Source organism: Pseudomonas sp. LAMO17WK12:I1 (assembly GCF_900177315.1).
GTDB lineage: Bacteria > Pseudomonadota > Gammaproteobacteria > Pseudomonadales > Pseudomonadaceae > Aquipseudomonas > Aquipseudomonas marginalis.
In genome coordinates this window covers 111,040-226,382 of the sequence record NZ_FWZV01000001.1, presented here as the reverse complement: position 1 = coordinate 226,382, position 115,343 = coordinate 111,040, and the positions used below count along the sequence as shown (strand labels likewise).

Genomic DNA, 115,343 nt, shown 5'->3' with positions numbered 1-115,343 from the left:
GGCTGGCGAACGCATGGATGGCGTGGCGCTTGCGCGCGACGGCTTCACAGGTCAGGGGGATTTTGCGGGCACGGTGCCAGGGCACCAGGCTGTTCTCGGGAGACGCCCAGTGCCAGGTCCACACCGGCAACTCATAGAGGGCCGCACCCACCGCGTGCGCTGCCTTGGCGCTCGCGCGGCCAACGGCCTCGTGGTCGCAATGGCCGTCTTCGCGCCAGGTGGTAAACACCACATCCGTGGGTTTGAGGTGGCGCTGGATAAAGGCGCTGAGCTGCTCTTCCCGCGCCGCGACCTGGCTGTCGCTGAAGCCGGCCCGCAACCATTTCAGGCTGTGCAACGGCACACCCAGGCGATGCAGGGCCTGGGCCGACTCCTGGGGGCGCACCACGCTCAAGCGCTCCACCGACCAGTGGGTGGAGCCGGGGTGACTGGCGCTGCCATCGGTGACCGAAATCAATTGAATGGGCCGGCCCAGTTCGGCCAAGCCTTGCAACAGGCCGCCACAGCCCAGCACTTCGTCATCCGGGTGCGGGGCGATGATCACCGCGCGGTGGCCCTCGGGCACCAATTGTTCGACGCTGATCTGCGGCAGTTCGGCCATCAGCGGCGAGTCCTGCCAGCGCTGCAGGGGCGTGCCCTGGCCGACGATCGGGTTGGGTTTCATAACTGCCACCTCCCTGTGGGTTCCCCGGCGACCAGTTCGCCGAGGCCGGCCAGGTCGCGTTCGGCATGGCTCTGGCGGACATACACCGGCAGGTCCGCCATCAACTGGGCGAAGTGCGGATCCTTGCAGTACGGACCCGCGCCCACGGCTCTGCCCACATGCCGCATGACCTGCTCGACGGTGTCCTCGATGCACGCGCGCACCTGCTGGGCCTGGTGCCGGGCATTGGCCCTGGGGTAGCGATCGATCTGTTCAGCGCTGGCCCGCAGCACACAGGCCGCGCTGTTCAAGGCGCTGTCGACCGCGCCCAGGTGGGCGAGGGCGTGGGGCTCCGAGCGCTTGCTGCAGTGATCGCGCAACACTTCGGCCAGGCGTTGTGCGGCACCGTACCAGCAGGCGGCGATACCGATGCCGCCTTGCCAGAACCCGGGGCGCGCGAGGTAGTCGCCGGGGCCGCCCACGGCAAGGCCATGGGCGCCGTCAAAGACGACCTCGACGCTGCCGGTGGCGGCCATGCCCACGGCATTCCAACCGTCGTGGGTCACCGTGATGCCCGGTTGGTCCATCTGCACCGCCACCAATTGCTGGCCGCCTTGTTCATCCCACGCCGTCAACAAACCATGGCTGAGCACCGCCGCCCCGGAACACCAGGCTTTACGCCCGTCCAGACGCAGGCGATGACCCTCGCAGCGCACCTGCACCTTGGCATTCGGCGGTTCTGCGGCCCACATGCCCCACAGACTGCCCAAAGGCGGCGCCGGGCTGCGCAGCTCGGCAATGATCGCCAACGCATCGGTGTGGCCTTCGAACAGCTTGCACAAGCGCAGGTCATGGCCAGCCACCTGCGCCAGGCGGCTGAACCGCCCGAGGGTGTCGCCGCTGCCAGGCAGCGGCAACTGATCGAGGCCTTCCTCCTGAAGTGCCCTCAAGGCCTTGGCCAGGGCCTGCGTGTCCGCATAGCCCTGGAAGCCTTGAAGGAATCCATGCAGTGCCATGTCACACCTCGTCGTCACGCTGCAGTTCGAACAGCAGCAGCGAGCGGCCGGTCACACCGTACTCGTGGTCGAACTCGAAGCGTTCCTGGCCACGTACCGCCGGCTCGTTGGTGTCGAGCATGCAGGTCCAGAACTCACCCTCCGGCACCGGCGGCAGGCGGAAATTGACCACGTCGTGGTGGGCGTTCACCACCAGCAACAAGGTGGCGTCGGCACCGGCGCGGCGAATCCCGGTTTCCTGGGCGCGGCCATCCATCAGCATGCCCAGGCAACGGCCGTGGCTGTCTTCCCATTGCTCGGTGGTCATCTCGGTGCCAGCCGGCGACAGCCAGGTGACATCCTTGACGCCGATGTCCTCGTTGTAGTCGCCCACCAGGAAGCGCCCACGACGCAGGATCGGGTAGGCCAGGCGCAGCTTGATCAGGCGCTTGACGAACTTGAGCAACGCCTTGCCGTCCTCGTCCAGGTCCCAGTTGACCCAGCCGATCTCGCTGTCCTGGCAGTAGGCATTGTTGTTGCCGTGCTGGGTGCGCGCGAACTCGTCACCGGCGACCAGCATCGGCGTGCCCTGGGCCAGCAGCAGCGTGGCGAAGAAGTTGCGCATCTGGCGCAGGCGCAGTGCGTTGATTTCCGGGTCGTCGGTGGGGCCCTCGACGCCGTGGTTCCAGGACAGGTTGTTATTGCTGCCGTCCTGGTTGTTTTCGTCGTTGGCTTCGTTGTGCTTGTCGTTGTACGACACCAGGTCATGCAGGGTGAAACCGTCATGGGCGGTGATGAAGTTCACCGAACTGTACGGGCGGCGGCCACGGTGGTTGAACATCTCGCCCGAGGCGGTCATGCGCCCGGCGAAGTCCGCCAGTTGGCCGTCATCGCCTTTCCAGAACGCGCGTACGGTGTCGCGGAAACGGTCGTTCCATTCAACCCACCCGGGCGGGAAGTTGCCCACCTGGTAGCCACCGGGGCCGCAGTCCCAGGGCTCGGCAATCAGTTTGAGCTGGCGCAGCACCGGGTCCTGGCGGCAGGCCACGAGGAAGCTGTGGCGTTCATCGAAGCCATCGCGGTAGCGGCCGAGGATGGTCGCCAGGTCGAAGCGGAAGCCGTCGACGTGCATCTCGTTGGCCCAGTAACGCAGGGAGTCGGTGACCATCTGCAGTACGCACGGGTGGCTCAGGTCCAGGGTGTTGCCGGTGCCGGAGTCGTTGATGTAGAAGCGCTTGTCATCGGGCATCAGCCGGTAGTACGAGGCGTTGTCGATGCCGCGCATGGACAGGGTCGGGCCGCGTTCGTTGCCTTCGGCGGTGTGGTTGTAGACCACGTCGAGGATCACTTCCAGCTTCTGCTCGTGCAGGTGCGCGACCATCTCCTTGAACTCGGCGATCTTGCCGCTGGCCAGGTAGCGCGGGTCGGGGGCGAAGAAGGCAATGCTGTTGTAGCCCCAGTAGTTGGTCATGCCTTTTTCCAGCAGGTGCTGGTCGTTGACGAAGGCGTGCACCGGCAGCAATTCCACCGACGAGATACCCAACTGGCGGATGTGCTTGAGCACATCATCTTCCATCAACCCGGCACAGGTGCCGCGCACGTCTTCGCCCACCGAAGGGTGGCGCATGCTGATGCCGCGCAGGTGGGTTTCGTAGATGATCGTACGGTCCCACGGCACCCGCACCGGCTGGTCGTTGCCCCAGGTGTGCGCCGGGTCGATGACCTTGCACTTGGGCACGAAGGGCGCACTGTCACGCTCGTCGAAACTGAGGTCGTCGTCCGGGTGGCCGATGGTGTAGCCGAACAGCGCTTCGGACCATTTGAGTTCGCCCACCAGTTGCTTGGCGTAGGGGTCGATCAGCAATTTGTGGTGGTTGAAGCGATGACCATTGGCCGGATCATACGGCCCGTACACGCGGTAGCCGTAGATCAGCCCAGGGTGGGCGTCGGGCAAGTAACCGTGGAAAATTTCGTCGGTGTATTCGGGCAATTCGATGCGCTCGAGTTCCACTTCGCCGGTGTCGTCGAACAGGCATAGTTCGACTTTCTCGGCGTTGGCCGAGAACAGCGCAAAGTTGACACCCAGGCCATCCCAGGTCGCGCCGAGGGGGAAGGGCAAACCTTCACGAATCCGCGACGGCTCGCTGCCCGGCGTCGAAGGGGTCTTATGGGGTTTGCTCATTGAGTTGCTCCTGCAAGGCTGTTTTTTCGGGCCGAACGCGGCCGTGCTGACGAGTTTTCAGCGGATGATAAGAAGAGTGAAATCACCTTTTGCCGACCGCGCCGGCAAAAGGTCGATGGCGCCGTGCGCGTTAAGCCTTGGGCTTTTTCGGCGCGGGGGGCTTCTTGGCCGCCGGCGGCGCCGGCTTGCTCGCGGCTGGCTTGGCTTTCGCCGCAGGCTTGGGGGCGGTCTTGGGCTTGGCGGCGGGCTTGGGTTTGCTCGGCGTCAGCGCTTCGGCTTCGGCCAGCTTGCGCGCCATCTCCCAGTGGCGCGCGTCTTCCCCGTGGGGTTTGCCTTCAGACTCCCAGATCTGATGCGCCAGTTCGCGTATGCGTTTGTCTTCAGTACTCATCACAATGCTCCTCACAGAAAATTTTCAGCTTTCTTGATCATCAGGATTGATAAAGACATTGACCGGGAAATCCCCCAGGGCAGTGCTGATCAACAGCTCCTTGTCTGGTGTGACTGCGCCTGTATGAAAAAGTCCCTTCCAGTTTTGCGTTGGTGCGGCGAACGGTAATTTCACCCGTGTATCGCCCCAAACCTGCGCATTGATCTGGGGATGCACACCGTTTTCAAGCAGTTCATGGGACCAGCGTGGCACCACTACCAGCACGCGTTTGCCCTGGTGTTCGCGGCAGAATGCGACCACCCGCCCGGCGTGTTGGCCGACCACTTCCAGCGCTGTATAGCGGCCGCTGCGGAACACCTGCGGATGGGCCTTGCGCAAGGCCAGTACCTGGGCAATCAAGGTTTGCTTGATACGCCCGTCACGCCAGTTGAACAACAGTTCGCCGATATCCGGCGGGGTATTGAGTGCCCGTTGCCGCGCGGTGAAATCCACCGGGCGACGGTTGTCCGGGTCCACCAGGCTGAAGTCCCAGAACTCATCGCCCTGGTACAGGTCCGGCACACCCGGCACGGTAAGGCGAAGCAAGGTTTGCGCCAGCCCATTCAGTGCGCCGGCAGGCGCGATGGCCTGAGCGGCGCTGCCGATCGCGCTACGCAGCGGCCGACCTTCCTCTGTGAGCAGCAGGCGGGTGAGAAAAGCCTCGACACCCTGTTCATAGGCCTCATTGGGCGCACTCCAGCTGCTCTGCAGCTTGGCTTCACGCAGGGCTTTTTGTTGCCACTGCCACAGGCGCTGGTGATAGCCTTCGAAGTCCTCGGCCTGGTCCAGCGGCCAACTGCCCAGCAACACCTGGTACAGGATCAGTTCATCGCCGGCCGACGGTGTGGCCGCGTCGTCGCGCAACGGCGCCGCCAGGGTACGCCAATGCTCCACGTGCTCGACATACCACGGCGCGCACTCGCTGAGCACGGCCAGGCGCGCGCGGGTATCTTCGCCGCGCTTATGGTCATGGGTAGCGGTGGCCAGCAGGTTGTCGGGGAAGGCCTGCAAGCGCTGTTGGTTGATGGCATGAAACTCGGCCAACGGCGCGCTGAACTGCTCGGTACTGAAGCCCACATCGTTGCGCGACAGCAGCACGGCCGAGCGGTAGAACGCGGTGTCTTCCACGGCCTTGGCCGCTGCCGGCGAGGTCAGTTGCTGGAAGCGCACACAGGCATGCTTGAGCATCTTGCGCTCGCGGCCCACCGGGCGATTGCGCCAGGGTTGGCCGCCGAGCCAATTTTCCAGATGCTCGAGCACCGGCCAGTCGCCCTCGCCAAGGGTCGTGCGGGCGCCGTCCATGGCCTGCTGGAACACCTTGTCGTCATCTGCGCTGCGACCGCGAGCACTGATATAGGTGCGGTACACCGGGAAGTGCACGATCAGTTCCTGCAGCGCGCGGCGGATTGCGCCGAGGGTCAGGTCGCGGGTCATCACGTCGTCGCGGGCCACTTGCAACAGGGCCTGGGCCACGCTTTCAAAGTCGCCGCCCAGGGAGCCGTTGAGGATTTGCTGGCGGGCCAGCCGCGCCTCTTCGATAAACGCCGAGGGCCGTTCGCTGTGACGCGTCCATAAGTCCGCCAGCGGCGCAAAGCCCTCGGGATGGTGTTGCAGCAGCGACAGTTGGTTCATGAATTCGTAGCCGGTGGTGCCGTCCACTTGCCAGTCTTCGCGAAGGGTTTCCCCCTCGCCGAGGATTTTTTCGACGAAGATCGGCAAGTGCCGTTCGGGCGACAGCGTATCCACCCGACGGCGCAGCTTGCGGCAGTAACCGCGCGGGTCGGCCAGGCCGTCGATGTGGTCGATGCGCAGACCATCCACCAGGCCTTCGCTGATCAATTCGAAGATCTTGCCGTGGGTGGCTTCGAACACTGCGGTGCGCTCCACGCGCAGCCCGCCCAGTTCGTTGACGTCGAAGAAGCGCCGCCAGTTGATATCGTCCGCCGCCGTGCGCCAGCTGGCCAGGCGGTAGGCCTGTTGCTCGAGCAACTGGTGCAGGCGCTTGAAGCCCTCGGGCGTGCGTCCGTCGAACTCGGTCAGCCGGCGTTCGATAAGCTCGAGGACTTCGGTGGCACGCTCGGCCAATGCCTGCTTGAGCCAGGCGGCTTCGGCGTAGGCGTCATCCTGATAGGCCAGGGCGCTGAAGCGGTCGGCCAGGGGTTTGAGCAGCTCGTCGGTGCCGAGGATCGCCGCGTAATCCCGTGGGCAGATCGGGAAGCGATGTTCGTAATGCTCAACATGAAACGCGCCGTGGGCGGCATCGAAATGCAGCGTCAGCGTGCCGCTCTGCAAGGCTTCGCCGTAGTCGCTGCCGAGAAAGGGCATGAGCAATTGGCCCTTGAGCAGCGGGTCGGGGGAGTGCCACTGGATATCGAAGAATTCGCTGTAGGGACTCAGCCGGCCCCATTCCAAAAGGTCCAGCCACCAAGGGTTGTCAGCGCCGCCCACGGCCATATGATTGGAGACGATATCGAGGATCAGCCCCATATCGTGCTCGCGCAGGGCCGCGACCAGGCGACGCAGGGCCGGATCGCCGCCCAGCTCGGGGTTAACGCTGGTGGGGTCGACCACATCGTAGCCGTGCATCGAGCCGGCGCGGGCACTCAGCAGTGGCGAGGCATATAGATGGCTGATGCCGAGCCGGGCGAAGTACGGCACCAGTGGCACAGCATCGTCCAGGGTAAAACCTTTGTGGAATTGCAGGCGCTGGGTAGCGCGCAGGGGCAGGGCTTTCATCGGTCACGCTCGTAGGCTTGGTTGCGCGCGACGGCCAGCAGTTCAAGGCGGCGCGCGGCACCGGCGTTGTCGAGCAGGCTGGAGGCCTCGCCCGGCAGACGGCGGCGCCAATTGGGGTGGGTGTCGGTGGTGCCGGGCAGGTTGGCCTGTTCTTCCAGGCCCAGGGCATCTTCCAGCGGCAACAGCACCAGCGGCGCACGGGTGTGGCCGAGGTAGCGCACGCTGGCGTCGATCATATGGTCGGTTTCATTGCGGATCTCATCGACGAAGTTCTGCGGGTCCTGGCTCAAGGCCTGGCGCAGCGCCTGGCGTTCACGCAGGCGGTGCTCGCTCCATTGCTCCACGGTGGGCGCATCGATCAGGCCCAACTGGACGTTCCAGTCGATATCGCGGCTGTGCCACCAACCGTTGAGGGTCGGCAAGTCGTGGGTGCTGGTGGTGGCCAGGGCGTTGTCCGGCCAGTCGAGGATCGGCTTGAACTGGCCATCGTGGCCCTGTTCGAACAACAGCACGCGCATGCCGAGGATCGAGCGGGCGACGAGTTTTTCGCGCAGCCCATCGGGCACTGTGCCGAGGTCTTCACCGAGCACGATCGCCTGGTGGCGGTGGGATTCCAGCGCCAGCAGGCGCAACAGGTCGTCCACCGGGTAATACAGGTAAGCGCCGTCACGCGGCGAGGCGTCCATGGGGATCACCCACAGGCGTTGCAGGCCCATTACATGGTCGATGCGCAAGCCGCCGGCATGGGCGAAGTTGGCCCGCAGCATCTCGATAAACGCGCGGAAACCGTTGCGCTTGAGACCTTCGGGCGAGAACGCGGAAATGCCCCAGCCCTGGCCGGCACGGTTCAGGATGTCGGGTGGCGCGCCCACGGTCAGGTCGGCCAGCAACTCATCCTGGCGGCTCCAGGCCTGGCTGCCACCGCCGTCGGCACCGACGGCCAGGTCCGCGATCAAGCCGACGCCCATGCCGCTGCCTTTGGCGGCTTGTTGGGCGCGCTCCAGGCAACGGGCGATCAGCCATTGGCCAAAGGCGTAGAAGCCGATCTCGGCGTGGTGCTCTTCGGCGAACGCAACCAGCGCAGGGCTTTGCGGCGAGCGCCACTCTTCAGGCCAGTGGCGCCAGTCAAGGTCCTCGCCTGCAGCGGCGCGCACTGCCTGCACGGCTTCGAAGCGACAATGGTTTTCCAGCGCCTCGCCACCGGCCTGGCGAAAGCTCAGGAAGTCGGCATGCTGCGGGTGATGGCCGTGACGGAAGTCTTCATACAGAACGCGCAACAGCCGCTGTTTGGCTCGCGCAGCGGCCGGCCAGTCGATCAGGCTGTGCTGTTCCAGCGCGCGCAGCTCTTCTTCCAGGCCAAGGGCTTCAATCGCATTGCGCACCTCACGTTCGCCGAGAATGCAGGCGGGCGAGGCATACAGGCTGTTGAGGAACAGGCGGCTGGACGGCGAGTACGGGCTGTAGCGCTCGGTATCGGCGCTGAACATCGCGTGCATCGGGCTGATCGCCAGGGCATCGGCGCCGCGTTCGGCGGCGGAACGGACCAGGTGTTCCAGGGCCAGGGTGTCGCCGAAACCGCCATCGCCCAGGCGGCGCAGTGAATACAGCTGGGCGCTCAGGCCCCAGGCGCGGGCGGGGCGGTTGTCCACCGCTTCGGCCACGCTGTAGCAATGGGTGGGCGCGACCGCCAGGGTAAAGCTCTGGTTGTCGATCTGCACCTGGTGGTAGCCCAGGGCGATAACCCCGGGAAGCACGGCATCGCCGTCGAGGCGCAGTTCCAGGCTTTCGCCGTCTTCGAGGTTGACCCGGCACAGGGTGTCGGGTTCGAAGTAGCGCGCCAGGTCGAGGCCTTCGCCGCTGTCGACGGTCATCAGGGGCGGCAGGTGCTTGTCTTGTTGCACCCGCTCCAATTCAAGCAGGCTGGCGTTGATGTCGGCATCGTTGTCGGCCGGGTGGCCCAGGCCTTTGAGAACCGCGCGCAGGGCGTCGGGGGTCACTCGTTGCGGGCGGCCGTTTGCGTCGATCCAATCGACGGCCAGGCCCGCGCGGCTGGCGAGGATTTCCAGGTTCGCTTCGCTCAAGGGTGCTCTCCAACAGGGGATAAGGTGACGCGGGCGCTGAAGGGCGGCAGTTGCGCACCTTGCAGGGCCGGCGTTTCGAACAGGACCGGCGCGGTGGCCGGGTGATCCAGCGGCGTGGCGCTCAGGTTCAGGTCGATCTGCAACAGGCTGCCGTTGCCCAGGCGCCAGCGCGCACTGACGGCGGCGTAGGCCAGCACCTGCGCGCCCAATGCCACGGCGCCAGGCAGGTGCGGCACGATATGGCGATGGCGCAGGCCCAGCAGTTGGCGGTAGAGCTCGGCGTGTGGGGTGTCGGCGATCACCGGGGCCGATTGCGCGAATGTCGACAGTGCGTTGGGATCCGGGATGCGTTCACGGCGCTCGGGGTCATGGAACGCGGCGAAGTCGGCAAATTCATTGCGTCGGCCTTCGCGTACCGCTTCAGCCAGTTCACCGTGGTGGTCGGTAAAAAACAGGAACGGCTCGCTGGCGTTCGCCTCATCCCCCATGAACATCAGCGGAATCATCGGCGACAACAGCAGCAGGGCGGTTGCAGCCTTGAGCGCCTGGGGCGAGCAGAGCTGGTGCAGGCGCTCGCCCAGGGCGCGATTGCCGATCTGGTCGTGGTTCTGCAGGAACGCGACGAAGGCCGTGGGCGGCAAGTCAGCGCTCGGTTCGCCGCGCTCGTGGCCATGGCGGGTGGTGTGGCCCTGGTAGATAAACCCTTCGCCCAGGCAACGGGCGAGTTTGGTGGTGGGATCCTGGGCAAAGTCGCTGTAATAGGCATCGGTCTCGCCGGTCAGCAACACGTGCAGCACGTTATGGAAGTCATCATTCCATTGCGCGTCGAAATCCTCCTTGAGCAGGCTGGCCTGGTTCAGCTCGTTTTCCAGCACCAGCCACACCTGCCGACCGGTATCCACCTGCTGGCGTACCCGATGCGCGAGTTCCTGGAGGAAACCGGGGTTGTCGATGGCGTGCACCGCGTCCAGGCGCAGGCCGTCGAAGCGGTACTCAAGCAGCCACATCAGCGCGTTATCGAGGAAAAAATTCCGCACCTCACGGCGCTCGAAGTCGATCCCGGCGCCCCATGGGGTGTGCACGTCTTCCTGGAAGAAGCCCTTGGCATACTGGCCCAGGTAATTGCCGTCAGGGCCGAAGTGGTTGTAGACCACGTCGAGAATCACGGCGAGGCCGTGTTCGTGGGCGCTGTCGACCAGGTGCTTGAGTTGCTCGGGCGAGCCGTAGGAAGACTGCGGTGCGTAGGGCAGTACACCGTCGTAACCCCAATTGCGCTCACCGGGAAATTGCGCCAGTGGCATCAATTCAATCGCGGTGACGCCCAGCTCGGCCAGGCGTGGCAGGTGCTTTTCGACTTCGGCGTAGCCCCCCATCGCGCCGACGTGCACTTCGTAGATCACGGCTTCGTGCCAGGGGCGGCCTTGCCAGTTGGCGTGACGCCAGGTGTAGGCGAGCGGGTCGACCACCAGGCTCCAGCCATGCACGTCCGAGGCCTGGGCCCGGGACGCGGGGTCGGGAACGTCCATTTCCCCATCGATGTTGTAGCGATAGCGCGTGCCCGCCGGGCATTTCACTTCAGTCTCGAACCAGCCATCTGCCTGGGGCAGCATGGCGATGGATTTACCGTTTTCCAATTCAACGCTGACATAAAACGCGTCTGGCGCCCACAAGGCAAAACGCGTGTGTTGCGCGTCCAGCATGATTGCGCCGTGGGGCCAGGTTTCCAAAGTCCGTAACGGCATCTATGAAGACCTCCCTTGATTATTTAGTCGATTTCCCCAAGGCCTTGGCCACCAGTTGTTCATACAGCTCGGCGTAGGGTTCCACCGCCTGGCACCAGTTGAAGGGTTGGGTCATGGCGCGGCTGCGCATGGCGTTGAGCAGGCCTTTATTGGCGAAGACCCGGAACGCGCGGCTCAGGGCTTCTTCGTAGCTTTCTACGGTGGATTCATTGAACAGGAAGCCGGTGACGCCATTCTCGATGGTGTCCGCCAGCCCGCCGGTGTTGCGAGCCACGGGCAGTGAGCCGAAGCGCTGGGCATACATCTGGCTCAGGCCGCAGGGTTCGTAGCGCGATGGCATCAGCAGGAAGTCGCTGCCGGCGAACATGCGCCGCGCGTCGGTCTCGTTGAAGCCGATGCGCACACCGACCTGGCCCGGGAAGCGCAGCGCCAGTTCACGCATGGCCTGTTCTTCTTCCGGCTCGCCGCGCCCGATAATGGCGATCTGCCCGCCGTTCTCGACGATAAAGCTCGCCACCGCTTCGGTGAGGTCGAGGCCTTTCTGGTAGACCAGGCGCGAGACCACCGCGAACAGTGGGCCGGTGGAGTCATGCAGGCCGAACAGCTCGCGCACGTGGTCGGCGTTGATGGCCTTGCCTTCCCAGTCACCGATATTGAAGTTGTGGGTCAGGTGCGTGTCGGTGGAGGTTTCCCAACTTTCATCGATACCGTTGGGGATGCCACTGAGCAGGCCCTGCTGGGTCTTGGCGGCGAGGAAACCGTCGAGGCCGCAGCCGAATTCCGGGGTGGTGATTTCCTGGGCGTAGGTCGCACTCACGGTGGTGATGTGGCTGGAATACGCCATGCCCGCCTTGAGGAACGACATCTTGCCGTAGAACTCCATGCCTTCCTGCTGCAAGGCGTGAGGCGGGATACCCAGCTCCGGCGTCGAGGCCAGGCTGACCACGCCTTGATAGGCGAGGTTATGGATGGTGAACAGTGTGGGTGTGCGTGACCCACGCCAGTGCATATAGGCGGGGGCCAGGCCGGCGGGCCAGTCATGGGCGTGCACCAGGTCCGGGCACCAGTGGATCTGGGCCAGGTTGGCGGCCATGTCGGCGGCGGCCAGGCCCAGGCGGGCGAAGCGAATATGGTTGTCCGGCCAGTCGCGGCCGTTGTTGGCGCCGTAGGGCGTGCCTTCGCGCTCGTAGAGCTCGGGGCAGATCAGCACATAGATGACCAGGCCGTCCTTGAGGTCCATGCGCCCGATCTTGCACGGCGGCAGCGCGGCGTGGCCACCCAGCTCACCGATGATATGGATCGGGTTGTCGCTTTCCATCACCTGCGGGTAACCGGGGATCAGGACGCGCACATCATGCAAGTGGGCCATGGCGCGGGGCAGGGCCGCGGACACGTCGCCCAGACCACCGGTTTTCACCAGGTCGGCGAACTCGGAGGTGACGAACAATACCTTCTTGCGATTGGGATTATTACTCACGATCGGCCGCACAGTGTTGGGCAGGTCGGCCAGTGACGTTGGCCCCTCTGCCGCCTTACTAAAACGCTCTCCCTGAGTATCTACAGCGGCACTGATCATAGTTCTCTCCCAATGTTGGTTGGCTAATGGCCCGCTGCCACTAGCTCCGAAGACCGCATCCTGCGGCCAGGCGCACAAGCGCTATACAAGCTGGCAAGGCTTATGCCAGTTGCACGGTCGGCTTAAATAGATTGGATGGACGGGCATCGGGTGTGAACCGCGTGCACTCGCCCTACCTTAAAACTGGACCTACGGCAGAGTTCGAAAGTTTAGATTTTTTGCGGGGTTTTTGTTTTGGAAGGGACCCATCGGTCATCAGTCTAGGACAGATTCCAGAGCCTGTAGGGTTTGTGCGGGAATTTTGTAGGACAAAAAACTTGTAACCATATGCAATTGAGGAAGGCGAGAGGTTGTAGTGAGCAGGCTTGCCCTGCGCTGGAGTGCGAAGCGCTCCCAAACAATTTGGCGGCCTGCCACCCCGTTGCCGGTTTTCAGGGCCGCTTCGCGCCCCAGCGCAGGGCAAGCCTGCTCACCACGAAGATTAAGCTCACACCCTTAGTGCGGGTCGCACCTGATTGGTGCGTCAGCCAAGCACCCGAATGGGCGCGCCCTTGGCCCAGGCCTGGATATCTTCAATCATCTGCTCGTAGAACTGCCGGTAGTTCTGCTCACTCACGTAGCCCACATGGGGCGTGGCGAGTACGTTGGGCAAGTGGCGAAACGGGTGATCCACCGGCAGCGGCTCTTCGGCGTACACATCCAGCGCCGCGCCCGCCAGGCGACCAGTGGTCAATGCCTGCACCAGCGCCTGCTCATCCACAATCGGCCCGCGCGCGGTGTTCACCAACCGGGCCGTCGGCTTCATCCAACTCAATGCCTCGGCGTCGACCAGGCCACGGCTGCGGTCGCTGAGTACCAAATGAATCGTGAGAATGTCGGCCTGCTCAAACAGCTCGCGCTTGCTGACCCAGGTCGCCCCGGCCTGCGCGGCGTGCTCCGGCGTGAGGTTTTCACTCCAGGCCAGCACCCGCATACCGAATACCTGGGCGAACTGCGCAACCTTCTGGCCAATGCTGCCCAGGCCGAGCACTCCCAGGGTCTTACCGTGCAGGTCGCCACCCAGGCCCACCTGCCAGCCACCCGCGCGCAATGAGTTGGCTTCGGCCAGCAGATTGCGCGTAGACGCCATGATCAGCGCCCAGGTCAGCTCCGGCGCCGCCTGCTTGTAGCTGTCGGTGCCGCACACCTGGATGCCCAGGGCCTTGGCGGCGGCAATATCGATGGCGGCATTGCGCATGCCGCCGGTCACCAACAACTTGAGGTTGGGCAAACCCTGCAACAGCGCTTGGTCGAAGGTCGAGCGTTCACGCATGACGCAAATGACCGTGAACGCCTTTAAACGCTCAATCATCGTGGCGGTATCGGCCGGATAGTCGTGCAGGAAGTGCACCCGCCCCACGGCCTCCAGCGGCGACCAATCCACCACGCCACGGGCGACATTCTGCCAATCATCAATGACTGCGATCTGTACCGACATGCACGCGTGCCTCGAAAAAAGTTGGATTAAAGGGCGTTCAAGCCCTGCAACAGCGCCTGGTGAAACTTCGCCGGCTCTTCCATCTGCGGCGCATGGCCCAGGCCTGGAAACTCCACCAGTGTGGCGTGGGGAATCAGCTTGGCCACTTGCTTGCCCAATACCGCGTAGTTGCCGATCCTGGCCTTGACCGCCGGCGGCGCAATGTCTTTGCCAATGGCGGTGGTGTCGGCGGTCCCGATCAGCAACAGGGTAGGCATCTGCAGATGCTTGAACTCGTAGTACACCGGTTGGGTGAAGATCATGTCGTAAATCAATGCCGAGTTCCATGCGACCAGCGTATGCCCTGGGCCATTGCTCAGGCCGGCGTACATGTCGACCCAGCGCTCGTACTCCGGCTTCCAGCGTCCGACGTAATAGGTATTGAGTTGGTACTTGCGAATCCCCTCGGCACTGACTTTCTGCTCCCGCGCATACCATTGGTCGACGCTGAGCGTGGGCACGCCCAGGGCTTTCCAGTCTTCCAGGCCGATGGGATTGACCAGCCCGAGCTGCTCGGTCTGCTCGGGGTACATCAGCGCATAACGGGTGGCGAGCATGCCGCCGGTGGAATGGCCGAGCAGCGTGGCCTTCTGAATGCCGAGTTTTTCCAGCAGTTGGTGGGTGTTGAGGGCCAATTGCTGGAAGCTGTACTGGTAGTGGTCGGGCTTGCTGGAACTGCAGAAGCCGATCTGGTCCGGTGCAATCACCCGGTAACCGGCGTCGCTCAAGGCCTTGATCGTGCTTTCCCAGGTGGCGCCGCAAAAGTTCTTGCCATGCATCAGCACTACGCTGCGACCGTTGGGTTGCCCCTTGGCCGGCACGTCCATGTAGCCCATTTGCAGGGATTTACCTTGGGATTGGAATTGGAAATGTTCGAGGGGATAGGGGTATTGGAAGCCTTGCAGCTCAGGGCCATAGCTGGCGGCGAACGCCGGGGCGATGCTGGCCGTCAGCAGGCCGGCGATGCAAAAGGCACGGGATAGAGGCATGGGCGGGGCTCCGAACAGGGTGCTCGGATGCTGTTTGCGGGGGATTAACGGGGGATTAACACCCACTGCAAGGTCACGGCGGCGAGCACCGCGTATCGCAGGCCCTTGGCCAGGGTCACCAGCAGCAGGAACCGCCACAACGGTTCACGCATCACCCCGGCCACCAACGTCAGCGGGTCGCCAATGACCGGCAGCCAACTGAGCAGCAGCGTCCAATGCCCCCAGCGCTGGTAATGATGGCGGGCCTTTTCCAGCTGCTTGTCGCTGACCGGAAACCAGCGACGCTGCTTGAAGTGCTCCACCCAGCGCCCCAGCCACCAATTGACCAGCGAGCCGAGGACATTGCCCAGGGTGGCGATACCCAGCAGCAGCCACAGGCTGTAATGCCCGCTGATCAACAGGCCAACCAGCACCGCTTCCGATTGCAGGGGCAGTAACGTCGCCGCGCCAAATGCGGCGAGAAACAGCCCCAGGTAACCCATCGGCACCGATCAGTGCGCCGGGTAGTCCGCCACCACCACATCCTGGCCGTCGCGGGTCAGGCCGATGACTTGATAGGCCTCGGCATGGCCGTCCATTTCCATGCCGGGCGAACCCATGGGCATGCCCGGTGCGGCGATACCCTGCAGGTCGTCGCGCTTGCGCAAGGCCAGTACCTGCTCGGCGGGCACATGGCCTTCGACGAACTTGCCGTCGATCACGGCGGTATGGCACGAGCCCAGGCGCGGGGCCACGCCCAGCCGCTGCTTGACCGCGCTCATGTCGGCTTCGACATGGTCATTGACCTTGAAGCCGTTGCTTTCCAGGTGGCTGATCCACTTTTTGCAGCAGCCACAATGGGCGTCGCGGTGCACATCGATGGGGATCAGGTCGGCGGCCTGGGCCAGGGTGGTGGTGAACAGCGCTGAAAGCAGGGCCAATCGCAATGGGGTTTTCATTGGGGTCTCGTCCAATACGGGCAGTAAGCCGGGCATTCTCCCTGCTTTTATCCGTGGGACGTCGGGTTAATGTTTCAAAATTATACGGAGAGCGAGTTTTCCATCCGTTGCTTGAGCCGGTCCAGTGCAATCGCCGACAGCTCGATCATGCGTTCATGGAGGCTGGCCAACTGCAATTCGGTTTCATAGGTCAGCACGCGCTTGAACAGGGTGCCGTCGCGAAAGGGCTGCAAAAAGTAATGGATCGAACCGTCGACGGCCAGTGAGGTGAACACTGTCTTGAACTCGTCGGGACGCCGGGCGATCTGTACGCGGTAGCTCATGGGCACGCGTACTCCGAGCAGGTCGATCATTTCGGTAAAACGTGCGCCGGCGGGGAGGGGGCCGCTGGTGCCGGTGTCGGCACCGAGGGAGGTGGGGTGCCATTCGTGCCAGCGATCCGGTTGGGTCACATAGTCGTAGACGGCATCGATAGGGGCCTGGATAAAACGTTCCTGACTGATCCGTTCCAAGCGGACCGACTGCTCGACAGCGCGCATGGCACACCTCCTGTGTGGCTGTGAACTGTCAGAATAGTCCCACTCCCGCACATTGCACGGGAGTGTTTCAGCCATTTATCAGCGCACCTTGAACCGGCCCATCAACGCAATCACCCGGCCATTGGCGTCCAGCAGGCTTTGTGTATTGGTTTGCGTGGCATGGCCGCTTTGCACCAGCTCTTCGACCATATGTCGGATATGCACCATGCTGCGGTTGATCTCCTCGGTCACCGCGCTTTGCTGCTCGGCAGCGGTGGCGATCTGGGTGCTGAGGTCATTGATATGGCTGACCGAACCGGCCATCTCGTCGAGCCCGGTGTTCACCCGTGCCGTGGCATCCGCCGCCGACTGGCAGCTGGCCTGGGTGTTTTCCATGGCCGCCACCGACGAACTGACACCGGTGGTCAGGCGTGCGAGCATTTCATTGATCTGCGAAGTGCTGGCCTGGGTACGCGCCGCCAGGGCGCGGACTTCGTCGGCCACCACCGCAAAACCACGACCCTGCTCGCCGGCCCGCGCGGCTTCAATCGCGGCGTTGAGGGCCAGCAGGTTGGTCTGGCCGGCAATCGCGCCGATCACGCCGAGGGTTTCGGTGATGCGCGCGGCGTCCTGGCGCATGTTCTCGACGGTGTGAGTGGCACTGGCGACTTCGCCGATCAGCGCACTGACGCTGGTGGACGCTTCACCCACCACCACGCGGGAGCGGTCGGCGTGTTCGTTGGCGCGCTGGGTGAACGAAGCGGTTTGCGCCGCGTTCTGCGCCACCGTATCGGCGGTGGAACTCATCTCGGTGATGGCGGTAACGGTCTGGTCGGTCTCCGAGGCGTGGCGCACCAGGATGCTGTTGGTGTGCGCCGAGGTTTGCTGCAATTGCTCAAGGCCCGATGACATGGCGCCAGTGGCCTGGGTCACTTCGCCGATCATGTCTTGCAGGTAGACGATAAAGCGGTTCACCGAATGGCCGATGGCGCCCAGTTCGTCTTCGGCGCGGATGGTGATGCGCCGCGTCAGGTCGGCATCGCCGGTGGACAGTGCGTCGATGTTGGTCTTCAGGATTTTCATGCGCTGCACCAATTGGCGGATCGCATACACCGCCAGCAGCACCAGCAGCAACACCATGGGGATCTGCAACAGGGCCAGGCTGCCGAGTACGTCATCGCGCTGGGCGGTGATCAGCGAGGTGGGCAGGGCGGTGGCGAGGAACCACGGCGTGCCTTCGATGGGGCGCATGTAGAAGGTACTGGCCACGCCCTGGTTGTCGAACTCGTTGCGCTGTAAGGCCTGGTCGCGATGGGCCAGGGCCTTGCTGACCTGGGCGGCAAAGGCCGAGGTCCCGGTCAGTTCACTGATGTTCTTCAACACCACCGGGCTGCTCAGGCGCGTGCTGTTGCTGATGATCTTGCCATCGCCTTCGACGATCAGCATTTGCCCGCCGATGTCCTTTTCCTTGCTGGCTACCAGTTCGTTGAAGAAACCCAGGGTCACGTCGATGGTGGCCACGCCGTACGCCGCGCCGTCACGCTGGATCGCCATGGCGCAGTTGGTGCGCGGCTCCTGGCTGGCGTCGTCCTTGTAGGCCGCGGCCCAGGCACATTGGCCACGTGGCGACGCGAGGCCGCCCTTGTACCAGCTCTGGTCGTAATAGTTGGGGGCAGGATCGCTGTTCCAGAAGGTGTTCACTGCCAGCTTGCCCGAGGCATCGCGGTGCCAGAAGGTGCTGTGCTTATTGCGCCCCGGCGTGCGCTGGTTGGGCAGCGGCCAGATACCGCCGCCGAAGACCTTCAGCTCACCATATTGGTCGACCAGGCCGGGCAGGACCTTGTCGATGGCATCGCTGTCGAGCAGGGGAATGGTCTGGGTGATGGTGCGTTGCTGGGACTGAACCTTGTTGAGTTCGCCCTGGATCTGCTCGGCCACCTCACTGATGCGGTTGAGCACCACCTGTTCCTCGGTATGGCGCAGCGTGGGCGCGACCAGTTGGCCGATGCCGACGACCGTCAACACGAACAACACCAGGACGAACAGCACCAGGAACAGGGTATAGCGAGCTTGGATGGAGCGCAGTGGGGGCATGGGGGTCGTCCTTACGAAGCGTTTATTATCGACGCGGCTGTTTTGGAGCTTCGTAGGGCTATCGGCTTGGCGAGGAAGAGCTTTAGGTACGGGGGTGCCAAATCAGGTTTTTAACATGGCGAGGCCAGCAGCTGCCTCGCCATGGGGATTACCGCTTATCGAATCAATGCCTGGCCTGCCGGCGCTGCATTAGTTCCCGCGACCTTGAGGGCTGGGTGTCCATAAGTAGGACTCCCTCAAGGGTTTGCCCATTTCTGCATTCAGGGCGTTCTCAGTGAAGTGTTTCGGATTGGTTACACGCGCTGATGTCGAAGGAGGGGTGCCGTCCTCGGAAGGTTCTTCAACGTAGGGTAAACCGACGGCTTGACGTTCACCATTCTCGACAAGGCCGTCGTCCCCCGGCGCTTCGCGGGTGTACCCCGGCTCAGTTGTACCGGTTGCGTAGGTGTAGGCGTGGTTTATCTCATGGGCGAGACCGGTTACGGGCACCATTGTGTTGGTACGCTCGGCGTTTTCGATAATAGATGGCGGGTCATAGCGAATGATGCCGCGAGTGACGCGGAAACCGGGAACGCCATCCGTGATATGCCCGTAGGTTCCGGCTTCTGCGCTTTCGCGCTCCTCGGGCGTCAATTCATCCAGTTCACTACCGCCAGGAATGTAGTCGGTACCGCCGTTCCCGATTGGCTCAATGGTGACCTTGCCGCCATTTGTTACCGCGAGCTCATCCATTTGTTTGAGTGCTTGTTGCCCTATGGGTGAACTGCGCAGAAATTCAAAATCGTCGGCGACGCGCTGCTTGAAAGCCTGTGCGTCCTCCTCCGGGGTCTGAGGGGGAGTTTCTACACTGAATCCCAGGTTGCCGGCATTGCTTGGCTTCACTTCGGTGAAAGTCGAACCCCTGGTGCGGTCGAAACCATCCGTGGCCTTGGCGTAGATAAGGTCCTTGCGCTGGTTGTTCCAGATAGTGTCGTTTCCTTTGCCGGTGTAGAAGGTCGTGCGCTCGTACCCTGCAAGGACGTCGTCGCCATTGCCCCCATGTGCAACGGTATGTCCGCTGCCTGAGAGAAGTACATCGTTGTCGTCGCCACCGTCCAGATAGGTCTGCCTGGTGGAGGGGCCAAAGCCTGCAATGAGCAGGTCCTTGCCTTTATTGCCGTACATTACGCCATTGCCGGGACCTCCCATGATTGTGTCATCGCCGTCGTTGCCCTCGGCATAACCCAGTCCGCTGCCCAACTGCAGGATATCGTTGCCAGCCCCTCCGAAAAGCCTGCTGCGACCTCCGCCCGCCTGGAGATAATCGTTGCCGTCGCCGCCTTGCACGCTCACGCGAAGCTTGACGTCATCGTCGATGATGACCGTGTCGTCACCGCCGTGGCTTTCGATGAATAGCTCGTGCTCGCTTCTTTCGTTTGTATTGATATCGACTAAATGCGGTTTATCGTTGATGAAGATCTGCAGCTTGTCCACCGACCAACTGCGCACGTGGATACGGTCGGCGGCATTACCGGTTTGCAGGTGCAGATAACTGGTCAGGATCTCCGGTTTTTCGGGGTCAGATGGGTCCCAGTCAACGACCCTGCTGATTTTGGTGTCACCGTCTACAAGCAGCGTGTGGGTGCGGCGGTTCACGATGCCTGGCGTCAGGTCGGTGGGAGGGGTGAAGTGCGAAACGTTTGTTTCAGCGAAAGGCCGGGGGAGTTGGGCGTAGAGTCCGGATGTCAAGGAGTGGGCAAGTGCAGATAACATCGGTATGTCCTCTGGGGTGGCGTGTAAGGGCACCCTGATTACGTATCAGGGTTGCTATTACGTGGAACTCCGACTGAGAAGGTTCCCCGCCCCCGGAGGGGCTTTAGTGCTAAACGTGTTGGCGTCGGAGCACCGCAAACCGGGTGCCCCTTGAGCTTGGCCGTCAGATATCCAGCATGGCCATCACCTCTGCGGGATAGCGCAGGCCGGCACTTGCATCGGCCGGAAAGATCCTCTCCAGTGCCGCCAGTTCAGCCGCGCCGAGGCGGATTGACACGGCCTCCACGTTCTCCTGCAGGTACTTGCGCTGCTTGGTGCCAGGAATCGGAATAATGAAGTCGCCTTGTGCCAACACCCACGCCAGCGCCAGTTGCCCGGCGGTGACGCCTTTGTCGGCTGCGAGGGTTTGAACCTGCTTGACCAGTTGCAGGTTCTTCGCGAAGTTCTCGCCCTGGAAGCGTGGGTTGGTGCGACGGTAGTCATCGGCATCGAAATCCGCCGGGCTTTTCAGGGCGCCCGTCAGAAAGCCTCGGCCCAGCGGGCTGTAAGGCACAAACGCGATGCCCAGGCGTTGGCAGGCCGCGAGGCAGCCGTTGCTTTCCTGGTCGCGGCTCCACAGGGAATATTCGCTTTGCAGGGCGCTGATCGGGTGCACCTTATGGGCGCGCTCCAGCGTGGCGGCGGATGCCTCGCTCAGCCCCAGGTAACGCACCTTGCCTTGCTGCACCAAGTCGGCCATGGCTCCGACGGTTTCTTCGATGGCCACCTGCGGGTCGATTCGGTGCTGGTAGTACAGGTCCAGGGTGTCCACGCCCAGGCGCTGCAAGGTGCCGTTGATGGCATCGCGAATGTACTCGGGGCGACCGTTCACTCCACGCACCGCCGGATTGGCCGGTTCACGCACAATGCCGAACTTGCTCGCCAGGAACACCTGGTCACGTTTGCCGGCAATGGCTTTGCCGATCAGTTGCTCATTGGTGTGGGGGCCGTACATATCGGCGGTATCAAGGAAATTGACGCCCAACTCCAAGGCGCGATGCAGCGTGGCAGTGGCCTCCGAGGTGTCGGTGCCGGGGGCGTAGAAATCACTCATGCCCATGCAGCCGAGGCCGATGGCACTGACGTGAGGACCGTTCTTACCGAGTTGACGAGTGTGCATGGGTGCAGCTCCTGATGAGGTAGGACGGCATTGTTGCCCTCGACAAAACCGGGATAAACCGGCTAAAAGCACTATCACTATTGATAATTTCTAAATAATCCTCCTGGAGTCGGCCCTTGGATCGTTTTAACGCCATGCGGGTGTTTACCCGGATTGTCGAGTTGGGCGGATTTGCCAAGGCCGCCGACAGCCTGCAACTGCCCCGCGCGTCGGTGACCATCCTGATCAAGCAACTGGAGGCGCACCTGGGCGTGCAGTTGCTGCAGCGCACCACGCGCCAGGTCAGCCCGACCCTGGACGGCGCGGCGTATTACCAGCGCTGCGTACAGCTGCTCACCGACCTGGAGGAAACCGAGGCGGTGTTCTCCACTCGCCGCCAGAACCCACGCGGCACCCTGAGCGTGGATATGCCTTCGGGGATCGGGCGCCTGATTGTGATTCCCGCGTTGCCGGCGTTCACCGCGCGCTATCCGCAGATCGAATTGGACATCGGCCTGAACGACCGCCCGGTGGACCTGATCCGCGAAGGTGTGGATTGCGTGCTGCGCGGCGGTCCGGCGCTGGATGAGTCGCTGGTGGCCAGGCCTTTGGCAATGATGGACCAGCTGACCCTGGCGAGCCCCGGGTACCTGGAGCGCATGGGCATACCGGCGGGCCTCGACGACCTGGCCAATCACCAGATGGTCGAGTATGTCTCCACGGCCAGTGGCAAGCGGTTCGGCCTGGAGTTCCTGGTCGACAACGCCGTGCACTCGATCCAGTTGCCCAAGCGCGTGGCGGTCAACAGCTCCGATGGTTATTTCGCTGCGTGCGAAGCCGGCTATGGCCTGATTCAGGCGCCGCACTATCATGCGATGCGGCAACTGGCCGAGGGCCGCCTGGTGCCCGTACTGGCGCAGTTGCCCGTGCCGACAATGGCGCTGACGGCGCTGTATCCGCCCCATCGCCAGTTGTCACAGCGGGTCAGGGTGTTTGTGGACTGGCTGGTCGAACTGTGTGGCCAGCCGGGCACCGGTTTGCACCGCTAGGCCTGGGCCTTGCGGTAAGCGCCGGGTTGCTGCCCGGTCACTTTGTGGAAGGCGCGGGTAAACGCCGCCACGGACTGATAACCCACCGCCACTGCGACATCCGCGACGGTCTGGTCCTGCTTGAACAATTGGCAGGCGTGGCGCATGCGCATCATCAGCAGCACCTGACCGGGCGACTGCCCGCACAATTCAGTGAAGCGCTTGAAAAACGCCGAGCGCGACAAGCCGGTGCAGGCCGCCATGCTTTCCAGGGTCCAGGCGTCTGCCGGGCGGGCGATCAAGTGTTCCAGCAGGTTCGCGAACGCCGGCTGGCGCCCCAGTGCGGCGAGGCCACCGAGTGCGTGGTTATCCAGCACTTGCTGGCGCAGTACATACAGGAACAACAGGTGGCACAGGCGCTCGAGCAAGGCCGCGGAAGGCGCCGGGTCGCGCTGGCACTCCTGCAGGATCAGCTCGAACAGGTTGCGGGCGGCCGTCAGCGAGGGGTCGCCGGCCCGCAGGACGATCCACGCGGGCAGGGTATCGACGATCATCGCCGACAAGCCCGACTGGAAGTGAAAGAACCCGCACACCAGCCCCACGCCGTCGCTGGCGCCGTTGTCCAGGGGCAGCATCGGGCGTCGCGGACACTCCCGCGCGCCGGCCGCCGTGGCTGCTCCGGACAACCGATACTCAAGGTCACGGAGCAGGAACACCGCGTCGCCGTTGTTCAACTCGACGGGCGTGGGTTCGCCGGCGATATGCAGCCAGCACTCGCCCTGCACGATCAGATGGAAACTCGCGCGCGCCAGGCCGTGGGTGCTGGCATGCCAATCGCCGCAATAGCGCCCGACATGGAACAGGCTGGTGTTGAGTTCGAGGCTGTCTAATAACCAATCGACAAGGGCACTGGAAGAATTCATCTAATGGAAAGACTCAAGAGCAAGTAATCGCTACTTTAGCCTATTGAGAGGATTTCTTATAACCAACAGACTGGATACACGAACCCTCAGGAGACCGCTCCATGTCCCGTGTACCGCTGCTCACCCCGCAAACCGCGCCACCCGCCGCCAAGCCGCTGCTGGAAAATGCGCTGAAAGCCTCGGGCTTCATCCCCAATCTGCTGGCCGTGCTGGCCAATGCCCCGGCGGCGCTGGAAACCTACATCACCGTCTCGGGCCTGAACGCCAAGGCCGAGCTGAGCCTGGCCGATCGCGAAGTGGTGCAGTTGATTGCCGCCACCACCCACGGCTGCGATTTCTGCGTCGCCGGCCACACCGCCGTGGCGCGCAACAAGGCCAAGCTGCCGGAAGAGGTGATCGACGCCCTGCGCCAGCGCGGCGAATTGCCCAATGCCCGGTATGAGACACTCGCTGCCTTTACCCGGGAAGTCATTGCCACCCGTGGCGATGTCAGCGACGCCGGTTTTGACGCGTTCCGCGCCGCCGGTTACACCGAAGGCCAGGCCCTGGAAGTTATTTTGGGAGTGAGCCTGGCAACCCTGTGCAACTTCGCTAACGTGTTTGCCCGTACCCCGCTGAACCCGGAGCTGGCGCAATACCGTTGGGAAAAACCGGCCAGCTGAATGGCTGATGGTCCCGCTGCTTTGACAAGGAGAAACATGAATGCTTGACCCGATCTTGAGCCGTTGGCTCGATGTTCAAGCGCAGGCCCTGGATGTGGGCAGTTGCGATCCCCAGGAAGTGCTGCCCCGGCTGGCAGAGGCCAACGTACTGCGTATCGGTGTGCCAAAAGCCTTCGGCGGCCTGGGCGGCGATGTGGCCGGTGCAGTCGAGGCCATCGCCCATGTCGCCAGCCATTCGTTGGCGGCGGCGTTTGTGTGCTGGGGCCAGCGCTCGTTTATCGAGTATTTGCTGCAGAGCCCGAATGAGCGGCTGCGCGAGCAATTGCTGCCGGACCTGCTCAGCGGCAGGCTGGCGGGGGCCACCGGTTTGTCGAATGCCATGAAGTTCCTGTCGGGCATCGAGACGCTGCAGATCAGCGCCGAGCCCACCGATCACGGCTGGACCCTCAACGGTCGCCTGCACTGGGTGACCAACCTGCGCAAGAACGGCTTTGTCGCGGCGGCGGCGGTCGAGCATGCCGGCGGCGGCGCGCCGTTTATCCTGGCGATCCCGGATTCGGTGGCTGGCCTGCAACGTTCCGGCGACCTGGAACTGCTCGGCCTGCAATCGAGCAACACCGCAGCCCTGGGCCTGGAAGGTGTCGAGCTGAGTCGCGAGTGGTTGCTGCACGAGGATGCACGCAAGTTCCTGCCGGCCGTGCGCCCGGCGTTCCTGGGTTTGCAGTGCGGTATGTCGATCGGCCTGGCCCGGCGCTCGCTGGCGGAAGTCGCCCATCACCTGGGCGCGGCCCGCACGGTGCTGCGCGAAGAACTCGAAGGGTTGCGCGGGACCTTGGATCACCTGGTGACCGAGCTGCAGAATGGCCTGCTCGCCGGGCGCTTCGCCGCCGAGCCGGTGGCGCTGTTCAAGTTGCGCATCGGCCTGGCCGAAACCGCCGCCAGCGCGGTGCAGCTGGAACTGCAGGCCAGTGGCGGCAAGGCTTACCTCACGGCCCATGGCAGTGGGTTTGCGCGGCGCTGGCGGGAGTCGGCATTTGTGCCGATCGTCACGCCCAGCCTGGTGCAATTGCGCACCGAGTTGCAACGCCAGGCCAACCTGTGAGCCCGGTGGTATTGAGTGCCCGGGGCATTGGCCTGGGGTACGCCGGCGGCCCGGTGCTGCAAGGCTTCGACCTGCAATTGCAGCGCGGTGAAGTGGTGTCGATCCTGGGCCCCAGCGGGGTCGGCAAGTCCAGCCTGTTGCGGGTGCTCGCCGGTTTGCAGACGCCCCAGGAAGGCAAGGTGCAGGTGTTGGGCGAGCCGTTGAGCGGCCCCCATCCACGTGTCGCCGTAGCGTTCCAGGACCCCAGCCTGTTGCCGTGGTTGAGCCTGGAAAAGAACGTCGCGTTCGGCCTGGATTTCGCCCGCCAGCCGCACCTGAGCGCTGATGAGCGCCGCCGGCGCGTCGACCACGCCATCGCGGCGGTTGGCCTGGAGCACGCCCGCCAGCAATTTCCGGCGCAGCTGTCCGGCGGCATGGCCCAGCGCACCGCGTTGGCCCGTTGCCTGGCACGCCAGCCCCAGGTGCTGTTGCTGGATGAGCCCTTCGGTGCGCTGGATGAAGTGACCCGTGCCGATATGCAGCACCTGTTGCTCAAGGTCAACCGTGAGCAGGGTTCGGCGGCGGTGTTGATCACCCATGACATCGACGAAGCGCTGCTGTTGTCCGACCGCATCCTGCTGCTGGGCAACCGCCCGGCGCGGACGCTGGGCGAATGGCGTATCGACCTGCCGCAACCGCGGGAAGAACAGGTGGAAGCCATCGGCGCGCTGCGCATCGAGATTCTTAAAACCCTACGGCAGGCGAGCCGCCCTCAACCCCAAACCCTTGACCTGCCGGAGCCCAGCCATGTGCCTGGATGACCTGACCCACTCGCGCCGTGACTTTCTCAAACTTTCCGCGGTACTCAGTGCCGCCGGCGCCTTGCCGCTGCTGAGCAGCCTGCAGGCCCGCGCCGCCAGCGAGCCGGATGCGCCGGTGCGCATCGGCTACCTGCCGATCACCGACGCGACGCCCTTGCTGGTGGCGCATAACAACGGCCTGTTCGAAGCCGAAGGCATCAAGGCCGAGCGTCCGGTGTTGCTGCGCAGTTGGGCGCAGGTGATCGAGGCGTTTATCTCCGGGCAGGTCAACGTGATCCACCTGCTGTCGCCGATGACCGTGTGGGCGCGCTATGGCAGCCAGGTGCCGGCCAAGGTGGTGGCGTGGAACCATGTGGGCGGTTCGGGGCTCACCGTGGCACCGGGTATTACCGAGGTGAAGCAACTGGGCGGCAAGTCGGTGGCGATCCCGTTCTGGTATTCGATCCATAACGTGGTGGTGCAGCAACTGTTCCGCGACAACGGCCTGACCCCGGTGGCGCGTGCCGCCGGCAGTGCGATCGGCGCCAATGAAGTCAACCTGATCGTGCTGCCGCCTTCGGACATGCCGCCGGCCCTGGCCAGCCAGCGCATCGACGGCTATATCGTCGCCGAGCCGTTCAACGCCCTGGCGGAGAACCTCAAGGTCGGGCGTGTGCAGCGGTTTACCGGCGACGTGTGGCGCAATCACGCGTGCTGCGTGGTGTTCATGCACGAACACGACCTGAACAATCGCCCGGAGTGGTCGCAGAAAGTCGTGAATGCGATCGTCAAGGCCCAGGTCTGGACCCGTGATAACCGCGCAGAGGCGGTGAAACTGCTGTCCAAGGACGGCCCGAACCGCTACACGCCACATGCCGAGCCGGTGTTGAGCAAAGTCCTGGCGCCAGCCGCTGCCGACCGCGCGGCCTACCTGGCCGATGGCGCGATCCGGCATGCCGACTGGGACGAGCACCGCATCGACTTCCAGCCCTATCCATTCCCCAGCTACACCGAGGAATTGGTGCGACGCTTGAAGGACACGCTGATCGAGGGGGACAAGAAATTCCTCGCCGACCTGGACCCGGCCTTTGTCGCCAAGGATCTGGTGGATGACCGTTTTGTGCGCAACGCCATCCAAGCGGTGGGCGGCATGGGCACCTTCGGTTTGCCCGAGGGCTTTGAGCGGACCGAGGAGATTGGCGTTTGAGCAACCGCAGAGTCCCGGGCTGGTTGCTCGGGTTGAGTGGCCTGGCCGGCCTGTTGTTGCTGTGGTGGCTGGGGGTGAAGGTGTGGGGCGATGGGGGCGGCCTGGCGGCGCGTTTTTCGCTGGCCGCCACCTTCAGCAGCCTGTGGGAATTGCTGGGGCGCGGTGAGCTGTATCTGCATATTGTCGTGAGCCTCAAGCGTATCTTCGTCGGGCTGTTCCTGGCCTTGCTGGTGGGGGTGCCGCTGGGGCTGCTGGTGGGCAGTTCGCGCAACCTGGAAGCGGCGACCACGCCGGCCTTCCAGTTTCTGCGGATGATCTCACCGCTGTCCTGGATGCCCATCGTGGTGATGCTGATGGGGGTAGGGGACCAACCGATCTACTTCCTGCTGGCGTTTGCCGCGGTGTGGCCGATCATGCTCAACACCGCCGCCGGCGTGCGCCAACTCGACCCGCGTTGGCTGCAGTTGAGCAGCAGCCTGAGCGCCACGCGCTGGGAAACCTTGCGCCGGGTGATCATCCCTGGCGTGGTGGGCCACGTGCTGACCGGCGTACGGCTGGCCATCGGGATCCTGTGGATCGTGCTGGTGCCGTGCGAAATGCTCGGGGTCAGCGCGGGGCTCGGCTACTACATCCTGGATACCCGTGATCGCCTGGCCTATTCGGAACTGATGGCGATGGTGTTGCTGATCGGGCTGTTGGGGTTTGCCCTGGATGCGCTTGCACGCGGGTTGCATCAGCGCTGGGCGCATGGGGGGAGCCAGTGACGGCATGGCCTGAGCCCGGCGGCCCGCCGTCGTCGGGGTGAGCGGCACACCGGAGGAGCCAAAGCTTTTCATCACCTGTAACATAAGACCCCGTCGACCCCGTGCATCCCGTCGCCGGGTATGTGCCTGGCGTGTTCGGCGATACACAGTGAATACATTCTTCCGGTTCAGGAACCCGTCATGACCCAAAAGCAACGCTTGAAATACTCGATCCTGATCGCCCTGGCGGTATTGGCGACGATGTTTGGCCTGTCCTACCTGCAGAACATCGGGTTTATCAGTGAGAAGACGTTCCAGACCATCGCCATCGCCGTCGCGGTCGTCGTGGTGGTGATCAACGGCATCATGCGCCGCAAGGTCAAGCTTTAAGGTCCGCCTCAGCTTCGAGCGTCGAGTACCTTGGCAGCCTCTTCATGGAGGCTGTAGCTTTTATCTGCGTTAAGGGTGATCACGCCTTCGCTGCACAGGCGCTTGAGCACCTCGCGCACACTCAGGAACGACAACGGGATCCCCAGCTCCAGCAAATGGCTGTGCACGCCACGTACCCCCAGGGTGCGCTGGTTGTCGGCGGCGGTGAGCAGGGCGTCGATGACCTTCAGCCGGATCAGGCTGGTGCGCAGGCCGAAACACTTGAGCAGGTGGCGAATACGCTGGTTGCCTTGCTGTTCGGGGGGGTTGCCGAACGCTTGGGCGCCGTTGCCAAATTGGCTGTCGGCTGCGGGTGGATGTCCGTCCGTGGGCACTTGCGGGTTGTACATGCAAAAACTCCTTATCAGAGCCTGATCAGGAAAATGATGGCGCTCTTAGTCAATAAGACGAACGAGCGTGCTAAATCATGAAGGGCGTGATGTAGAAAATTTGTCGGTATCGGCTTTGTCACATCTGCAGCGCCTCGGATAAACCTGCTCCAGGGTTAAATTTCTCCCGGTTTTTTGCGTCCTTACGGTGGGGTGGTTACCCCTGTGAGGGTGTTCAATTTGACTGCGGAGTCTGTGTGATTATTTCCAACGGGTTGGCCAGGGTGTGCGTGACGGGGCTGTTGCTGGGGGTGAGCCTGGCTGCAACGGCACGGGAGTCGACAACGCAGGCGTCGGCGGATATCCGCCGCACCAGTTTCGGCGTGCCGCATATTCGCGCCAATGACGAGCGTGGCCTGGGCTTCGGGATCGGTTATGCCTATGCCCAGGACAACCTATGCCTGCTGGCCAATGAAGTGGTTACCGTGAACGGCGAGCGGGCCCGGTACTTCGGCCCCGAGCAGTCGACCCTGGAAGAGCGCAACAACCTGGCCAGCGATGTGTTTTTCACCTGGCTGAATACTCCGGGCGCGGTGGCGGCTTTCTGGAAGGCGCAAAGCCCGCAGATCCAACAGCGCATGCAAGGCTACGTGGCCGGCTACAACCGCTATCTGAAAGAACAGGGCGCACCCGCCCAGTGCCAGGCGGCCTGGGTGCGGCCGCTGGTGGTTGAAGACCTGGTGAAATTGACCCGCAGGTTGTTGGTGGAGGGCGGTGTCGGCCAGTTCGCCGAAGCCCTGGTCGGCGCCGCGCCGCCCCAGGCCACCGCGAGTGTGCAACCCAGCGCCAAGGCATTCGAATTGGCCGCCGCCAATCAACAGCGCTTCAGCCTGGATCGCGGCAGCAATGCCGTGGCGGTGGGCCGCGACCGTTCGTTCAATGGCCGTGGCATGTTGCTGGCCAACCCGCATTTCCCGTGGGTGGGCGGCATGCGCTTTTATGAAATGCACCTGACCATCCCCGGCCAGTTGGATGTGATGGGCGCCGCGCTGCCCGGCCTGCCGGTGATCAATATCGGCTTCAACCAGCATGTGGCGTGGACGCACACGGTGGATACGTCCAAGCACTTCACCCTGTTTCGCCTGACGTTGGATCCCAAGGACTCCACGCGCTATATGCTGGATGGAAAATCCATCCCCCTGGAGAAAACCTCGGTGACGGTGCAGGTCAGGCAAGCGGACGGCAGCGTGAAGCCGGTAACCCGCTCGGTCTACAGCTCGCAGTTCGGCCCCGTGGTGCAATGGCCCGGCAAGCTGGATTGGGACAGTCGCCACGCCTTCAGCCTGCGCGATGCCAACCTGGGCAACGACCGCGTCCTGCAACAGTGGTATGCCATGAACCGTGCCACGAGCCTCAAGGACCTGCAAACCTCGGTGCACACCCTGCAAGGCATCCCGTGGGTCAATACCCTGGCCGCCGATGACCAGGGCCAGAGCCTGTACATGAACCTGTCGGTGGTGCCCAACGTCAGTGCGGCCAAACTGGCGCAATGCAGCGACCCGCGTGCCGGCCTGCAGATGATCATGCTCGACGGCGCCCGCAGTGCCTGCGCCTGGGACGTCGACCCGCGCGCCGCCCAGGCCGGCATCTTCCCCGCCGACCAGTTGCCGCAGCTGGAGCGTAGCGACTACGTGCAGCACTCTAACGATTCGGCGTGGCTGGCCAACCCCAAGGCACCGTTGACCGGCTTCTCCCCGGTGATCAGCCAGGACCACATCGGCCTCGGCCCGCGCGCACGCTTCGCCCTGCAACGCCTGCAATCCCTGGAGGCGCAACCGATCAGCGTCGCCGACCTGCAAAACATGGTCATGGACAACGAGGTGTACCTGGCCGGCCAGGTCATGCCCGACCTGCTGGAATTCTGCGCCAAACACCTGGGCGCCGACGCGGCTGCGCTCAAGCCACTGTGCACCAACCTCACCGATTGGGACCGGCACGCCAACCTCGACAGCGGCCTGGGCCTGGTGCACTTCATCAATTTGGTTGAAGACCTGCAGCAACTCCCCGATGCCTGGCGCGTCGCGTTCGACCCGGCCCAACCCCTGACCACCCCACGGGGCCTGGCCATCGAGCGCGCCCCCGTGGCCAAGGCCCTGCGCGAAGCCATGCTGGCCTCCACCGCAGCCGTGGCCAAACTCGGCCTCAACGCCGACAGCAAATGGGGCGATATCCAGGTCAGCGGCCAAACCCCGATCCACGGCGGCCCGCAAGCGCTGGGGATCTACAACGCCATGCAAACCGTGCCCCGGGCCGACGGCAAGCGCGAAGTGGTCAGCGGCAGCAGCTACCTGCAGATCGTCACCTTCGACGACCACGGCCCCCACGCCCAAGGCCTGCTGGCATTCTCCCTGTCCAGCAACCCGGCATCGAAATACTCGAAGGACCAGACCCAAGCGTTCTCCGAGAAAAAACTGCGCCCACTGCCGTTCACCGAGGCCCAGATCAAGGCCGACCCGCAGTACCAGCAGCACCTCATCAAGGAGTAGGGCAGGCGCGCAACCCCTTGATGCCAATACGAAATATTTTTGAAATCAAGGGGTTGCAGGCAAAAGCAAATAAGTACATAATGGCGCCCATCGAACGCAACGAAGCATTAAAAACTTCAATGTATTCAATGAGTTAGAGTAGAGGCAGGGCTCTATGGCCCACTCAAGTTTTTATGCGGTGAATGCCAGTGGCAAGGGCATTGATCGTTTGAGGCCGAGTAGCAAAATGGTTATGCAGCGGATTGCAAATCCGCCTACGCCGGTTCGATTCCGACCTCGGCCTCCACTCTTAAAACCCCGTAGATCAATGGTCTACGGGGTTTTTTATTGCCTGCGATTTGGTAATCGCTTCCGCAACTTTTCGGATCGCTTCCGCAACCCTACCTTTTTTGGGAAGCTCAAGAGGCCGTTATCGGTATGGCTCTCCTCGATTGAACGTGGGATTGTGCTCGAGACCAAGGAGCCTAAACGTCCACTCACGGCCAGAAGTAGTCAGTCGACGGGTTTGATAAAGATGATTAAACAGTTGGTATTTGGTAAACAACCGAGTCGTACTTGGCTGATGTGCGCATCTCGAGGATGATCCCACCAAGAGCCTCGGCAATACGTCGACTCGCATGGTTGTCCGTCGCAACGGGGTAGATGAAACTTTTTGCTACCACTCGCTGGCTGGCCCACTGAACAACCGCTTGGACCGCTTCACCTCCAAAGCCTAGCCCGTGTTTATCTTCACGAATCCAGATACCCAGCTCCGGCGTTTCACCGTGGGTATCGTGCAGGCCGACAAGGCCAGTAAAACGAGCATCGTCGAGTTGTCTAATTGCGAACACAAAGTCGCTGCCATCTGCGATTGAAGGCAGCCAGTGCCGCCAGACGTTTGCGTAGTCCTCAAGAGAAGCAGGTGGCTCCCACGACATGTAACGAGTCAACGAGGCAGTTATACAAGCGAAGGATTCAACGGCGTCCTGCGCGCAGAATGGCTGAATACTAAGGCGTGGCGACTGAATGCAGATTTCGCGGGTATCGACGAGCATCGTAATTTCCTTACAAGAGGTGCAGTACTCCGTGTGTGTCAAGGAAAAGTAACACGCTGACCATTTCTTCAGCGAATCGGACGTCTGCGTCTCTTGGCCGGCAGCTGACTATCGCCGCAGTTGACATCAATCCAAAGCGTTCACACTCCATCTCCGCGCAGGTCCATTTCCAGCATTCCTCTTGATATCCCCCTCAGTAGCCTCCTAATCAGTTAATTCAGTATGTTCAAGCCCAATGGCAAAGGCCGCGACGGCACATTTATCCTCATGACGAGATAGAAAATCATCGGTGACAGAGAGATCTGGACCAATTTTGGTAGAGACGCCACATTTTCCAATCGCGGCGATATATTGCCTTTGCGCTAATAGCGCGAGTGCTTCTCAGTAGTATTAAATGCCAGGCTCTTAAATACCGTATTTGTTAAAGATGCTCACAGAAAGTCATTAGCTATCCGCGAGCGGGGTGCGGCTTGCTAACTGGCTAGTGGTGTCTTGAAGCTTACGCAATTCGAGGGCAACTCGTGGCTGTATAGCTGTCGTGACAATTATTGATCCGTCTTTAGGGAATTTTGCATGATTATCAATATTAGTAATTCGATTCCAGAAAAAATCGCTCCAGGCGCTATTCGTCAAGAAACCGATAGCAAAGCTGAGGGTTCATCAAAGATATCTATGGACGAATCCGCTGTCAGCCCAGGAGATGGACTTAGAGGTGTGCTCGACGAGAAAGATGTGAGTTCCTCGAAAGCTCCGGATATTGTCGAAACGTTGAAGAGACAACTTGAAGAGTTACAAAAACAACTTCAAGAAGAACTCCGAAATCTTCAAAAGACTCAATCCGGAAAACAAAGTGAAGAAGCTAAAGCGGCAGCTGCGCTTGCGGCTCAAGCGCGTATAGGTGCCCTTAATGCATCAATATCGACACTGACGGCCGCCTTGTTGAATGCACTGATATCTCAAGGTGGCAGTAGTTCAGGGTCGCTGGTAGAAACTACCGCCTGAGTTTTGGGTAGTCGCTATCGCTGGCCGGGGCGACGGCGCAAACTCACCATCCTTATTTGTAAGGTCTCGCGGCCGCGTCGACCATATTGTAAACGCTGTTTGTAATCTCCAGCTGAGTAAGCCACAGAAGGAGGCTAGCATTGCCAATATCGATGGTTTTCGATACCAGCGGCACTCGCTTAGTATTCACGCTTCATACAAAGGAAGGGCATGTCCAGTGGCAGCAACCAAGAACTTAAGCAATCTCCAGGTAGATGGAGTGCTTTGTATAAGTTTGAGAAACCGGCAAGATCGCAGAAATTTAATAAAAAATGAATTTGCACAGTCTGGTCTGGTTATAGAATTCATCTTAGTCGATGCTGATGTGGAAAACCCGGAACGCGGGTGCTTCAACTCCCACATCAAATGTGCAACGTTAGCCGTTGAGCGGCGTTATAAAGCCGTATTGATTTTGGAAGACGATGCAACGCTTTCTAGCTTCTCGCCCTCGCAAATTTTGCGAATCAATCGCTTCATGACAATGCGAACGCCCAAGCTTCTTTACCTCGGTGCAACCCTGGGCAAGCTGTGGCTGACCTGGAACCGAGGAATAGCACGGGTTAGAGCCAAAGGGACGTTTGCCTATATTCTGTCGAATGAAGGCTGTAGAGAACTGATCAAGTTATCGACTTACACAGGTACTCCCATCGACAAACTTTTTACAAAGTCTTTCAAGGCTTACTGCTCACTCCCGCTTATCTGCAACCATCACCCGAATGTTTAGCCAAGAGCGATATATCTACGTGTCGAATAGCGGACGGCTCCTCAGCCGACGAAAAGTTTTGGCAGCGTAACTGGCGACGTCAATATACACAAGTGCTTAAAAATATCGGAAAAACCATTGTCCGACGGGACATTTAATCGAATATTTTTTTGCGTATTTCGCGGCACTCTACATATTAGAATAAAGCAGATAGGAAATGATCTGTGACATCCGGGGTGATTTTTCTATTTTCCATAATTGTCTAGGCTAGCAAAAGCCTGGCTCCGTTATTAGATGATCCATCATCGAGAGTAATTGCATTCTGCCTTACATGCCAAGCGATGCGCTTTGAGGCGCGCGTGACTCTGCTGCTTAGGGCATATTTAGGGCATGGCACGGGCCGCAGTAGGCCGCCAAAGCCTGCTAAGGTTCGCTCGTTTTTCCACTATTGCTGGCCTATACCGGTATACGCGAAAACAAGAACGGGTTCGAATCCCTGTCCGGACAGTTGATTGGACGGCTTGATAGAACGAGAGGAGGGATACCCGACTGTAGGCGATGAAGCATAGAAAATCCATTCCGCAACGGAAATAGAACCTCCCGATTTCAGAGGGCTCCAGCGAGGAAGAAATATTGACGATGCGGAATTTATGTTGCTATAAGTAATTGAAAATAAACAATATATTTGTGGATTGCAAATCCGCCTACGCCGGTTCGATTCCGACCTCGGCCTCCACTCTTGGAAACCCCGTAGATTAACGTCTACGGGGTTTTTTATTGGGCGAAAGAAAAGGCCCGGGTGCCAACCTCTCGAGCAGGCCGATCTACCTCCCTCCGCATCCGCCTGTGCAGGCGCCATTCCCTTGCCGTTGTGTACAGCGTTGTGCCTTGTTCCTCCCGCGCTCGAAGGGTTTTTCGACGAGTGACGTGTCTAGATCAAGGGTCAGGAGGCTTTTAAGGTTGTCATGGCCCGTGTTGGCGACTACCCTGAAAATGTTCGTATTGTTACGAATAATTTCGGTTGTGGCTGTTTTCAAGTCACGCTACTTCAGGATGAGGAACGAAAATGTTTTCACACGAAGGTCCCGCAATAGAGCTGTTGCTATTCATTTTTGGTCTGGCGATGCTACTTTTGGTCGTTTGGTTTTTTCATCATCAATACGAGCGAAAGACGGGGAAGGGTGTTAAAAAACTACATGATCTCGACGACAAACGCTCAACCTGACGCTGCTGTCGAATGACTTGATCGAGTCGGCTCCCGCTGGCTCGCACTGTTCACTGACGTAAAGATCGAGGGCTGGCTACGATTTCCGAGTCGAGGCCCTCATTCTTGAGCGTACTGAACTCTATCTTCAGCGCCAGTCTCTGACCTGCTGATGCGCTGCGCCTTCACTTCACCCGCGTACCTGGCGATTTTCTCCCGCTGAGTTGCCAGCAACGTGCAGATCTTCACTAGCGCCAACGCCTCACTCGGCGTCCTGCTGCTGTTTGCCAGGGCTGTCAGTTCAACCACGGACCAGCCAATGACTGCAGTTGCATCTTCCAGGTCATAAAACAATTCCTGCTGGGCGGTTCTGGGTCCATCGAGGCCCTGTATCAACTCGTTCATCTACTTCTCCGCCTGGTGCTGATTCAGTTCAAGGCCCATGACCACCATCCCTATTTCTACCAAATCCGTGCTGAAGGGGATTTCACCGATCCGGCGAAACCCAAACCCCGCGTAAAACCGCTGGGCATTTAAATTGCTCTTGAGCACGTCCAGCCACAGCAAGCGTTCCCTGCGCTGCACCGCCTGATCGCAGATAACCTGCAAAAGTTGCCTGCCATAGCCAAGACCGGCGGCGGACTTGAGGAAATAGATTTTCTGCAGCTCTGCCCCCAATTCGCCAGTGATCGGCGCCGGGGTTGACCAGTTGACCTTGGAGAAACCCAAGGGGTTACCCCGTTCGTCTGAGGCGATAAGCCACGAATGACGGTCGGGCAGCTCAAGTGAGCGGCTGAGCGAATCCTGTGAGAAATCCTGTTCGAGAAAGTCCTGCATGCCTGAGGGAGACCAGAGTGTCGAGAAATGCGCTTGATAGGTTTCGCAGCCGACTGCACGCAGGCTATCGAGATCGGCCTTGGTCGCTGCGCGAATGTTGAGCATGTTCTTCCCCCCGGTTAACGCGTACCCAATGAGTTGACGTGTATCCACCCCAACACAAACCCTACCAAGACGTTACACGAAACCCATGACGGACTTCATTTAACGCGGTCTTACTTGACGTACACCCAACCTTGTAAAGCAGAGAGCGTTGTCATGAAGTTGAATTACCTAACCAAGGCGGCTGTTGTTGTCGCGCTGTTGTCGACCTTGTCAGGCTGCTGGATATTCATGCCGCCGGGCGGTGGTGGGGGTGGTGGCCATGGCGGTGGTGGTCATGGTCAAGGCGGCGGCCCTGGTGGCGGTCCGCGCTGACAGCCAGTCAACGGGAGGCAGGCCATGAACAATGGCCTGCCTCTTTTTTGCCCCGGATAAATCCCAGGCAAAGAAAAGCCCGCGATGGGGAGCACGGGCTAAAAGGGATGTTCATTAGGAGCTGGGTTCACCATAAGGGTGCGTCTGTGAAAGCTTTGTGAAAACGCCGGAGCCATCTGAACCTGAAGTGTATGCCTCGATCCGTGCCTGGCTGTACGAGGCGCCGGGCGGCATAACCCACTACTGTCGCAGGCCTACCACACCGCTCGGATGCCGCACCATGTCCATGTCTACCAGCCTGCTGTCGGCTTTTGTGCTGTTCGCCTTCGTGTCCTCGATCACCCCAGGTCCGAACAACACCCTGTTGCTTGCCTCGGGGGTGAACTTCGGGTTTCGCCGCTCGATGCCCCATGCGCTGGGGATCAGTATCGGCTTCATGCTGCTGGTGATTGCGGTCGGCCTGGGCCTGGGCGAAGTGTTCAAGGTATTCCCGTGGGCCTACACGGTGTTGCGCTATGTGGGCGCGGCGTACTTGCTGTACCTGGCCTGGAAGATCGCCACGGCGGGCGGCATGTCCGATAGCAATGAGGAACACGGCAAGCCCATGACCTTCCTCGGCGCGGCGGCGTTTCAGTGGGTGAACCCCAAGGCGTGGATCATGGCGCTCGGGGCCATCACCACCTATACGCCGGCTGAGGGCTATGTCACCAACGTGCTGGTGATTGCGCTGGTCTTTGCCGTGGTCAACCTGCCCAGTGTGTGCGTGTGGGTCGGGTGTGGCAGCGGCTTGCGCAATGTGCTGCGCGAACCGCGCTGGGTGAGGCTGTTCAACTGGTCAATGGCCGGGCTGTTGGTGCTGTCGCTGTACCCGATGTTGTTTGCCGGCTAGGCGTCAGACCGGCGAGATGGTTGCCAGCAGCCCGATGCCGATGGTCAGCACTAAAAAACCGAACAGGAAAATCGCCATCTTGGTCATAAGGCCTCCGAAGGGAAGGGGGTAGGGATGGGGGCCATTGTCCGCCCAGGCGGCGTTTCAATACAGGCGCAGATAGCAAAGAAAAAACCGTATCAGATGCGCCGGCGAGGGTTCTGCCACGGGCTTTTTGCGCCTGTGGTTTTTTCAAGATCAGTGCCTGAGACAGCCAGCGTTTTTCCCCCTAAGATGGCGCCCATTGCATCAACAATAAAAGTGGGCCAACCCTCGATGGAAAGACGCCAGTTCAGCGGTGGCATGAAAGGCAAGAACCTGCGCTACCTCAACGAAACCTCCCAGCCGGCATCGGTCACCCGCGTCGGCTTCCTGCTGCTCGAACATTTTTCCCTGCCGGCATTCACCCAGACCCTCGACACCGTGGTCACCGCCAACCTGCTGCGACCTGATCTGTTCGCCACGCGGACCTTCGGGTGTGACGACGGGGAAGTCATCAGCGACCTGGGCCTGGTGATCCGCCCCGACGCGCGTCTCGATGCGCCCGCGCTGCAAGGCCTGGATCTGCTGGTGATCTGCGGGGGCTTTCGCACCGAACTCAAGGCTGACGATCCCTTCATCCAGCTGCTGCGCACGGCCGCCGAGCAGGGTGTGAGCCTCGCGGGGTTGTGGAACGGCGCATGGTTCCTCGGCCGCGCCGGCCTGCTGCAGGGCTACCGCTGCGCCATCCACCCCGAACACCGCCCGGCCCTGGCGGAAGTGTCCAAGGCCACCCACGTTACCAGCGAGCCCTACGTGATCGACCGCGACCGCCTCACCGCGTCGAGCCCCTCCGGCGCCTTCCACATGGCCCTGGACTGGATCAAAAGCTTGCACGACAAAGCCCTGGTCGAAGGTATCGAGGACATCCTGGCCTTCGAAGAATCGCGTTACCGGCGCATCAAACCCAGCGAAAACGTCAGCGTCAGCGCGCCCCTGCGCGAAGTGGTCAAGCTGATGGACGCCAACCTCGAAGAACCGCTGGAACTCGACCAACTTGCCGTCTACGCCGGCCGCTCGCGCCGCCAACTGGAGCGCCTGTTCAAGGAACAACTGGGCACCACGCCGCAGCGCTACTACATGGAACTGCGTGTCACCGAAGCACGCCGGCTGTTGCAGCACACCGAACTGTCACAGGTGGAGGTGCTGGTGGCGTGCGGGTTTGTCTCGCCGAGCCATTTCAGCAAATGCTACAGCTCGTATTTCGGATATCGCCCCTCCAAGGAGAAGCGGTTGGTCAAGTAAGGTGACTGTCGCTCTATGCGCGCCGGCATGATTTTTCAAGGAGGACCCATGTCTCTTACACGTTTGGATCGTTATCGCGGCAGTTTGCTGGGCTTGGCCTGTGGCGATGCAGTCGGGACCACGGTGGAGTTCATGCCCCGTGGCACATTTACTCCGCTCACCGATATGGTGGGAGGAGGGCCGTTCAACCTCAAGCCCGGCCAGTGGACCGACGATACTTCAATGGCGCTGTGCCTGGCCGAAAGTCTGTTGCGCAAAGAGGGGTTTGACGCGGCGGATCAGATGGGTCGCTATCTGAATTGGTGGAAATGGGGCTATTTGAGCTCCACCGGCGACTGTTTCGATATTGGCCTGACCGTGAGTAAGGCGCTAACGGCGTATCAAGACAGCGCAAACCCCTTTTCAGGCTCTACGGATCCGTATTCCGCCGGAAATGGTTCGATGATGCGCCTTGCACCGGTGGTGTTGTTTTACTTTCCGGACCTTCAACGTATCCGCTATTACGCCGCCGAAAGCTCGCGCACCACCCACGCTGCTCAGGAAGCAATCGAGTGCTGCCTGGTGCTGGCCCAGGCAATCAGCAATGCGCTTGAGGGTGTTTCAAAGGATCAGGTATTGCAGTTGGCGCATATGGACCTCGCGGCGGCCAACGTCGCCGCACTTGCGCAGGGCAATTACCTGGAGAAGTCCCGTGATGACATCGTCGGCACCGGCTACGCCGTGGCGTCCCTTGAGGCCGCACTCTGGTGCTTCCACCATACCGACAGCTTTGCGGCGGCAGTGCTGATGGCGGCCAATCTGGGCGATGACGCAGACACTACCGCAGCCATCGTTGGCCAACTGGCCGGTGCATATTATGGCGCCCAAGCGATTCCTGGCGACTGGTTGGAAAAGCTGTGGATGCGCGAAGAAATCCAAGGCATGGCGGATGCCCTGTTGGCAGCTTCGACCGGTAATCTCGTGCAGTGAAGCGAGCACCGTCTGCAAAACCATGAAGATCAAATGTGGGAGTTGTCGAGCTCAATTGTGGTGAGCGGGCTTGTCGAATCGTCGCACCGCCCGCGCTGGGCTGCGCAGCAGCCCCAAAACCAGGCGCAGAGGAGTGCCTGAGACTCGGCATTCGTCTTGATCAGGGGCGCTTCGCCCCCCACGCGGGGCAAGCCCGCTCACCACATGAAATAGCGTGTGCAAGTTGCTGTGCTTGGAGGTGGCGGTTCTTCTCAAAACCGCCCCAGTCGATACGGCCCTAGCGCCGGCAACCCCGAAAACGCAGGCGCCCCCGACGCCAATTGCCCCACCATCTCCGCCGTCACCGCCGCCTGGGTCAGCCCCAAATGCTGATGCCCGAACGCAAGCAGCACCTTCCCGTCACACACCCGATCAATAATCGGCAGCGAATCCGGCAGCGACGGTCTGAAGCCCATCCACGGCGTCGCGTCCTCTGCACTCAGATCCTCACGAAACAACCCCTGGCTCAACCGATGCAACTGCCACGCCCGCGCCATGTTCGGCGGGCGGTCGAGGCCGGCGAATTCCACGGTGCCGGCCAGGCGCAGGCCGCCTGTCATGGGCGTCATGATGAACTTGCGCTCCAGGGACGTGACGGCAAACGGCAGGCGCTGCTGTTCATGGGGCAGCATCAGGTGATAGCCCCGTTCGGTGTCCAGCGGGACTTTTTTGCCGGTCAGGGCGGCGGTGAGTCTGGCCGAGTGGGCGCCACAGGCGATCAGCACCTGGCGGGCGGCAAAGGTGCCTTGATCGGTGCTCACGGTGATGCCATCGCCTTCAATCCGCGCATCCAGCACCTGGCGTTGGAGGAACTGCACGCCACTGGCCTTGGCCGCCTCCACCAATTCGCAGACCAATCGGTAAGGGTCGAGGAAGTGCCCTGTTCGCGGGAAAAACAGGCCGCCCTGGATCTGCGCGGCCAATTGCGGGGCAATCTCATGTATGGCATCCCCCGACCAGAACTCCACCGGCACGTTTTGCGCCTGCATGCGCCGTTGCAAGCCATCGATGGCCGCGCGGGAGTCTGAACGTTCGAACACCAGCAGCGAGCCATCTTCGCGCAACAGCTCCGGGCGCTGAATACTGGCCAGCAACCGTTGCCAGGCGCCAAGGCTCGCTTCATTGAGCGCGCGCAGACCCGTCACCGTGCGCTGGTAACTCGCCGGGCGCAGGTTCAGCAGCAGGCGGATGAACCAGGGCAGGGCGCGTGGCAGGTATTTCCAGTCCAGGCGCAGCGGGCCCATGGGGTCCGTGAGCATGGCGGGCAAGCGCTTGAGGATCGACAGGTCGGCGATCGGGAACACTTGCTCGGTCGCCAGGTGCCCGGCGTTGCCGTAGGAGGCGCCCATGCCGGGCGCCAGTTGGTCGATCACCCGCACTTTCCGCCCCTGGCGCGCCAGCTGCAGGGCGCAGGCAACGCCAATGATGCCGGCTCCGATTACGGCGATATCCGCAGGGTCAGGGTCGTGCATCCGCTACGCCTCTCTCGACCAGTTGGCATACCACTGGCGAAACAGCGCGTACTGGGTTTCGGCGTAACGCCGCTGGGCATCGCTGAGCACGTCGGTCTCGTTGAAGTGCAGGGCGTAGCCCGTGTCGCCGTTAAGCACCATCAGATGCTTGTAATACAGCACCAGGTCGCAGCCTTCATCGAAGGACGACAACACCGCCAATGCCGCTTCCAGCTCCCGCGCCAGGCGCCGGGCCTTGGCATCACCCTTGGCGGCTTGCTTGCTCAGGGCCACCAGGTGCAGCACTTCGCGGGGCAAGGCATTGCCGACGCCGGTGATCGCGCCCGTGGCGTTGCAGTTGACGAAACCGTGCACCACCTGGGTATCGACGCCCACCATCAGGGTCACGCTGTCGTCCTGGGAGGTGATGTGCTCGGCGGCATAGCGCAGGTCGGCAGCGCCACCGAACTCCTTGAAGCCGATCAGGTTCGGGTGTTCGCGGCGCAGCTCGAAGAACAACTCCGCGCGGGTGGCAAAGCCGTAGTAAGGGCTGTTGTAGATCACCGCCGGCAGGTTGGGCGCGGCCTTGAGGATTGCCGAAAAGTGCGCCTTTTGCGCGGTGGCGGACGCACCTCGGGACAGCACGCGCGGAATCACCATCAAGCCCTGGGCGCCGACCTTGGCCGCGTGGGCGGCGTGGGCCACCGCCTCGCGGCTGTTCACCGCGCCGGTACCGACAATGGTCGGCACGCCGGCCGCCACCAGGCGCGCCACGCCTTCCTTGCGCTCGGCTTCGGTGAGCAACGGCCAGTCGCCCATGGAACCGCAATACACCACGGCGCTCATGCCGATATCGATCAACTCGCGGCCCTTGGCGGCCAGCGCGTCGAAGTCCGGCTTGCGCGCGGCGGTGCACGGGGTCATCAACGCGGGGACGCAACCGGTGAAGATGTTGTCGCTCATTGTTCTGGCTCCTTGCAGCGTTCAATCAAAGGGGTTGGGCTCAGATGCCCCAGGCAAACGGGTCCTGCTCGTCGATCAGCAAGGTGCTGTCGGCGGTCATGTAGGCGCGGCCGGTGATGAAGGGGATGACACGTGTGCCGTCCCATTCATATCGGCCTTCGAAGCGGCTGCCGGTGATGCTGGCTTGTACCCAGGTTTCACCGGGGTTGAGTTTCCCATCGGCGGCCAGGCACGCCAGCTTGGCGCTGGTGCCGGTGCCGCAGGGTGAGCGGTCGTAGGCTTTGCCGGGGCACATGACGAAGTTGCGGCTGTCGGCGTGGGCGTCGTCGGCGAACAGTTCGATATGGTCGATCAGGGCGCCGTCTGCGCCGTGGATGCCCTGGGCCTCGAGGGCCTTGAGCATCGCCCAGGTGTAGTCGGTGAGGGCGTCGACGTTGCTCATCTCCAACGCCATGCCATGCTCGCAGACCAGGAAGAACCAGTTGCCGCCCCAGGCAATATCGCCCTGGACTGCGCCATGGCCCGGTACATCCACCGTCACCTGCTGGCGATAGCGATAGGCAGGCACGTTGCGCAGGGTCACGGCGCCGTCGTCGTGCAAGGTCGCGGCCACCGGCCCCACCGGGGTGTCGAGGGTGTGCACGCCCGGCTGGATAAGCCCCAAGTGGTGCAGGGACGCCACCAGGCCGATGGTGCCGTGGCCGCACATGCCCAGGTAACCGGCGTTGTTGAAGAAGATCACCCCGCAGGTGGCGCCCGGGGTGATGGGCGCGCAGTACAGCGCGCCGACCAGTACGTCATTGCCACGGGGTTCCAGCAGGCAGGCGCGGCGCCATGGGTCGTGCTCCGTGCGCAGGTTTTCCAACTGGTCGGCGATGCTCGCGCCCTTGAGCGCGGGGAAGCCGGTCATCACCAGGCGCGTGGGTTCGCCGCCGGTGTGGGAGTCGATCACATGCAGTCGCTTCATAACGCGCTCCATCAATAAGAGCTGTGGGCTGCCTTCTTGTGAGTGTAGGGATAGGCATGCAGTGGCCCTATCGTGAACGCGCAGGCTGGGCGGCGATTGATGTTTTTTGCCGACATCGATGACGAAATCAGCACAGTTCGCCCTGCTCGACAGCACCCCGGGCATGGGGCAATCTGCTTGCCATCAAGGTGACAGCCGGGGAGAGACACTCATGCTTCAACGCGCGTTTGCGAGCCTTTGCCAAGGAGCAAGTCCTCCCCACAGCATCGAGCAACTATTGGCCGGCGTAGCGCAATTGCTGCCGATGCTGGACGTGATCCCCAATGCCGCCATCTTCATCAAGGACCTGGAGGCCCGTTACGTCCTCGCCAACCGCACCCTGGTGCAGCGCTGCGGCCTCAAGCAGTTGCAACCGTTGCTGGGCAAGACCAGCGCCGACGTCTTTCCCGCACCATTGGGGCCGGGCTATACCGAGCAGGACCGGCGCGTGCTGCAGCAGGGTTTTGTGCTGGAAGACCAACTCGAACTGCACCTCTACGGCAGCCGCGAACCCGGTTGGTGCCTGACCCACAAATGGCCGCTGTACAACCACGAAGGCCGCATCATCGGCCTGGCCGGGATATCGGTCGACCTGCAATCGGCCAGCCAGACCCACCCGGCCTACCAACGCCTGGCCGCTGTGGACGAGCACATCCGCACGCACTTCAACCGCCGCGTCACCCTCGGCGAACTGACGCGCATCGCCGGGATTTCCGTGGCGCAACTGGAGCGCTACTGCAAGCGCGTGTTCCACCTGACACCCCGGCAGATGATCCAGAAAGTACGCTTGGAACACGCCCATCGGTTGCTGCACAGCGACATGCCGATTACCGAAGTCGCGCTGCAGTGCGGCTATACCGACCACAGCGCGTTCACCCGGCAGTTCAAGGCATCGACGGGGTTTACGCCGAGGCAGTATCGGGAAACCTGCTGAGCGCCCGAGCCCCCGTTCAGGCACGCCACATTGCAATGCAACGAATGGCACACCGAGCCCTCATATGTTCACGAGTAATGTTTAACCACGACAGGTACCAAGCTTATGACCGCGGCTGAAAACAACCATGTGAACTGGCTGGTGGAACAATCGATGCTGCACGCGGCACGCCAGCGCGCCAAGCTCTATTCGGGCCAGGGCCGGTTGTGGCAACAGCCGTACGCGCAGACCCGGCCCCGTGATGCCTCGGCCTTGTCGTCCGTGTGGTTTACCGCCTACCCGGCGTCGATTGTGACGCGTGAGGGCGGTACGGTGCTGGAGGCGCTGGGGGATGAGACGCTGTGGCATGCGCTGTCGAAGATCGGCATCCAGGGCATCCATAACGGCCCGCTGAAGAAATCCGGTGGCCTGACCGGCACCCGGCACACGCCGACCATCGACGGCAATTTCGACCGCATCAGCTTCGAGATCGACCCGCAGTTGGGCACCGAGGCGCAGTTGCAGGCGTTGACGCGCATGGCGGCGGCGCATAATGCGGTGATCATCGACGACGTGATTCCGTCCCACACCGGCAAGGGCGCGGACTTTCGCCTGGCGGAGATGGCCTACGAGGATTACCCCGGCCTTTACCATATGGTGGAGATCCGCGAGGAAGACTGGCCGTTGCTGCCCGAGGTAGCCGAGGGCCGCGACGCGCAGAACCTCAGCCCGGCCCAGGTGGACGCCCTGCGCGACAAGCACTATATCGTCGGCCAGTTACAGCGGGTGATCTTCTTCGAGCCCGGCGTCAAGGAAACCGACTGGAGCACCACGCCGGTGGTCATTGGCGTGGATGGCAAGCCGCGTCGCTGGGTGTACCTGCATTACTTCAAGGAAGGCCAGCCGTCGCTGAACTGGCTCGACCCGACCTTCGCCGCGCAGCAGATGATCATCGGCGACGCCTTGCACGCCATCGACGTGATGGGCGCGAAAATCCTGCGCCTGGACGCCAATGGTTTCCTCGGTGTGGAACGCACCCTCGATGGCACGGCCTGGTCCGAGAGCCATCCGCTGTCGATCACCGGCAACCAGTTGCTGGGCGGGGCGATTCGCAAGGCCGGCGGTTTCAGCTTCCAGGAGTTGAACCTCACGGTGGATGACATTGCGTCGATGTCCCATGGCGGCGCCGACCTGTCCTATGACTTCATCACCCGCCCGGCGTACCAGCACGCGCTGTTGATGGGCGATGCCGAATTCCTGCGCCTGATGCTGCGTGAAATGCACCGCCAGGGCATCGACCCCGGCTCGCTGATCCACGCGTTGCAGAACCACGATGAGCTGACCCTGGAGCTGGTGCACTTCTGGACCCTGCATGCCCACGACACCTTCCTTTACCAGGGGCAGACATTCCCCGGCAATATCCTGCGCGAGCACATCCGCGAGCAGATGTACGAACGCCTGGCCGGCGAGCATGCGCCGTATAACCTCAAGTTCGTGACCAATGGCGTGTCCTGCACCACCGCCAGCATCATCACGGCGGCGCTGGGCATTCGCGACCTGGAGGCAATCAGTGCCGCCGACATTCAACAGATTCGCCAGATCCATTTACTGCTGGTGATGTACAACGCCATGCAGCCCGGGGTGTTCGCCTTGTCCGGCTGGGACCTGGTAGGCGCGCTGCCGTTGGCCGCCGAGGAAGTCGCGCACTTGATGCAGGATGGCGATACCCGCTGGATTCATCGCGGCGCGTACGACCTGGTGGATCTGAACCCTGACGCAGCATTGTCGGCCGGCCAGATGCCACGCTCGAAAAGCCTCTACGGCAGCCTCAACAGCCAGTTGCAGGACCCGGACTCGTTCGCCTCGCAACTGCAAAAGATCCTCGCCGTGCGCCGCGCCTACGACATCGCCGCCAGCCGCCAGATACTGGTGCCCGACGTGCAGAACCCCGGCCTGTTGATCATGGTCCACGAATTGCCGGCCGGCAGAGGCACGCAAATCACCGCGCTGAACTTCGGCGCCACGCCGATCACCGAAACCCTGAACCTGCCGGATATCGCGGCGGGGATGGTGGTGGACATCATCAACGAACGGGTGGAGGGCGACCTGACGGCGGAGGGCGAGTTCACCATTACCCTGGATGCGTACGAGGGGTTGGCGCTGCGGGTTATCAGCAGCACGCCGATGTAACCTCAATCTTCCAAGCACCGAAGAACCCAATGTGGGAAGGGGTGTTGTCAGGCCTGTGGCTGCTTTTCAGCCAACTGAAACCGATACCCCACCCCATACAACGACTCAATCGGGGTTTCCCCCGGGCATACCTGTTCCAGCTTGCGCCGGAGGTTGCGGATATGGCTGTCCACCGTGCGGTCGGTGACCACCCGGTGGTCGGAGTAGAGGTGATCCAGCAACTGGTCGCGGGAAAACACGCGGCCGGCGGCGCGGGCGAAGGTGTTGAGCAGGCGCAGTTCCAGGGGCGTGAGGTCCAGCGCGATGCCGTCCAGCGAGGCCTGGTAGCGGGCTTCGTCGATCAGCAGGCGCGGCGCGCCGGTGCCGAGCAGCTGCGGGCTGCGGCGCAGGATGGCCTTGACCCGGGCCACCACTTCACGGGGGCTGAAGGGTTTGCAGATGTAGTCGTCGGCGCCCAGTTCCAGGCCGAGCAGGCGGTCCACTTCTTCGACGCGGGCGGTGATCATGATGATCGGCACCGCGCTGAAACCGCGCAGGTCCTGGCACAGCTGCATGCCGTCACGGCCGGGCAGCATCAGGTCGAGCAGGATCAACCTGGGCTCGTGGGCACGCACGGCGGGCACCACGTGCAGGCCATTGTCCAGGCACCGGGTGGTATAGCCGGCGGCCTCCAGGTAGTCGCGCATCAGGGCGGCGAGCTTGGGTTCGTCTTCGACGATCAGGATCGGCGGTTCATCGTGCATGGTTCACAGGCTCCGGGGCAGGCGCAGGGTCAGCCACAGGCCGCCGTAGGGCGAGTGGTCGGCAACCAGGCTGCCATCGTGGGCGTTGGCGATGCTGCGGCAGATTGCCAGGCCCAGGCCGGCGCCGCCATGCTCGCGGTTGCGCGATGACTCGCCGCGGTAGAACCGCTCGAACAAGCGTGGCAACTGGCTTGCGGACACGCCCGGCCCGGAGTCGAGAAAGTCGATACGCACCGTGTCGCGGTCGACCCCCACACTGAGGCGCAACCTGCCGTTGACGTCGGTGTAGCGCAGCGAATTTTCCAGCAGGTTGGAAAACAATTGCTGCAGGCGACTGGCATCCGCCAGCAGCTCCACGGGCTCGCGCGGCAGCTCCAGGTCGAGCTGCAACTGGCGGGCAGCGAAGCGTTCCCGGTACATCGCCAGGCTGTTTTCGAGCACGTCGTTGAGCATGCATGGGGCCTTGCGGTAGGTCAGCGCACCGATATCCGCCAGGGACAACTCATACAGGTCATCCACCAGCTTGCTGAGCATGCCGACTTCGCCGAGCAGGGATTTCATCGTATTCGGGTCCAGGCTGCGCACACCGTCCTCGATCGCCTCCAGCTCGCCGCGCAGCACCGACAGCGGCGTGCGCAGTTCGTGGGAGACATCTGCCATGAACTCCCGGCGCATTTTTTCGTTGCGCTCCAGGGTATAGGCCAACTGGTTGAAGTCACGGGCCAGTTGGCCGACTTCGTCGTGGGAGGCCACGGCCACGCGGCTGCTGTAGTCGCCGCCGGCCAGGCGGTGGGTGGCGGCGGCCACGCGCTTGACCGGCTCCAGCAGTGTGCGGGCGATCCACCAGGCAATCAGCATCGCCAGCAGCAGCGAGAACACGCCCATCACCAGGCTGGTGCGCAGCTGGTATTGCTGGAAGCGTTCGCCACCGGCCTCGGTCACGCTCTGGAACGGGGTCACGGCCAGCCAGCCCACGGTTTCGCCCGCGACCACAATGGGGCTCACCAGCGCATCCTCACCAATCGCGGTGTAGCCGGTGACGCGCTTGCGGTCCTTGTCGAGCAAGGCGATGCGAAACAGCGCACCGGTCAAGTCCGAGGCCAGCGGTGTACGTAGGTCATGGGTGAACCGTTCTTCGTCGGGGTCTGGGCGCATGATGTCGAACCAGCGATCCGGGCGGTTGCGCATGAACGCCCAATTGCCTTCGCGCGCATAAGCACTGGCCAGGCGCGGCACCACCGTGGCCATGCGCTCCAGCGCCTGTTCATTGATATAGCCAAGGAACCCGCGGCCAAAACTCCAACTGGTGGCCAGGCCCATGCTGAGGATGACCAGCAGCACACCGGCCGATACCGCGACAAACAGTTTGGTGGAGATACTCAACTTCATGAACAAGGGCCGTAAAAGAGTGGACCCGCCCATTTAGGGCCCCAGGGAGGAAACATTCAACCCAGGCGGGCAATCTTCAATTTTCCTGCACATTTGCCCAGCAGCATGACGGTAAGGCTTGCACCACCCCGTCTTGCAGAGGCAACTATGTCGACCAAACTTTTCGCCAAATACCTGGTAACCGCCGCGGTTCTCCTGTCGTTCGTCATTCTGGTGCTGCTCGGCGGCTGCTCGTCTGGCGACCCCGCGCCCGCAGTCGCCACCCCCAAGGTCTCGGTGATCACTGTGCAGCCCAAGCGCCAGGTCATGACCACTGAACTGGCCGGGCGCACCCAGGCGTTTATGGTCGCCGAGATTCGCCCGCAGGTCGGCGGTATCGTGCAGCAGCGCCTGTTTGTCGAAGGCACCGAGGTCAAGGCCGGGCAGGCGCTGTACCAACTGGATGCGGCACCCTACAAGGCGGCATTGGCTGAGGCCCAGGCGAGCCTGGCCAAGGCGCGCGCCACCTTGAAGTCGGCACAGACCACCGCCGCGCGTAACGCCCGGTTGGTGAAGATCGACGCCATCAGCCAGCAAACCAACGAAGATTCCCAGGCCACCCTGCTGACCGCCGCTGCTGACGTCCAGGTGGCCCAGGCCGACCTCGACACTGCCCGCATCAACCTGGCCTACACCCGCATCAGCTCGCCAGTGGCCGGGCGTATCGAGACGTCCACGGTCACCCCCGGCGCACTGGTGGTGGCCAACCAGGACACCGCACTCACTACCGTGCAGCAACTCGACCCGATCTATGTGGATGTGACCCAGTCCACCACTGAATTGCTGGCCCTCAAGCGCGACCTGGCCCGTGGCGTGTTGCAGGCCAACGGCGACGGCGAGGCGCGCATCAGCCTCAAACTGGATGACGGCAGCACCTACAACCACGACGGCCGCCTCAAGTTCAGCGGGGTCAGCGTCAACCAGGGCACCGGCACCGTGACCTTGCGTGCGGTGTTCGACAACCCCGAGCATGTGCTGCTGCCCGGCATGTACGTGCGTGGGGTGTTGGAGCAGGCCCGGGATGACCAGGCGATCCTGATCCCGCAAAAAGCCGTAAGCCGCAGCGCCAGCGGCGTGACCTCGGTGTTGCTGGTGGTTGACGGCAAGGTCGAGCAACGCGTGCTCAGCGTTGACCGCGCCGTGGGCAACCAGTGGTGGGTGACGGCGGGTTTGCAGGCCGGTGACCAGGTGATCGTCGAAGGTGGCCAGAAAGTCCGCATCGGCGCCATGGTCCAGACCCAGGCCGCCGATGCCGGCGCCCTGGCGCAGGAGGGTTGAACATGGCGCGTTTCTTTATCGATCGACCGATTTTCGCCTGGGTCATCGCCATCGTGATCATGCTCGGCGGCGCGTTATCCATCAGCCAGTTGCCGCTGGAGCAGTACCCGGACATCGCGCCGCCCACCGTGCGTATTTCCGCCACCTACACCGGCGCTTCGGCCAAGACCGTCGAAGACTCGGTGACCCAGGTCATCGAGCAACAGATGAAAGGCCTGGACAACCTGACCTATATGTCGGCCTCCAGCAGTTCGGCGGGCAGCGCCAGTATCAGCCTGACCTTTGGCGCCGGCACCGACCCCGATGTAGCGCAGATGCAGGTGCAGAACAAGCTGCAACAGGCCGAGTCGCGCTTGCCGCAGTCGGTGCAGAGCGAAGGCCTGACCGTGACCAAGGGCGGCTCGGACTTCCTGATGATTGCCGCCCTGGCCTCGGACAACCCCAGCGTCACCGGCACCCAGATCGGTGACTACATCTCCAGCACCTTGCTCGACTCCATCAGCCGTATCGACGGCGTGGGCGACGTACAGACCCTCGGTTCGGGCTACGCCATGCGCATCTGGCTGGACCCGGCGCTGCTGGAAAAATACGCGCTGATGCCGTCGGATGTGAGCACCGCGCTGGAGGCGCAGAACACCGAAGTGTCAGCCGGCCAACTCGGCGCATTGCCGGCGGTGAAGGGCCAGCAACTCAATGCCACCATCAGCGCGCGCAGCAAACTGCAGACGGCCGAGGAGTTCCGCAATGTGGTGGTCAAGTCCGGCAGCGACGGCGCGGTCGTGCTGCTCGGTGATGTGGCGAGCGTGGAGTTGGGCAGCGAGAGCTATGACATCAACTCGGCCCTCAACGGCAAGCCGGCCGCCGCCATGGGCGTGCAACTGGCGGCGGGCGCCAATGCGCTGGAGGTGGGCGAGGCGGTCAAGGCCAAGCTCAAGGAACTGGCGCCGTTTTACCCCACCGAAATGCAATTGAAGAACGTGATCGCCTACGACACCACGCCCTTTGTCAGCCTGTCCATCGAGGAAGTGGTCAAGTCCCTGGGCGAGGCCATCGTGCTGGTGGTGCTGATCATGTTCCTGTTCCTGCAAAACCTGCGGGCCACGCTGATCCCGGCGATCACTGTGCCGGTGGTGTTGCTGGGCACGTTTGGTGTGCTGGCGTTGTTCGGTTACTCGATCAATACCCTGACCATGTTTGCCATGGTCCTGGCCATTGGCTTGCTGGTCGACGATGCGATTGTGGTGGTGGAAAACGTCGAACGGGTGATGAGCGAGCAGGGCTTGTCGGCCCTGGCGGCCACGCGTCAATCGATGGATGAAATCACCAGTGCACTGGTCGGCATCGCCCTGGTGCTGAGCGCGGTGTTTATTCCCATGGCGTTTTTTGGCGGTTCCACCGGGATCATCTATCGGCAGTTCTCGGTGACCATCGTCTCGGCCATGGTGCTGTCGGTGGTGGTGGCGATGACCCTCACGCCGGCACTGTGCGCCACGCTGCTCAAGCCGGGGCATGCGGTTCAACGGGGCTTCTTCGGTTGGTTCAACCGTTCCTTCGAACGCTGTTCCAGCGCCTATGAAGCGTTGGTCGGCGCTGTCCTGCAACGCTCACGGCGCAGCCTGGTGGTGTATGTGCTGATCGCCGCAGCCATGGCGGCGGGTTATGCCAGCTTGCCTACTTCGTTTCTGCCGGATGAGGACCAGGGCATTCTCATGGCGCAAATCCAGCTGCCGGTGGGCGCTACCGACAGCCGCACCCAGGCGGTGTTGCAGCAGTTCGAGGCGTACATGCTCAAGCAGCCGGAAGTCGAGGCGATGATCAGCATCAGCGGCCTGGGCATGGGCGGCAACAGCCAGAACACCGCACGGGCGTTCATTCGCTTGAAGGACTGGAGTGAGCGCTCGGACGATGCCGCCACGATTGCCCAACGTGCCACGTTGGCCCTGGCAAGCATCGGCGATGCCGATGTATTCGTGATGCAACCGCCCGCCGTGCGTGGCCTGGGCCAGAGCTCGGGGTTTGATTTGCAGCTCAAGGACCTCGCCGGTCTTGGCCACGACGCATTGGTGGCGGCGCGCGAGCAGTTCATCGCGCTGGCCAGGCAAGACCCGCGCCTGCTGGGCGTGCGCAGCAATGGCCTGGACGACGCGCCGCAACTCAAAATCAGCATTGATGACCGCAAGGCGGGGGCCCTGAGCCTGAGCACCAGCGACATCAACAGCACCTTGTCCACGGCGTTGGGCGGTACCTATGTGAACGACTTCCTCAACCAGGGCCGCGTGAAGAAGGTCTACGTGCAGGGCGAAGCCAGCACGCGGATGCAAGCGGCCGATCTGGACCACTGGTTCGTGCGCAACAGCAACGATGAAATGGTGCCGTTTTCGTCATTTGCCAGCAGTGCCTGGAGCTATGGCTCGCCGTTGCTGGAGCGCTACAACGGCACATCCTCCCTGGAAGTGGTCGGCGACCCGGCACCCGGTGTGAGCTCCGGCGCGGCGATGGACGCGGTGGAGGCGATTGCCCGGCAACTGCCCGATGGCATCGGCTACGAGTGGACCGGCCAGTCGTACCAGTTGCGTCTTTCCGGGTCCCAGGCGCCGTTGCTGTATGCGGTGTCCATCCTGTTTGTGTTCCTGTGCCTGGCCGCGCTGTACGAGAGCTGGTCGGTGCCGTTCTCGGTGATCCTGGTAGTGCCCCTGGGTATCGTCGGCGCGGTGTGGGCCACTCGCTTTACGGGGTTGAGCAATGACGTGTACTTCCAGGTCGGCCTGCTGACCACCGTAGGGCTGGCAGCGAAGAACGCGATCCTGATCGTCGAGTTTGCCAAGCACCTGCAGGAGCAGGGCAACAGCCTGCGCGAGGCGACGCTGATCGCCGTGCGCCAGCGCCTGCGGCCGATCCTGATGACGTCCCTGGCCTTCATGTTCGGCGTGCTGCCCCTGGCCGTGAGCAGTGGCGCAGGTTCCGCCGGGCGCCGGGCCATCGGCACCGGTGTGCTGGGCGGCATGTTCAGCGCCACGGTGCTGGGGATCTTCTTTGTACCGCTGTTTTTTGTGTTGATCCGTCGCCGCTTTGGCCGTGTCAGCACGACGCCCATTGTCGAAAAAGGTGACGCATGACCCGCTTTCTCTTCCCGTTAGTGGCCGCAGTGGTCTTGAGTGGCTGCATCAACCTGGCGCCACACTACCAGCAACCCGAGGCACCGGTGCCTGGCGAATGGCAAGCGGGTGTGCAGGGTGAGGTGCCGGCCGACATCCAGTGGCAGCAGTTCTTTACCGACCGCCGCCTGGCACACCTGCAAACCCTGGCCCTGGCCAATAACCGCGACCTGCGCCTGGCCAGCCTGAATATCGAGAAGGCCCAGGCGCAATACCGCATCCAGCGCGCAGCGGCGTTCCCGACCCTCGACGCCAGCGTCAGCGGTACCCACAGCCGCACGCCGGGCTCGCTGTCCAGCGGCGGCACGGCCGTCACCAGCCACGACTACAGCGCGCAATTGGGCCTGAGCAGCTATGAGGTCGACGTGTTCGGCCGCGTGCAGAACCTGCAGGACGAAGCGCTGGAAGACTACCTGGCGCTGACCGAAACCCGGCGCAGCACGCAAATCAGCCTGGTGGCAGAAGTGGCCACCGCCTGGCTGACCCTGGCCGCCGACAACGAGCACCTGCAACTGGCCGAAGAGACCCTGGCCAGTCAGCAGTCCACCTACGAACTGACCCAGCGCAGCCACGCCCTGGGTGGCTCCACGGCGTTGGCCGTGGCCCAGGCGCAAACCACCGTCGAATCGGCGCGGGTCGATGTGGCCGAGTATCAGAGCCAGATCCTCCAGGACCGCAACGCCCTGCGCCTGCTGGTCGGCAGCGACATCCCCGATGCCTTGTTGCCCGACGCCCACCTGCGATCGGCAGCGGCGTTGGTGCAGGTGCCGGCCGAGCTGCCGTCGAGCCTGTTGCAGCGGCGCCCCGACGTACTGGCGGCGGAGCACAGCCTCAAGTCCGCGAACATCGACATTGGCGCGGCCCGCGCGGCGTTTTTCCCCAGCATTAGCCTCACCGCGAATGCGGGCTCCGCCAGTGCGTCACTGTCCAGCCTGTTCAAGGCCGGCAGCGGCGCGTGGACCTTCGCCCCGAGCATCAGCCTGCCGATCTTCGATGCCGGCAGTAACCGCGCGACCCTGGATGCGGCCAAGGTCGAGAAAGAGATCCAGGTGCAGACCTACCAGCAAACCCTGCAAACCGCATTCAAGGAAGTCGCCGACGCCCTGGCCGTGCGCAGCACCCTGGACCAGCGCCTCACCGCCCAGCAAGCGTTGACCGAGGCGAGCCAGAAGAGCTACGACCTGTCCGACGCGCTCTACCGCGCCGGCTCGCAAAGCTACCTCGAAGCCCTGGATTCCCAACGCTCGCTGTACAGCGCCCAGCAGGACCTGATCACCCTGCGCCTGGCGGAGCAGAGTAATCGGGTGAGTTTGTATAAGGTGATGGGGGGAGGGTGGCAGTAAATATGGCGAAGTCTGTACAGCAGTTCAGCGTCGAACGGTTTTGGAAGCGCGTTATGGATTTGCTAGCGAGATGAACTTCATTGTCTTGTCACTCAGCACTGACAGATCATCAGCCGTGATGCGTATACGAAGGTTGCTGTCTACACCGCTGGAGATTTCACAACACCCAAACAACGCAATTGATGCGGGTTTGCCCTTGGATATCCAGTAATCAAACAACGCAGCGTACAGACACTCGGACAGCTCGTCGAACTCAAGCCGTTTTTTGACGAATAGGAACAATTGCTCAAGATTTCGGAGATCGTCTTTCTTGTTGTTGAAGTCTTTACAGGCGAGGGTCAAGGTGTTCGCAAAAAAGAGGTTCGTGCAACGTCCTGTTTGGCTGCCAAAGGCCGATAAATGCCGGGTAAATTTTGCAAGGCAAATTTGCTCGATAGACAGTACAGCTATACCTTCACGAATTAGCTGCAGGTTTTGGGCAAGCATCCACACCACGCCGTCATCGTCACTGAGTAGCGGGCAGAGAGTGAAAAGTTTTTCGCAGTTGCCGAGAAAACCCTCGCAGTCGCGTGCTGCCAGCGTGAGGCTGAGGCTTCGTCCCCATAGTGACAAGTGCGCCTGGCCTGCTTCATTCGAATAAGACACGTTGAATACCACTTGGATTTGACTCGCCAGGGCTAAAGCGCTTCGTAGGTCATTTTCAAGCAGTCGCGCAGTCTGCGCGTTGAATACCGCTTTGGCCTCCATGGCGATTGCGACTGCCGGGTCGCTGACCCGTGCGACGTAGCGTTCTATTTCAGGATGCAGTTCGAGTACCTTTGCTGGCGTTTTTAGTTTCGCGTATGCGTACATGATATTGACCAATGCCCAAGTTGAACTGACGTGGAAAGGCTGGTCCAGGTTTCCTTGTTCAATGCCCTGTCCCACCTGTGGTGCCAGCAAAGGAAGGCAGCGTTTGGCCAGCGGGATCAGTTGGCTACTTAGCGAGTAAGTATCGCCCAAGGGCTCACTAAGGTACTTGGCGACTTCTTTGTAAAGACGCGCCAGGAGTGTGTTCAGCTCAGAGGAAGCGCCAAAATTCGTTTGGAGGATTTGGGCAGAAACCAGCGCCTCAGCCAGCATCTCTTCATGGTGGTTTTGTATAGCTGCCATGGCAACGTTCACAATAGCGTCCCCCCAGAAGAGCTCAAACTTGTCGTCTGGATGTTCTATGACTTCGGTGACGAACTGCCTGGCTTCCAGATTGACTGCGCGCGCACGCGCTACGTCGACTTGTTTCTTGACTGGGTCAACGATCAGGTGCATAAGCGCTTTGAGCTGCCGGTACGCCACTTCTCGATCGGCGGGGAAGTGTTGTGCCAGCCTGGATAATAGCTCGCAAGTACGATTGATTTGCGCCGCAGACGGTTTTTGCGTGCCGAGTTTGATCATCGCGTTATAAAGCAGCCGTGCGAGTAGGCTCAGCGCAAACTTATGAGTTGTCGGCACCTTACAGGCGACCGCCGTCAGCATGTCGAGTAGACGCAGATATCCTGGGAGGCAGATCGTGGTTTTTTTCAACGCATCCAGGGTTTCGAGCAGGTTGTAAGGGTGGAGAGTCCATGCCGAACTCAAGATAGCCTCAAGCGAGGCGTCGGTTAGAGTCGGCAGTGCGGTAGCGGGCGCGAACTGCATTTGAGGGCGCCACAATTCATCGATAAAGAACTCGCCGATCAGGTCGGGCTGCAGGATGCCTCTCGGAGGGCAGACCTCTAAGGCTGCTTTGGTAGTCGGCGCTAACTGTGTTGCAGGAATCAGCTGCGCAAGGTCATCCCAGAGTTGTTGCTGTTGTGTGCTCAACAGTTCGAAGATGTGCTCATGCTGTCTCAAGTCTTCGACGGTGGGGATCCGATATGTCTGGGTCTTGGGGTCTTTGACCAGCAGGTAGTCCGACTCATCATCGCCGGTTCGAACAAGTACCCGGTGATCCTCCTGGAGGATATCCAGGCCGCGAATAAGAGTGGCCACTGCGAGCAACTGCACGAGCCTTGGAAACAGACCTGTGTCATTGCATCTGGTTTTCCAGCGCTGCGCCTCACGTTGCAGCACCGGCAGCAGCAACTCGCGCAAGGCGGGCACGTGAGTATCATTTGGCGCTCGGCTGAACGCCCCTGCAATCAGCGCAATCAACAAAGGACGGCCTTCGCTGACGTGCATGACCTGCGTCCAGAACGGTGAGGACGGCGGTGGCAGTTGCTCCACGACCGCTGGTGCTCCGGCTTCTAGCCAGGCCCGTAATATCTCGCCAGCCTGTGCACTCAGCGCGGTCAGTTCGCGCGGCGCCTGGTACTGATTGTTTCTAATCAATGTCGCGGTGGTGCTTTCAGTGAGGACCAGCTCTTTCCACCAGTCTGCGTTTTCATTTGCTTCTCGCTCAAGCAGTAACACACGCAACTTCGAACTCAGGCTATCGCCCAGTGCGCAGCACATTCTTAACAATGCCTTGAGCGCTTCAGAGTCCCGTGCCGCATAATCGAACACCAGCAGAGTGGGGCGTTGCAATTGTTGAAGTTGCTCGACGGTCGGTAGGTTTTTCGCGTCGGTGAAGCCGCAATACCAGTTATCTTTGTACTTGAGCTCAAGTTCATGGGCCAAGCGCGTCTTGCCAATTCCCGCGGGACCACACAGCGTCCACCAACTGAATGGCGACGGGCTTTCCATGAAGTCCGCCAGTACGTCCAAGTCACCGCCACGCCCCAGCAGCGGAATCTTACGTTCGGCGAAAAACAACCAGCGGGGAGTGAACGGCGGGATTTCCTCTTGGGAGACTTCAGTCCTGAGCAACCAAACGGGACGGTGCGCGGGGTCTTCAGCATGGCGATAACTTTTAAGTATCTTCCACACCACCAGAAGCGGTTCTGGCGTTAGCTTGGCAGCCTTTTTCAGCAGGTCGGTGTAGTCGAGAATATCCGTCTTGGCATTGAATGCCAGCCGGCTTCCCACCACTTCATCAATAGCCTTTTGAAAATAGCTTTGCTGTTTATTGGTCAGCACATAGACGATGACCCGTGTGTAGGTTTTGTCCAGGTCGTGGTTCAAGAACTTTGCCAGTGTGTTCTTTACTTTTGTCAGGGTGGTGGTGCCAGATATTTGGATGCCGATCTGTTTGACCTCATCCCCCAGGTCGATGGCTGGGTAGTCCTCTTTCTCTTCGTTGAGGTTACGCAGGTCCGGCCAGCCCATGATGGTTTGGAATAGGGGCAGAACGACTTTTTCTGAGATCCTGTGGACGTCGAACAGACCCATTGCCGTGCTGGCTTCGACATTCTTCACCAACCAGATGAATTCGTCTTTGACTTCAAGCAGCAACTTCTGGTGATCCATAGAACGCCTTCATCCTTGAAAAATAGGGTGTGTTTCGACTCTGTAAGCGAGGCGAATCTACCGTTATCACACGTTGCTCTCAAGTCGTAGGACGAAGGGGGCTGGAAAAAGCCGCCCAAGGCGGCTTTTTCCAAGAGGTTGGATACCCGGGCGTTGAACTATGGCCGCCGCTGATCCTGCGCCGCCTGTAACACCCGCAGCAGATTCCCGCTCCAGATATTCGCCACCTGCTGCTCGCTATACCCGGCATCCAGCAACCGCTGGGTAATCACCGGCAACTGGCTCACATCGTCCAGCCCGCTTACGCCACCGCCGCCGTCCCAGTCGGCGCCGATACCGACGTGGTCCGGGCCGGCCACTTCCAGCAGGTGCAACAGGTGCTTCATGAACACATCGAGGCTGGCCTTGGGTTGGGCGAAGCGCTGGTTGAGGCTGTCGCGTTCCTGATAGAGCGCCTTGACCTGTTCCGGGCTGAGGGCGGCAAGGTTGTGGAAGCGTGCGCCGAGCGCGGCCATGGCTTTGTTGCGATCCGGGTTGGGCGTGAGGGGGATCAGGTAGTCGCTGTAGGCGTTGACCTGGATTACCCCGCCCTTGGCCGCCAGTTGGCGCACGCGGTTGTCGTCGAGGTTGCGTGGGTGCGGGTTGACCGCGCGGCTGCTGGAGTGGGAGGCGATGAGCGGGGCGCTGGACAACGCCAGCATCTGGTCGAACACCGCGTCGCTGGCGTGGGACACATCGAGCAGGATGCCCAGGCGGTTGGCTCGTTGCACCAGGTCGCGGCCCTTGGGGCTCAGGCCTTTCCATTCCGGCAGCGCGGTGGCCGAGTCGGCCAGGTCGTTGTTCATGAAATGCACCAGGCCGAGCATGCGCAGGCCTTGGCGGTAGTAGGTGTCGAGCAACTCGGGATCGGAGCTGAGTGGATCGGCGTTTTCCATGCTGATAAACACCACGCGCTTGCCTTGGGCCGCGATACGCCGGGCGTCGGCGGCGGTCAGGGCCAGGGCGAAGCTGTCGGGGTTGCGGTCGATCACATCGCGGATGCGGGTGAGGGTGGCCAGGCCATAGGCGCTGGCGTAGGCGCGGCCTTCCTCGGTGCGTGGGCCTTGGGGCGTGTAGACGGCAAAGAAACCCCCATCCAGGCCGCCTTCGCGCATGCGCGGCAGGTCGACCTGGCTGCCGTCCTGGCGATAGTCGTGGCGCTCGAGGATGTTCCAGCCGGGGCGGGTCAGGGTCAGCGGCGTGTCCAGGTGGCTGTCCAGTACCAGCAGGCGTTGGTGCAGGGCCAGGGTGGCGGGGCTGACGGCGGTGTCGGCGTGGGCCAGCAGTGGCAGCAGGGCGAGCAGCAGCAGGCGCTTGTTCATGCTCAGAACTCCATGCTCAAGGTGCTTTGGAAGGTGCGCGGCGAACCCGGGCGGAACACGGCGGGGCCACTGGTGCTGGTGAGGATGTAGCCCAGGTAATCCTTGTCGAACAGGTTGTCGACATTGAACCGTAACTTCACATTCTTCAGCGGGCCGTAGTGCAGGCGCTCGCCCCCCAGATCCAGGTAGGCGTTGTACAGGGTGTAGCCGGGCACCGATTCACTGTTGGTGAAGTTGCTGTAGCGCTCGCCGATATAGCGTGCCGAAAAGTTCAGCAGTGCCCATGGCGCCAGTTCATAGGTAACCCCGGCCTGGGCAAGCCAGCGCGGGCTGTCGGGCACCTCGTTGCCTTTGATCGAAAGGCCGCCGGCGTCGTTCCGGAACGTGGAGGTGTTGTAGGTCAGGTTGCCGTTGAGCACCACCTTGTCGGCCAGGATCGGGGGTTTCCATTGCCCGCTCAGCTCGCTGCCGTAGGCCTGCACCTTGCCGACGTTCTGGTAGTAGGTTTCCACCTGGCTGCTGCCGGGCACGGCTGAGGCGAAGGCTTGCAGGCGGTTATCGAAGTCGGTGCGGTACAGCGCCCAGGCCGCGTTGAAGGTCGGCCGGTTGATGCGATAGCCCACCTCGTAGTTCTTCGCCCGCTCCGCCTCCGGTGGCGGCGCGCTGGGGCTGGCCGCGCGGAAGATGTCGTCGGCGCCACGGGGCAGGGCCATGTTTTCCGAATAGGAAGCAAATACCTGGGTGTCATCGGTGAGGTTGTAGACCAGCCCGGCCTGGGGCAGGAAGGCGTCGTTCCACTGGGTGGCCAGGCGCGGCTGGCGGTCGTTGATATAGTCGCCGGCGTTGCGATAGCCCTCGATGCGGTACTTGAGGTGCAGGCTCTTGAAACCGAACTGCAGGCGCAGGCGGTCGTCGAGCAGGGTCCAGGTGTCCTTGAGGTGGTACTGCAACGAATTGCGCGTGGAGCTGAAATCCCCTTGCAGGTGCACCGGCTCATTGAACAGCGGCTCGCCGGCCGGGCTGCCGTCGGTGAGGTTGTAGCGCGCCTGCTGGCGGTTGAACACATCGGTCTCGGCCCACATACCGGTGTCGATCTGGTGCTGGCCGATGTCCCATTGCAGCCCGGTGCGCCCGCCGAAGCGATGGCCGCTGAGGGACGACAAACCGTATTGCACGCCCCGTGGGGCAAACAGGCCATCCACGTTGCTTTCGGCGTTGTGCAGCGCCAGGGAAGTGGCGTAGGCCTCGGGGGACACGCCAAAGCCCTTCTTGGCCTCGTAGTAGAGGGTGGTGTAGTTGAGCAGGTCCGGGCGGATCTCGAACTGGCCGCCCAGGCTGTACAAGGTGTCGCGGCGCTGGTTCACCGCCTGTTTGTAGAACTGGTTGTAGTGGGTGTTGCTGTAGCGCACGCCGGGCACGCTCTCGGGTAAGTCGGGCAGGCTGCCGAGGTAGGCGAAGTAACGGCCCGAGCGACCGAACGGGTCATTGGTGCTGCCGTCGTACTGGGCGCTGCTCACGTAGGGCGAGTCGTAGTCGTAGAACGCGTTGTGCACGGCGCGCAGCCACACCTCGTCACGTTCACCGAAGCGATAGCGCACCTTGGCTTCCAGGTGTTCACGGTCGATGGTGCCGGGGCCGCGCCACAGGTCGCCGTCGATTTTCGAGCGGCTGAAATACGCCGACAGGCCCTGGTATTCGCCGCTTTGCAGCTTGACGAAACTGCGCCGCAGGCTGTCGCTGCCGAGGGTGTAGGACAGGCTGGCGCCCGGCTCGAGGGTGGGGTTGCTGGTCTGGTAATCCACATACGGGCCCAGGGACGCATAGCCCGATTGCGACACGTCGCCCGCGCCGGTGGAGGCGGTGACCCGCTCGGTGTTTTCATTGTCGACGTAGCGATAGATCGGGCTGCCGCCGAACTGATCGGTACGGCCCAGTGGCACACCGTCGATGGAAAAGCCGATCTGCTGCAGGTTGAAGGCGCGCACGAACACCGAGTTGCCGAACTCATACAGGCCCAGCGCATCGTTGACCTGCACGTTGAAACCGGGCAGCGCCTCGAGCATTTTCAGCCCCGAAGTGCCGGCCGGCGCCGACAGCAACGCCTGGTGCGAGATGCTCAGGGTATTGCTGATCTTGTCTTCGCCAATGGCGGCGCTGGCTTCAGTCACGCGGGCACCGACCACCTCGACTTTGCTCAGTTGCGGTTCGGTGGAATCGGCGGCCTGCGCCGCCCAGCTTGAATCGGCGACCAGCAGGCTGGCCAGCAGGGTCTTGCGGTACTGAGCAATCATTGTCTGTCCTTGGCAAAGGTGTAGCGTTAAAGCCCGGCGTGGGCTTGGGCGAGAAACTCGGGCTGGGCCCACTCGTGCACGCTGAAGTCGTTCTGCAGGAAGCCGCGTTGCACCAGGAAGTCCTTCTTCAGCTCCAGGGCCGCCAGGTTCTGCGGCGCCAGGTTCGGTACAAAATCCAGCTCGGCGATGGCACGGCGGATAAACCCGGCGTCCGGCAGGAAGGTCACGCGGGTGAACAGCTCGGCGGCGGCATCGCGGTGCTGGTTGATCCAGCGCCCGGCGCGGATCGCGGCGCGCAGGAACGCCACGACCACCTGGGGATGCTCTTCGGCAAAGGCACGGTTGACGGTGGTGGCGTAGGGGCCGTTGTGGTTTTTCAGGGTCCAGTCCGGGTAGCGTTCCAGGTCTTCGATTACCGTGAATTCACCGCTGGCGAGCAGCGCCGGCACATGCCCGGCCGCGACATGCAGCGCATCCACACGGCCTTCGGCCAGGGCCTGCACCTCATGCCCGGGTTGGCCATGCAGCCCATGCAGTTGCGACCAGAACGCCGAAGGCCGCACGGCCGGCAGCAAGGTCTGCGGGTCGCCTTCGTCCTCCAGCTCGATCAGGCGTACTTGCGACGGCTCCAGCCCGGCCAGTTGCAGGGCATTGAACAGGCCATGCTCGGCCAGCGCCTTGAGCACATCGACCCGCGCCGTGTTGCGGCTCACCGGTACGCCGATGCGCTTGCCGAACAGGTCGGCGACCTGGCGGATACGCCCCTCGGCACGCACCAGGATCTGCCCGGCGCGTTGGGTGGCGGTGCTGGCCACCAGCAACGTATCGGCCTGGTCGGCGCGCGCCCACAAGGCCGGCACCGCGCCGCCGTCGCGAATCAAGCGGGCTTCGCCATGGGTGAAGTGCGGCAGCCAACCGAGGTTGTCGGGCAGTGAGCGCAGGTAGATCGCGTCGGCGCCGACGCGTTGGTATTCCTCGTCCAGCCAACCGAGTTCAACGGCAATGTTGGACGCGACCAGCAGCGGGCAAATGCTGTAGTGGGTGGGCAGTGTTTGGCTCATGGCAGACTCCTTGGTGAATGGGGGGTGGCGCTTAGGCGTTCGAGGCCTTGTTGCAGGTCGGCGAGCAGGTCCTCGACCGCTTCCAGGCCCACGTGCAGGCGCAGCAGCACGCCCGCTTCAATCTGTGCCGAAGGGTGGCGTTGCTGTTGGCGAATCAGGCTCTCGAAACCGCCCCAGCTGGCGCCCATGGCGAATAACCGCAGGCTTTCCAGGAAGGCCTTGGTGTGGGGCTCGAAGCGCGGCTTGAGGACCACGCCGAACAGCCCGGTGGAGCCGAGGAAGTCACGCTTGAACAGGTCGTGCCCGATGGCCCCCGGCAGCGCCGGGTGCAGCACCTGGGCCACTTCGGGACGCTGTTGCAGCCACTGCGCGACGGTGAGCGCCGAGCGCTGGTGCTGGCGCAGGCGTACACCCAGGGTGCGCAGGCCACGCAGGCCCAGGTAGGCGTCGTCGGCGCTGGCGATATAGCCCAGTTGGCGGACGGTCTCGCGCACCGTCGAATACAGGGTTTCAGTGGTGACGATCACGCCGAGCATGGCGTCGCTATGGCCCACCAGGTACTTGGTGGCGGCATGAATCGAGATGTCCACGCCGTGGGCGAACGCCTTGAAGAACAGCGGCGTGGCCCAGGTGTTGTCGAGCATCAGCAGTGCGCCGTGGGCATGGGCGACGCGGGCCAGGGCGGGAATGTCCTGGACCTCGAAGGTGCTGGAACCGGGTGCTTCGGCGTACACCAGGCGCGTATTCGGGCGCAGCAAGCCGGCGATGTCGGCACCGAGCATCGGCGCGAAGTACGTGGCCTCAATGCCATAGCGCGGCAGGATCTGGTCGAACACCTGGCGCGCATGCCAATAGCAATTGTCGGTCACCAGGATATGGTCGCCGGCCCGCGCCACCGCCAGCACCGCGCCGACAATCGCCGCCAGCCCGCTGGGCATGATCAGCCCGCGAAAGCCGCCTTCCAGCTGCGCCACGGCGTCTTCGAAGGCAGCGGTGGTGGGGTTGCCGTTACGGCCGTAGATATGCCCGCGATAGTGCGGGTCGGCGGCCTGTTGCAGGTGCTTTTCGAGAGTGCCGGTGTCGGGCCAGATAAAGGTCGAGCTGCGATACACCGGGGTGTTGACGCTGCCTTCGTGGCTGGCGGGGTCGCGTCCCAACTGGGTCAGCAGGGTATCGTCATGCATGGGGTCAGTGCTCATGTGCGCTCCAGCCGTTTGGCCAGGCGGGAGAGGGGGTAGATGTAGACAAAGAAGGCGATGAACACCAAGCCGTAGGCGGGCAGCAGCAGGTCGTTGCGCAGTTGCGTGGACAGGTGCGATTGCACGGTGGTCATCAGCTCTTCCACCCCCAGCAGGTTGGCCAGGGAGGTGGACATGGTCACCGCGCAATACAGGTTCATCCACGGCGCCACCAGGCTGGGCAGGGTCTGCGGGATGATCACGTGGCGCAGCGCCTGGCCGTGATGCATGCCCAGGGCCTGGGCGGCTTCCCACTGCCCCAGCGGCACCGCGCGTACGGCACCGCGCACGATCTCCGAGACATAGCCGACAGCGGGCAGCGCCAGGCCCAGCGCGACCTTGAGCCAATCCGGCAATTGCCACCAGCGTCCGGCCCAGTGCACTTCATAGGGCAACAGGTAGGCCACGTAGAACATCACCACCAGCCACGGCAGGTTGCGCAGCAGGCGACTCAGCTGCCCGGCACCACGGCGCAGGCGCGGCCGGGCGCTGACCTGCAGGCTGCCGAGCACGACACCGGCCAGCGTGGCCACCAGCATCGCGGTGACGCCCATGAGGATATTCAGGCCGAAGCCTTGCAGCAGCGCCGGCGCCCACTGCCACAACAGCGCGGGCCAGGACGGTTCAGGCAGCATCGGGCAACTCCTGGCCTGGCAGGCGCAAGTGGTTTTCCAGGCGGCGCAGCAGCCAACTGCTGGTGCCGATCAGCAGCAACCAGACCAGCAGCAACACCTGCATCATCTCGGCGACGTTGAAGTTGTCCGACCAGATCCGATTGCTCGCATAGAGCAATTCCGGCACCGCAATCGCGTAGGCAATCGAGGTCGACTTGATGGTTTGCACCACCGTATTGCCCATGGCCGGCAGGCTGTTGCGCAGCGCCAGCGGCAGTACGATATGGCGCAGTACCGTGGTGCCCTGCATGCCGAGGGCGGCGGCCGCGTCGAGGGTGGCGCGGGGCACGGCATCGATCCCGGCGCGCAGGTTCTCGGCCTGGAACGCGCCGCTGTGCAGGGCGATCACGATGATCGCCCATTGCGTGCCGTTGAGCAGCCGCACACTGGTGTCGTCCGCCAGCGGCAGCCAGGCGCCGACGCCGAAGTAGAAAAAGAACAGCTGCACCAACAGTGGCGTGTTGCGAAACAACGCGACGTACCCCGCGCTCAACCGGCGCCACAGCGAGCGGCGCGAACCCAGGCCGGCGGCCCCCCACACACCGATCACCAGGGACAGGGCAATACTTGCCACCGACAGCAACAGTGTCAGGCCCAGGCCGAGCAGGAAGCGCTGGCGGTCCATCGGGTCCCACAGGATGCTCAGCGACAGGCCATGCTGTTCCAGCCACAGGCGCAGGTTGGCCTCACTCATGGCTGGCCCGCGCATGCTGCTGCGCTACCCAGGCATTCGGCGCCAGGCCGTAGCGCTGTTCCAGGCCGATGATCACGCCCTGGGCATGCCAGCCTTCGACGATGCTCGACACCGCCGCCAACAACGCCGGCTGGCCCTTGCGCAAAGCAATGCCCCACGGCGCCGGATCCTGGCCCGGCAGCTTGACCTCGTAGTCGGCCCATTCCGGCTGGCGCGCCAGGGCGCTGTACAACGCATCGTCACCCATCGCCCCCAGGCAACGGCTGTCGGCCACCGCCTTGCGCACTTCGGCCGTGCCGTTGAACGAGGCGAACTGCACGCCGTAGCGCGTTTCAAACGGGCGCACCCACACACTGGTGGCGGGCGCACACAGGGTCTTGCCGCGCAGGCTTTGCCAGTCCGGCACGGCGGTACTTTTCGGCGCAAACACGGTGGCGGCCGAGCTGTAGAAACCGGGAACGGCAAAATCCACTTCGCGCCGCCGTGCGGGGGTGTCGAGCAGGGACGTGACCAGCACCTCGCAACGGCCCTGTTCGAGGAACAGCAAGCGGTTGAGCGGATTGACTGGCACAAGTTGCAGCTTGAGCGGCTGGCCGACCTTGGCAGACAGCTGCTGTTGCAGGTCGACGATCAGGTCCAGGATCAACCCGCCGGGCTTGCCTTGGGCATCGAAGGTCTTGAAGGGGGGGAATTCGTCGCTGGTGCAGACGTTGAGGGTGCCACGGGATTGGGCCCGTTCCAGCAGGGGTTCGGCGTGGGCGTGGAGTGCGCCGAATGCAAAAATAACCAACAGCGCCCGCTGCCAAAGTGACCTGTCGTAAGGACCGGAGGCAAGTCGAATCGTCGCACCGCCCCTTCCACTTTTATCAGGGCGATGGGCGAGCGCACTCATGTCGCACTCCAGCCCAGGCGCGACCGCTGCGCCGCGCCGCTGGGAAAGGGCTGCGGCGTACCGAGCTGCTGCGCCAGGAAGGTCAGGTAGGCCGCCTCTTCCAGGTTCACCAACAACCGCGTCGCGGCCAACACGTCCCGTTCCGACCAGGCAAACGGCCCGTGATTGGCCAGCAACGCCGCCGGCGCACGCGGATGTTCACGTAACGCCGCCACCACCGGCTCCGGCGCATACCGCGGCCCCCATGCGGTCAGCGGCACCTCCTGGTCTTCATCCAGAATCCCCAGCAACTGCGTGGCATGGGGGCGCAACGCTCGCCCGGCAATCGCGAAGGCGGTGAGATACGGCGAGTGCGTGTGAATCACCGCATTCACCAAGGGCCGCTCGCGGTAGATCGCCACGTGCAGCGCCGCCACTTCCTTGAGGTTGTCGGTGAGGCTGCCCTGGCTGTGTTGCAGGTCAAAATCGACAATCGCCGCCACGCCACTGTCGGCGCCGCTGAGCGAGGCGATCACCAGCCGTGCTTCGCCGGGAATGCGCAGGCTGATATTGCCCGCCTCATTGCTCGACAACACCTGGTGCTTGATCAGCAGTTGCTTGGCCAGGGCAAAGTCGTGTTCGAACACTTGGGTAAAACGCACAGGATCAAAGCTCATGGGAACTCCTTGGTTGAGTCAGAAGCGGTAGTCGGCTTTCACGTAGTAGAAGGCGCCTTCGGCACCGGCCGGGGAGATGCTCTGGTAGGCCACGCGCCCGCCGACAAAGCGGTTGGCCACGTCGATCTTGTCCGGGTAACTGTCGAAAATATTGTTGCCGCCCAGGGTCAGGGTGAGCGCCTGGTTGATGTCGTAGGACAGGCTGGCGTTGCTCACCCATTGCGCCGAAAAGGTCTGGTCGCGGGCTTCGCCCAGGTTGGAGTCGAGGGTGTAGGTGCCGTAGCGAATCGTGTTGACGCTCGCCAGCCAGGCGCCCTTGCGCCAGTCGGCACCGAGGATCAGCTTGCTGTTGGGCGAGGCGCTTTCCACATAGCTCAGGGCTTCGCGATTGATCAGGGTGATGCCGGTGCCGGCCAGCGGGCCGGGGTTGTCCTTGATGTCGGTGACCTGGGTCTTGCTGTAGTTGAAGGCGCCGTTGAGGGTCAACTGGCTGGCGTCGGCCAGGTCCAGGCGATAGTGGGCGGCGAGGTCCACGCCGCTGGTCTTGGTGTCGAGTGCGTTGGTGAAAAAACTCACCCCGGAGTAGTTGCCATAGCCTTGGTTGGCGAGGATCTGGCTGACCTGGGTGCCGCTGAGGGTTTCCGACAGGGCAATGCGGTCCTTGATGCGGATGTGGTACGCATCGAGGCTGACACTTGCACGCTCGAGCGGCTGCCAGACCACGCCGAGGGACAGGCTGGTGGATTTTTCCGGCTTCAGGTCACTGGCGCCCAAGGCGCGGGCGACCGGGGTGTTCACGCTGACGGTGCCGACCTGGTAGGCGGTGGGGTCGCCGGCCTTGAACTCGGTCTGGGTCGCCGAGGTGCCGATCTGCCCCAGGGTGGGCGCGCGGTAGCCGCTGCTGAGGGTCGAGCGCAGGCCCCACTGCGGGGTGAAGTCGTAGCGCGCGGAGAACTTGCCGGTGCTGGTGGTGCCGAAATCGTCGTAGTGCTCGCTGCGCCCGGCCAGGCCCAGTTGCAGTTTGTCGGTGACTTGCTGCTCCAGGCCCAGGTAGCCGCCGAACACGTGGCGGGCATAACGGCCTTCGTCGCTGTCCTGGGTGCCGGGGAAGCCCTGGGCGCCGCCGGCACGGGCGGGCAGGGCGCTGCCGTGGGTCCAGGAGGCGAGGTCACCGGCGATCACTTCATAGGCTTCATTGCGCCACGCCAGGCCGCTGGAGAACACCAGCGGGCCCGCGCCCCAGCCGACCTTGAATTCCTTGATATGGTCGAGGCCGACGTTGGTTTGCTCATTGACCAGCGCCCCGGCATTGAAGCTCGTCGGGCTGGCGGCGCCGAGGCTGGCGTTGAGCGAATCGCTGAGGTGATAGTCGATGCGGTTGCGCCCGTAGTTGGCACTGAGGTCGAAGCTGCCGAGTTGCTCATCGCGAATCTTTACGCCGCCGGTGACCGAGGCATCCCGCGAGCGCACGTCGAGCAGCGGCAGGAAGCCGTTGGGGTACACGGCCACCAGGTTGTTGGGGTCGATGGGGCGGCGAAAGGTTGCCTGGGATTCGCCGGTGCGGTCCTGGTAGGTGGCGAAGCCGTACAGGTCGACCGTGTCGCTCAGGGACAGGCCGCTGTTCAGCGCCAGGTTCCAGTCCTCGAGGCCCGGCGAGCCGTAGCGCCAATGGCGGTCGGCATCCGCTTCACGGGCGTCGCCGCTGGGGTAGAACTGCCGGCCATCGGTGCCGCCGGTGGAGGTGCGTTCGCTGCGCAGGCCTTCGCCGCTGAGGGTGAGAAAGCCATCGCCGGGCAAGGTGAAACCGCTCCAGCCTCCCACGGACCGGCGAAAGCCATCGCCCTTGGTGTACTGGCCGAAGGTGCTTTGCACGGCGCCGCCGTGGTCCTGCTCCTTGAGCACGATATTGACCACCCCGGCAATCGCATCCGACCCGTATTGGGCCGAGGCGCCATCGCGCAGTACTTCGATATGGTCGACGGCGCTGACGGGAATCGTCGACAAGTCCACCGCCTGTGAGCCACGCCCCAGGGTGGCCTTGGTGTTGACGAACGCCGAGGCATGCCGACGCTTGCCATTGACCAGCACCAGCACCTGGTCGGCCGCCAACCCGCGTAACGACACCGGCCGCTGCGACGACACGCCATCGGTGCCGTTGACCTGCGGGTAGTTCACTGACGGCACCAGGGTTTCCAGGGCCTTGGCCAGGTTATCGGTGCCGGCGCGCTGCAGTTGCTCGCTGCTGATCACATCCACGGGGGCCGCGCTTTGCAGCGCGGTGACGTCGCTGCGCCGGGTGCCGATCACCTCCACGGATTTCAGGCGTGGCGCCAGCGGTTGGCTGTTGGCCGCTGCTGCAGGGTCGGCCAGTCGATGGATCAATACCGCACCGCTGGCCGTCTGGCTGAAGCCCAACGGGGAGCCGCCCAAGGCAATGCCCAGCGCCTGTTCCTGGCTCAGTCGGCCCTGGATCGCGCGGCTCCCACGGCCTTCCACCAGCGGCGGGTCGAAGGCGATAGGGTGGCCGCTTTGCTGGGAGATGCTCAGCAGCACCTCATCCAGGGGGCCTGCGGGGATATTGAAGTCAATCACCCGTTGTACCGTCGCCGCGTCGTTTTGCGCCAACGCCAGGCTCGGCAGCGTCAGCCCGCCCATGGCCAATGCACACGCCAAAGGCGCCAGGGTGAATCCTGTTTTCAACATGCCAATCTGCTCCGGGTCGTGATGTTCTTTACGACCTTGAGCAACTTCGCGTGTGGATTTTCACTACCAAGTTAGAACGATTAGTTGGGTGTCTAGATGATTTAGTTGCGCTTATAAGCTTCGATCAAATGGGTCTAAGTGCGCAGTGAAAATATAAGGGACTATCTGCACAAGGGTACTGACAGCCAGAACGGGTTGTCCGCGCAAAGCATACAACGTTCACCGCGATGAACGTGTACGGCGGTCTGCACGCTTACGGAGAAGCTCATCAGGAGACAGATGCCCATGTCTGAAGTGCAAGTTCTACAGGTTCATGTCCAACGACCTAGCCGTTCGGTCAGTTGTGGCGAAAAAACGTTTCAGCTTAGCCTTCTCGCGGTAATCAAAGGAGGAGATTGCTATGTCTGAAGCCCTGGCTATTCGTTGCGAGAACACCGTGCCGCGCAGCATGGTGCACCGTGCCGCCGTCAGCGAAGTGTTCCTGACCGGCGCGGAACTGGTAAAGGAAGGACACTTTCGCTGCAGCGCCCAACTACCGCGTACCCACAGTTACTTCAGTGAACATACCCACCGCGCCGCACACTACGACATGCTGTTATTGCTGGAAGTATTCCGCCAGGCGTCAATTTATATCTCCCATGCGTTCCTCGACGTCAGCGCCCAGGACAAGTTTATCTACCTGGACAGTGTGACCCGCGTGACCGACCGGAGTTTATTGGTGGTGGGGGATCGTCCGGCATCCGCCGAGATCGATGTCTACGTGGTGGATGAATACCTGCGTCACGGCGAGCGCAGTGGCGTGACCCTGAACATGTCCCTGAGCATCAATGGTGAAGTGGCTGCACGCCACGAACGCATGAGCATTCGCTGGATGAGCGGCGCGGCCTGGAACAAGATGCGTGCCCGTGGCCTGGCGGCGATTCCCGCCAACGCCGACCCATTGGCACAGTTGCCGCCACCCTTGAGCCCATCCGCCGTAGGGCGTCACTGGCTGAACAATGTGGTGCTCGGCCGTGAACTGGAGCAGGGCGCCGCGACGCTGGTGGCGCCGCTGATCGTCGACCTGAACAACCCGGCGATCTTCGACCACCCCCTCGACCATATCCCCGGCATGCTGTTGCTCGAAGGCTTCCGCCAAGTGGCGCTGGTGGCGGCGGACCGGCAGTTGCAGGTGGGCCCGGAGCAGTTGCTGTTATCCCGCTGCCATGTGGTGTTCACTCGCTTCGGTGAGTTTGGTTTGCCAACCCAGGTGCGTGCGGACCTGACCTCCCTGGCCCGTGACGAACACGGTCGCATCACCCTGGCGCTGGAGGTCGAGCAGGGCGGCGCGGTGATTGCCACCGCTGAGCTCGAGTTGCTGCCGCTGGTCGCCAGCCAACCCTTGGCCCTGGTGGCGGGAGGTGTGCGATGAGCGACCTGCAATTTATCTGGTTCGATTTCGGTGGCGTGCTGTCGCCGCCGATTCCTGCGCTGTTCGAGCAATACCAGGTCAAGACCGGCCTGGCCCCGCACGTGCTGCAACAGGCCATGGGCGATGTGGCCGATGAGTTGGGCGTGCCCATGCTCGCGCCGGTGGAGAGTGCCTTGCTCACCGAGCGCGAGTGGGGCGAGCGCCTGGCGCAGGCCCTGCGCCGCCGTGACCCGCAGGTCGATTTATCCCGCGCTCACCTGCACACCTTCGGCGCGCAATGGTTCGCCGGGGTGCCGGCCAATGCGCCGCTGGTGGCCGCCGTGCGCGCACTCAAGCGTGCTGGTTTTCGCGTCGGCATCCTCACCAACAACGTGGTGGAGTGGGAGCGGCATTGGCGGGCGATGGTGGGCCTGGATGAGGTGGTGGACCTGATTGTCGATTCCAGCCGGGAGCGCAGCCGCAAGCCGGAGCCGGCGTTCTTCCAGGTGGCGACCGCGCGCTCGGGCGTCGCACCGCAGCACAGCCTGTTGATCGACGACGTCGCGGAAAACATCGAAGCCGCCGCCGCGCTCGGCTGGCAAGTGCTGCACTTCATCGACAACCACCAGGCGCTCGCCCAGCTGCAGCGCCTCACCGGTGTCAGCCTGTTGCAACCTGCCGTGGAGCCTGCCTGATGAATATCGCCGTGATCGCCAGACCCGAGGTCACCGTGGCGCGCATCCCGCAGTTGGATGCACCGCCGGCCTATCAACCTGCCAGCCCCGCCAATGGCCTGCCGAGGATTCTGCTGCCCAGCGGCCACCTGGCCTTTCACCTGACCCGTTACGAACACGTGCAGGCGTTGCTGCTGGATAACCGCGCGATACGCGCGCCGTGCAACGAAGAAGACGGCGCGAGCTTTTTGCCGACCATCACGCCGCCTGAACTGCTGCTCAACAACGACATCCCCGACCATGGTCGCCTGCGCAAGGTGGTGGCCCGGGACTTCAGCCCCAGTGGCGTGGCGTTGCTGCGCGACAAGGTGGAACACGCCACCCATGAACGCCTCGATGTACTGCAACGCCAGGCGCCCGGTGCCGATCTGTTTGCCCAGGTGCTGGACCACATCCCCGCCACGGTGGATTGCCAGTTGCTCGGTATCCCCTTGAGTGACCGTGAGTATTACCGGCCCCTCAGCCATACCGTGCAGGTGGCGTCGGACGCCGATGTGCCGGAACTGCTGAACCAGTTCTGGGGCGTGTACAACTACCTGACGGACCTGGTCACCGGTGCGCGGCCCACCGCTCCCGATGGGCTGATCCAGCGCTTCGTCGCGACCCGTGCCGACAGCGAGCCGCCGCTCAACGACAAGGAGCTGGTGGGCATCCTCCTGGGGGTATTGATCGGCGGCGACCAGAACATCCTCACCGTGCTGACCAAATCGGTGTACACCCTGTTGGCGGCCCCCGAGCTGTGGCAGCAATTGGTCGACGATCCGGGGCTGATCCCGGAGGCGGTCGAGGAGCTGCTGCGCCTGATTCCCCTGGGCACCATCTCGACCTTTCCGCGCCTGGCCAGCGTCGACCTGGAAGGGCCGTGGGGGCTGATTCCCGCAGGCAGCATCATTTACGCCGATGCGTTTGCCGCCAACCGTGATCCGGCGGCGTTCCCCGAGCCCCTGGCGATTCGCCTGGACCGCAAGGGCGCGCGGCATTTGCAGTTCGGCTACGGCATGCACAACTGCATGGGCGCCGCCCTGGCGCGCCTGGAAATCACCACGGTGCTGCAGATCCTCGTGCAGCGCTTCCCGAACCTGCGCCTGGCGGTGCCGGCGGACCAGGTGCCCTGGGTCGACGGCATCATCCTGCGCCGTCCTGCCCGCTTGCCGGTGCACGGCTTCACTTCAACCTGACCTTGGAAGGACCCATGAAAACGACCTTTGCCGATACGGCTCTACTGACCATCATCCTGCTGGCGATTTTCGTCGTGCCCAGTTCCATCTCGGGTACGGCGCTCGCGTTGCCGGCCATCGGCGCCGACATCCAGGCGCCGCTGACCAGCCTGCAATGGGTGGTCAATGCGTTCAACCTGGCGTTTGCCTGCTTCACCCTGGCGTGGGGCGCGCTGGCGGATCGGCTCGGGCGCAAACGCTGTTTTGTCGCCGGCGCTTCGCTGTACGTGGTGGCCTCGGTGCTGTCCGCCGTGGCCGAGAGCGCCTGGCTGCTGGATGCGGCGCGGGGGCTGGCGGGCATCGGGGCGGCGGCGATCTTTTCCTGCGGCATCGCGATTTTGTCCACCCACTTCAGCGGCCCGGCGCGGCTGCGCGCGTTTGCCCTGTTCGGCACCGTTGCCGGCCTGGGCGTGAGCCTGGGCCCGACCTTGTCCGGCCTGCTGCTGGACAGCGTCGGCTGGCGCGCGATTTTCTGGGCCCATGGGGTGACCCTGGTGATCGTGCTGCTGGGCAGCCCGTTGATTACCCGCGATGGCGTGCTGGCTGAACGCACCGCGCGCTTCGATGTGCCGGGGGCGACACTGTTTGTGCTGGCATTGCTGGCGCTGATGGTGGCGATTGTGCAGGGTTCGCAATGGGGCTGGAGCAGCCGCGGTGTACTCGGCCTGGTGGCGGTCGCCGTGGTGCTGTTGGCGGTGTTCACCTGGCAGGAGCGTCGCCACCTGCAGCCGATGCTCGACCTGTCGCTGTTGGCGCGCGGGCCCTTTGTCGGCCTGGCGCTGGTCACCGTGGCGGCGTCGTTCGGCTTTGTGACCTTGCTCACGTACCTGCCGAGCTACCTGTTCGGCGTGCTGCAATTGAGCGCGACCCATGCGGGCCTGGCGATGTTGCTGCTGACGGTGCCGATGCTGTTTTGCCCGATCCTGGCGGGCAAGTGGGCGGCACGCGGGGTGTCGGCGATCGGCATTCTCAAGGCCAGCCTGATTGCGTTGCTGGTCGGTGTGGTGGCGTTGGCGCTGGTCAGCCAGGTCGGTGTGGCGCTGTGGCAACTGGCAGTGCCGCTGTTGCTGGTGGGCATCGGCATGGGCCTGTCGGCCGGGCTGGTGGATGGCCTGGCGCTCAAGACCGTGCCGGAGCAGAAGGCCGGGATGGCTGCGGGCCTGCTCAACACCTTCCGCCTGGGCAGTGAAGCGATTGCTGTGGCCTTGTATGGCTCGCTGCTGGCGACCTTGCTCGACAGCCAGTTGCGCGGCACGCTGAGCCGCCTGGCGCCCGACCCGGCGACCCTGCAACGCTGGATCGACGACGTCGCCGCCGGCAACCTCACCGGGTCCCTGCAAACCCTGGGCGCGGAGCAAGCGGCGACGGTGCACAGCCTGTTTATCGGCGGCTATGACAGCGCCTTCCATGGTGTGCTCTGGGCGCTGGCGTTGATCTTGCTGGTGCTGACCGTGGTGGTCACCTGGCTGGTACGCCCATTGCGCGAACAGGAACGCAGCGAGGCGCAACTGGCCACGCACTGAGCCACGCGCCGTACCGCCTGCGACAGCCGCAGGCGGTGCTTTGGCGTGCCCGTAAAAGCGCCGAAGGTTATGCAAAAAATGCAGCTTGATGGCTTTTTTTATTCTTTTATCTGGTGAAGCCCCCTGGGGCAAACTGGACTCACCTGCCCGGACGCAGGTCTACCTCAAACCGACAGGCCCACCACCACTTGTCCGCTGGCGTGTGCAGTCCATGAAGATTATGGACCTATGGACCCGAATGCTTTGCTCAAGACCCGCCTTATCGGCCAGATTTTCCAGCAGCACTACAGCTGGTTGTGCGCGCGTTTGTCGTACCGCAGCGGTTGCAGCCACAGCGCCGAGGACATCGCCGCCGAGACCTTCCTCAAGGTGTGGATGCTGCCCGACCCCACGGCCATTCGCGAACCGCGCGCGCTGCTGACCACCATCGCCCAGCGCCTGATGTACGAGAGCTGGCGCCGGCGCGACCTGGAAAAAGCTTACTTGCAGATCCTGGCCGACGTGCCCGAACACGTGCACCCATCGCCCCAGGAACAACTGATTCTGATCGAGAGCCTGCTGGCCATCGACCGACTGCTGGACGGCCTGTCGGGGCAAGCCAAGGCGGTGTTCGTGCACAGCCAGTTGGACGGCATGACCTACACGCAGATCAGTGAACGCCTGGGCCTGTCCCTGGGGCGCATCCACCAATTGATGACCCAGGCCCTGCGCGCCTGTTACCTGGGGTTGAGCGAGTGAGCAAACAGCCTTTGAACGACCCGGTGGCCGAGGAAGCCATCGGCTGGCTGGTGCAGATCCAGTCCGGCGACTTCAGCCCCGCCCAGCAGCAGGCGCTGGATGAATGGCGGGGCACCTCGGCCCATCATCGCCAGGTATACGCGCAACTGCTCGCCGGCCTCGATCAGCTCAAGGCCTCACCCTGGCGCGGGCGCTCCAGCGCGCAGTTGCTGCGCAGCCTGGAGCAACCCAACAGCCGTCGCGCATTCCTGCGTACCAGCCTGTGCGCGCTGGGACTGGCGGCCGGCGCGGGGTGGGGCTGGCGTTTTGAAGACGCAGGGCAGACCTACGCCACCGGTACCGCCGAGCGTCGCAGCTGGCAACTGGCCGATGGCAGCACCCTCAAGCTCAATGCCCGCAGCGAGGTGGTCTCGACGCAGGCCGGGGACGCGCACAGCCTTGAACTGCGCACCGGCGAAATGCTGGTGAACCTGCTGCGTCCGCTGCAGGTCAAGACCCGCGCCGCCCATATCAGTGCCACCACGGGCCGCCTGATGCTGAGTGAACAGGACGGCGCGATGCGCCTGGTCACCCTGGATGCCGATGCGGTGCTGCACTTCGACGGCGGTGCCCAGCAACGGGTGGCCATGCACCAGAGCACGCTGTTCGACCACCAGCGCATCCTCACCCAAGTGCCCATGGCCGCCACCGAAACCGCCTGGCTCGACGGCTGGCTGGTGGTGCGCAACCAGACACTGGCCAGCGTGGTGGAAGCGATCCGGCCCTACCGCAAGGGCATCGTGCGCCTGGATGCCGCGGTGGCGCAGCTGCGCGTGAGTGGCCGGTTCCCGCTGGATGATGCGCGCCAGACCCTGGAGGCCTTGGAGCAAAGCTTGCCGATCAGGGTGACGCAGTGGGGTGGGGTGCTGGTGTTGATCGGGGCGCGGGCTTAGGGGCCGGCCAGGCGCATGGGGGGGCTGAAGACCACTCCGCCACGCTGGCTGCCGGGGTTATTTCATGTCCCTTGCCTGCACCATTCATTCAGAGCATGCGGCGCAGCACGTCGTTGCGCGGATCGCGGTCGTAGAAGCGGTGCTTGAGGGCGCCTGCGACATGCAGCACGATCAGCACCAGCAGCGTGTAGGCGAGGACTTTGTGCAGCCACTGGAACACCGCGAACCAATCGTCATTCTTCGGCAACAGCTCCGGCAGGTTGACCCCGAAAAAGAACACCCCGTCGCTCATCGTAAAGGTGCTCGACATGGAGTAACCCATCAGCGGCACGATCACCAGCAGGACATACATGACGCGCTGCGTCAGGCGTGACAGGAAGCGTTCATATCCGGCCAGGGTTTCCAGTGGCTGCGGCAGCCTGGGGGTACGAAAGCGCACGGCAAGCTGAGTCAGCACCACCAGGAACGTCAACACCCCGAAGGACTTGTGCCACGGGTAATAGAGCTCGAATTTGCTCGCCACCTCATCATTCATGCCGGTCATATGCCAGCCTGCCCAGAGCAGGCCCAGCACCAGTACTGCCCGCAGCCAGTGCAACAGGCGCAGGGACGTCGGGTAGCGATCGATTGTCGGTTGATCCATTGGGTTCATATCAAGCTCTCCAGGGAGCGATGCACGGTGGAATGGCCACCCTCGACGTTGGAGAGTGGCTCGGTCAGGACAGCGCGTGTGCTCAGGCCGGCAGCAGCACGGTGATGACTTTCTCCTCGGTGTAGGCCAGCGCGCCGCTGAACCCGCCTTCACGCCCGATACCGCTGGTCTTGACGCCGCCCCAAGGCAGGTTGGCGTCCAGCGGGCTCCAGCAGTTGATACCGACGGCGCCGGCCTTTACCGCCGCCGCCACACGGTGCGCCCTGGCCAGGTCGCCGGTCCAGACCGTGGCCGCCAGGCCGTAGGTGCTGTCGTTGGCGAGGGCGATCGCTTCGTCTTCGCTGTCGAACGTGATCAGCGTGCCGACCGGCCCGAAAATCTCGTCCCGGGCGATGTCCATGTCGTTGCGGGCGTTGGCGAAGATCGTCGGGCGCACGAACCAGCCCTGCTCGGGCGTCGAGACGCCGCCGGCCAGCAGGGTTGCCCCCTGGTCGATGCCCCGCTGGATGTAGCGGTTGACGCGATCGAACTGGGCTTTCTTGGCCACCGGACCCATCTGTACCCCGGGCTCGCGCGGGTCGCCGACGTTCACTGTGTGTGCGGCCTCGGCCAGCGCGGCGCCGAAACGCTCGGCGAGGCTGCGCTGCACCAGGATCCGCGAGCCGGCGGCACACACCTGGCCCTGGTTGGCGAACAGGCCGAGTGCACAGCCGCGCAGGGCATCGTCGAAGGACGCATCGTCGAACACAATCTGCGGGCTCTTGCCGCCCAGTTCCAGGGCCACGCGCTTGAACAGCACGCCGGCCGTGCGCTGGATTTCACGCCCGGCCTCGGGGCTGCCGGTGAAGCTGATCTTGGCCACATCCGGGTGCTCGCACAGGGCGCGACCGACTTCGTTGCCGTAGCCGGTGACCACGTTGATCACGCCGTCCGGGAAGCCGGCTTCCTGCGCCAGCAGCGCCAGGTGCAGGGCCGACTGCGGGGTTTCCTCCGAAGGCTTGACCACCACGGTACAGCCCGCCGCCAGCAACGCGGCGAGCTTCCACACGGTGATCATCAGCGGCGAGTTCCAGGGCACGATGGCACCGACTACGCCGACGGGCTCGCGCACCGTGTACGACAGGGTTTTGGTGCCGAAGTAACCGCCGGTGGGAATGGTGCGACCTTCGAGCTGATTGGCCCAGCCGGCGGCGGCGCGCAGGTTGGCGATCGCGTTGGGCAGGTCCATCCGGCGCGGTTCGATGGGCGAGCGGCCGATGGCATTGGCGTCCAGATCGGCCAGCCGTTCGCTGTCGCGCTCGACCAGGTCGGCCAGTTTCGCCAACAGTCGGCCACGCTGGGCGCCGCCGAGTTGGCTCCAGTCGCCCCTTTCCAGTTGGTGGCGTGCCGCCGCCACGGCACGTTCCACGTCTTCGCGGGTGCCACGGGCGGAGCTGCCATACACCTGCTCGGTCACGGGGTTGACCAGGTCGAAACGGCGACGGTCGAAGGCTTCGCAGGGCGTACCTTCGATGAAATGATTCAAGTGCTCAGTCATGTTGCGGTCCTCGAGTAGTGGGCAGGCTCACGCCTTGAGGGACGCCAGGGCGTCGCCGAAGATGTCCAGGGCCTTGAAGAACAGTTCGCGGGAGATCGTCAGCGAGGGCATCACGCGCATCACGTTGCTGTAGCGGCCGCAGGGGATCATCAGCACGCCGTGGTTGAGCAGGTAGCCCATCAACTGGCCGATCTTTTCGCCCGCCAGGGGCGCCTTGGTGAGCGGATCCTCGACCAGTTCGATACCGATCATCAGGCCGCGCCCGCGCACTTCGCCGACCAGCGGGCTGTTGAAGCCGCGAATATGCGCCTGGGCTTCCAGCCCCAACGTGTGGGCGCGGTTGAGCAGGTCGAGTTGTGGATCCTGCAGGATGCTGATGTTGGTCAACGCCACGGCCGCCGACAACGAGTTGGCGGCAAAGGTGTTGGGCATCGAGCCGTCGGGAATCTTGGCCGCCAGGTCCGAACGCATGATCAGCCCGGCCATGGGCAGGTCGCTGCCGATGCCCTTGCCGAAGGTGAGCATGTCGGGCTTCACGCCGGAATGTTCGACCGCCCACATCTTGCCGGTGCGTCCTGCACCGGATTGCACTTCATCGACAATCAGCAATGTGCCGCTGCGGTCGCAGGCCTGGCGCAGCAATTGCAGGAATTCCGGCGAGGGTGGCACGTAGCCGCCTTCGCCCTGCACCGGCTCCACGATCACGGCCGCCACGTCATCGGCGGCGGTATAGGGGGTGTTCAACAGGTAGTCGATGTACTCGCCGGCGATCTGCTCGGCGCTTTTGTGGGTGGTGTCGAAGGGGAAACGGTAGGCGTACGGGTAGGGTGCGTGGATCACGCCCCCCATCTGGGCACCGAAGCCCTTGCGGTAGGCGGTGCCGGTGGTCAGCGCGCCCGAGGCATGCCACACGCCGTGGTAGCCGCCATGGAAGGCGATGATCTGGTGGCGTCCGGTAATGCGCCGGGCAAACTTGATCGCGGCCTCCAGCGCATCGCTGCCGCTCTGGGTGAAGAAGGTCACGCAGTCGCCACGCAAGCCATCGGGGGCGATCTCGGAGAGCTTGGCCGCCAATTCGGTGCGCCGCGTGCTGTTGATTTCCAGGGCGTGCATCAGCACTTCGGACTGTTCGCGAATCGCCTGCACCACTTTGGGGTGGCAGCGGCCGACGCTGCTGACACCGACGCCGGCGGACAGGTCGATGTAGGTGTTGCCGTCGGGGTCTTTGAAGGTCGCACCGAAGGCGCGGTCCATGGCCACCGGCATGCGGCCGCCGCCGCGTGCCATCGACTCGGTGCGCGCCGACAGCGCCAGGGCCTCGCAGGTCTTGGGGCCGGGCAGTGTGCCGGAGACAATGTGCGGGGCATCCGCGAAGTGCAGGGCTTGAAAGTTGGCTTCACTCATGACGGTCTCTCTGGAATGTCGATTTAAGTGTGCCGATCATCTCCGCCGCGGGTTCCCGGCCGGTAGCCCGAATCGGCACATGAGACGCGGGCATTCCAGCGCATAAACAATTTGCAGGATGTGACCGATGTGCGAGTATCAAAGGCATCGGCGATCTAAAAACAAGAATGTTGGTAGAGGCACACCCCCCAATGAAAAACCAGACGATCAGCCATTTCCGCGATATCCACGTCCACGCAGCCACCATCCAACAGTGGAGCCAGGACTACAGCCAGCTCACCGCCGGTTCGGCCGAGAGTTCGCTGATGCAACTGACGACGACCGGTTGCCACCTGTTCCTCGAGCAGATCAACCAGCGTGTGGTGCAGAACGGCGTGGCGCCTCGCGACAAGATGTGCTTTGCGGTGCCGATCAATGTGCCCGGCTCGGTTCGCATGCAGGGCCGCGAGGTGGATGACAGCAGCCTGTTCTTCCTCCACGGTGGAGAGGAGTTCATGTTCCATATGCCGATGGGCATGGAGCTTTTGTCCATTACCTTTGAGCGTGAATTGTTCGAAGAGGCGCTGGAACAGACGGCGTCGGCGAAAGAACTCAATCGGTTGCTGCGCCAACCGGTGATAAAGGTGTCTCCCCAGCGTTTCGTCCAGGCCCGGCGTCGATTGCTGGCATTGTTCTCCGAGGCCCTGGTAAACGATGACCTCGACTACACGCGCGAGCGTGAGTCGGCGCTGGAACAGGCCATGCTCGGCGAGCTGCTGCAACTGATGACCGACCCGGCCTGTGACAAGCAGCAGCGCAGCCCCAGTTCCACGCGCAGCTTTATCGTCGAGAAATGTCATCGCCTGGCCACGACCGAAATGATCGACGTGCCCAGCGTGATCGATTTGTGCCAGCGTCTCCAGGTGAGTCGGCGCACGGTGCAGAACAGCTTCCGCTCGGTCGCCGAGACCACACCGCTGAATTACCTGCGCTCAGTGAGGCTCAACGGCGTACGCCGAACCTTGATGTCTACCCGGGCATCCGAGCTGTCGATTGGGGATGCCGCCGCCCAGTGGGGCTTCTATCACCTGAGCCATTTTGCCGCGGAGTACCAGGAGCTGTTCGCGCAGTTGCCGTCCCACACGACCCGCGCCGCCATTACCGGCAACGTGCGCGCCTGAACCCAAGCCTTTAGCAAGATCTGAATCAGCCTGCGTCGTCCGCTCGGGATGTGCAGGTGTTTCGCCGTGGGCGCTTGCGTTACCGATTTGGGATACCGGCACGCTGTCGGGCAGGCATAGGATCGATGCCAGCGTGCAACAACAACGACAAGCTATTCGGTACCGGTCGACAGCCGGCTGCACCGATCCTACAGCGACTGCCTCATACAATAAGGTCAACAGCATGAGTGTATCCAACTCGATCAACAGCTCCACGGAGCTCAAGCGTGGCGCCCTGGGTGTGGGCTTTATCATCTTCTTCGTGGTATCGGCGGCAAGCCCGCTGAGTGTGATCGCCGGCGGCTTCCCCATCGGCATCATGCTGGGTAACGGCGCGGGCACCCCGGCGTTGCTGATCCTGGCCTTGCTGGTACTGCTGGCGTTCTCGGTGGGTTACACCACCATGGCGCGCCACCTGACCAATGCCGGCGGTTTCTACGCGTTCACCGCCCGTGGGCTGGGCGGCCTGGCCGGTGGCGCGGCCGGGGTGCTGGCGATGTTTGCCTATAACATCCTGCAGGTCGGCTTGTACGGCATGTTCGGCGGGGTAGTCAGCGGCACCATGGAAGCCGCCTTCGGCCTGGTGCTGCCGTGGTGGTCCTATTCGCTGATGGCGATGGCAAGCATCGCGATCCTGGGGTATCGCAAGATCGACCTGTCCGCGCGGGTATTGTCGGTGATGGTGATCGCCGAGTACCTGGCGATCCTGGTCCTGGATTTCGCCATTCTCAAGTCCGGTGGCGACAGCGGCATCAACCTGGATTCGTTCAGCAGCCGCCATGTGTTCAGCGGCACGCCGTCAATCGGCCTGCTGTTCTGCTTCGCCGCCTTTATCGGCTTCGAGGCCACCACCATCTACGGTGAAGAAGCCCGGGACCCGCAGCGCACCATTCCGATTGCGACCTACTGCTCGGTGTTGCTGATCGGCGGTTTCTACGCGTTGTCGGTGTGGTCGATGGTGGTGGGCGTGGGTGCGGACAAGATCGTGCCGATGCTGCAGGCCTTGCAGGACCCGACCACGTTTATCTATGGCATGTCCGACCACTTTGTCGGCCCGCAACTGACCCAGGTTATCCGCGTGCTGTTCATGGTCAGCATCTATGCCGGCCTGCTGGCCTTTCACAACGCCGCCGCCCGTTACTTCTACGCCATCGGCCGTGACGGCCTGTTGCACAGCCAGTTGGGCACCACCCATCGGGTGCACCAGAGCCCGCATATGGGCTCGGTCTTGCAGAGCCTGATCTCGGCCGTGGTGGTGTTGATTTTCGCAGCGCTGGATGCCGATCCGATTCTGCAGCTGTTTGCCTGGCTGTCCAACCTGGCCACGCTGTGCGTGATCCTGCTGATGGCGCTGACCTCGGCCGCGGTGCTGGTGTTCTTCCGGCGCCATCCGCAGCTCAAGGTCGGGCTCTGGCGTGGGCAGATCCTCCCCGGTTTCTCGTGCCTGGCGCTCGTGGCCGTGCTGGTGCTGGCGGTGGTGCATTTCGATGTGCTGACCGGTGCCAGCCAACTGCTGTCCTACGGCCTCTGCGCGATCATTCCCCTGGCGTTGCTGGGCGGTGTATTCCTCGCGGCGCGGCTGCGCAAGGCGTCGCCGCAGCGGTTCCTGGCCTTGGGCAGCCACAAGCTTTAAGGCGTGGGCGGCGGTGTCTGCCTGCTCAGCCTGACCAGCAGCGCGTGGTCAAGGCTGTCGAAGGGTCAACCAGGCTGGAATGACCACGCCTGCCGAGTAGGCCCCGCTGGAAATACTCCCGAGGATCAGCCAGCGGCGTGGATAAATCATGGGGGAATTCAATGTTGGAGAGTTGAAAGGCGGCCACCGCAGCTCAGTCAGGCGGCACGCCATTACACGCGGAAATGCCCGACCAGCTGTTGTTGGTGATTGGCCATCTGATGCAATGCGTCACTGGCCTGCGACGCCTCGTGCATGCGCCCGGCGAGTGTTTCGCTGATACCGCGGATGTCGCTGACGCGATGGCTGATATCGTCCACCACGCTGCTCTGCTCCAGGGCCGCACTGGCGATCTGCTGATTCATTTGTTCGATCACATCCACGGCCTGGGAAATATGCCCCAGCGCAACCCGGGTCTGTTGCACCTGGAGCACGCTGCCGCCCGCTTGCTCGCGGCTCAGTTGGGTACTGTGCACCACCGCCTGGCTCAGCTGTTGCAACGTTTCGATCACCGTGCGTACCTGTTCGACCGAACTCTGGGTGTTGCTGGCCAGGTGCCTGACTTCATCGGCCACCACCGCAAAACCGCGACCCTGCTCGCCGGCACGGGCCGCTTCGATAGCCGCATTCAACGCCAGCAGGTTGGTCTGTTGCGCGATGGCGCTGATCACGTCCAGTACCTGACCGATCTGGTTGCTGCTGTCGGCCAGGGCGTTGACTTGCTGGAGGGTGGTTTCAAGGCGTTGGTCGAGGGCCTCGATGCTGCGTTCGGCGGTGGAGAACACCGCCTGGCCTGAGCGGCTCGCGTTTTCGGCGGCGGTGGCGGCGTCGGCGGCGCTGTGGGAGTGACGGGCCACTTCCTGGGCACTGGCGCTCATTTCGTGCAGCGCGGTGGCGGCCAGCTCCACTTCGCGGTATTGGCGCTGCATACCGGCACTGACTTCGCGGGCAATGCCGGACGAGGTGTCGGCGCTGTCGCGGGTGTCCAGGGACGCGGTCTGGATGGCGCGAATAATCGGCTGCAAGGTGTCGAGGAAACGGTTGAAACCATTGGCCAGGCGGCCCAGCTCGTCGCGTCGCCCGAGGGGCAGGCGCTGGGTCAGGTCCCCGTCGCCTTCGACAATGGCATCGAGCAGCTCGGCCATCTTCAGCAATGGGCGAGTCACGCCGTAGGCCGCCAGCCAGATCAGCAACATCCCCAGGCTGCTGGCCAGGATGCCCAGGCCAAGGTTGAGCCAGTTGGACTCACGGCTTTTGTCGTCCAGTTCGCTCTGCATCTGCCGGGCGGACGCCTGCACCCGTGCCTGCGGGACCTTGATCTGCAGTTGCCAGGCTGGGGTGCCCGCTGCCGTTTGCACGGATTGGCGGATGTCCAGGGTTTCCCCCGCGACATCGCCGCTGCGTCCCGCCACTTGACCCGAAGCCGACACCAGGGTGACCTGGCTGTCGCCCTGGTAGAGGTCCTGGCTGAGGTTGGCGGCCAGTTTCTGCAAGGTGTCGAGGCTGATGTCCATGCCCACCACGCCGAGCACGTTGCCGTCGACGATCAGGGGGATGGAAATGCTGCTCATCAGGGCTTTGTGGCCTTCCACTTCGATGGTGTACGGCTCGACCACACACACCTGTCGTTGCGCCTGAGGGCAAGCGTACCAGGCGTTTGCCGGTGCGCTGCCGGGGGGCGCTGTGTTGGCGGCGATTTGTGCCTCGCTCAACACCTCCTGCACCAGTTGCCCCGGCTGGCTCTGGGACCAGTACAGCGCAAAGCGCCCGGTTTCATTGCCGGCCAGGGCGCGTTGGTCGCGCCAGTCGGCGTCGCTGCCGGCCAGTGCATCGGGCAGCATGATCACGTACAGGCCGAGGACTTTTTCGCGCTGCCTGAGGGCTTCTCGGGCGATGCCGACCAGGGCTTGACGCAATTGCACGACCGTCAGGCGTCCATTGAGGGTTTGCTCGCGCAGTTGCAGAACCTGCTGGGCGAACCCTTCGCCATACAGCGCGGTTTCATTGAAAAACCGCTCCACCTGTTGGCCATGAGCCACGGCCTGGGCCTGCAAGCGTTCCAGCGCGGCCTGTGTCAGCAACGCGCTGCTTTGCTCCTTGAGCAGCTTTGCACTGGTTTGATTCTGGTAGGCGCTGGCGCCAATCAGCGCGCCCACGACTGCCAGCAGGCAAAGTCCGCTCAGCAGGGTGATACGCCATTGGAGGGTGAGATGGGCTGGACGCATGGCTGGGGCTTCCTACGGGGGCGTTGGCGGTGATGGGCACGTTCTTATTCTTGTTGCCGGCATCCGCGCATAGCACGGGTGAGGCTAGGGTGCGGGCATGACAGGCCGGGCGGCTATCCCGAATCGGCAACAGCGCGAGGAGGGATCGGGCGGCCCCGACCTGTTTTGGGGCGGGGCTTTGGATGCTACCGATTTGGGATAGCGAGCCGTTCCAGGGCGGGCATAGGATCAAATTCAGCGCGCAACTAAAACAAAACGCTAACCGGTGCCGATGCGGTGTGGTCGGGCCAACCCAAAAGCGACTGCCTCATACAATAAGGTCAACAACATGAGTGTATCTATCCCGGTCAACAGCTCTACGGAGCTCAAGCGTGGTGCCCTGGGTGTGGGCTTCATCATCTTCTTCGTGATATCGGCGGCAAGCCCGCTGAGTGTGATCGCCGGCGGCTTCCCGATCGGCATCATGCTGGGCAACGGTGCCGGTACCCCGGCTTTGCTGATCCTGGCCTTGCTGGTGCTGCTGGCGTTCTCGGTGGGTTACACCACCATGTCGCGCCACGTGACCAATGCCGGTGGCTTTTACGCGTTCACGTCCCGTGGCCTGGGTGGCCTGGCGGGCGGTGCCGCTGGGGTGCTGGCGATGTTTGCCTATAACATCCTGCAGGTCGGGTTGTACGGGATGTTCGGTGGTGTGGTCAGTGGCACCATGGAAACCGCCTTCGGCCTGGTGCTGCCCTGGTGGGCCTACTCGCTGATGGCGATGGTGAGCATCGCGATCCTGGGCTATCGCAAGATTGACCTGTCGGCGCGGGTGCTGTCGGTGGTGGTGATCGCCGAGTACCTGGCGATCCTGGTCCTGGACTTTGCCATCCTCAAGTCCGGCGGCGACAGCGGCATCAACCTGGACTCGTTCAGCAGCCGTCATGTGTTCAGTGGTACGCCGTCAATCGGCTTGCTGTTCTGCTTTGCCGCCTTTATCGGCTTCGAGGCCACCACTATCTACGGCGAAGAGGCCAGGAACCCCAAGCGCAGTATCCCGATTGCCACCTACTGTTCGGTGTTGCTGATCGGTGGTTTCTACGCGTTGTCGGTGTGGTCGATGGTGGTGGGCGTGGGGGCGGACAAAATCGTGCCGCTGCTGCAGTCCCTGCAGGACCCGACCACCTTTATCTATGGCATGTCCGACCACTTTGTCGGCCCGCAGCTGACCCAGATCATCCGCGTGCTGTTCATGGTCAGTATCTATGCCGGGCTGTTGGCCTTTCACAACGCCGCCGCGCGTTACTTCTACGCCATCGGCCGCGACGGCCTGTTGCACAGCCTGCTGGGCACCACCCATCGCGTGCACCAGAGCCCGCATATGGGCTCGGCGTTGCAAAGCCTGATCGCTGCGGTCGTGGTGCTGATATTTGCCGCGATGGATGCCGATCCGATCCTGCAACTGTTTGCCTGGCTGTCCAACCTGGCCACGTTGTGCGTGATCCTGTTGATGGCGCTGACCTCGGTGTCGGTGTGCGTCTACTTCCATCGGCATCCCGAGCTGAAGGTCGGGCTCTTGCGTGGACGGATCCTGCCCGGTATTTCGTGCCTGGCGCTGGTGATGGTGCTGGTGTTGGCGGTGGTGCATTTCGATGTGCTGACCGGTGCCAGCCAACTGCTGTCCTACAGCCTCTGCGCGATTATTCCGGCGGCCTTGATCATCGGCATCGTGCTCGCCGCGCGACTGCGCAACAGCTCGCCGCAACGCTTCCTGGCCTTGGGCAGCCACAAGCTTTAAGGCCCCCGCGTTTTTATCGCTCGACTAACCAGACAATCGCAGCCTGCCGTTGCTCGGCATGGCGCGCCAGCGTGTGAAAGGAAGGTTTCAAATGCACAACTATAAAATGCTCATCGATGGGATCCAGGTGGCCGGTGAAGAAGGCCGGTTCGATGTGATCAACCCGGCCACCGGGGCCGTGTTCGCCCAATGCCCGGCCGGTTCCCTGGGGCAACTCGACCAGGCGGTGAACGCCGCGCAGTTGGCCTTCAAGAGCTGGCGCCACAGCAGCCACCCTGATCGCTGTGAACGTTTGTTGGCGATTGCCGCCGATATCGAGCAGGAGGCCCCATCACTGGCCCGGCTGATTGTGCTGGAACAGGGCAAGCCATTGGAGCTGGCCTTTTCCGAGGTCATGGGCGCCGCCGCCTGGACCCGCTACGCGGCCGGGCAGGAAATTGCGGTGGAACGGGTGGAAGAAACGCCCACCCAGCGCATTGAGCTGCACCGCAAACCCTTGGGCGTGGTGGCGTCGATCACCCCCTGGAACTGGCCGTTCATGATCGCCGTCTGGCACATCATGCCGGCGCTGCGTGCCGGCAACTGCGTGATCAGCAAACCGTCGAGCCTGACGCCGCTGAGCACCCTGGGCCTGGCCGAGATCATTGCCCGGCATGTGCCCCGTGGCGTGATCAACTGCGTGACCGGCGAGCAGGGCTTCGGCAGTGCGATCACCTCGCACCCGGGGATCCAGAAGATCGTGTTCACCGGTTCCACGGCCACCGGGCAAAGCGTGATGCGCGGTGCCGCCAGCAACCTCAAGCGCCTGACCCTGGAACTGGGCGGTAACGACGCCGCCATCGTGTTGCCCGGCACGCCGGTGGAGGCGGTGGCCGAGGCGATCTTCCAGGCGGCCTTTCTCAACATGGGCCAGACCTGTGCTGCGCTCAAACGCCTGTATATCCATGAGTCGCAGTACGAGGCTTTTGCCGACGCGCTGATGCACATTGCGGCGCGCCAGGTCGTGGGCGACGGCCTGGACGCCGGTGTCACCTTCGGGCCGGTGCAGAACCTTGAGCAACTGGAACTGGTGGAAGCCCTGGTCGATGACGCACGGGCCAACGGTGCGCGGGTGTTGTGCGGCGGTGCGCGTCTGGACCACCCCGGGTTTTTCTATCCACCCACCCTGGTGGCGGACGTGACCGACGGCCATCGCCTGGTGGACGAAGAACAGTTCGGCCCGGTGTTGCCGTTGATTGCCTACCGGGATGTCGAGGATGTCCTGAAGCGCGCCAATGCCGGTGACATGGGCCTCGGCGGCTCGGTCTGGGGGCCGGATGTCGAGCAGGCCCAGGCCTTGGCCAGTCGCCTGGAGAGTGGTGTGGCGTGGGTCAACTGCCACGCCCAGATCCAGCCGAACACGCCGTTTGGCGGCAGCAAGATGTCGGGGTTCGGTGTCGAGTTCGGTCTGGAGGGGCTGCTGGAGTTCACGGGGCAGCAACTGTTGTTTGTGCGCAAGCAGGCTGTCGAAGAAGGAGTTTGAGCCATGCGTTATCTATCCCGTCATCCCGTATTCGGTTGCACGCTTGTGTGCACCCTGGCGCTCGGCGCTATCAGTCAGGTGCACGCTTATGAGCTGTACAGCGATGAGAGCCGTCACCTCAACGCCGACATGACCGCGGTGTTCGGTCAGTTCAACAGTCGCAAGAACTACGATGGCACGCCGGGCGGCTCCAGTTGGCGTGAAGGCTTTATCAAGTATGGCTTGAGTGGCGACCAGGCACTCGGCGGCATTGGCCGCGCCTACGGGGCATTTGCCCTGGTCAGCTCCGCCACGTGGGGCGATGGCGATCCGGGTGGCAACAGCCTCGGCACCGAGCGCACCACGAAGATTGAAGACGCCTACCTGGGCTGGCGCTCCGGCGATCTGTTCCCGGCGCTCGGTCAAGACGGCGTGGATATTTCCGGCGGGCGCCAGGTGGTCAAGGTCGGCCGAGGGTTCCTGATCAACGACGATGGGCTGAACCCGGGCAAGGGCCCGGCGGATGGCACCTTGAACCGTGGGGGCGCCTACTACCTGGCGGCCCGGCACGCGTTCGACCAAACCGCGGTGGTGCGCCTGGGGGGGCAGGATGGCCTGCACGGCAGTGTGCTGTGGCTCAAGTCCGATAACCGTATCCAGGCCGAAACCGAACTGGCCGCCGCGACCCTGGACTACACCGCCCGGCCGGGGACGCTCGGCTTGACCTGGGTGCACGGCCTGGACGTGAACGATCAATGGGCCAGCGACTTTCAACGCCAGCGCAAGGGCATGAATGTCTACAGCGTGCGCGGTGAGGGCGATGCGGGCATCCCCAACGTCAGCCTGGCCTTCGAGTACGCCTGGCAGGACAAGGACGCGGGGCCAGAAAAAGCCTGGTACGGCGAAGCGGGCTACACCTTCGCCGATATCGCCTGGGCGCCCAAGGTGACGTATCGCTACACCCGCTATTCGCAGAACTGGGATGCACTGTTCACCGGCCAGAGCACGGGCTACGGCACCTGGTTCCAGGGCGAAGTGGCCGGCAACTACGCCGGGCCGTTCAACACCAATACCCGCATCCACCATGTCGGGCTGAAGGCAACCCCACTGGAAAACCTGAGCCTGGGCGCGCTGTATTTCGACTACGCCACCGTGCGCAAAAGCAACGCGTTGAACCTCGATGGCCGTGAGTTGGATGTGTACGCCGAGTGGGCGGTCAACCCGCACTTGATCATCACCCCGCTGGTGGGGCTGTACACACCCAGGCAGGACGCGACCACCGGGGGCAATCAGGTCGGCGGCAACGGCACCAACCTGTACAGCCAGTTGACGCTGGCCGTGCCGTTCTGAGCATGACGCCTAGGGGGCGGTGTGGCTCGGCGGGTTGCGCATGTTTTCGGCAATCCGCTGGGTGGTGTCCATGACCATTTCGATCACGGTTTCCTGGCGCAGCAGCTTGAAGTTCTGGGTGGTGCCGACGGCCGACAGGCTGCCGACCACCTCGTCGAGGTCCGCCTGGATGATCGGCGCAGCGATACCGGTCAGGCCCAGGTTGAGTTCGTCGTGGGTCAGGCAGTAGCCGTCCTTGCGGATTTTTTTCGCGGCCCTGGAGAAGCCCGCCCAGTCATACGGGCTGTCCGGGTCGTTGGCCATGTGCTCGTCGAACAGGCGTTGCAGGCGGCGTCCTTTCTGGAAGGCGATCAAGACCTTCGATTGTGCCCCGCGGAAAAACGGCAGCGGTTGCCCGCGCCCGAACGCGAAGTGATAGGTGTCGGTGGGTTCGGCGATGTAGGTGTTGATGATGCGCCCGTCGTAAAACACGCTGGCGAACACCGCCAGGCCCGTTTGCGCCGACAGCTCGTGCATCAGCTCGCGCCCGGCGAGAAGGATCGGGTCGTACTGGCGCATCATCCAGTCCAGCTCGATGACCCGCGGGCCCAGGCCGTAGCTGCCGGCGTCCACGCGGGTCAGCAGGCCGGCGTCACACAAATCCTTGACGTAGCGGTACACGGTCGCCCGTGACAGGCCCATGCGCTCGGCAATGGTGTCGGGGTCGATCTTTAGCATTTGCGGACCGAACAGGTCGAGGATGCTCAGCAATTTGCTCAGGCTGCTCATTGTGTTCCTAAAAGAAAGGGAAGGGCGCTTGTGGCGTCCCCACGGGGAGCCGGTTGCCCAAGCGCTGGCGCAACACTACCGCAGTGAGAGAAAAACGCAATCGCGGGTTAGATTTTAAGGGTGTTTAAGTCGCATAAATCTCACTTAATGAGAAAAACAAACATAAAATGCTTGTTGGTTGCGGATTTGTATGTGATAAATCTCATCACTGCAAATGCTCAAGCAAGAGGGCTGAAAATGAATGGTGCGCAACTGATAGTGAATGCGGCAGCGGCAAGCGGTATCGAGTACTGCTTCGCCAACCCCGGGACCACCGAGATTCCCCTGGTGGCCGCCATGGCCAGCGCACCTGCTCTCAAGCCGGTGTTGTCGCTGTTCGAAGGGGTCTGCACGGGGGCTGCGGACGGCTATGGCCGGATCGCCGGCAAGCCGGCCATGACCCTGACCCACCTGGGGCCGGGCTTTGCCAATGGCATCGCCAACCTGCACAACGCGCGTCGGGCCAATACGCCGATCGTCAACGTCATCGGCGATCACGCCTCCTGGCATGTCAACTACGATCCGCCCTTGGCCAGCGACATCCAGGCCCTGGCCGGTGCCGTTTCCGGTTGGGTGCGCACCTCGCGCACCGCTGCCGGTATCGGTGAGGATCTGCAGGAAGCCGTGCGTGCGGCCTGGCAGGCCAAAGGCCAGATCGCCAGCCTGATCCTGCCCATGGACCTGCAGGCCCACGCAGTGACCCATAACGGTGTATTCGCCCCTCTGCGCGCACCGGTTCGTCGGTTTGCCGGTGACCGGGTCGAAACCGTGGCGCAGGCATTGCGTGACGGCCAGCGGCTGGTGTTTATCGTCGGCGATGAGGGCTTGTCGGTCGCGGGCCTGGAAGCGGCGGGACGCCTGGCGCAACTGCCCGGCGTGCGCCTGTTTGCCGAGACCTTTCCGCGCCTGAGCTACCGTGGCGGTGGCTTGCCCGACCTGGATCGCCTGCCGTATTTCCCGGAAGTGGCGATTGAAATCCTTGAGCAGTACGACCTGGTCATCTGTGCAGGCGTGCCGGAGCCCATCAGTTACTTTGGCTACGAAGGCATCCCGTCGCGCCTCGCCGAGCGTGAGCGCCTGCTGAGCCTGGCCGAGGTCGGTGACGATGTCGCCGGCGCGTTGACGGCGCTGGCCGATGCCCTGGCTGCACCGGCCTACGTGCCGACGCCGGAGGGCATCGAACTGCCGCCCGGCCATGCCGAACTGACACCGCAGTCGATCGGCCAAGTGCTCGCTGCGTCACTGCCCCACGACAGCATTGTCTCGGTCGAGGGCGGCACCTGCGGCTACCCGTTCTTTACCGCCTCCGCCCGCGCCGCGCGGCATCGGGTATTGACCAATACCGGTGGCGCGATCGGCCAGGGGATTCCGGTGGGCTTCGGCGCCGCTTTGGCGGAACGCGGCAATAGCGTGTTCTGCCTGCAATCCGACGGCAGTGCCCAGTACACCATCCAGACCCTGTGGAGCATCGCACGCGAGCAGTTGCCGGTGGTGATCCTGATTGCCGCCAACCATCGCTACGCGATTTTGCAGAACGAGCTGCGCCGTTTCGGCATGACCGAAATGGACCCCCAGGCCCTGCGCCTGACCGTGCTCGACAACCCGCGTATCGACTGGAAGGCCCTGGCCAAAGGCTACGGAGTACCGGCCTGCACGGTCCAGACCAATGCCGAACTGCAACGGGCCCTGGCCAATGCCAAGGCCGACCGTGGCCCTTGCCTGATCGAAATGGCGCTGTGAAGGAGTCGACTATGCATCCGCTCGAATTATTACCTGCCGTCCAGGCATTCCTGGCGCAGCCCGGTCGCCTGTTTATCGGCGGCACCTGGCAGGACGCCGTCGGCGGTCGTCGCTTTGCCGTGGAAAACCCGGCCACCGAACAGACCCTGGCCGAAGTCGCCCAAGGCGATGAACGCGATGTGAATGCGGCCGTTGCGGCCGCCCGCGCAGCCTTCACCGGCACGTGGGCCTTGCAGTCACCGGTGCAGCGCGGCCTGTTGCTGTTTCGCCTGGCCGATCTGTTGGATCAGCACCGCGAGGAACTGGCGCAACTGATCACCCTGGAGAACGGCAAACCTATCGCCAACGCGCGCGGTGAGGCGGCCAGCGCGGCAAACATCATTCGCTACTTCGCCGGCTGGCCCACCAAGATCGAAGGCAGCACGCTGCCCGTATCCCCGGCCAGCGGCGCGCCGATGCTCAACTACACGTTGCGCGAACCGGTGGGGGTCTGCGCGCTGATCGTGCCGTGGAACTTCCCGTTGACCATGTGCGTGTGGAAGCTCGGCCCGGCGTTGGCCACCGGTTGCGTGGCGGTGCTCAAGCCCGCCGAGCAGACCCCGCTGGTCGCGATCCGCCTGGTGCAACTGATCGAGGCCGCAGGTTTCCCCGCCGGCGTCGTCAACCTGATCACCGGCCTGGGTGCCGACACGGGTGCACCGCTGGCACAGCACCCCGACGTGGACAAGATCGCCTTTACCGGCTCGACCCAGGTCGGGCGGCTGATCGCCCAGGCGGCTACCCGCAACATGAAAAAGGTCTCACTGGAACTGGGCGGCAAGTCGCCGAACATCATCCTGCCCGACGCCGACATTGTGCGCGCCGCCAAGGGGGCCGCCGATGGGATTTTCTACAACCAGGGCCAGGTGTGCACGGCTGGCTCGCGCCTGTATGTGCACGCCAGTGTGCTCGACCAGGTGCTCGAAGAATTGCAGCGCCATGCCGCCGCCTATGTGCTGGGCAATGGCCTGGACCCGGCCAACAGCATGGGGCCGTTGGTGTCTGCGCGGCAGTTGAACACGGTCAAGGGGTACCTGCAGCGGGGCCGGGAGGAGGGTGCCGAACTGATCTGTGGCGGCGAGCGCCCCGCGCACCTGGAGCGTGGGCACTTCATTCAACCGAGCGTGTTCCTCGACCGTGCCGAGCGCGCCTGCGTGGCCCGCGAAGAAATCTTCGGCCCGGTACTGACCGTCATGAGCTGGACCGACATCGACGACCTGGTGCTGCGCGCCAACGATTCGCCGTATGGCCTCGCCGCCGGCCTGTGGACCCGCGACCTGCGTTCGGCGCACCGCGTGGCGGCACAGCTCAAGGCCGGTTCGGTATGGATCAACTGTTGGAACGTGGTGGATCCCTCTTCACCGTTCGGTGGCTACAAACAATCCGGCTGGGGCCGGGAAATGGGCAAGAACGTGATCGATGCCTACACCGAGACCAAAAGCGTGTTTGTCGATCTGGCCTGAACTGAATAATCACACGAGGTAATTGCTATGGATCTGGAATTGAAAGGCCGCGTGGCCATTGTCACCGGTGGCGGTATGGGCATCGGCAAGGAAGTCGCACGTTTTCTCTCCGAGGAAGGCTGCAAGGTGGTGATCTGCGCGCGGCGCATGGCGTTCCTGCAGCTGGCGGCCGAAGAGATCAGTGCACAGACCGGCAATGAAGTGCTGCCGCTGTTCTGCGACACCAATGACATGAAGGCCGTGTCGGAGATGGTCGAGGCGGCTCACAAGCATTTCGGCCGCATCGACATCCTGGTCAACGGGGCCGCGGCGCCATCGGGTGTGGTGCGCAATGACATCGAACACGCCGGCGACGATGAACTGCTGTCGGACCTCAACACCAAGGTGATCGGCTATTTCCGCTGCGCCAAGGCTGTGACCCCGCACATGAAGGCGGCCGGCTTCGGACGCATCATCAACATCGGCGGCCTCACCGGGCGCAGCAGCAAGGTGCTTTCGGGCATGCGCAACCTGGCGATCGCGCACATGACCAAGACCCTGTCCGACCAGCTCGGCCCGTCGGGGATCACGGTCAACCTGATCCACCCGGGCGTGGTGGATACCCCGCATATCCAGGAGCTGTACGACCGCGAAGCCGTCAAGCAAGGCAAGACCGCGCAGCAGGTCGAGCAGGCCTACATCGACGCGACACCGATTCGCCGCACCCTCGCACCGATTGAAATGGGCTGGCTGATCGGCTTCCTGGCATCGCCAAAAGCTGGCGCAGTGACGGGCGAATCCATCGGCATCGACGGTGGCTTGACCCGTGGCATCTATATCTGAGGAGCATTTGTGATGAGTAACGGAACCCTTTTGGTCGCCACCGTCGGGCAAGCGGTGATCCGCAGTGCCGACGATGGCCGTACCTGGCATCGCCTGGGCCTGGGGCAGGACCTGGAGTTCGATGCGATCACCCGATCCTTGAGCCTGCACCCCGACACGCCCGAGCGGATCTATGCCGGTACCGATGTGGGCTTGTGTGTGAGCCACGATACCGGTGGGCATTGGCGGCGCATCGATTCGCCTTTCAACGGGCAGACCGTGTGGAAAGTTGCGGTTGACCCGCAGGATGCACAACGCATTTTCGTCGGCACCGGCGCGCCTTCGCGTGCCGTGTTGTGGCGCACCCTGGACGGCGGCCTGAGCTGGGATCGCGCCCCGGTGGAAATCCCCGAGTTCTGCGACGGCGTCAGCCGCCCACGCCTGCTGGCCTTCGCCTATGACCCTACCGACCGCAACCAGCTGTGGTTCGGCCTGGAGGAGGGCGGGCTGTTCCATTCCCGCGACGGCGGCGACAGTTGGACCCGCGTCGACGACCGGCTGCTGTGGGACTACAACTCCGACGTCCACAACATCCTGGTGCTGCCCAACCACGGCGAGAAAGTCATTGTGGTGGTCTGCGTCAATGCGGTGTACCGCAGCCTGGACGAGGGGCTGACCTGGACCGGCATCATCGGTCGCGAAGCCTTCGGCCTGTACTACATCCGCGCCATGAACGCGCCGTTGGGCACGCAGAACGAGCTGTACCTGAGTATTTCCGATGGCACCCCCGGCACCACCAGCAAGATCCTGGTGTCCCGTGATGCCGCACTCACTTGGAACGTGCTGCCGCTGCCACAGCAGCCCAACTCCTGTGTCTGGGCGATTGCCTTCAACCCGGCCAACCCGCGACAGATCGTGGCGGGCACCAAGTACGGGCATTTGTTCACCTCCGACAATGGCGGTGACGGCTGGCAGAAGCATTGGCGGGAATTCAGCGAGATCGCTGATGTGCTCTGGACGCCTGCGGTTGCGCAGATCAAGTCCGGGCATCAATCCATCGTCAAAAAGCACTGAGGGATAACGCCATGAAGATCGAGATCCTGCGGACTCACTTATCGCTGTGGGTCAGTGACCCTGACGTGTCGGCACGCTGGTACGCCGACATCCTGGGCATGCACGAAAGTGCCCGGGGCGAGAGCTGGGTCATGATGGCATTTGGCGGCAAGCACCACGACATCGCCCTGATTCGCGCCGACCCCGGCGCCCATCAAGGCGGGTTGGGCCTGCAGCACTACGGCCTGGAAATCGCCGGGGACATGACCACCCTGCGCCAGCTCTACGGCATGTTGCTGGGCAAGGGCGTCGAGGTGGTGAAGATCACCGATCACGAGATCGGCCATGGCGTGTATTTCAACGACCCCGACGGCAATCGCATGGAGTTCTTCCTCGAGACCGAACACGACGATGCGCGCGGCAAGGCCCGGTTCAAGGCCGCCGGCGCGCCGAGCCGACATTTCAACCTGGATCCACTCGACCCACTTTGAGGCAACCCTGATGAAAACCGCGAATTTTGCTACGTATCACATCCGCAAATGGTACAGCTTTGTCGAAGAAACCCTGGCCAACGAAACCGGCCAGCTGGCCGATGGCGAGCCCCTGTTCAAGTACGCGATCGCCGCCGTGATCGCCAACCCCTATGCCGGTCGCTACAGCGAGTCGCTCGCCGAACTGGTCGACCCATCGCCGTTGCTGGGCGAAGAGTTTGGCCGGCGCATACAGGCACTGGCCGGTGCCCATGAGATTGTCAGCTATGGTAAGGCGATCCTGGTGGGCAGCGCGGGCGAATACGAGCACGGCAACGCGTTCCTGACCAACCCGGCCGCCGATCCGATTCGCGTCGCGCTGGGCGGTGGCAAGTCGTGGGTGCCTTCCACCGGCAAGCGCGGCGGCCCGGGTTCGACCATCGACGTACCCCTGGCGCACAAGGATGCGCTCTACGTACGTTCCCACTACGACAGCATGTCGCTGATGTTCGGCGACGGCCCCGCGCCGGACGAAGTCATCGTGATCTGGGCCTTCGCCACGCGCGGGCGCCTGCACGCACGGCTGGGTGGCCTGCGTGCCGAAGACATCCAGGGCGTTGACGGGCTGCACTGATGACACGCGTGCGGGCCTTGGCAACGCCGGTTTAAAACCACAACAAGAAAGCGGTGAACAGCGATGAAGCAGGAGAAGACCCAGGTTGTGATTGTCGGGGGCGGGCCCAATGGGATCACGGCCGCGCACTATATGGGGATGTACGGTATCGACTGCGTCGTCCTTGAGCTTGCCGACTGCATACTGCCTTACCCACGCGCGGTGGGCATGGATGATGAAGCGCTGCGCGTGTTGCAGGCGATCGGCATCGCCGAATTGGCAGTGCGTGACATGATCTGCGATGTGCCGCTGCGTTATTACAACGCGCGGGGCGTGTGTTTTGCCGAGGTCAAGCCAAGTGCCGCGCAGTACGGCTGGCCGATGCGCAACATTTTCATGCAGCAGTTGCTCGAAGGCACGCTGCGCGAAACCCTGGGGCAGCGCAGCACTGTGGTGTTGCGCCAGGGCCATGAAATGCTGGAGCTGGAACAGGATGGGGAGAGCGTGACCTTGCAGGTGCGCGATGCCCAGGGCGAGGTCTATCAGCTGCGCGCCGATTACGTGATCGGCGCCGATGGCGGGCGCTCCACCGTACGCAAAAAGCTCGGCGTCGAACTGCTGGGGCTGACCCATGCGCGCAAATGGGTGGTGGTCGATACCGCCAATGACACCCTGGATGCGCCTTACACCGCCCTGCACGCCGACCCGCAGCGGCCCTTCGTGTGCATCTACCTGCCGTACCAGCAGCGGCGCTGGGAATTCATGCTGATGGAGGGCGAGGACGAGGCGAAGATGTGTGACGAGAACACCATTCGCGACCTGATCCGTGGGCATATCGGCGACGCCGTGGACGCGCTGAATATCATCCGTATCCGCGCCTACACCCACCATTCGCGTGTGGCGGCGCGGTTTGTCCAGGGGCGTGTGGCACTGGTCGGCGATGCCGCGCATATATCGCCACCCTGGGCCGGGCAGGGCCTTAATTCCGGGTTGCGCGACGTGGCCAACGTGGCCTGGAAACTGGCCGCGATCATCCAGGGGCGTGCGGCCCATGGGATCCTCGCCAGCTACGACCAGGAACGTCGCGGGCACGCCACCGAACTGGTGGCCCTGGCCGACAATATGGGCACGGTACTGGGGCTGACCAACCCGTTGATGGCCGGCGTGCGCGACTGGTTGTTCCAGGCGGTGAACAGCGTCGATAACCTGCGTTCGCACCTGCTGGAGTTCAAGTTCAAACCCAAGGCCACCCTCACCAAAGGGCTGGTCTATCACGAACGTGCCGAACTGCGTGAAGACGACCTGGTGGGCCAGCTGTTTGTGCAGCCGTTTATCGAAGACGCCCAGGGCCAGCGTCGGCGCCTGGATGACGTGCTGGGCAATTCCTATGCGGTGCTGGGTTACCGGGTCAATCCCCGTGAGCCACTGAGCGAAGACATGGCAAGGTTCTGGGCGCGCTGGGACACGCGCTTTATCCAGGTCAATCGCTCGCGCAGCGGCCTGGGCCGCCACCAGCCCTTGACGGCCACGGACGCCATCAGCGTGGAGGATGTGGATAACCGCCTCGGCGAATGGTTCTCCAGGGTGCGTGACTGCGTCGTCGTGGTGCGTCCTGACCGGTTTGTCGCCGCCATTACCACGCCTGAGCGACTTGACGCGGTATTACGCAAGTTAGCGGGGCAGCTGTCATGAGCATCGATACGGGCGTATTGAATCAGTTAGACCAGGCCACGCGTGCGGTGCAAGCGATTGCGCCACTGGCCCCCGAGGCGTTGGACCTGCGCGGCGGCTACGCCCTGCAACGCCAGGCGCTGGATGCGCGCCTGGCGGCGGGCGAACAGTTCAGCGGTTGGAAGATCGCCTTCGCCGGCAGCGCCGCGCAACGGCGCTTCGGCATTGACGAACCGGTGTATGGCGGCCTGACCGACGCGATGTGCGTGCAGCCGAACACGGCGGTGGCGCTGTCGCGCTTGATCCAGCCCAAGCTGGAGATCGAAGTGGCGATTGTGCTGGGGCGCAGCCTCGCGCCCGGTGACTACAGCGATGAACAGATCCTGGACGCGATTGCCGAAGTGGCGCCGGCGTTCGAGATTGCCGACTGCCGTTGGCAGGGCTGGGCGTTCGGGGTCGGAGCCTTTCTTGCCGACAATGCGGCGGCGGGGCTGTATTGCCTGGGGCCACGAAGCGCGTTCGATGCCGTCGCGCACACCCACGTCGCCTATCGCCTGGAATGTGCCGGCGCGCTGTGCGGCGAAGGCGATACCGAGGGCCGGGAGGACTCGCCGCTGACCAACCTGTGCTGGCTGGTTCGCCGTCTGCTGGCCGACGGTCAGCCGGTGGAGGCCGGGCAGGTGGTGCTGTCCGGTGCGTTGTTGGCGCCCATGGATATCCAGCCCGCCACCTACCGCCTGCAGATGTTTGGCACGGAACTGGCTTTGCTTTTCACCGCGGACACCACCCCCGTGTAAGCGACAGCTGCCGTCATGGATGACTTGAGTCCCCTTCAGGCCGATGACAACAACGGGGCCCCCGAGGAACGACCACCATGCTTGCCGAAGTTCGAACCTTCAATGACCCTCAACTGCACGCCGGTTCCATCCAGGGCTGGCAGCAGGTGTATGACCAACTGGGGCGCGGCTGCCTGACCAGTGAGCTGCGCCAGCTGTCGGCCGAGCGCTTTCAGATCTTCCAGGAAGTATTGGACAAACGCGTGGTGCAGCGCGGCCATGCGCCCAAGGGACGGCTGTGCGCGGCCATGTCATTGGGCGGCGAGCCCGTCGTGCAGGGCCAGCAGGTGGGCACCCACAGTGTGGTGCTGTTGCGCGCTTGCGAGGAGTTTGTGCTGCATGCGCCGGAAGGCACGCACTTCTTCGCTTTCAACGTCGACACGGTGCGTTTCGCCAAACTCGCCGCCTTCGAGTTGTCCAGCGACCAGCTCAAGCGCTTGAGCACCCGCTCCCAGCTGTGCGTGGATGACGCGTTACTGCTGCGGATACGCCAGCGCATCTACCCGCTGTTTCGTCACCTTTTGCAACAACCCGAGGCCATCAGTGCAACCGCCGAGAACATGCTCGAAGACGAGTTGCTCAATGCGTTTCTCGACCTGTTCAGCAATGCCACCGATGAGGTGCGCTGCCGTCGCGGCAACTTCGCCGTGAGTGCGTACCTGGTCAAGCGTTGCCAGGAGTTGATCGATGCCAGCGGCGATACCCCGCTGAGCATCCTCGACCTGTGCGAACACCTGCGGGTCAGCCGGCGCACCCTGCAGAACAGTTTCCAGGCGGTGACCGGCATGCGTCCGCTGGAGTACCTGCGCAACCTGCGCCTGAATGCGGTGCGTCGACGCCTGATCGCAACGCCGGCCTGCAGCCAGAACGTCGGTGATGTGGCGGTGGCGATGGGCTTTTTCCACCTGAGCCACTTTGCCGCCCATTACCGCGAGTTGTTTGGCGAGTCGCCTTCGCACACCCGGCGGGCGATCGGCTGAATAGACGAAGGGTCAGGCCGCCGTGTCATCCAGTCCCGGGTCCACGCGTTTGCCGATGTCCTTGAGCCGGGCCAATTGGTCGACCACGCTGGGGGCTTCATCCAGGCAACTGACGAACGTCCACAGGTACGTCATCACCGCATAGATATGGCCGGCCTTCACCGCGGGCGCCAGCGCCAACTGGCTGATGGCGACCACGAACAGCAGGGCCGCAAGGATGCCGATGGTGAGGAAGGCAACCGCCTCACGGTCCGACAGCCCGATACGCAGCCGCGACAGCACCTGATAGTGGCGGCGCAGCGTGGGGGCGCCGACCTTTTCCACCAGGCTGATTTCCTTTTCCAGGCGGTTGTTCAGCCGCTCATGCAAGCGCTGGTTGCGCCGTGCAAAGCCAGGCACCACCACCAGGCACAGCCCCAGCGCCACCAGGCACGCCAGGCCGACCCAGGGTTCGATTACCAGCAACATGGCCGCCGCGCCGATGATCGAGACCAGCGCCGTCGCAATGGTGGGCACGTGTTTTTCGAAGAAATCGACGAACTCCCGTGCCAGCACCACCCGCGCGGCGGACGTTGAGGTGCTGTGGCGTTGCAGGCGCTGGTTAAGAATCACCGGCACGGCAAGGTCGGCGTAGATACGCGTAAAGGTGCGGGTGTCCAGGGCCCGTCGGGCGGCGCCCACCACCCAGAACCCGAGGACCACGGCGGCGTAGAGCAGGGCATTGCCGGTGTCGCCACGGATAATCGCGTCGACGGCAAACCCCGCAAACAACGGGTAGGCCAGCAGCAGCGCGTTTTCCAGCGCCACCAGCGACAGGGTGCCGGACAACTTGCCGGGGTAGGCCTTGGCGATCGCCTTGAGTGTCTGGCTGGCGGATTGTTGACCGATTTTGCGGCTCTGCTCGATCAGTAGTGGAGGTGTGACGGAGGGCATGGGCCACCTGGTTTACGCAAAGTAGGGGGGCGGGAACTCAGGGTCCCGGTATAAAGACCGCGGGTGAAGTCGAGCAGATAGCGCGTTTCCTCGGTCATCAGTAACAAGTCGATCTGCACTTCTTCGATCACGATTTCCAGGGTGATCAGCAGGCAAATCGCCGGCGCGGTAAATAACCAGTGGTAATAGGACTGGCTGAACAGCGATGCGACAACCCCCAGGACCCACAGTGACAACACCAGGCGTGGCGCCTGTTTCTGCAGGGGAATCCAGAAGCGCTGCAACCGCTTGAGCTTGGCGCTATAGAGCCGTACCGAGTCTTCAAGCAGTGCCACGTCAATCACGTTTCGATCACGATAGTTGAAAGGCATACAGGCAATTCCTGGCTGACTACACGAGGCGGGTGTGTGGCCTCTGGTCAAGGCGCGCGCAGGCAGCGCGCGAATCAACCAGGCCAGGTTGATTTCGTTGACTTGCACCCATTCGCCGTTCTGTGGAATCCCTTCGCAGCTCTTGAAAGCAATGCAGCGTCCTTGTGCATCGAGCAAGGCAAAGTGGCGGTACCGATTGACCCTGAAAATACAGAGGCGCATGCCTTCACCTGGGGGCGGTTGGGGTTAGATGGCGACCAACTGGTCGGGCCAGCTCAGCTCGAACAAGGTGCCGCCGTTGTCGAGGTTCCGGCAGGTCGCGCGACCTCCATGGGACAGGGCAATCGCGCGTACGACGGCGAGCCCCAGGCCGCTGCCGCCCTGGGCGCGGGAGCGCGAGCTTTCGCCGCGCTGGAACGGCTCAAAGATGTGCGTTGCAAACGCTTCTGCGATCCCCGGGCCTTCGTCCGCGACACTCAAGGTATTCAGGCCATCCTGGTTGCCCAGGCGCACCGTGACGTTGCCGGGGGTTGCATGGCGTTTCAGGTTGTCGAGCATGGCCAGCAAGGCTTGGCGAATCCGCGCCGGATCACACTGCACAGGCCGTTCGAGCAGGTCCAGGTGCAGCACGAACCCGCAGGCCAGCAGGCCCGGTTCGAACAGGCAGGCGTCGGCCTTGATCTCCTCGGCCAGGTTGGCACTCTGGATCTGCACTTCGAGGTAGCCGTTGTCCGCCAGGCCTACGACCCGCAGGTCCTCGATCAGGCGCGTCAGGCCTTCCACCTGGCTCAGCAGACTGTAGAACTGCGCCTGGTCCGGGGTGAACACGCCTTCCGCCAACCCTTGCAGGCGGCCGCGCAGGATGGTCAGCGGGGTGCGCAGTTCATGTGCAATCGCGGCGTTCCAGAACGACTGCTCTTGCGCCATGCGTTTCAAGCGTTGGGCCATGCTGTTGAAGTCATCCACCAGCAAGGTGGCCTCTGCCAGTGAGCGGTCGGACGCCGTCGCCCGGGCATCGAGGTCACCATCGGCGAGCCGGCGAAGGCTGGCCGCGACCGAGTTCAAGGGCATCAGAATGCGCCGGGACAGTTTGATCGCCACCACGGCGCCCACCGCGAGGCTGATGCAGGTGATCAGCGCCATCCAGGCCCACTCCATGCCGGTGGGCAGCCATTCGTCCACGTCCAGATCCGACGGCGGCCAGAACGTCCAGAGCAACGCGTAAAACACGTAGGAGCCGACCACGGCCAGGGCGATCACGCAGAGCACCACGGCGGACATCGACACGATGATCTGCCGGCTCAAACTGTTGGCGGTCTTCATGGCTGGCTCCCGAACCGGTAGCCGACCCCACGGATGCTGGCTGGTACGCCCTGGAGGCCGAGGTCTTCGATTTTGCGCCGCAACTTGCTGATATGGCTGTCGACGGTGCGCTCCAGGCTGTCGCTCTCGGGGGAACACAGGGCCAGCAACTCGGCGCGACTGAATACGCGCTTGGGGGCCTTGGCCAGTTGCGCCAACAATCTGAACTCGGTCACCGTCAGGTTGAGCCTGCGCGTGTGTGCACCGACCTGCACGCTGACTTCATGGCTGTCGATGTCGATTTCAAAGGCATTCACCCGCAGCACGCGCTGGCGGGCGCCGTAGCCATGATCGAGGGAGCGACGCAGCACCGCCTGGGTCCTGGCGACGACCTCGGCGGGGTTGAACGGCTTGACGATGTAGTCGTCGGCACCGATGCGCAGGCCCATGAGTTTGTCCATGTCCTGGTCCTGGGCGGTCAGCATGATCACCGGTGTGGTGCCCCGGTGGCGGATCTCGGCCAGGACCATCCAGCCATCCAGCTGCGGCATCAGCACGTCCAGCAGTACCAGGTCGGGCTTGAGCGATTGATGCAGTTCAAGGGCACGGCGCCCATCCAGGGCATGGGCGGTCTGGAAGCCGCTGCGCTTGAGATAGGCCGCGAGGATATCGGCGATTTCCGGCTCGTCTTCGGCGATCAGTACCAACGCCTGGCGTGGGGACGCGAGGTCCGTCGGTGTCGATACAGGGTGTGATTCAGTCATGGTCGGCTCGGTCGTGCTGTTCGGTCATCGCAGTATGGCGAATTACCATGGGGCGACGAAGACTACTGTGCACCACGAGCATGCGCTTTCATGGGAGGTTTTATGGAGAAACGATGGAGACGCGGGTTTATTCGCAAACGGCGTGATCAGGCGTAGCTGATCCTGTCGGTGTAGGCGTTTTGCGTCATGGTGCGCTGGTAGTCGCAGGGGGTGGTGCTGACCAGTTTCTTGAAGTCGCGCAGGAAGTGGGATTGGTCGGCAAACCCCAGGTCGAGGGCCAACTGCGAAAACGATACATCGTGCTGGGTATTGAGGGTGTCCAGGGCCGCCTGGCAGCGGATGATCCGGCAAAACGCCTTGGGTGACATGCCGGTGTCCTGGTTGAACTGGCGGTGCAGGGTCCGGCTGGTGTAGCCGCTGAGGTCTTCGAGTTGCTGGATGCGGATATCACCGCGATGGTGCAGCGCCTGCTGGATGATCATGGCGGTGAGTCGCGACGTCTTGCCCATCAGGCGCGGGGTCAGGTAGTCGTTGAACAGCCGCATCTGGTCGCCCAGCAACGGGGCCTGGACGATGCTTTCGAAGAGGCGTTGGGCGAACTCGGAGACTTCCAGCAGATCGAGCTCCCGCTCGGTCAATTCTTCGGCCAGTACATTGACGAAACCGGGGATCACACCCGGCGAAAAGCGCACGCCGAAATAGTGGTGGTGCTGGTGCAGTTCGACCGCCTGGGCCACCAGCGGGGTGCCGCAGATGCGCGCAGTCGGTCGCGTCGCATCACAGTCGAACAGGATATCCACGCAGCCATCCGGCACGGCCAGCAGGTTGGACGATTGCGCCACATCGAAGGCATAGAAATGCGAGATCGCCGGGTGCGCGGACGGCATCACTGAATAGCGTGAAGAGTTGAGCACGAACCAGGGTTGTTCGTTCGCGGTGTGGAGCCGGGGAGTCGGCACACTCGGTTTGATCATGGTTGTTCCTTGGGCAGGCAGCGCCAGGGGAAAATCAACGCATTAATCGCGCCAACTATCGTCATGCCCGACTGAACGGTATGTCCGAAATTTACAATACCGCCGCCATCCCCCGCCCGATACTCGATCTCGACAGCGTGGAGCTGCGCCTACCGCAGCGATATCACCTTCAGCCCGAGAATAACTATGTCTGCAACTACAAAAATCGATTTTATCTACCTCTCCGAGCAGGACATGATCCGCGCGGGTGTGACCGACATGCTGGCCTGCGTGAACACCATGGAGGAAATGTTCGGCCTGCTGTATGCCGGTGACTACCGCATGGCCGGCCCGAACAATGATTCCCATGGCGCGATGGTGATTTTCCCGCAGGATTCGCCGTTCCCGAACATGCCCAAGCCCACGGCGGATCGGCGCATGATGGCCATGCCGGCCTACCTGGGCGGCAGCTTCTGCACCGCCGGGGTGAAATGGTACGGCTCCAATATCGCGAACCGCGAAAAAGGCCTGCCGCGTTCGATCCTGATGTTCACCCTGAACGACCCCGACACCGGCGCGCCGTTGGCCCATATGTCGGCCAACCTGCTGTCGGCGTACCGCACCGGTGCGATCCCCGGCGTGGGCGCACGCCACCTGGCGCGCAAGGACTCGAAAGTCGTCGGCCTGCTTGGCCCGGGCGTGATGGGCAAGACCACCCTGGCGGCCTTCATCGCGGTGTGCCCGCATATCGACACCCTGAAGATCAAGGGCCGTGGCCAGCAGAGCCTCGACAACTTTATCGCGTGGGTCGAACAGACGTATCCGCAGATCACCACGATAGACGTGGTCGACACCCTCGAAGCGGTGGTCCGCGACTCGGACCTTGTTACTTATTGTAGCTCCGGTGCCACGGGCGACCCCTCGATCTACCCAATTGTGCGGCGTGAGTGGGTCAAGCCAGGCGCTTTCCTCGCGATGCCGGCGTCTTGCTCCCTCGACGCGGGAATGGAGCAGCCCGACGTACGCAAGGTGCTCGACAACACCGGTCTGTACCAGGCCTGGTTCGAGGAATTGCCCAAGCCTGCGCATCACAACGTGCCGGTCATTGGCGTGCGCTTCATGGACATGATTGCCGAAGGCAAGATGCAGCTCGATGACGTCGAAGACATCGGCAAGATCATCGCCGGGGCCGCGCCTGGCCGCAGGAACGATGAGGAAATCATCATCATGTCGGTGGGCGGCATGCCCGTCGAAGACGTGGCCTGGGGCACGGTGGTGTACCGCAACGCCGTCAAGCACGGCATCGGCGTGACCTTGAACCTGTGGGAAACCCCGGAGCTGCGCTGAGCCGTAGCTTCATTCACTTTGACGAGGCATTCGACATGACAAAAATCACCAAGCTCAAGACCGGCTCACCGTTCGAAGACCAGGCCAGCTATTCGCGCCTGGTGTGCGTGGACAACTGGATCTACGTGTCCAACACCGCCGGCCGTAACCCCCAGACCAAGCTGATCCCGGAGGATGTCCTGGAACAGGCGCACCAGGTGTTCGCCAACATCGAATCGGCCCTCAAGGCTGTCGATTCGAGCCTGGCCGACGTGGTGTGTTCGCGGGTGTTCATCCAGGACCCCAAGGACGTGCCGGCGGTGATGGGCCTGATCGGCGAGAAGTTTCGCGGCGTCGACCCGGCCAGCACCGTGACCTGCCCACCACTGGGCTCGACGGTCTACAAGGTGGAGCTGGAAGTGACGGCGTATCGCAACGCGTCGAAGGCGCAGGTCGACCTCATTCGCCTGTCGCAATAATCGTCACGCGGCCATGCACAGGCCTGGCCGCCCTTATTCGTTTACCGAGTCCTGACCATGGCACCGACAATAGCGCCCGTGACAACCTCCACCGTGTTTCCCAGCGCGACTGCCGTCGTCATCATTGGCGGCGGGATCATCGGCCTCACGGCTGCGCTGACCTTGGCTGAGCGCAATATCGCCGTGGTGGTCCTGGAAAAAGGCCGGATCGCCGCCGAACAGTCGTCCCGCAACCTGGGCTGGGTGCGCAAGACCAGCCGCCACGCGGCCGACATCCCGCTGGCCCTGGCCGCCGACCGCTTGTGGGCGCAGATGCCCGAGCGGGTAGGGGCGGATGTGGGGTATCGCCAGGAAGGCATCATGTTTGTCGGGCGCACCCCGGCGCAAATGGCAATGCACGAGGGCTGGCTCAAGTCGGTGGAGCATTTGTCGCTGGATTCACGCCTGCTCAGCAAGCGTGAGATCGACGCGCTGGTGCCAGGCGGCACGGGTGACTGGGCCGGTGGCATCTTTACCCCTTCCGATGCGCGTGCCGAACCGACGCTGGCCAGCAGCGCGATTGCCAGGGCCGCCATGGACAGGGGCGTGGTGATCATCGAGCAGTGCGCGGTGCGTACGCTGCAGATGTCCGGCGGCGCGGTCAGCGGTGTGGTCACGGAAAAGGGCGAAATCCGTTGTGATCATGTGCTGCTGGCGGGGGGCATGTGGTCGAGGCGCTTTCTGGGCAACCTCGGTGTGGCGTTGCCGACCCTGCCCCTGACCTGCTCGGTACTGCGTACCCACCCCATGGAGGGGCCGACGCAGATCGCGGTCGGCGCGCCGGACTTTTCGTTTCGCAAGCACCAGGACGGCGGTTTCATCATTACCCAACGGGGCAAGTTGGATGCGTTCCTGACCCTCGACCATCTGCTGCTCGCCAAGCAATACATGCCGCAGTTCCGTGCGCAACGCAGTGTGCTGAACGTGTCGCTGGGCAAGCCGTTCATCAATGACCTGGCCCTGGCGCGGCGTTGGCGCGCCGACAGCGTCAGCCCGTTCGAGCGCGTCAGGGTGCAGGATCCGGCGGCCAACCCGCAGCTCAATAACGACGCGATGAACAACCTGATGGCCGCCTGGCCGGTGTTTGAACACGCACGGATCGCCCAGGCCTGGGCCGGCACTATCGACGTGACACCCGATTCCAACCCGGTCATCGGCCCGGTCGCGCAGATTCCGGGGCTGACCGTGGCCACCGGTTTCTCGGGTCACGGCTTCGGTACATCGCCGGCGGCGGGTCATCTCGCCGCGGACCTGGTCAGTGGGCATGCGCCGATCATTGACCCAAGCCCTTATCGCTTCGACCGTTTCTAAAGGAGCAAGCCCATGCCTGCAGACAGCTGTTTCTTCACCAACCGTTCGGGCCTGCGCCTGCATTATTTGCGCTGGGGCGCATCGAGTGGCGTGCCCCTGGTGCTGTTGCACGGCCTGCGCGCCTATGCCCAGACCTGGGAGTCGCTGGTGCAATCCCTGGGGGAGGGCTACTGCATCTATGCCCTCGACCAGCGTGGTCGTGGGTTGAGCGACTGGGCCGAGCCCTCCACGTATCACACCCAATCCTATGTCGAGGACCTTGAGGATCTGATCGCCCATGTCGGCCTGCAGCGCTTTGTCCTGCTCGGGCATTCATTGGGCGGCGCCAACGCCCTCGAGTATGCGCGGCAACATCCGGGACGCTTGCTGGGGTTGCTGATCGAGGACATCGGCCCCGGCTCTTCAACCCAGGGCGATGGCGCCGCACGTATCCGCCGCGAGATGGGCCAGACGCCGTTGCAGTTCGACAATTGGGACGCGGCCCGCACGTTCTGGAGGGCTTCGCGCCCGGGGTTGTCGGAGCAGGGCCTGGCGTCGAGGCTGGCGCATTCGATGCAGGAACGCGACGGTGTGATTGGCTGGCGCCATGATCAGCAGGGGATTGCCCAGGCCCGCCTGAGTATCGAGCCGACGGACCTGTGGCCAGCGGTGCGCGCGCTGGATTGCCCCAGCCTGTTCATTCGTGGTGGTCGCTCGGACTTCCTGCCGCCGGCGACGCTGCAGGCGATGAGGGCCAGCAACCCCCATGTGCGGACGGTGGAGGTCGCCGACGCGAGCCACTATGTGCACGACGATCAGGGCGCGGTGTTCAACGCGCTGATTGCAGGCTTTCTGGCGAACCTTGACCCGCCGAGGCAATGAGCGGCGGTTGCCCGCCAATGTCGATATCAGGCACCGGCGTGCCGCTATGAGGCTATTTTTGCGGCGCGCAGGCCGCGTACTGTGACCCGTCATTAAGAAATGATGATCGCCTGACCTTCCAGTCAGTACGTCTTAACGTCGATCACAGAGAATAAAAAACAACGATGAATAGCCTGATTTCCAAGGATTCCAACGGCCAGTTGGCGCAGGGCTTCAAGCCGCGTCATGTCACCATGCTCTCCATTGCAGGCATTATCGGCGCGGGGCTGTTTGTCGGCTCCGGGCACGCCATCGCGGCGGCGGGGCCGGCCGTGATGCTGGCGTATCTGTTTTCCGGCCTGTTGGTGGTGCTGGTCATGCGCATGCTGGGGGAGATGGCGGTGGCCAACCCCGACACCGGCTCATTCTCGACCTACGCCGACCAGGCCATCGGCCGCTGGGCCGGGTTTACGATCGGCTGGCTGTACTGGTGGTTCTGGGTGCTGGTGATTCCCATCGAAGCCCTGGCCGCCGGGCATATCCTCAACCAGTGGTTGCCGCAGATCGACGCTTGGCTGTTCGCCTTGTTGTCGATCTTTTTGTTGGTGGTCACCAATTTGTTCAGCGTCTCCAAGTACGGTGAATTCGAGTTCTGGTTTGCCATGGCCAAGGTGGTGGCGATCATCGGCTTCATCGGCCTGGGAGGCGCGGTGCTGATGGGCTGGATTCCCGAGCGGGAGGCCAGCGGCCTGAGTCGCCTGATGGAAGAACACGGTGGTTTCGCGCCTAACGGCCTGTCGGCGGTGGTCGGGGCATTCATCACCATCATGTTCAGCTTTATCGGCACGGAAGCCGTCACTATCGCGGCTGCCGAGTCCAATAACCCGGCGCAGAATATCGCCCGGGCCACGCGCTCGGTGATGTGGCGCATCGGCGTGTTCTACGTGTTGTCGATCTTCGTGGTGATTTCCGTGGTGCCGTGGAATGACCCGCTGTTGGCGTCGGTAGGTTCTTATCAGCGCGCCCTGGAGCTGATGAACATTCCCCACGCCAAGTTACTGGTGGACGTGGTGGTGTTGATTGCCGTGGCGAGCTGCATGAACTCGTCCATCTACATTGCTTCACGCATGCTGTATTCCCTGGGCAAGCGCGGGGATGCGCCCACGCTGATGAAAAAGACATCGGCAGCGAGTGTGCCGAGGGCCGCCGTGATCGCCAGCACGATCCTCGGGGCAGGCGTGACCTTGCTCAGTTACTTCATGCCCGCTGGATTGTTCCAGTTTCTGCTGGCCAGCTCGGGGGCCATCGCCTTGCTGGTGTACCTGGTGATCGCCGTGTCGCAACTGCGCATGCGCAAGGTCCTGCAACGCCGTAATGTCACCCTGACGTTCAAGATGTGGCTGTTTCCCTGGCTGACCTGGGTGGTCATCGTCTTCATCTGTTGCGCATTGGCGGTGATGCTGCTGACGCCCGAGCACCGCTTTGAGGTGTCGTCGACCATCGGCCTGGCCTTGCTGATTTCCCTGGTCGGCGTGATCACGGCGCGGCAGCCCGACCGCACCCAAAAACCGATCCCCCTGGCTTCGCGCCCATGAACCCCCGGCCGGTCACCTGTTTGGTATTCGTGCTGCTGGATCAGTTCACCCTGATCTCGTTGGCGTCGGCGGTAGAGCCGCTGCGCATGGCCAACCAACTGGCAGGCCAGGAGCTGTATCGTTGGCAGACCGCCAGTGTCGACGGTCATCCTGTGTGGGCCAGCGACGGCATGCCCATCACGCCGGACTGTTCCATAGCCGCTGCGCCCTCTGCGGATATCGTCGTGGTGTGCGGCGGCACGGGTATTCAACACACCCTGAGCGATGAATTGATGAAGTGGCTGCGGACCCAGGCGCGTTATTCCAGGCGCCTGGGTGGTATTTGTACCGGCAGTTGGGTATTGGCCCGGGCGGGGCTGCTCGACGGGTTTGAATGCAGCGTGCATTGGGAGTGGCTGGCGGCCATGCAGGAAGCTTTTCCACGGGTGAGCCTCAGCGCCAGCGTGTTCACCCTCGACCGCGATCGCCTGACCAGCTCGGGCGGCACCGCGCCCATGGACATGATGCTGCACCTGATCGGGCGTGAGCATGGGCATGAGTTGTCGGCGGCGATTTCGGACATGTTCGTGTACGAGCGCATGCGCAACGAGCAGGATCATCAGCGCGTGCCGCTCAAGCATATGCTCGGCACCCAGCAGCCGAAGCTGCAGGAAATCGTCGCGCTGATGGAGGCCAACCTGGAAGAACCGATCGACCTGGATGAATTGGCCGAGTACGTGGCCCTGTCACGCCGGCAGCTTGAACGCATGTTCCAGAAGTACCTGCACTGTTCGCCCTCGCGTTACTACCTGCGGTTGCGGCTGATCCGCGCGCGTCAGTTGCTCAAGCAAACCCCCATTTCCATCGTGGAGCTGGCCTTGCTCTGCGGGTTTGTGTCCACGCCGCACTTCTCCAAATGCTACCGCGAGTACTTTGGCGTGCCGCCCAGTGACGAGCGCCTGGTGACGGCAGGCGAGCGAGCCGTCATGTTGAAGCCGATGATTCGCGCCGTACCGGTGCCGATGCCAATGAGTGCCCTGGAGCAGGCGCGGGGGGAGTCGACCTTTGCCAGTGTCCGGCTCAAGGCCAGGCGCTGAGAGTACGGTGAGTGGCGCTGATCAGCGACGCTTGCGTTTCGAATTTCAGGCGCCACTCACGCCGGGTTCAAACCCGCATGAACGCCTTGATTCGCTCGCCGCACTGATCGGCACGAATCATCCCAGGCGCCGCATCCAGCGCAACCAGGCCGTCTTCCATGAAAATCACCCGGTCGGAAATGGACAGGGCGAAGTCCATCTCGTGGGTCACGATCAGCATGGTCATGCCTTCTTTGGCCAGGTCGCCGATGACCTTGAGCACGTCGCCCACCAGTTCCGGGTCAAGGGCAGACGTCGGCTCATCAAACAGCATGATATGTGGATCCATGGCCAATGCGCGGGCGATTGCCACGCGTTGTTGCTGCCCCCCAGACAACTGATGCGGATACTTGTGCGCGTGAGCCAGCAGTCCGACCTTGTCCAGCAGGGCGTAGGCGCGCTGCTCGCTGATGAGCTTGTCGCGGCCGTGATAGCGCGGCGCGAGGGTGACGTTGTCGAGAATGGTGCGATGGGGAAACAGGTTGAAGCCCTGGAACACCATGCCGATGTGCTGTACCCCACGGCGTACTTGTTGCGTGTTGGTGTTGTCACCGGCGTGGATATAGCTTTCGCCGAACAGAATGATCTCGCCTTGGTCGATGCTTTCCAGGGCGTTGACGGTGCGAATCAGCGAGGTTTTCCCCGAGCCGGACGGGCCGATGATGGAAACCACCTGACCCACATTTACATCAAGGTTGATGCCTTTGAGCACAGCGTGCTGGCCGTAGCGCTTGTGAATGTCGACCAGTTGCAGGGCGGGTGCCGAGCCAGGCCCGGAGGCTTTCCGAGCGCTTGCCGAAGGAGGGGCGGGTTGTGATGCGCGTAGGCGCCCCATGCTGGTGTCATCCAGCGTCCGGGGTGTGCGGTTGTTGAGTTCCAGGTGGTGCTCCAGCCAATGAAACAGCCAGCCGAGCACGGTCACGATCAGCACGTAATACACCGCCACAGCCGACAGGGTTTCCATCACCAGGAAGTTTTGCGCGTAAAGGCGCTGGCCCACGGTCAACAGTTCGGTCAAGGAAATCACCGAGACCAGCGAGGTCAGTTTCACCACGGTGATGTATTCGTTGATCAGCGTCGGCAGGGAAATGCGGAACGCCTGGGGGATCACGATCAGGCGCTGCAAACCGATCAGGCCGATGCCCAGCGCGCGGCCGGCCTCTTTTTGACCTTTGGCCACGGATATCAAGCCACCACGGTGGATTTCCGCCATATAGGCCGCTTCGGTGACCACCAGGGCCAACAGGCCGGAATAGAACGGGTTGGACAGGACGCCACGGGTGACCGGGAACATCTGCGGCAGGTTATAGACGAACACCACGAGTACCAGCAGCGGCACGCTGCGAAAGAACCAGATATAAATCGACGCCGGCACGCTGATCCAACGCGCGGCCGAAAGCTTGGCCGAAGCCAGCAGGAAGCCCAGCAGCATGCCGATGAACCAGGCCAGCGTGCTGAGCTCCACCACCGTAATGCAGGCTTTCCAGAAGTCCGAGAGCGAAAACAGAGAAAAAAAGTAAGGCCATTCAAATTGCATGTGTCTCTCCAACTGCTGGCGTCGACACAGGCTTTACCTGGGCCGGGCAGTCAAGCGAAAGCCGCCGACTGTGGGAGCGGCTGCGCTCCCACAGGGCTGCACCGGGTCAGTTAGTCGGTTCTTCGAGGTTGTATTTCTTCAACAGGGCGGTGTATTCACCGGAGGCCTTGCTCGCCTCAAAGGCCTTGAGCAGTGCCTGATAGAGCGCGTCGTTGCCTTTCTTGACGTAAATCCCCAGCGTCTGCTGATAGATCGAGTGCTCGGTGCTCACCACGACGCGGCCCTTGGTGCGTTCTGCGATCATGCCGGCGGCGCCGTCGATCTCCACCTGAGCCTGCACATTGCCGGAGAGCAGCGCCTGGGTTACCTCCGGTGCGGACGGGAACTCGCTGACCATAATCGCGCCCTTGTTATTCGGAGTGCAGTAGTCGGTCGAGAGCGTGTTGAACTGCGTCACCCACGTGGTGCCTTTTTCCAGGCCGACTTTCAGGCCGCAGAGGTCTTCCGGTACTTTCGGTTTCAGCGGGCTGTCCTTCAGCACCATGATCGCTGCGCCGGTCTTGGCGTACGGGATGGTTTGCGCTTGCGTCTGCCGCTGGGGCGTGATGTACATGCCGGAGATGATCGCGTCGTAGTGGCCGGCGTTCAGGCTGAGGATCAGGTTGGAAAACTTGGTGTCGACGAAGTCGGCCTTGAGGTCCAGGTGCTTGGCGAGCAGGTGCGCCAGCTCGGGGTCGGAACCGACGACGTTTTTATGTTCGTCGTATGACTCGAAGGGCGGATAGGTGATTTCCATGCCGACCTTGAGTACGCCGGGTGTCACCGTCGTTGCTGCATGGGCGCCGGCCGCACCAAGGAGTGCGACGGCCAGCAGGGTCAAGCGGACAGCATGATTGATTGGATTGCGCATCATCGATGACTCCACGTCGGTAAAGTAGGGCTGGGCGGGTGGTTAAACAGGGCGGTGTGACCAGGCTGAGGGTTGCATCAGGACGCGTCCTGCGCCTGGCTCTTCAAGTGACCGAAGCTCGATGGCTTGCGTGCTTTCTCGTACAGCTTGAGTTCGCCCCGTTCGACTTTGCGGCGCAGGTACTGATAGGTCTGCAACGCTTGGCCGAACATGTGCTCACCGATGGTGATTTCCTCGTAATCCTTAGCGTCTTCAAGAAACTGTGGCAGTGGCTTGATCTGCGTATGGAAGTCGCACGCGTAGAAGAGTGGGAAGGCGTAGCGCTCTTCGCTGACGGTTCGCACTCGGTGAGCCGTAGCGACGAACGTACCCGCGGTCATGACCTCCAGCATGTCGCCGATGTTGACCACAAAGGCACCGTCCACGGGTGGCGCATCAATCCATTGGCCTTGATCGTTCATCACCTCGAGGCCTGGCTTGTCGGCAAGCAAAATGGTGAAGCACTCGTAGTCGGTATGTGCACCAATGCCGGGTGCGTCTTGGGCGGCCAGGTCAAAGGGGTAGTGAATCAGGCGCAGTTTCGACGGTGGGCGGGTAACCAGTGCCTCGAAATAGTCCTCTTCAAGGCCTAATGCGAGCGCGAAGCCCTTGAACAGGCGACGCCCCAGCGCAAACACCGCAGCGTAGTACGCTTCGACGGCGGGACGGAAACCCGGCAGGTCCGGCCATTCATTGGCCCCGATCAAGGGGGTTCCGGCCCTGACCAGCGGATCGTCTTCGCCCACTTCAAAACCGATATCGAACGCCTCCTTGTGGTCCGGTTTGCCTTTGGCATAGACCTCTTCGCCTTCAGGCACAAACCCCTTGTGGCTGCGGGAGGTGCCGATGTAATGCTGCATCTTGTACGCAAGGGATTGCGCAAACAGGTCCTTCGCCGCGTGGCGCAAGCCGTCGATCAGCGACGACTCGATGCCGTGGTTCTTGATGTACAGAAAACCCACTGCGCGGGCGGCGTTACCGAGTTCTTCGGCCACTGCCTGGCGCTGTGCGATGTCGTCGCTGTACAGCCCGGCGATGTCCACCAGCGGAATGCGATTGAAGTTGGCGGCCTTTGGCGTTTGGTCAGGCATGAAGTAACGCTCCTTATCGGGTTGAGGCACCGCTGAAGCGCCGGAAATGCTCGCGCTCGGTATTTGCCATCCACACATTCAGCGACCACAGGTCGGCCACCGGCACATTGGTGAAGGGCAGGTGATGCAGGTAGCCGTCGGCACCGAACTCCGGTGTCAGCGTGCTGACCTGATAGCCGCGACTTTCCTGGGATCGCCAGATGGCCTCCCAATGCTGCTGATGGAAGGCCAGCGCTTGGGTGTACTCGGGAGCGGCGGGGTGGGGAACCTGGGGCCCCTGGTCATAACCGACCCGGGCTTGAATGTGGTGAACGCGCTCGACGAAAGCGCTGAGGTCATCTTCCGGATCGTTGAGCAGGCGCTCGCAGGTGACCACCCAATGACTGATGTCGCTGGTGAAGCGCAGGTCCGGCAGTTGACGAATCAGCTCGAGGGTGACCCAAGGGTTGAACAACGAGCGCGCACGATGGGTTTCAAAGGCGCACACCTGGCCGTGCTTGCGCGCGACGTCCATTGCGCGGCCAAAGAAGTCGACTTGCTGTGCCAGTGGCCAGCGGTCGTTGCCAGCCAGCAGGTTGATGAAGCGCGGCGACAACTCAGCCGCCCAAGCGAATTTTTTATCGAGGTCCAGAAGGTGTTCGTCGACGCTCGCCGATTGTTGCGGCAGAACATCGTAGGCGCTGAAGACGGTACTGATATAGCTGACATGGTTGGCGCGTAGAAAGGCTGCGAACTCGGCGCGTTCGCTGGCGGTCATGGGCAGGCGGGCGTCCATGCCATCGAACCCGGCCTCAAGCAACTCTTCGAGCGCTTGTGCCTTGCTCGCGGTGTAGCCCCACAACGTCCGGAATACTTCCAACTTCATCGATCTGCTCCAAAGGTGCCTTCGCATGATTGACACAGCGGCGTTTCGGCGTGGACCGAAACGCACAAAAAACGGCAGTGACAATCAGAAAAGGCAATCTTCGGGCCGCATCTCTGTGGAAAGGCTCCTTTGTTGCCGCCAATAGTAGGGAGAGGCGCTTGGCGGAAAGAATAGGGAAGTGCAAATAGATAGTTCAGAGATTTCTAAACTATTGAGGGGCGACGGGTAACGCGCGGGTGACGGCGAATCTGAAGGCGACGGTAAAGCCGCCTCCTGCTTTATGGCTACTGGGCGTTCAGCCCGTCGAGAAACTCTGTGTGTTGCAACGTCCTGGAAAACATCGGCAGCGTGAAGCGTTCTGCGGCCTGTTGTTGTTCGTCGGTGAAGGTCGCTGTGCAATCGATCAGGGTCACCACGTTATAGCCCTTCTCATAACCCGATCGAACCGTGCCTTCGACACAGCAATTGGTCAGGAAGCCCGCCACCACCAGGGTCTGGATGCCGTTGTTGCGCAGCACCAGGTCCAGGCCTGTGGTAGCAAAACCGTCCAGCCCGCGCTTGCCCTCCACGAGGATGTCGCCGGCTTCCCGGGTAATCGCCTCGCTGATGTCG

At 62.8% G+C, this 115,343-nt stretch carries 94 protein-coding genes, 1 tRNA gene and 2 pseudogenes (2 of these 97 only partly in view); 45 read left to right on the top strand and 52 right to left on the bottom strand.

The window, feature by feature from the left end; genetic code table 11:
* From B9N88_RS01035 to B9N88_RS00960, 16 genes are all read right to left on the bottom strand, one after another.
* Positions 1 to 664, bottom strand: the 5' portion of a protein-coding gene (locus B9N88_RS01035; protein ID WP_027606746.1) for a PIG-L deacetylase family protein. It extends 95 nt beyond the left edge of the window; 664 of the gene's 759 nt are visible here — the first part of the coding sequence; it begins with the start codon at positions 662 to 664; its stop codon lies off the left edge, out of view.
* The gene (locus B9N88_RS01030; RefSeq protein WP_027606745.1) at positions 661 to 1,659 is read right to left on the bottom strand and encodes an acyl-CoA dehydrogenase family protein; all 999 of its coding nucleotides are present in this window, start codon (positions 1,657 to 1,659) and stop codon (positions 661 to 663) included. Before B9N88_RS01030 ends, B9N88_RS01035 begins: the two co-directional genes overlap by 4 nt.
* Position 1,660: 1 nt before the next feature.
* Positions 1,661 to 3,820 (bottom strand): glycogen debranching protein GlgX, encoded by a 2,160-nt coding sequence (gene glgX / locus B9N88_RS01025; protein ID WP_027606744.1) that lies wholly within the window; start codon positions 3,818 to 3,820, stop codon positions 1,661 to 1,663.
* 130 nt (positions 3,821 to 3,950) lie between these two features.
* Positions 3,951 to 4,211, bottom strand: a complete 261-nt coding sequence (locus B9N88_RS01020) for a DUF2934 domain-containing protein (protein WP_027606743.1) — start codon at positions 4,209 to 4,211, stop codon at positions 3,951 to 3,953.
* A 24-nt stretch (positions 4,212 to 4,235) separates the two neighbouring features.
* Positions 4,236 to 6,986 (bottom strand): malto-oligosyltrehalose synthase, encoded by a 2,751-nt coding sequence (locus tag B9N88_RS01015; RefSeq protein WP_027606742.1) that lies wholly within the window; start codon positions 6,984 to 6,986, stop codon positions 4,236 to 4,238.
* A complete protein-coding gene (malQ, locus tag B9N88_RS01010; RefSeq protein WP_027606741.1) occupies positions 6,983 to 9,067 on the bottom strand; it encodes a 4-alpha-glucanotransferase in 2,085 nt (694 codons plus the stop codon). The genes B9N88_RS01015 and malQ overlap by 4 nt, the downstream gene beginning before the upstream one ends.
* Complete coding sequence (gene treZ, locus B9N88_RS01005) at positions 9,064 to 10,809, bottom strand: malto-oligosyltrehalose trehalohydrolase (protein WP_027606740.1); 1,746 nt, start codon at positions 10,807 to 10,809, stop codon at positions 9,064 to 9,066. The genes malQ and treZ overlap by 4 nt, the downstream gene beginning before the upstream one ends.
* Positions 10,810 to 10,828: 19 nt before the next feature.
* Positions 10,829 to 12,385 carry a glycogen synthase GlgA gene (gene glgA / locus B9N88_RS01000; protein WP_074846904.1) on the bottom strand — a complete coding sequence of 519 codons (1,557 nt, stop codon included), beginning with the start codon at positions 12,383 to 12,385 and terminating at the stop codon, positions 10,829 to 10,831.
* Positions 12,386 to 12,908: 523 nt separating this feature from the next.
* Positions 12,909 to 13,862, bottom strand: coding sequence for a D-2-hydroxyacid dehydrogenase family protein (locus tag B9N88_RS00995; RefSeq protein ID WP_027606738.1), 954 nt, complete (start codon positions 13,860 to 13,862; stop codon positions 12,909 to 12,911).
* 26 nt (positions 13,863 to 13,888) lie between these two features.
* A complete protein-coding gene (locus tag B9N88_RS00990) occupies positions 13,889 to 14,890 on the bottom strand; it encodes an alpha/beta fold hydrolase (RefSeq protein WP_027606737.1) in 1,002 nt (333 codons plus the stop codon).
* Between the two features lie 44 nt (positions 14,891 to 14,934).
* Positions 14,935 to 15,372 (bottom strand): YqaA family protein, encoded by a 438-nt coding sequence (locus tag B9N88_RS00985; RefSeq protein ID WP_027606736.1) that lies wholly within the window; start codon positions 15,370 to 15,372, stop codon positions 14,935 to 14,937.
* 9 nt (positions 15,373 to 15,381) lie between these two features.
* On the bottom strand, positions 15,382 to 15,828 hold the full coding sequence (locus B9N88_RS00980; protein WP_027606735.1) for a DUF411 domain-containing protein: 447 nt from the start codon (positions 15,826 to 15,828) through the stop codon (positions 15,382 to 15,384).
* A gap of 80 nt (positions 15,829 to 15,908) precedes the next feature.
* A complete protein-coding gene (locus tag B9N88_RS00975; RefSeq protein WP_027606734.1) occupies positions 15,909 to 16,367 on the bottom strand; it encodes an SRPBCC family protein in 459 nt (152 codons plus the stop codon).
* A 78-nt stretch (positions 16,368 to 16,445) separates the two neighbouring features.
* Positions 16,446 to 18,440, bottom strand: coding sequence for a methyl-accepting chemotaxis protein (locus B9N88_RS00970; RefSeq protein WP_027606733.1), 1,995 nt, complete (start codon positions 18,438 to 18,440; stop codon positions 16,446 to 16,448).
* A 189-nt stretch (positions 18,441 to 18,629) separates the two neighbouring features.
* Positions 18,630 to 20,192, bottom strand: coding sequence for a M91 family zinc metallopeptidase (locus B9N88_RS00965; RefSeq protein WP_081744448.1), 1,563 nt, complete (start codon positions 20,190 to 20,192; stop codon positions 18,630 to 18,632).
* Positions 20,193 to 20,355: 163 nt separating this feature from the next.
* Positions 20,356 to 21,351, bottom strand: coding sequence for an aldo/keto reductase (locus tag B9N88_RS00960; RefSeq protein ID WP_027606732.1), 996 nt, complete (start codon positions 21,349 to 21,351; stop codon positions 20,356 to 20,358).
* Positions 21,352 to 21,467: 116 nt separating this feature from the next.
* On the opposite strand from B9N88_RS00960, the gene B9N88_RS00955 reads away from it, so the two are divergent.
* On the top strand, positions 21,468 to 22,379 hold the full coding sequence (locus B9N88_RS00955; protein ID WP_027606731.1) for a LysR family transcriptional regulator: 912 nt from the start codon (positions 21,468 to 21,470) through the stop codon (positions 22,377 to 22,379).
* Here the strand turns inward: B9N88_RS00955 and B9N88_RS00950 are convergent.
* A complete protein-coding gene (locus tag B9N88_RS00950; RefSeq protein WP_027606730.1) occupies positions 22,376 to 23,281 on the bottom strand; it encodes an AraC family transcriptional regulator in 906 nt (301 codons plus the stop codon). The genes B9N88_RS00955 and B9N88_RS00950 overlap by 4 nt on opposite strands.
* Before the next feature lie 101 nt (positions 23,282 to 23,382).
* Here B9N88_RS00950 and B9N88_RS00945 point away from each other — a divergent pair, with 101 nt between their 5' ends.
* From B9N88_RS00945 to B9N88_RS00920, 6 genes are all read left to right on the top strand, one after another.
* On the top strand, positions 23,383 to 23,943 hold the full coding sequence (locus B9N88_RS00945) for a carboxymuconolactone decarboxylase family protein (protein ID WP_027606729.1): 561 nt from the start codon (positions 23,383 to 23,385) through the stop codon (positions 23,941 to 23,943).
* 40 nt (positions 23,944 to 23,983) lie between these two features.
* Positions 23,984 to 25,045, top strand: coding sequence for an acyl-CoA dehydrogenase family protein (locus tag B9N88_RS00940; protein ID WP_027606728.1), 1,062 nt, complete (start codon positions 23,984 to 23,986; stop codon positions 25,043 to 25,045).
* Positions 25,042 to 25,845, top strand: coding sequence for an ABC transporter ATP-binding protein (locus B9N88_RS00935; RefSeq protein WP_027606727.1), 804 nt, complete (start codon positions 25,042 to 25,044; stop codon positions 25,843 to 25,845). Before B9N88_RS00940 ends, B9N88_RS00935 begins: the two co-directional genes overlap by 4 nt.
* Positions 25,832 to 27,031, top strand: a complete 1,200-nt coding sequence (locus B9N88_RS00930; protein WP_027606726.1) for an ABC transporter substrate-binding protein — start codon at positions 25,832 to 25,834, stop codon at positions 27,029 to 27,031. Before B9N88_RS00935 ends, B9N88_RS00930 begins: the two co-directional genes overlap by 14 nt.
* On the top strand, positions 27,028 to 27,795 hold the full coding sequence (locus B9N88_RS00925) for an ABC transporter permease (protein ID WP_027606725.1): 768 nt from the start codon (positions 27,028 to 27,030) through the stop codon (positions 27,793 to 27,795). Before B9N88_RS00930 ends, B9N88_RS00925 begins: the two co-directional genes overlap by 4 nt.
* 180 nt (positions 27,796 to 27,975) lie before the next feature.
* Positions 27,976 to 28,164, top strand: a complete 189-nt coding sequence (locus B9N88_RS00920; protein WP_027606724.1) for a hypothetical protein — start codon at positions 27,976 to 27,978, stop codon at positions 28,162 to 28,164.
* A gap of 8 nt (positions 28,165 to 28,172) precedes the next feature.
* On the opposite strand, the gene B9N88_RS00915 is transcribed toward B9N88_RS00920, so the two are convergent.
* Positions 28,173 to 28,553: a fe2+ zn2+ uptake regulation protein gene (locus tag B9N88_RS00915; RefSeq protein WP_027606723.1), complete on the bottom strand. Its 381-nt coding sequence runs from the start codon at positions 28,551 to 28,553 to the stop codon at positions 28,173 to 28,175.
* 236 nt (positions 28,554 to 28,789) lie between these two features.
* On the opposite strand from B9N88_RS00915, the gene B9N88_RS00910 reads away from it, so the two are divergent.
* Positions 28,790 to 31,078: a bifunctional acylase PvdQ gene (locus tag B9N88_RS00910; RefSeq protein ID WP_027606722.1), complete on the top strand. Its 2,289-nt coding sequence runs from the start codon at positions 28,790 to 28,792 to the stop codon at positions 31,076 to 31,078.
* 212 nt (positions 31,079 to 31,290) lie between these two features.
* Positions 31,291 to 31,364, top strand: a tRNA-Cys gene (locus tag B9N88_RS00905).
* Between the two features lie 232 nt (positions 31,365 to 31,596).
* On the opposite strand, the gene B9N88_RS00900 is transcribed toward B9N88_RS00905, so the two are convergent.
* Positions 31,597 to 32,112: a GNAT family N-acetyltransferase gene (locus tag B9N88_RS00900; RefSeq protein ID WP_027606721.1), complete on the bottom strand. Its 516-nt coding sequence runs from the start codon at positions 32,110 to 32,112 to the stop codon at positions 31,597 to 31,599.
* Positions 32,113 to 32,685: 573 nt separating this feature from the next.
* On the opposite strand from B9N88_RS00900, the gene B9N88_RS32180 reads away from it, so the two are divergent.
* Together B9N88_RS32180 and B9N88_RS00895 are read left to right on the top strand one after the other, a co-directional pair.
* Positions 32,686 to 33,114 (top strand): hypothetical protein, encoded by a 429-nt coding sequence (locus B9N88_RS32180; RefSeq protein ID WP_133822102.1) that lies wholly within the window; start codon positions 32,686 to 32,688, stop codon positions 33,112 to 33,114.
* A 217-nt stretch (positions 33,115 to 33,331) separates the two neighbouring features.
* Positions 33,332 to 33,877, top strand: a complete 546-nt coding sequence (locus B9N88_RS00895) for a glycosyltransferase family 25 protein (protein WP_159457356.1) — start codon at positions 33,332 to 33,334, stop codon at positions 33,875 to 33,877.
* Positions 33,878 to 35,180: 1,303 nt separating this feature from the next.
* On the opposite strand, the gene B9N88_RS00890 is transcribed toward B9N88_RS00895, so the two are convergent.
* Both B9N88_RS00890 and B9N88_RS00885 read right to left on the bottom strand, forming a co-directional pair.
* Positions 35,181 to 35,465, bottom strand: a complete 285-nt coding sequence (locus B9N88_RS00890) for a hypothetical protein (RefSeq protein ID WP_027606720.1) — start codon at positions 35,463 to 35,465, stop codon at positions 35,181 to 35,183.
* On the bottom strand, positions 35,466 to 36,002 hold the full coding sequence (locus B9N88_RS00885; RefSeq protein WP_027606719.1) for a GNAT family N-acetyltransferase: 537 nt from the start codon (positions 36,000 to 36,002) through the stop codon (positions 35,466 to 35,468). It lies immediately after the preceding gene.
* A 592-nt stretch (positions 36,003 to 36,594) separates the two neighbouring features.
* Between B9N88_RS00885 and B9N88_RS00880 the strand changes: the two genes are divergently transcribed.
* The 3 genes from B9N88_RS00880 to B9N88_RS00870 all read left to right on the top strand — a co-directional run bounded on the left by B9N88_RS00880 (position 36,595) and on the right by B9N88_RS00870 (position 39,495).
* Entirely contained in the window at positions 36,595 to 37,203 is a 609-nt protein-coding gene (locus tag B9N88_RS00880; RefSeq protein ID WP_027606718.1) for a LysE family translocator, read from the top strand.
* A gap of 315 nt (positions 37,204 to 37,518) precedes the next feature.
* Positions 37,519 to 38,526, top strand: coding sequence for a GlxA family transcriptional regulator (locus B9N88_RS00875; protein WP_081744446.1), 1,008 nt, complete (start codon positions 37,519 to 37,521; stop codon positions 38,524 to 38,526).
* 48 nt (positions 38,527 to 38,574) lie between these two features.
* On the top strand, positions 38,575 to 39,495 hold the full coding sequence (locus B9N88_RS00870; RefSeq protein ID WP_027606716.1) for an ADP-ribosylglycohydrolase family protein: 921 nt from the start codon (positions 38,575 to 38,577) through the stop codon (positions 39,493 to 39,495).
* Positions 39,496 to 39,746: 251 nt separating this feature from the next.
* Here the strand turns inward: B9N88_RS00870 and B9N88_RS00865 are convergent, their stop codons facing one another.
* The 3 genes from B9N88_RS00865 to B9N88_RS00855 are packed head-to-tail and all read right to left on the bottom strand — an operon-like array spanning position 39,747 to position 42,915.
* Positions 39,747 to 41,006 carry an NAD(P)/FAD-dependent oxidoreductase gene (locus B9N88_RS00865; protein ID WP_027606715.1) on the bottom strand — a complete coding sequence of 420 codons (1,260 nt, stop codon included), beginning with the start codon at positions 41,004 to 41,006 and terminating at the stop codon, positions 39,747 to 39,749.
* Between the two features lie 3 nt (positions 41,007 to 41,009).
* Positions 41,010 to 41,948 (bottom strand): dihydrodipicolinate synthase family protein, encoded by a 939-nt coding sequence (locus B9N88_RS00860; RefSeq protein WP_027606714.1) that lies wholly within the window; start codon positions 41,946 to 41,948, stop codon positions 41,010 to 41,012.
* Between the two features lie 40 nt (positions 41,949 to 41,988).
* Complete coding sequence (locus tag B9N88_RS00855) at positions 41,989 to 42,915, bottom strand: 4-hydroxyproline epimerase (RefSeq protein WP_027606713.1); 927 nt, start codon at positions 42,913 to 42,915, stop codon at positions 41,989 to 41,991.
* 211 nt (positions 42,916 to 43,126) lie between these two features.
* On the opposite strand from B9N88_RS00855, the gene B9N88_RS00850 reads away from it, so the two are divergent.
* Together B9N88_RS00850 and treS are read left to right on the top strand one after the other, a co-directional pair.
* Positions 43,127 to 43,888 carry an AraC family transcriptional regulator gene (locus B9N88_RS00850; protein WP_027606712.1) on the top strand — a complete coding sequence of 254 codons (762 nt, stop codon included), beginning with the start codon at positions 43,127 to 43,129 and terminating at the stop codon, positions 43,886 to 43,888.
* Between the two features lie 105 nt (positions 43,889 to 43,993).
* On the top strand, positions 43,994 to 46,057 hold the full coding sequence (treS, locus tag B9N88_RS00845) for a maltose alpha-D-glucosyltransferase (RefSeq protein ID WP_027606711.1): 2,064 nt from the start codon (positions 43,994 to 43,996) through the stop codon (positions 46,055 to 46,057).
* Positions 46,058 to 46,104: 47 nt separating this feature from the next.
* Here treS and B9N88_RS00840 read toward each other — a convergent pair whose 3' ends face one another.
* Positions 46,105 to 46,800 (bottom strand): response regulator, encoded by a 696-nt coding sequence (locus B9N88_RS00840; protein ID WP_027606710.1) that lies wholly within the window; start codon positions 46,798 to 46,800, stop codon positions 46,105 to 46,107.
* A 3-nt stretch (positions 46,801 to 46,803) separates the two neighbouring features.
* Positions 46,804 to 48,189 (bottom strand): ATP-binding protein, encoded by a 1,386-nt coding sequence (locus B9N88_RS00835; RefSeq protein WP_027606709.1) that lies wholly within the window; start codon positions 48,187 to 48,189, stop codon positions 46,804 to 46,806.
* 147 nt (positions 48,190 to 48,336) lie between these two features.
* Here B9N88_RS00835 and B9N88_RS00830 point away from each other — a divergent pair, with 147 nt between their 5' ends.
* The 3 genes from B9N88_RS00830 to B9N88_RS00820 are packed head-to-tail and all read left to right on the top strand — an operon-like array spanning position 48,337 to position 54,004.
* Complete coding sequence (locus tag B9N88_RS00830; RefSeq protein WP_027606708.1) at positions 48,337 to 49,506, top strand: efflux RND transporter periplasmic adaptor subunit; 1,170 nt, start codon at positions 48,337 to 48,339, stop codon at positions 49,504 to 49,506.
* Positions 49,507 to 49,508: 2 nt separating this feature from the next.
* The gene (locus B9N88_RS00825) at positions 49,509 to 52,622 is read left to right on the top strand and encodes an efflux RND transporter permease subunit (protein WP_027606707.1); all 3,114 of its coding nucleotides are present in this window, start codon (positions 49,509 to 49,511) and stop codon (positions 52,620 to 52,622) included.
* Positions 52,619 to 54,004, top strand: a complete 1,386-nt coding sequence (locus B9N88_RS00820) for an efflux transporter outer membrane subunit (RefSeq protein ID WP_027606706.1) — start codon at positions 52,619 to 52,621, stop codon at positions 54,002 to 54,004. Before B9N88_RS00825 ends, B9N88_RS00820 begins: the two co-directional genes overlap by 4 nt.
* Before the next feature lie 51 nt (positions 54,005 to 54,055).
* Here B9N88_RS00820 and B9N88_RS00815 read toward each other — a convergent pair whose 3' ends face one another.
* The 10 genes from B9N88_RS00815 to B9N88_RS00770 form a co-directional block, all read right to left on the bottom strand.
* Positions 54,056 to 57,367: an SMEK domain-containing protein gene (locus B9N88_RS00815; protein WP_027606705.1), complete on the bottom strand. Its 3,312-nt coding sequence runs from the start codon at positions 57,365 to 57,367 to the stop codon at positions 54,056 to 54,058.
* Positions 57,368 to 57,525: 158 nt separating this feature from the next.
* A complete protein-coding gene (locus B9N88_RS00810) occupies positions 57,526 to 58,728 on the bottom strand; it encodes a dipeptidase (protein WP_027606704.1) in 1,203 nt (400 codons plus the stop codon).
* Positions 58,729 to 58,730: 2 nt separating this feature from the next.
* Positions 58,731 to 61,019, bottom strand: coding sequence for a TonB-dependent receptor (locus tag B9N88_RS00805; RefSeq protein ID WP_043293641.1), 2,289 nt, complete (start codon positions 61,017 to 61,019; stop codon positions 58,731 to 58,733).
* A gap of 26 nt (positions 61,020 to 61,045) precedes the next feature.
* A complete protein-coding gene (locus tag B9N88_RS00800) occupies positions 61,046 to 62,080 on the bottom strand; it encodes an ABC transporter substrate-binding protein (protein ID WP_043293640.1) in 1,035 nt (344 codons plus the stop codon).
* A complete protein-coding gene (gene metC / locus B9N88_RS00795; protein ID WP_027606702.1) occupies positions 62,077 to 63,279 on the bottom strand; it encodes a cystathionine beta-lyase in 1,203 nt (400 codons plus the stop codon). Before metC ends, B9N88_RS00800 begins: the two co-directional genes overlap by 4 nt.
* Entirely contained in the window at positions 63,276 to 63,953 is a 678-nt protein-coding gene (locus B9N88_RS00790; RefSeq protein ID WP_027606701.1) for an amino acid ABC transporter permease, read from the bottom strand. Before B9N88_RS00790 ends, metC begins: the two co-directional genes overlap by 4 nt.
* Positions 63,943 to 64,686, bottom strand: a complete 744-nt coding sequence (locus B9N88_RS00785; protein WP_051429379.1) for an amino acid ABC transporter permease — start codon at positions 64,684 to 64,686, stop codon at positions 63,943 to 63,945. Before B9N88_RS00785 ends, B9N88_RS00790 begins: the two co-directional genes overlap by 11 nt.
* Positions 64,679 to 65,578 (bottom strand): transporter substrate-binding domain-containing protein, encoded by a 900-nt coding sequence (locus B9N88_RS00780; RefSeq protein ID WP_081744445.1) that lies wholly within the window; start codon positions 65,576 to 65,578, stop codon positions 64,679 to 64,681. Before B9N88_RS00780 ends, B9N88_RS00785 begins: the two co-directional genes overlap by 8 nt.
* On the bottom strand, positions 65,575 to 66,234 hold the full coding sequence (locus tag B9N88_RS00775; RefSeq protein ID WP_027606698.1) for a class II aldolase/adducin family protein: 660 nt from the start codon (positions 66,232 to 66,234) through the stop codon (positions 65,575 to 65,577). The genes B9N88_RS00780 and B9N88_RS00775 overlap by 4 nt, the downstream gene beginning before the upstream one ends.
* 18 nt (positions 66,235 to 66,252) lie before the next feature.
* Entirely contained in the window at positions 66,253 to 68,937 is a 2,685-nt protein-coding gene (locus B9N88_RS00770; RefSeq protein WP_051429378.1) for a TonB-dependent receptor, read from the bottom strand.
* Between the two features lie 400 nt (positions 68,938 to 69,337).
* On the opposite strand from B9N88_RS00770, the gene B9N88_RS00765 reads away from it, so the two are divergent.
* The 6 genes from B9N88_RS00765 to B9N88_RS00740 all read left to right on the top strand — a co-directional run bounded on the left by B9N88_RS00765 (position 69,338) and on the right by B9N88_RS00740 (position 75,471).
* Positions 69,338 to 70,348, top strand: coding sequence for a ScbA/BarX family gamma-butyrolactone biosynthesis protein (locus B9N88_RS00765; protein WP_027606696.1), 1,011 nt, complete (start codon positions 69,338 to 69,340; stop codon positions 70,346 to 70,348).
* Positions 70,345 to 71,022, top strand: coding sequence for an HAD family hydrolase (locus B9N88_RS00760; RefSeq protein ID WP_027606695.1), 678 nt, complete (start codon positions 70,345 to 70,347; stop codon positions 71,020 to 71,022). Before B9N88_RS00765 ends, B9N88_RS00760 begins: the two co-directional genes overlap by 4 nt.
* Complete coding sequence (locus B9N88_RS00755) at positions 71,022 to 72,239, top strand: cytochrome P450 (RefSeq protein ID WP_143491227.1); 1,218 nt, start codon at positions 71,022 to 71,024, stop codon at positions 72,237 to 72,239. The genes B9N88_RS00760 and B9N88_RS00755 overlap by 1 nt, the downstream gene beginning before the upstream one ends.
* 14 nt (positions 72,240 to 72,253) lie before the next feature.
* Complete coding sequence (locus B9N88_RS00750; protein WP_027606693.1) at positions 72,254 to 73,801, top strand: MFS transporter; 1,548 nt, start codon at positions 72,254 to 72,256, stop codon at positions 73,799 to 73,801.
* Positions 73,802 to 74,029: 228 nt separating this feature from the next.
* A complete protein-coding gene (locus B9N88_RS00745) occupies positions 74,030 to 74,539 on the top strand; it encodes a sigma-70 family RNA polymerase sigma factor (RefSeq protein WP_027606692.1) in 510 nt (169 codons plus the stop codon).
* Positions 74,536 to 75,471 (top strand): FecR family protein, encoded by a 936-nt coding sequence (locus B9N88_RS00740; protein ID WP_051429377.1) that lies wholly within the window; start codon positions 74,536 to 74,538, stop codon positions 75,469 to 75,471. Before B9N88_RS00745 ends, B9N88_RS00740 begins: the two co-directional genes overlap by 4 nt.
* Before the next feature lie 88 nt (positions 75,472 to 75,559).
* Here the strand turns inward: B9N88_RS00740 and B9N88_RS00735 are convergent, their stop codons facing one another.
* The 3 genes from B9N88_RS00735 to B9N88_RS00725 all read right to left on the bottom strand — a co-directional run bounded on the left by B9N88_RS00735 (position 75,560) and on the right by B9N88_RS00725 (position 79,064).
* Positions 75,560 to 76,123 carry a cytochrome b gene (locus tag B9N88_RS00735; protein WP_027606691.1) on the bottom strand — a complete coding sequence of 188 codons (564 nt, stop codon included), beginning with the start codon at positions 76,121 to 76,123 and terminating at the stop codon, positions 75,560 to 75,562.
* Between the two features lie 82 nt (positions 76,124 to 76,205).
* Entirely contained in the window at positions 76,206 to 77,660 is a 1,455-nt protein-coding gene (locus B9N88_RS00730; protein WP_027606690.1) for an aldehyde dehydrogenase family protein, read from the bottom strand.
* 27 nt (positions 77,661 to 77,687) lie between these two features.
* Positions 77,688 to 79,064, bottom strand: coding sequence for an aspartate aminotransferase family protein (locus B9N88_RS00725; protein ID WP_027606689.1), 1,377 nt, complete (start codon positions 79,062 to 79,064; stop codon positions 77,688 to 77,690).
* 191 nt (positions 79,065 to 79,255) lie between these two features.
* On the opposite strand from B9N88_RS00725, the gene B9N88_RS00720 reads away from it, so the two are divergent.
* The gene (locus B9N88_RS00720) at positions 79,256 to 80,224 is read left to right on the top strand and encodes a helix-turn-helix domain-containing protein (RefSeq protein WP_027606688.1); all 969 of its coding nucleotides are present in this window, start codon (positions 79,256 to 79,258) and stop codon (positions 80,222 to 80,224) included.
* Between the two features lie 223 nt (positions 80,225 to 80,447).
* The gene (locus B9N88_RS00715; protein WP_027606687.1) at positions 80,448 to 81,896 is read left to right on the top strand and encodes an APC family permease; all 1,449 of its coding nucleotides are present in this window, start codon (positions 80,448 to 80,450) and stop codon (positions 81,894 to 81,896) included.
* Positions 81,897 to 82,108: 212 nt separating this feature from the next.
* On the opposite strand, the pseudogene B9N88_RS33110 reads toward B9N88_RS00715, so the two are convergent.
* Positions 82,109 to 82,651, bottom strand: a pseudogene (locus B9N88_RS33110) (methyl-accepting chemotaxis protein); the annotation flags it as partial.
* A 315-nt stretch (positions 82,652 to 82,966) separates the two neighbouring features.
* Positions 82,967 to 83,776, bottom strand: a pseudogene (locus B9N88_RS33105) (HAMP domain-containing protein); the annotation flags it as partial.
* Between the two features lie 712 nt (positions 83,777 to 84,488).
* On the opposite strand from B9N88_RS33105, the gene B9N88_RS00705 reads away from it, so the two are divergent.
* From B9N88_RS00705 to B9N88_RS00695, 3 genes are all read left to right on the top strand, one after another.
* Positions 84,489 to 85,937, top strand: coding sequence for an APC family permease (locus B9N88_RS00705; RefSeq protein ID WP_027606685.1), 1,449 nt, complete (start codon positions 84,489 to 84,491; stop codon positions 85,935 to 85,937).
* Positions 85,938 to 86,028: 91 nt separating this feature from the next.
* A complete protein-coding gene (locus B9N88_RS00700) occupies positions 86,029 to 87,459 on the top strand; it encodes an aldehyde dehydrogenase family protein (RefSeq protein ID WP_027606684.1) in 1,431 nt (476 codons plus the stop codon).
* Positions 87,460 to 87,462: 3 nt separating this feature from the next.
* Positions 87,463 to 88,788, top strand: coding sequence for a hypothetical protein (locus B9N88_RS00695; protein ID WP_027606683.1), 1,326 nt, complete (start codon positions 87,463 to 87,465; stop codon positions 88,786 to 88,788).
* A gap of 9 nt (positions 88,789 to 88,797) precedes the next feature.
* Here B9N88_RS00695 and B9N88_RS00690 read toward each other — a convergent pair whose 3' ends face one another.
* The gene (locus B9N88_RS00690) at positions 88,798 to 89,556 is read right to left on the bottom strand and encodes an IclR family transcriptional regulator (protein WP_027606682.1); all 759 of its coding nucleotides are present in this window, start codon (positions 89,554 to 89,556) and stop codon (positions 88,798 to 88,800) included.
* Positions 89,557 to 89,793: 237 nt separating this feature from the next.
* Here B9N88_RS00690 and B9N88_RS00685 point away from each other — a divergent pair, with 237 nt between their 5' ends.
* The 9 genes from B9N88_RS00685 (at position 89,794) to B9N88_RS00645 (ending at position 99,261) form a co-directional block, all read left to right on the top strand.
* On the top strand, positions 89,794 to 91,335 hold the full coding sequence (locus tag B9N88_RS00685; RefSeq protein WP_027606681.1) for an acetolactate synthase large subunit: 1,542 nt from the start codon (positions 89,794 to 89,796) through the stop codon (positions 91,333 to 91,335).
* A gap of 11 nt (positions 91,336 to 91,346) precedes the next feature.
* Positions 91,347 to 92,837, top strand: a complete 1,491-nt coding sequence (locus B9N88_RS00680) for an aldehyde dehydrogenase family protein (protein ID WP_027606680.1) — start codon at positions 91,347 to 91,349, stop codon at positions 92,835 to 92,837.
* Between the two features lie 27 nt (positions 92,838 to 92,864).
* Positions 92,865 to 93,659 (top strand): SDR family NAD(P)-dependent oxidoreductase, encoded by a 795-nt coding sequence (locus tag B9N88_RS00675; protein WP_027606679.1) that lies wholly within the window; start codon positions 92,865 to 92,867, stop codon positions 93,657 to 93,659.
* Between the two features lie 12 nt (positions 93,660 to 93,671).
* Complete coding sequence (locus B9N88_RS00670) at positions 93,672 to 94,712, top strand: WD40/YVTN/BNR-like repeat-containing protein (RefSeq protein WP_027606678.1); 1,041 nt, start codon at positions 93,672 to 93,674, stop codon at positions 94,710 to 94,712.
* Between the two features lie 11 nt (positions 94,713 to 94,723).
* Positions 94,724 to 95,182: a VOC family protein gene (locus tag B9N88_RS00665; protein ID WP_012724261.1), complete on the top strand. Its 459-nt coding sequence runs from the start codon at positions 94,724 to 94,726 to the stop codon at positions 95,180 to 95,182.
* A 10-nt stretch (positions 95,183 to 95,192) separates the two neighbouring features.
* Positions 95,193 to 95,795 carry an amino acid synthesis family protein gene (locus B9N88_RS00660; protein WP_027606677.1) on the top strand — a complete coding sequence of 201 codons (603 nt, stop codon included), beginning with the start codon at positions 95,193 to 95,195 and terminating at the stop codon, positions 95,793 to 95,795.
* 63 nt (positions 95,796 to 95,858) lie between these two features.
* On the top strand, positions 95,859 to 97,466 hold the full coding sequence (locus tag B9N88_RS00655) for a bifunctional 3-(3-hydroxy-phenyl)propionate/3-hydroxycinnamic acid hydroxylase (protein WP_027606676.1): 1,608 nt from the start codon (positions 95,859 to 95,861) through the stop codon (positions 97,464 to 97,466).
* A complete protein-coding gene (locus B9N88_RS00650; RefSeq protein WP_027606675.1) occupies positions 97,463 to 98,242 on the top strand; it encodes a 2-keto-4-pentenoate hydratase in 780 nt (259 codons plus the stop codon). The genes B9N88_RS00655 and B9N88_RS00650 overlap by 4 nt, the downstream gene beginning before the upstream one ends.
* A gap of 77 nt (positions 98,243 to 98,319) precedes the next feature.
* Positions 98,320 to 99,261, top strand: a complete 942-nt coding sequence (locus tag B9N88_RS00645) for a helix-turn-helix domain-containing protein (protein ID WP_027606674.1) — start codon at positions 98,320 to 98,322, stop codon at positions 99,259 to 99,261.
* 12 nt (positions 99,262 to 99,273) lie between these two features.
* On the opposite strand, the gene B9N88_RS00640 is transcribed toward B9N88_RS00645, so the two are convergent.
* The 5 genes from B9N88_RS00640 to B9N88_RS00615 all read right to left on the bottom strand — a co-directional run bounded on the left by B9N88_RS00640 (position 99,274) and on the right by B9N88_RS00615 (position 103,605).
* The gene (locus tag B9N88_RS00640; RefSeq protein WP_027606673.1) at positions 99,274 to 100,194 is read right to left on the bottom strand and encodes an ABC transporter six-transmembrane domain-containing protein; all 921 of its coding nucleotides are present in this window, start codon (positions 100,192 to 100,194) and stop codon (positions 99,274 to 99,276) included.
* Positions 100,167 to 100,565, bottom strand: a complete 399-nt coding sequence (locus tag B9N88_RS00635) for a hypothetical protein (protein WP_027606759.1) — start codon at positions 100,563 to 100,565, stop codon at positions 100,167 to 100,169. The genes B9N88_RS00640 and B9N88_RS00635 overlap by 28 nt, the downstream gene beginning before the upstream one ends.
* Before the next feature lie 246 nt (positions 100,566 to 100,811).
* Positions 100,812 to 101,888 carry an ATP-binding protein gene (locus B9N88_RS00625; protein WP_027606672.1) on the bottom strand — a complete coding sequence of 359 codons (1,077 nt, stop codon included), beginning with the start codon at positions 101,886 to 101,888 and terminating at the stop codon, positions 100,812 to 100,814.
* On the bottom strand, positions 101,885 to 102,631 hold the full coding sequence (locus B9N88_RS00620) for a response regulator (RefSeq protein ID WP_027606671.1): 747 nt from the start codon (positions 102,629 to 102,631) through the stop codon (positions 101,885 to 101,887). The genes B9N88_RS00625 and B9N88_RS00620 overlap by 4 nt, the downstream gene beginning before the upstream one ends.
* 146 nt (positions 102,632 to 102,777) lie before the next feature.
* Complete coding sequence (locus B9N88_RS00615; protein WP_027606670.1) at positions 102,778 to 103,605, bottom strand: AraC family transcriptional regulator; 828 nt, start codon at positions 103,603 to 103,605, stop codon at positions 102,778 to 102,780.
* A 186-nt stretch (positions 103,606 to 103,791) separates the two neighbouring features.
* Between B9N88_RS00615 and B9N88_RS00610 the strand changes: the two genes are divergently transcribed.
* From B9N88_RS00610 to B9N88_RS00585, 6 genes are all read left to right on the top strand, one after another.
* The gene (locus B9N88_RS00610) at positions 103,792 to 104,931 is read left to right on the top strand and encodes a tyramine oxidase subunit B (RefSeq protein ID WP_027606669.1); all 1,140 of its coding nucleotides are present in this window, start codon (positions 103,792 to 103,794) and stop codon (positions 104,929 to 104,931) included.
* A 35-nt stretch (positions 104,932 to 104,966) separates the two neighbouring features.
* Positions 104,967 to 105,389: a RidA family protein gene (locus B9N88_RS00605; RefSeq protein ID WP_027606668.1), complete on the top strand. Its 423-nt coding sequence runs from the start codon at positions 104,967 to 104,969 to the stop codon at positions 105,387 to 105,389.
* Positions 105,390 to 105,446: 57 nt separating this feature from the next.
* On the top strand, positions 105,447 to 106,739 hold the full coding sequence (locus B9N88_RS00600; protein WP_027606667.1) for an NAD(P)/FAD-dependent oxidoreductase: 1,293 nt from the start codon (positions 105,447 to 105,449) through the stop codon (positions 106,737 to 106,739).
* Between the two features lie 12 nt (positions 106,740 to 106,751).
* On the top strand, positions 106,752 to 107,600 hold the full coding sequence (locus B9N88_RS00595; RefSeq protein WP_027606666.1) for an alpha/beta fold hydrolase: 849 nt from the start codon (positions 106,752 to 106,754) through the stop codon (positions 107,598 to 107,600).
* Between the two features lie 164 nt (positions 107,601 to 107,764).
* Complete coding sequence (gabP, locus tag B9N88_RS00590; protein ID WP_027606665.1) at positions 107,765 to 109,174, top strand: GABA permease; 1,410 nt, start codon at positions 107,765 to 107,767, stop codon at positions 109,172 to 109,174.
* On the top strand, positions 109,171 to 110,250 hold the full coding sequence (locus tag B9N88_RS00585) for a choline metabolism transcriptional regulator GbdR (protein WP_027606664.1): 1,080 nt from the start codon (positions 109,171 to 109,173) through the stop codon (positions 110,248 to 110,250). Before gabP ends, B9N88_RS00585 begins: the two co-directional genes overlap by 4 nt.
* A 67-nt stretch (positions 110,251 to 110,317) precedes the next feature.
* Here B9N88_RS00585 and B9N88_RS00580 read toward each other — a convergent pair whose 3' ends face one another.
* The 5 genes from B9N88_RS00580 to B9N88_RS00560 all read right to left on the bottom strand — a co-directional run.
* Positions 110,318 to 111,826, bottom strand: a complete 1,509-nt coding sequence (locus B9N88_RS00580; RefSeq protein ID WP_027606663.1) for an amino acid ABC transporter permease/ATP-binding protein — start codon at positions 111,824 to 111,826, stop codon at positions 110,318 to 110,320.
* Between the two features lie 106 nt (positions 111,827 to 111,932).
* Complete coding sequence (locus B9N88_RS00575) at positions 111,933 to 112,736, bottom strand: ABC transporter substrate-binding protein (RefSeq protein ID WP_027606662.1); 804 nt, start codon at positions 112,734 to 112,736, stop codon at positions 111,933 to 111,935.
* A gap of 77 nt (positions 112,737 to 112,813) precedes the next feature.
* The gene (locus B9N88_RS00570; RefSeq protein WP_027606661.1) at positions 112,814 to 113,866 is read right to left on the bottom strand and encodes an isopenicillin N synthase family dioxygenase; all 1,053 of its coding nucleotides are present in this window, start codon (positions 113,864 to 113,866) and stop codon (positions 112,814 to 112,816) included.
* A 13-nt stretch (positions 113,867 to 113,879) separates the two neighbouring features.
* Positions 113,880 to 114,731: a sugar phosphate isomerase/epimerase family protein gene (locus B9N88_RS00565; RefSeq protein ID WP_027606660.1), complete on the bottom strand. Its 852-nt coding sequence runs from the start codon at positions 114,729 to 114,731 to the stop codon at positions 113,880 to 113,882.
* Between the two features lie 284 nt (positions 114,732 to 115,015).
* Positions 115,016 to 115,343, bottom strand: partial view of a cysteine hydrolase family protein gene (locus B9N88_RS00560; protein WP_223841593.1) — the 3' portion only. It continues 17 nt past the right edge of the window; 328 of the gene's 345 nt are visible here — the last part of the coding sequence; its start codon lies off the right edge, out of view — the gene reads right to left on this strand; the stop codon is at positions 115,016 to 115,018.

Excerpts from the sequence above, each read along its gene's own strand:
- B9N88_RS01030 (WP_027606745.1), bottom strand. The coding sequence starts at position 1,659 with ATGGCACTGCATGGATTCCTTCAAGGCTTCCAGGGCTATGCGGACACG.
- glgX (WP_027606744.1), bottom strand. The coding sequence starts at position 3,820 with ATGAGCAAACCCCATAAGACCCCTTCGACGCCGGGCAGCGAGCCGTCG.
- B9N88_RS01020 (WP_027606743.1), bottom strand. The coding sequence starts at position 4,211 with ATGAGTACTGAAGACAAACGCATACGCGAACTGGCGCATCAGATCTGG.
- B9N88_RS01015 (WP_027606742.1), bottom strand. The coding sequence starts at position 6,986 with ATGAAAGCCCTGCCCCTGCGCGCTACCCAGCGCCTGCAATTCCACAAA.
- treZ (WP_027606740.1), bottom strand. The coding sequence starts at position 10,809 with ATGCCGTTACGGACTTTGGAAACCTGGCCCCACGGCGCAATCATGCTG.
- glgA (WP_074846904.1), bottom strand. The coding sequence starts at position 12,385 with ATGATCAGTGCCGCTGTAGATACTCAGGGAGAGCGTTTTAGTAAGGCG.
- B9N88_RS00995 (WP_027606738.1), bottom strand. The coding sequence starts at position 13,862 with ATGTCGGTACAGATCGCAGTCATTGATGATTGGCAGAATGTCGCCCGT.
- B9N88_RS00990 (WP_027606737.1), bottom strand. The coding sequence starts at position 14,890 with ATGCCTCTATCCCGTGCCTTTTGCATCGCCGGCCTGCTGACGGCCAGC.
- B9N88_RS00985 (WP_027606736.1), bottom strand. The coding sequence starts at position 15,372 with ATGGGTTACCTGGGGCTGTTTCTCGCCGCATTTGGCGCGGCGACGTTA.
- B9N88_RS00980 (WP_027606735.1), bottom strand. The coding sequence starts at position 15,828 with ATGAAAACCCCATTGCGATTGGCCCTGCTTTCAGCGCTGTTCACCACC.
- B9N88_RS00975 (WP_027606734.1), bottom strand. The coding sequence starts at position 16,367 with ATGCGCGCTGTCGAGCAGTCGGTCCGCTTGGAACGGATCAGTCAGGAA.
- B9N88_RS00970 (WP_027606733.1), bottom strand. The coding sequence starts at position 18,440 with ATGCCCCCACTGCGCTCCATCCAAGCTCGCTATACCCTGTTCCTGGTG.
- B9N88_RS00965 (WP_081744448.1), bottom strand. The coding sequence starts at position 20,192 with ATGTTATCTGCACTTGCCCACTCCTTGACATCCGGACTCTACGCCCAA.
- B9N88_RS00960 (WP_027606732.1), bottom strand. The coding sequence starts at position 21,351 with ATGCACACTCGTCAACTCGGTAAGAACGGTCCTCACGTCAGTGCCATC.
- B9N88_RS00950 (WP_027606730.1), bottom strand. The coding sequence starts at position 23,281 with ATGAATTCTTCCAGTGCCCTTGTCGATTGGTTATTAGACAGCCTCGAA.
- B9N88_RS00945 (WP_027606729.1), top strand. The coding sequence starts at position 23,383 with ATGTCCCGTGTACCGCTGCTCACCCCGCAAACCGCGCCACCCGCCGCC.
- B9N88_RS00940 (WP_027606728.1), top strand. The coding sequence starts at position 23,984 with ATGCTTGACCCGATCTTGAGCCGTTGGCTCGATGTTCAAGCGCAGGCC.
- B9N88_RS00930 (WP_027606726.1), top strand. The coding sequence starts at position 25,832 with ATGTGCCTGGATGACCTGACCCACTCGCGCCGTGACTTTCTCAAACTT.
- B9N88_RS00920 (WP_027606724.1), top strand. The coding sequence starts at position 27,976 with ATGACCCAAAAGCAACGCTTGAAATACTCGATCCTGATCGCCCTGGCG.
- B9N88_RS00915 (WP_027606723.1), bottom strand. The coding sequence starts at position 28,553 with ATGTACAACCCGCAAGTGCCCACGGACGGACATCCACCCGCAGCCGAC.
- B9N88_RS00900 (WP_027606721.1), bottom strand. The coding sequence starts at position 32,112 with ATGCTCGTCGATACCCGCGAAATCTGCATTCAGTCGCCACGCCTTAGT.
- B9N88_RS32180 (WP_133822102.1), top strand. The coding sequence starts at position 32,686 with ATGATTATCAATATTAGTAATTCGATTCCAGAAAAAATCGCTCCAGGC.
- B9N88_RS00890 (WP_027606720.1), bottom strand. The coding sequence starts at position 35,465 with ATGAACGAGTTGATACAGGGCCTCGATGGACCCAGAACCGCCCAGCAG.
- B9N88_RS00885 (WP_027606719.1), bottom strand. The coding sequence starts at position 36,002 with ATGCTCAACATTCGCGCAGCGACCAAGGCCGATCTCGATAGCCTGCGT.
- B9N88_RS00880 (WP_027606718.1), top strand. The coding sequence starts at position 36,595 with ATGTCCATGTCTACCAGCCTGCTGTCGGCTTTTGTGCTGTTCGCCTTC.
- B9N88_RS00875 (WP_081744446.1), top strand. The coding sequence starts at position 37,519 with ATGGAAAGACGCCAGTTCAGCGGTGGCATGAAAGGCAAGAACCTGCGC.
- B9N88_RS00870 (WP_027606716.1), top strand. The coding sequence starts at position 38,575 with ATGTCTCTTACACGTTTGGATCGTTATCGCGGCAGTTTGCTGGGCTTG.
- B9N88_RS00865 (WP_027606715.1), bottom strand. The coding sequence starts at position 41,006 with ATGCACGACCCTGACCCTGCGGATATCGCCGTAATCGGAGCCGGCATC.
- B9N88_RS00860 (WP_027606714.1), bottom strand. The coding sequence starts at position 41,948 with ATGAGCGACAACATCTTCACCGGTTGCGTCCCCGCGTTGATGACCCCG.
- B9N88_RS00855 (WP_027606713.1), bottom strand. The coding sequence starts at position 42,915 with ATGAAGCGACTGCATGTGATCGACTCCCACACCGGCGGCGAACCCACG.
- B9N88_RS00850 (WP_027606712.1), top strand. The coding sequence starts at position 43,127 with ATGCTTCAACGCGCGTTTGCGAGCCTTTGCCAAGGAGCAAGTCCTCCC.
- treS (WP_027606711.1), top strand. The coding sequence starts at position 43,994 with ATGACCGCGGCTGAAAACAACCATGTGAACTGGCTGGTGGAACAATCG.
- B9N88_RS00840 (WP_027606710.1), bottom strand. The coding sequence starts at position 46,800 with ATGCACGATGAACCGCCGATCCTGATCGTCGAAGACGAACCCAAGCTC.
- B9N88_RS00835 (WP_027606709.1), bottom strand. The coding sequence starts at position 48,189 with ATGAAGTTGAGTATCTCCACCAAACTGTTTGTCGCGGTATCGGCCGGT.
- B9N88_RS00830 (WP_027606708.1), top strand. The coding sequence starts at position 48,337 with ATGTCGACCAAACTTTTCGCCAAATACCTGGTAACCGCCGCGGTTCTC.
- B9N88_RS00825 (WP_027606707.1), top strand. The coding sequence starts at position 49,509 with ATGGCGCGTTTCTTTATCGATCGACCGATTTTCGCCTGGGTCATCGCC.
- B9N88_RS00820 (WP_027606706.1), top strand. The coding sequence starts at position 52,619 with ATGACCCGCTTTCTCTTCCCGTTAGTGGCCGCAGTGGTCTTGAGTGGC.
- B9N88_RS00815 (WP_027606705.1), bottom strand. The coding sequence starts at position 57,367 with ATGGATCACCAGAAGTTGCTGCTTGAAGTCAAAGACGAATTCATCTGG.
- B9N88_RS00810 (WP_027606704.1), bottom strand. The coding sequence starts at position 58,728 with ATGAACAAGCGCCTGCTGCTGCTCGCCCTGCTGCCACTGCTGGCCCAC.
- B9N88_RS00805 (WP_043293641.1), bottom strand. The coding sequence starts at position 61,019 with ATGATTGCTCAGTACCGCAAGACCCTGCTGGCCAGCCTGCTGGTCGCC.
- B9N88_RS00800 (WP_043293640.1), bottom strand. The coding sequence starts at position 62,080 with ATGAGCCAAACACTGCCCACCCACTACAGCATTTGCCCGCTGCTGGTC.
- metC (WP_027606702.1), bottom strand. The coding sequence starts at position 63,279 with ATGAGCACTGACCCCATGCATGACGATACCCTGCTGACCCAGTTGGGA.
- B9N88_RS00790 (WP_027606701.1), bottom strand. The coding sequence starts at position 63,953 with ATGCTGCCTGAACCGTCCTGGCCCGCGCTGTTGTGGCAGTGGGCGCCG.
- B9N88_RS00785 (WP_051429379.1), bottom strand. The coding sequence starts at position 64,686 with ATGAGTGAGGCCAACCTGCGCCTGTGGCTGGAACAGCATGGCCTGTCG.
- B9N88_RS00780 (WP_081744445.1), bottom strand. The coding sequence starts at position 65,578 with ATGAGTGCGCTCGCCCATCGCCCTGATAAAAGTGGAAGGGGCGGTGCG.
- B9N88_RS00775 (WP_027606698.1), bottom strand. The coding sequence starts at position 66,234 with ATGAGCTTTGATCCTGTGCGTTTTACCCAAGTGTTCGAACACGACTTT.
- B9N88_RS00770 (WP_051429378.1), bottom strand. The coding sequence starts at position 68,937 with ATGTTGAAAACAGGATTCACCCTGGCGCCTTTGGCGTGTGCATTGGCC.
- B9N88_RS00765 (WP_027606696.1), top strand. The coding sequence starts at position 69,338 with ATGTCTGAAGCCCTGGCTATTCGTTGCGAGAACACCGTGCCGCGCAGC.
- B9N88_RS00760 (WP_027606695.1), top strand. The coding sequence starts at position 70,345 with ATGAGCGACCTGCAATTTATCTGGTTCGATTTCGGTGGCGTGCTGTCG.
- B9N88_RS00755 (WP_143491227.1), top strand. The coding sequence starts at position 71,022 with ATGAATATCGCCGTGATCGCCAGACCCGAGGTCACCGTGGCGCGCATC.
- B9N88_RS00750 (WP_027606693.1), top strand. The coding sequence starts at position 72,254 with ATGAAAACGACCTTTGCCGATACGGCTCTACTGACCATCATCCTGCTG.
- B9N88_RS00745 (WP_027606692.1), top strand. The coding sequence starts at position 74,030 with ATGGACCCGAATGCTTTGCTCAAGACCCGCCTTATCGGCCAGATTTTC.
- B9N88_RS00735 (WP_027606691.1), bottom strand. The coding sequence starts at position 76,123 with ATGAACCCAATGGATCAACCGACAATCGATCGCTACCCGACGTCCCTG.
- B9N88_RS00730 (WP_027606690.1), bottom strand. The coding sequence starts at position 77,660 with ATGACTGAGCACTTGAATCATTTCATCGAAGGTACGCCCTGCGAAGCC.
- B9N88_RS00725 (WP_027606689.1), bottom strand. The coding sequence starts at position 79,064 with ATGAGTGAAGCCAACTTTCAAGCCCTGCACTTCGCGGATGCCCCGCAC.
- B9N88_RS00720 (WP_027606688.1), top strand. The coding sequence starts at position 79,256 with ATGAAAAACCAGACGATCAGCCATTTCCGCGATATCCACGTCCACGCA.
- B9N88_RS00715 (WP_027606687.1), top strand. The coding sequence starts at position 80,448 with ATGAGTGTATCCAACTCGATCAACAGCTCCACGGAGCTCAAGCGTGGC.
- B9N88_RS00705 (WP_027606685.1), top strand. The coding sequence starts at position 84,489 with ATGAGTGTATCTATCCCGGTCAACAGCTCTACGGAGCTCAAGCGTGGT.
- B9N88_RS00700 (WP_027606684.1), top strand. The coding sequence starts at position 86,029 with ATGCACAACTATAAAATGCTCATCGATGGGATCCAGGTGGCCGGTGAA.
- B9N88_RS00695 (WP_027606683.1), top strand. The coding sequence starts at position 87,463 with ATGCGTTATCTATCCCGTCATCCCGTATTCGGTTGCACGCTTGTGTGC.
- B9N88_RS00690 (WP_027606682.1), bottom strand. The coding sequence starts at position 89,556 with ATGAGCAGCCTGAGCAAATTGCTGAGCATCCTCGACCTGTTCGGTCCG.
- B9N88_RS00685 (WP_027606681.1), top strand. The coding sequence starts at position 89,794 with ATGAATGGTGCGCAACTGATAGTGAATGCGGCAGCGGCAAGCGGTATC.
- B9N88_RS00680 (WP_027606680.1), top strand. The coding sequence starts at position 91,347 with ATGCATCCGCTCGAATTATTACCTGCCGTCCAGGCATTCCTGGCGCAG.
- B9N88_RS00675 (WP_027606679.1), top strand. The coding sequence starts at position 92,865 with ATGGATCTGGAATTGAAAGGCCGCGTGGCCATTGTCACCGGTGGCGGT.
- B9N88_RS00670 (WP_027606678.1), top strand. The coding sequence starts at position 93,672 with ATGAGTAACGGAACCCTTTTGGTCGCCACCGTCGGGCAAGCGGTGATC.
- B9N88_RS00665 (WP_012724261.1), top strand. The coding sequence starts at position 94,724 with ATGAAGATCGAGATCCTGCGGACTCACTTATCGCTGTGGGTCAGTGAC.
- B9N88_RS00660 (WP_027606677.1), top strand. The coding sequence starts at position 95,193 with ATGAAAACCGCGAATTTTGCTACGTATCACATCCGCAAATGGTACAGC.
- B9N88_RS00655 (WP_027606676.1), top strand. The coding sequence starts at position 95,859 with ATGAAGCAGGAGAAGACCCAGGTTGTGATTGTCGGGGGCGGGCCCAAT.
- B9N88_RS00650 (WP_027606675.1), top strand. The coding sequence starts at position 97,463 with ATGAGCATCGATACGGGCGTATTGAATCAGTTAGACCAGGCCACGCGT.
- B9N88_RS00645 (WP_027606674.1), top strand. The coding sequence starts at position 98,320 with ATGCTTGCCGAAGTTCGAACCTTCAATGACCCTCAACTGCACGCCGGT.
- B9N88_RS00640 (WP_027606673.1), bottom strand. The coding sequence starts at position 100,194 with ATGCCCTCCGTCACACCTCCACTACTGATCGAGCAGAGCCGCAAAATC.
- B9N88_RS00635 (WP_027606759.1), bottom strand. The coding sequence starts at position 100,565 with ATGCCTTTCAACTATCGTGATCGAAACGTGATTGACGTGGCACTGCTT.
- B9N88_RS00625 (WP_027606672.1), bottom strand. The coding sequence starts at position 101,888 with ATGAAGACCGCCAACAGTTTGAGCCGGCAGATCATCGTGTCGATGTCC.
- B9N88_RS00620 (WP_027606671.1), bottom strand. The coding sequence starts at position 102,631 with ATGACTGAATCACACCCTGTATCGACACCGACGGACCTCGCGTCCCCA.
- B9N88_RS00615 (WP_027606670.1), bottom strand. The coding sequence starts at position 103,605 with ATGATCAAACCGAGTGTGCCGACTCCCCGGCTCCACACCGCGAACGAA.
- B9N88_RS00610 (WP_027606669.1), top strand. The coding sequence starts at position 103,792 with ATGTCTGCAACTACAAAAATCGATTTTATCTACCTCTCCGAGCAGGAC.
- B9N88_RS00605 (WP_027606668.1), top strand. The coding sequence starts at position 104,967 with ATGACAAAAATCACCAAGCTCAAGACCGGCTCACCGTTCGAAGACCAG.
- B9N88_RS00600 (WP_027606667.1), top strand. The coding sequence starts at position 105,447 with ATGGCACCGACAATAGCGCCCGTGACAACCTCCACCGTGTTTCCCAGC.
- B9N88_RS00595 (WP_027606666.1), top strand. The coding sequence starts at position 106,752 with ATGCCTGCAGACAGCTGTTTCTTCACCAACCGTTCGGGCCTGCGCCTG.
- gabP (WP_027606665.1), top strand. The coding sequence starts at position 107,765 with ATGAATAGCCTGATTTCCAAGGATTCCAACGGCCAGTTGGCGCAGGGC.
- B9N88_RS00585 (WP_027606664.1), top strand. The coding sequence starts at position 109,171 with ATGAACCCCCGGCCGGTCACCTGTTTGGTATTCGTGCTGCTGGATCAG.
- B9N88_RS00580 (WP_027606663.1), bottom strand. The coding sequence starts at position 111,826 with ATGCAATTTGAATGGCCTTACTTTTTTTCTCTGTTTTCGCTCTCGGAC.
- B9N88_RS00575 (WP_027606662.1), bottom strand. The coding sequence starts at position 112,736 with ATGCGCAATCCAATCAATCATGCTGTCCGCTTGACCCTGCTGGCCGTC.
- B9N88_RS00570 (WP_027606661.1), bottom strand. The coding sequence starts at position 113,866 with ATGCCTGACCAAACGCCAAAGGCCGCCAACTTCAATCGCATTCCGCTG.
- B9N88_RS00565 (WP_027606660.1), bottom strand. The coding sequence starts at position 114,731 with ATGAAGTTGGAAGTATTCCGGACGTTGTGGGGCTACACCGCGAGCAAG.